This is a genomic window from Burkholderia lata (assembly GCF_000012945.1).
In the GTDB taxonomy this organism is placed as follows: domain Bacteria; phylum Pseudomonadota; class Gammaproteobacteria; order Burkholderiales; family Burkholderiaceae; genus Burkholderia; species Burkholderia lata.
Map to the genome: position 1 here is coordinate 3057316 of NC_007510.1, position 113651 is coordinate 3170966.

The following is a 113651-nucleotide window of genomic DNA, read 5'->3' on the forward strand; positions in this document are numbered from 1 at the left end:
TGCTGGTCGGGCCGGCTGCCGCCGCGCAGAACGTGACGACGCGGCTGTCGACCGGCGTGCTGCTCGCCGCGCTGTTCGCGTTGTTCGAAGCGTGGCTCGGTATCGTGCTCGCGTATCACACCGACTGGCCGACGAGCTTCTGGATCACCGCGTTGTCGGCACTCGTGTACGGCGCGAGCCTGATGCGGCGCCACTGATTGCCGCCTGGCGGATCACCGCCCGAAGGTAATGAAAAACGCCGGCGTGCCCGAGGGCAGCGCCGGCGTTTTCGCATGCGCCCGCGATCGTGCGGCGCGCCGTGTGCGTTACCTGCTTCCCTGCCCGCTCACCGTGCGAGCACGCGCGCGTGATGCGCGATGTGATCGGCGATGAACGTCGAGATGAAGTAGTAGCCGTGGTCGTAGCCTGCATGACGACGCAGCGTCAGCGGCTGGCCGGCCTTCGCGCACGCGGCTTCGAACACGTCGGGGTTCAACTGGTTCGCGAGGAACTGGTCGGCGAGGCCCTGATCGACCAGGATGCCGTCCGCGAACTTCGGCGCATCGGCGCGCGCGACGAGTTCGCTCGCGTCGTGTGCCTTCCACGCTTCGCGATCGGCGCCCAGATAACCCGAGAACGCCTTCTCGCCCCACGGGCAGCGCGTCGGCGCGGCGATCGGCGCGAACGCCGACACCGACCGGTACAGGCCCGGATGGCGCAACGCGAGCGTCAGCGCGCCGTGCCCGCCCATCGAATGGCCGAAGATCCCGAGCCGCGCGCCGTCGATCGGCAGCTCGGCCGCGACCAGCTCGCGCAGCTCACCCGTCACGTACGACTCCATCCGGTAATGCGCGGACCACGGCGCCTCGGTCGCATCGACGTAGAAGCCCGCGCCAACGCCGAAGTCCCATGCGTCGGTCTCGCCCGGCACGCCCGCGCCGCGCGGGCTCGTGTCGGGCATCACGAGCGCGATGCCGTGCTGCGCCGCGTATTGCTGCGCGCCGGCCTTGATCGCGAACGTCTCGTCGGTGCACGTGAGCCCCGCGAGATAGAACAGCGCCGGCACGCGGCCGTGCGCGGCCTGCGGCGGCAGGTACACCGAGAACTTCATCGGCAGGCCGATGGCCGCCGAATCGTGACGGTAGAAACGCTGCTCGCCGCCGTGGCACGCATGCGAGGAAACGAGTTCGAGCATCGCGGTACGCTCCCGGTCAGTACAGCACGACCGAACGGATCGACTCGCCGGCCTTCATCAGGTCGAAGCCTTCGTTGATCCGCTCGAGCGGCAGCGTGTGCGTGATCAGGTCGTCGATGTTGATCTTGCCTTCCATGTACCAGTCGACGATCTTCGGCACGTCGGTGCGGCCGCGCGCGCCGCCGAACGCCGAGCCCTTCCATTCGCGGCCCGTCACGAGCTGGAACGGACGCGTGCTGATTTCCTCGCCCGCTGCCGCCACGCCGATGATGAACGACTGGCCCCAGCCCTTGTGCGTGCACTCGAGCGCCTGGCGCATCAGCTTCACGTTGCCCACGCATTCGAACGAGTAGTCCGCGCCGCCGTCGGTCAGCTGCACGATGTGGTCGACCACGTTCTCGACTTCGTTCGGGTTGATGAAATGCGTCATCCCGAACTTCTTCGCGAGTTCGACGCGCTTCGGGTTGATGTCGACGCCGATGATCTTGTCCGCGCCGACCATCTTCGCGCCCTGGATCACGTTCAGGCCAATGCCGCCGAGGCCGAACACGACGACGTTCGCGCCGGCTTCGACCTTCGCCGAGTACACGACCGCGCCGACGCCCGTCGTCACGCCGCAGCCGATGTAGCAGATCTTGTCGAACGGCGCGTCCTCGCGCACCTTCGCGACCGCGATCTCCGGCACGACGATGTAGTTCGAGAACGTCGACGTGCCCATGTAGTGGAACAGCGGCTTGCCGTCGAGCGAGAAGCGCGACGTCGCGTCGGGCATCAACCCCTTGCCCTGCGTCGCGCGGATCTTCTGGCACAGGTTGGTCTTGCGCGACAGGCAGAACTTGCACTCGCGGCATTCCGGCGTGTAGAGCGGAATCACGTGGTCGCCCTTGCGCAGGGTGCCGACGCCGGGGCCGACGTCGACCACGACGCCCGCGCCTTCATGGCCGAGGATCGCCGGGAAGATCCCTTCCGGATCGGCGCCCGACAGCGTGTAGTAGTCGGTGTGACAGATGCCCGTCGCCTTCACCTCGATCAGCACTTCGCCGGCGCGCGGCCCTTCCAGATCGACTTCCTCGATCGTCAGCGGCGCGCCCGCCTTCCATGCAATCGCTGCTTTCGTCTTCATCGTGTGACTCCTGTCTGTGTGTGAGGTCGGCCCGGGTTGGCGCGTCAGCGCTCATGCCGACCGGCGGGGATGCACCAGCACCGACGCCGGTCCCATGCTTCGCACCGGGTTCCATGCAAAGCGGTCGGAACCGTGCCGCGCGGCATCGCGCGCGGCACGGTGAAAGAATCTCGTGCTCGCCATGATGGCCGGTCCGGCCGCGCATCGCGTGCGGGAAACGGTCGCCGGCTTGCCACGATGCGTCATCGCTGGCGCAAAAGAACAAGTGTTCGAGTTTAAACGCCCGTCGTGAACCATGCATCCGTTCGCGCATACAGATCGAGGAAGCGTGCGTGGCGCACGGCTAGCGAGCGATCGTCGCGCGGCGCGGCGACCGGCGACGCGGCCGGCGCCAGCGTATGCAACGCGTCTTCCCGCCAGTGCCCGATCGCGACGCCCGCGAGCAGCGCGGCGCCGCGCGTCGCGGCGTTCGGGCAGTCGATCGCGTGGAGCGACGCACCCAGCGCGTCGGCCAGCAGCTGGCGCCAGCGCGGATCGACCGAGCCGCCGCCCGCGAGACGCAGCATCGTGACCAGATCGCCGCGATCGGCATCGCGGATCGCATCGAGCCCGGCGCGCAACGCGAACGCGACGCCTTCGAACGCGGCGCGCATCATCGCGCCGCGCGTGTCGCCGAGCCCGAGGCCGAGCCAGCCGCCGCGCGCATCGGGGTTCATCCACGGCGAACGCTCGCCCGTCAGGTACGGCAGGAAGCACAGGCGTTCCGACGCCGCGTGGGCGAACGCTTCGTCATACGCATCGGCCCACTGCGCGTAGCCGAGCCAGCCGCGCACGGCTTCGAGCGCCAAGCCCACGTTCTGCATCGCGGCCATCGTGTAATAGCCACCGCCGGCCGCCGCGCGATAGCGATGCAGCCCGCGTCGCGCGGGCGGCAGCGCATCCGCGAGCACGACGATCTGGCCGCCGCTGCCCGTCGTCAGCAGCGCGTCACCGGCCGCGGCGAGCCCGCTGCCGAGCGCCGCGCAGGCGGTGTCGGCCGCGCCCGTCGCCAGCGGCACGCCGGCCGGCAGGCCGAGTGTCGCGGCAGCCTGCGCGCCGAGCGTGCCGCAGCGCGCAGTCGACGGAAGGACCGGCGCGAACCGGTCGGCCGGCAGGCCGAGCGCGTCGATCAATGCAAGATCCCATTCACCATCGGGTGTCGCGAGCGCAGTCGCGCACGCATCGCTCGGATCGGCCGCGACGTCGCCGCCCAGCGCGATGCGCAGCCAGTCCTTCGGCTGCACGGCCCAGCGCGCGGCGTGCAGCGCATCGGGTTCGTGCGTGGCCAGCCAGCGCAACAGCGGGCCGGCCATGCCCGGTGCGACGGGATTCGGTGCGACGGGCAAACCGGCGACGGGCAAACCGGCAGCGGACCCATCGGCCGCATCCGCTTCGCGCACCGCGCGCGTGTCAGGCCACAGCAGCGCGGGCCGCACCGGCTGCCCCACCGCGTCGATCAGCACGACGCCGTGCATCTGCCCCGAGAACCCGATCGCCGCCACCTGCGCACGCTCGTCGGCCGGCAGCCGCGCGGCTGCGCGCACGAGCGCCTGCCACCATGTGTCGGGCGCAATCTCCGCCCAGCCGGGCTGCGGCGACGACAGCGCATAAGGTTCGCTCGCGACCGCGCGCTCGACGCCATCGGCATCGAGCGTGACGAGTTTGACGGAGCCGGTGCCAAGGTCGATTCCGAGCAGGCGCATGACGTGAAGGCCAATTCGTATGAACGGATGTCGATGATAACGGGATCGCGATGCGCGCCCCGTTTTTTGCCGCCACCGCGGCAGGCAGAAATCGCGGCCGCCGACCGGGTTCCACCCGGCTGCACCTTGCGGGCAAAAGCAGCCGTTCGCGGGTTAACCCGGCACGATTTTCCCCAGGCACTTTTTGCCACTATGCACCGCGCCCGATACACACCATAAAGCGGCCTATATTTGACACGGGGGCCAGCGCTATTTTGAAGGGCTATAAAACCGGGAAACCTCACTCCTGCGGCTGTTTCCCGATGATCGACACCCTGTTGCATGCCGAAATGGCATATCGAACCAGCAAAGAACGGAATAGTACCCAGCACTCTTGTTGCGTGGATTCATTCCGAATAATTTCGTATCACCCCGAAAACAAGATCATGGAGTGAGACAGATGCAATCGAACACGGTCCATCCGTGCGATGAAGTGCTGCCGACCGGCAAGCTGGTAACGCTTGGCCTGCAACACGTCCTCGTCATGTACGCCGGCGCTGTCGCCGTGCCGCTTATCGTCGGCGCCGCGCTCAAGCTGCCGAAAGACCAGATCGCGTTTCTGATCAGCGCCGATCTGTTTTCGTGCGGCATCGCCACGCTGATCCAGACGCTCGGCCTGTGGGTCTTCGGGATCCGCCTGCCCGTCATCATGGGCTGCACGTTCGCGGCAGTCGGCCCGATGATCGCGATCGGCACCAACCCCGGCCTCGGCATCCTCGACATCTTCGGCTCGACCATCGCGGCCGGCATCATCGGCATCGTGCTGGCGCCGATGATCGGCAAGCTGTTGCGGTTCTTCCCGCCAGTGGTCGTCGGCACCGTGATCGCGGTGATCGGGCTGTCGCTGATGGAAGTCGGCATCAACTGGGCGGCCGGCGGCGTCGGCAATCCCGAGTACGGCAGCCCCGTCTATCTCGGCCTGTCGCTGCTCGTGCTGACACTGATCCTGCTGATCAACAAGTACGGCCGCGGCTTCATCGCGAACATCTCGGTGCTGCTCGGCATCGTCGCCGGCTTCGCGATCGCCTTCGCGATCGGCCGCGTGAATACCGACGGCGTCGCGCACGCACCGTGGGTCGGCTTCGTGATGCCGTTCCACTTCGGCCTGCCGCACTTCGACCCGCTGTCGATCGTGACGATGGTCACGGTGATGTTCGTCACGTTCATCGAATCGACCGGCATGTTCCTCGCGGTTGGCGACATGGTCGATCGCCCGGTCAACCAGGAGCGCCTCGTGCGCGGCCTGCGCGTCGACGGCCTCGGCACGCTGATCGGCGGCATCTTCAACTCGTTCCCGCATACGTCGTTCTCGCAGAACGTCGGCCTGATCGGCGTGACGGGCGTGAAGAGCCGGTTCGTGTGCGCCACCGGCGGCGTGATCCTCGTGCTGCTCGGCCTGTTCCCGAAGATGGCGCAGGTCGTCGCATCGGTGCCGCCGTTCGTGCTCGGCGGTGCGGGCATCGTGATGTTCGGGATGGTGGCGGCGAACGGCATCAAGGTGCTGTCGAAGGTCGACTTCGTGAACAACACGCACAACCTGTTCATCGTCGCCGTGAGCGTCGGCATGGGCCTCGTGCCGGTCGTGTCGCCGCACTTCTTCTCGAAGCTGCCGCCCGCGCTCGCCCCGATCCTGCACAGCGGCATCCTGCTGGCATCGGCGACGGCCGTGATCCTGAACATCGTGTTCAACGGCGTGAAAGGCGAGAAGGATGCGCGCTGCGACATCCGCCGCGCCGGACATGACTTCGACGGGCGTCCCGCCGACGTGCATCACTGATCGCCACGCGCCGGACGACGGCGCGAAGAAGCGGTAACGAAAACGCCACGGCATGCCGTGGCGTTTTGCTTTGGGGAGGCTGGATGGTGCGCGATGATCGGTCGGACAGGTGGACGGGCGGATATTCGGACCGGCGGGCAGTTGGGCAGTTGGGCAGTTGGGCAGTTGGGCAGTTGGGCAGTTGGACGGTGGAACAGTCGGTCATGGCGCGTGAAGGCCGGTCGCCCGCGGGCGCGGCCGGGGATGCCGGTTGGCCACGCAGGATGAATGCGTCCGGCGCAACAAGCGGCACCGGAGTCCGATGCGCGCATCGTCACCCCAACCGTCTTCACACCGCGCGATTCGAGCGCACAAAAGAAAACGCCACGGACTTTCGTCCGTGGCGTTTTCGTTTCCGCATACAGCCGGCTCGAAGGGCAAGCGCGGTAGACCGCTCCTGCCCTTCCTTGCGCTTGCTTACCCGTTCGTCGCTGCTGCCGACGCAGGCGCCGGAGCGGCCGCCTTGTCGTAGTCGACCGGTGCATCCGGCGCACGCGGCGTTTCGCCGGCGCGCTGAACCCACCCGCCGCCCAGCGCACGGTACAGGGTGACCAGGTTCGTCCAGCGTGCCAGACGTGCGCTGATCAGCGACTGCTGTGCGTTGTACAGATCCGTCTGCGCGGTCAGCACCGACAGGTAGCTGTCGACACCGTTCTTGTAACGCAGGTCCGACAGGTCGTAACGTCGCTGCTGCGCGTGCTCGTTGCGCTCGAGCGCCGCGATCTGCTGGTCGTACGTGCCGCGTGCCGCCAATCCGTCAGCCACTTCGCGGAACGCCGACTGGATCGCCTTCTCGTAGTTGGCGATCTCGATGCGCTTCTGCACGTGCGCAAGGTTCAGGTTCGCGATGTTCTGGCCACCTTCGAAGATCGGCATCGTGATCTGCGGCGCGAACGACCACGCCGCCGTGCCGGCCTTGAACAGACCGCCCAGCGTCGGGCTCCCGGTGCCGAACGCGCCTGTCAGCGAGATCTTCGGGAAGAACGCCGCGCGGGCCGCGCCGATGTTCGCATTCGCGGCCAGCAGCGTCTGCTCCGCCTGCATCACGTCGGGACGACGCGTCAGCAGGTCGGACGGCAGGCCTGCCGGCACGTCCGTCAGCAGGTTCTGCGCGTCGAGCGGCATGCCCGCGGGCAGGTCGTCCGGCAGCGGCTCGCCGATCAGCAGTACCAGATAGTTCAGCGCCTGCGCACGGTCGCGCGCCTGCGACTGCTGGCTTGCGAGCGCCGTCTCGACCACCGTCTGCGCCTGACGCAGGTCGAGCTCGGAGCCCGTGCCGTTGTCGAACTTCAGCTTCGTCAGGTTGTACGAGTCCTGCGCGGACTTCAGCGTGTCCTCCGTGACCTTCAGCAGGTCGTCGGTCGACAGCAGCGTCAGGTATTGATCAGCCACCTGCGATACCAGCGAGATCTCCTGCGCTTGCCGCGCATAAGACGTCGACAGGTATTGCGCGAGCGCCTGGTCCTTCAGGCTCTGCACGCGCCCGAACAGGTCGAGCTCCCACGACGCCGACAGCCCGACGTTGTAGCTGCGCGAGATCATCGGCGCACCCGTCGTCGACAGGCCCTGCGGGATACGCTGGACGTTGCCCGTACCGGTGCCATCGAGCGTCGGGAACAGCCCCGCGCGCGTGATCTGGTACTGCGCGCGCGCCGCCTCGATGTTCAGCACCGACACGCGCAGGTCGCGGTTGTTTTTCAGCGCGATCTCGATCAGCCGCTGCAGGCGCGGATCGACGAAGAACTCGCGCCAGCCGATGGCGGTCGCCGCCTGGCCGTTCGCGCTACGCGCGCCGGCCGCCCCCGGCTGCGTCGCGTAGACGCCGCCGGCCGGGTACGCCTGCGCGACGGGTGCGTCGGGCCGCTTGTAATGCGGCGCCATCGTGCAGCCCGTGGCGAAGAGCGCGACCGCGATTGCAGTCAAAGCGTGTTTTTGCATCATCACTGTCCCTTGTTGCCTTCGTCGCCGTTGCCCGGCTTCTCTTCATGGCGCGCGTGCTCCTGAGCCAGACGCAGTGCTTCGTCGGCATCTTCCTTCTCGCCGGCGAAGATCGCGCGGATCTTCACGAAGAACATCGGGATCATGAAGATCGCGAGGAACGTCGCCGTCAGCATCCCGCCGATCACGCCCGTACCGATCGCGTGCTGGCTGGCCGAACCCGCGCCGTTACTGATCGCGAGCGGCATCACACCGAGAATGAACGCGAGCGACGTCATCAGGATCGGACGCAGCCGCTGACGCGCCGCCTCCAGCGCGGCCTCGACCGGCCCCATCTTTTCGGTTACCTGCAACTCGCGGGCGAACTCGACGATCAGAATTGCGTTCTTCGCAGACAAGCCCACTGTAGTCAGCAGGCCGACCTGGAAGTACACGTCGTTCTCGAGGCCGCGCATCGTTGCCGCGAGCAGTGCGCCGATCACGCCGAGCGGCACCACCATGATCACCGAGAACGGGATCGACCAGCTTTCATACAGCGCCGCGAGACACAGGAACACGACGAGGATCGAGATCGCGTACAGGATCGGCGCCTGCGAACCCGACTGGATTTCCTGGAACGACAGGCCGGTCCACGAATAGCCGATACCGACCGGCAGTTTCTTCGCGAGCTGCTCCATCGCTGCCATCGCCTGACCGGTCGACTTGCCCGGAGAAGCCTGGCCCTGGATTTCCATCGCCGACACACCGTTGTAGCGCTCGAGCTTCGGCGAACCGTAGGTCCAGTGACCGGTCGCGAACGCGCTGAACGGCACCATCCCGCCCGACCCGTTGCGCACGTACCAGATGTTCAGGTCGTCCGGCGTCATCCGGAACGGTGCGTCTGCCTGCACGTAAACCTTCTTGATCCGGCCGTCGGTATCGAGGAAGTTGTTCACGTACTTCGACGCCCATGCGATCGAGAACGTCTGGTCGATCGCATCCGCCGTCACACCGAGCGCATTCGCCTTCTCGCGGTCGATGTTGACCTTGTACTGCGGCGTATCGTTCAGGCCGTTCGGGCGCACGCCCTGCAGCGTCGGATCCTTCGAGGCCATCCCGAGCAGCTGGTTACGCGCGGCCATCAGTGCATCGTGGCCGAGACCCGCGTTGTCCGTCAGCTCGAAGTCGAAGCCGGCAGCCGTACCGAGTTCAGGAATCGACGGCGGGTTGAACGGGATCACGATCGCGTCCTTGTAGCCCGCGTAGCGCCCGAACATCCGGCCGATCAGCGCCTGCACCTTCTGGTTCGCATGCTGACGCTGCGAATAGTCCTTCAGGCGAACGAACACGAGACCGGAGTTCTGGCCGCGGCCGGCGAAGCTGAAGCCGTTGACCGTGAACGCCGATTCGACGATTTCCTTCTCATCCTTCAGCAGGTAGTCGGAAATGTTCGCGAGCGTCTTCGCGGTCGTTTCCTGCGTCGAGCCCGACGGCGTCTGCACGATCACGAACATCAGGCCCTGGTCTTCATCCGGCAGGAACGACTTCGGCAGGCGCACGAACAGCAGGCCGACCGCGATGATCACGACCAGGTAGATGACGAGCCAGCGGCCCGAGCGCTTGATCACGTGGTGCACGCCGACGTGGTACTTGTCGCGGCTGTTGTTGAACGTGCGGTTGAACCAGCCGAAGAAGCCCTTCTTCTCTTCGTGATGCCCTTGCGGGATCGGCTTGAGGATCGTCGCGCACAGTGCCGGCGTCAGAATCAACGCGACGAGCACCGACAGCACCATCGCCGTCACGATCGTCAGCGAGAACTGACGATAGATCGCGCCGACCGACCCGCCGGAGAACGCCACCGGCACGAACACGGCCGACAGCACGAGCGCGATACCGACCAGCGCGCCGGTGATCTGGCCCATCGCCTTGCGGGTCGCCTCCTTCGGTGACAGGCCCTCCTCGGCCATCACCCGCTCGACGTTCTCCACCACCACGATTGCATCGTCCACCAGCAGGCCGATCGCGAGCACGAGGCCGAACATCGACAGCGTGTTGATCGAGAACCCCACCACCGACATGACCGCGAACGTGCCGAGCAACACGACCGGCACCGCGATCGTCGGGATGATCGTCGCCCGCAGGTTCTGCAGGAACAGATACATCACGAGGAACACCAGCACGATACCTTCGAGCAGCGTCTTGACCACTTCCTCGATCGACAGCTTCACGAACGGCGTCGTGTCGTACGGGTACTTCACGACGAGGCCATGCGGGAAGAACGGTGCCAGTTCGTCGATCTTCGCGCGCACGGCCTTCGCGGTCGCCAGTGCGTTCGCGTTGGTCGCGAGCTGGATCCCGAGTGCCGCGGTCGGCTGACCGTTGTACTTCGTGTCGAAGTTGTAGTTTTCGCCGCCGAGCTCGATCTTCGAGACATCCTTCAGGCGAACCTGCGAGCCGTCCTGGTTGACCTTCAGCAGAATGTCGCCGAACTGCGCGGGCGTCTGCAGCAGCGTCGATTCGGTGATCGTCGCTTGCAGCATCGTGCCCGGCGTGGACGGCGTGCCGCCGATCTGGCCGCCTGCGATCTGCACGTTCTGTGCGGCGATCGCAGTCGACACGTCAACCGGCGTGAGGCCGTAGTTCGTCAGACGGTTGGCATCGAGCCAGATCCGCATCGCATACTGCGAGCCGAACAGCGTGACGGTACCGACACCGTTGATCCGGCTGATCGGGTCCTTCACGTGCGACGCCACGAAGTTCGCGAGGTCGTACTTGTTCATGCTGCCGTCTTCGGAGTTGAAGGCGAGCACCAGCAAGAAGCTGCTGCTCGACTTCGTCACCGAAAGGCCGAGCTGCTGCACGACCTGCGGCAGAACCGGCGTCGCGAGCGACAGCTTGTTCTGCACCTGAACCTGTGCGATGTCGGCGTTGGTACCCGGCGCGAAGGTCAGCGTGATCGTCGCGTTACCCGAGTCGTCGCTGGTCGACGACATGTACAGGAAGTTGTCGAGACCGCTCATCTGCTGCTCGATCACCTGCGTCACCGTGTCTTCCACCGTTTTCGCGGAAGCACCCGGGTAGTTCGCGGTGATCTGGATCGATGGCGGCGCGATCGTCGGATACTGCGAGATCGGAAGCGTGAAGATCGACGCGACCCCGGCCAGCATCAGAATGATGGCGATCACCCACGCGAAGATCGGGCGATCGATAAAAAACTTTGCCATGAAACAGGCTCCCTGTTATTGCGCGCTCGAAGCAGCGGCAGCACTCGCCGGCGCAGCGCCCGATGCGGCAGCACCGGAAGCGGCAGCGGCGCCGGAACCGGCGGCAGCCGGCGCGGCGGACGCGGCAGCAGCACCCGATGCGGCATCGGCCGCCGGGGCGAGCTGCGCGGCGACCGTCTTCACGGTCGCACCCGGGCGCACCTTGTCGACGCCCTGCACGATCACGTGATCGCCCGCTTCCAGACCGCCTTCGACGATCCAGTTCGCACCTTGCATGCCCGTCGTCTTCAGCGGACGCGGCTCGACCTTGTTGCTGGCGTTCACCACCATCGCGATCGCCTGGCCCTTCTGGTCATGCGTGACGCCGATCTGCGGCACCAGGAACGCGTTCTCGTTCACGCCTTCCTCGATCCGTGCGCGCACGAACATGCCCGGCAGCAGCACGCGGCCCGGGTTCGGGAACACCGCGCGGATCGTCACCGAGCCAGTGGTCTGGTCGACCGTCACGTCCGAGAACTGCAGCTTGCCCGGTTCCGAATAGGTCTTGCCGTCTTCCAGGATCAGCGACACCTTCGCCGCGCCCGGGCCAGTCGTCTTCAGGCGGCCGCTCTGCACGTCCTGACGCAGCTTCAGCCCGTCGAGGCTCGATTGGGTGAGGTCCACGTACACCGGATCGAGCTGCTGAACCGTCGACATCAGCGTCGCCTGGCTCGCCTGCACGTAGGCGCCCGGCGTCACTTGCGAGATGCCGACGCGGCCGGTGATCGGCGACACGACATCGGTGTAGCCGAGGTTGATCTGCGCGGTGTCGACCGCTGCCTTGCCGGACGCGACATCCGCCGCGGCCTGGCCTTGCGTGGCCACCGCGTTGTCGTAGTCCTGCTTGCTGACCGCGTTCGCGGCCACCAGCACCTTGTAGCGCGCGACCAGCGCGTTCTGCGTGACGAGGTTCGCCTGCGCCTTCGCGAGCGTCGCCTTCGCGCTGTTCAGCGCGGCGACGTACGGCGCCGGGTCGATCTTGTAGAGGCGCTGACCGGCCTTGACGTCGGTGCCTTCGGTGAATTCACGGCGCAGCACGATGCCGTCGACCCGCGCGCGGACCTGCGCGACGAGGAATGCACTGGTGCGGCCCGGCAGGTCGGTGAAGACCGGTACGGATTGCGGTTGGACGGTGACGACGCCGACTTCCGGCGTTTGCGGCGGCGGTGCCGATTCTTTTTTCCCGCACGCGGCCAGGAAAACGGCGGCCGTCGCGACAGTGATTAAGCGGTATGGAACCCGTTCGACGCGCATGGAGCGACCTCTGTGTATAACCAATGGAATAAGTGCCGCACCCGACCGGAGGGAGTGCAACACGGATGCGCCTCACGGCGCAGATCGAACACCTGAAATACTGGACTGCTAGATACAGCAAGCGGCACGAAACCTCCGTGCCGACAGGTTGCCCCGCACTGCGGACTGGAACTTTGGCGGGAATCAGCAGGTGGGATATTAACTGATTGCCACTTGGGTCATTCGATCGTAGGGTGGTATTGTATATACATTCATGAATGTATGTAAAAAGCCCGTTTATGCCCCGCCTGCTGTCCATTCTTACGGATTGTTACCAACCGCAAGCATAGCCAGTCTATATGACTGCGACGAGGGTTGCAGACCCTATATTCACCTACGATCATTCCAATCAGGCCTGCACATGGTCAGACGTACCAAGGAGGAGGCGCTCGAGACGCGCAATCGCATTCTCGACGCCGCCGAGCACGTGTTCTTCGAGAAGGGCGTGTCGCACACGTCGCTCGCGGACATCGCCCAGCATGCCGGCGTGACGCGCGGCGCGATCTACTGGCATTTCGCGAACAAGAGCGAACTGTTCGACGCGATGTTCGACCGCGTGTTTCTGCCGATCGACGAGCTCAAGCGGATGCCGCTCGACGCACCGGGCGGCAATCCGCTCGAGAAGATCCGGCAGATCCTGATCTGGTGCCTGCTCGGCGTGCAGCGCGACGCGCAGTTGCGCCGCGTGTTCAGCATCCTGTTCATGAAGTGCGAGTACGTCGCAGACCTCGAGCCGCTGCTCCAGCGCAACCGCGCGGGGATGAGCGAGGCGCTGCACGCGATCGATGCCGATCTCGCGGGGGCCGTGCGGCTCAAGCTGCTGCCCGAGCGGCTCGATACGTGGCGCGCGACGCTGATGCTGCACACGCTCGTCAGTGGTTTCGTGCGCGACATGCTGATGCTGCCCGACGAGATCGACGCCGAGCAGCATGCGGAAAAGCTCGTCGACGGCTGCTTCGACATGCTGCGCTACAGTCCGGCGATGCTGAAGGACGGCGACTGACCGCGCGACGCGCGCCCGCCTGCGGTTGCCGTTTCATCGAGCGGCGCGCCAACCTCGCAAACGCACTGCCCGCCCCCTCTCCCGTCTCCCCGCTGTTTCAGGCCGCCTTCGCGCGCTGCGCGCGGGCCCGCTGGTTCGACGCGGCGACCGAATCGCGCTTCGGCATCGGCGCCCCGGCCAGCCCCGCGATCCACGCGTCGGTCGACATCACGGCCGCGAAATTCGACTGGAACACCACCGTGTACGCACGGTGAATCTCCTCGGCGCTCGCCGAGCCTGCTTCGTTCTCGTACGGCAGCGCACCCGTCGCGTCGTCCAGGTACTCGACATTCAGCCCCGCGTGCGCCGCGTGATAGACCGTCGACGCATTGCAGTTGTGCGTCATGTAGCCGGCCACCGCGAGCGTGCCGATCCCGTGCGCGTCGAGCCATGCGGCGAGGTCGGTCCCGGCAAACGAGCTCGCCTGCTTCTTCTCGATCAGGTGCGCGTATGGCCGGCCGGCAACGACCGCGTGCAGCGCGACGCCGTCGGAGCCGGGCGCGAAAATCGGTGCGCCGGCCGGCGCGACGTGCTGGACGACGATCACCGGCACGCCGGCCGCATGCGCGGCATCGATCGCGCGGCCGATGTTCGCGAGCGACACGTCGAGCGGCGGATACTCGATCGGCAGGTTGCCCGTCACGTATTCGTTCTGGACGTCGATCACGATCAGCGCGCGGCGGGCCGCCGGGCGGGAAACGGTTTGGGAAGCGGATTGCGGGACGGCGTTCGACATGGCGGGCTCCTGGTCCGGGGGCGCGGCCCCGCCCCGGAACGGGACGGCCAGCGGCGCGATGCGATGCATTGTCGGTGCGCATCGTTCACCGGGACAGTGGCCCGATAGCCATTCTTCGATAGAATCGGGCCATCGCCATTCCGGAGCCCGCCATGACCGCCGCCGCCTCGTCCACCCGGCCCGCCCCGCCCGTTCCGACCGTCGTTGCCGTGATCGCGTACGACGGCATCAGCCCGTTCCACCTGTCGGTGCCGTCGGTCGTGTTCGGCAAGGAGCGCGACGCGGCCGCATCGCCCGCGTTCGAGTTTCGCGTCTGCTCGGCCGAACGTGGCCCGCTGTCGACGACGGGCGGCTTCACGATCACCGCGCCATACGGGCTCGACGGGCTCGACGATGCGGACATCGTCATCGTGCCGGCATGGCGCGATCCGGACGAAGCGCCGCCCGACGTGCTGCTCGACGCCGTCCGCGCGGTCGCCGCGCGTGGCGCGCAGCTCGTCGGGCTGTGCCTCGGCGCCTATGTGCTCGCCGCGGCCGGCCTGCTCGACGGCCGCCCGGCCACCACGCACTGGGCATGGGCCGACGACTTCGCGCGACGCTTTCCGCGCGTGAAGCTCGACCCGGACGTGCTGTACGTGGACGACGGCAACCTGATGACGTCGGCCGGCACGGCAGCCGGGCTCGACTGCTGCCTGCACGTCGTCCGGCTGCGCTTCGGCTCGGACGCCGCGAACCAGATCGCGCGCCGCCTCGTGATCCCGCCGCATCGCCAGGGCGGGCAGGCGCAATACGTGCCGCAGCCGGTCGCCGCGCATCCGCGCGATGCACGGCTCGCGGGCCTGCTCGACTGGGTGCGCGCCCACCTCGACGCCGCACACAGCGTCGACTCGCTCGCCGAACGCGTGCTGATGAGCCGGCGCACGTTCACGCGCCACTTCCGCCAGGCGACCGGCACGACCGTCACCGCGTGGCTGCAGGCCGAGCGGCTCGCGCGCGCGCAGCATCTGCTGGAAACCACCGGGCAATCGATCGATGCGATCGCGCAGGCAGCCGGCTACGGGTCGAGCGTGTCGCTGCGCCAGCATTTCGCGGGCGCGCTCGGCACGTCGCCGTCGGCATACCGAAGGGAATTTCGCGGCGCCGGAGCCGGCGCCGAGGTCGTGCGGTAACGCGCGCGGCGAGCACGTCTCGCCGCGGAACCGGCCGGTCGCTCAGCCGCCGTTGATCCAGCGTGCCGCGTACAGCAGCAGCGCGATGAAGACGATCATCGCGGCCCACGCCCACACCGGCACCGTGCCGGAGCCGCGATGCGGAAGCGCGCCGGCGGCACGCCCGGTCAGCGCGCCACCGAGGTGCGGTGGCAACGCGCGCTTCGTCGCGGCCACCAGCGACGCCGGCCGCAGGAACACATGCTGGCGCCGTGGCGCGGCCGAGCGCGCGCGATTCGGCGCAAGACCGTGCTTCGCCTGCACGACCGCGCAGAATTCGCGGAAGAAGTCGTCGGTCCATTCGCGCAGCGTATTTTCGATCTGCCGCCCCGGCAGCTCGGTGAGCGGGCCGCTCGCCGTCGCCCAGACCACGTACTCGATGCGCGTGGCGTTCTCGTCGTCATCCGGCACGAGCACGAGTTCGACCTGGCCGCGCAGCGCGCCGAGCCCGTCGGCCCGCGCCTTGAAGTTGAGCACGCGGCGCGGCTGCCCTTCCGCGTCACCCTGCTCGGCGGCTGCATGCGCACGCACGTCGTAGCGGGCGCGCAGCGGGCCGAGCGGCACCGTGATCGTCAACGCAAACTCGCCATGCGCAAGCTTCTCGAAGGATTCGCAATGCTCGAAGCTCGCGCGCAGCAACGCGAGATCCTCGAACGCCTCCCGCACGACAGGCGGGGCGAGCGGTATGCGTAATGTGTCGTTCAGTTCCATGACGCCTCCCCGATGAACACGCGCCGCATCAGGACGTCTCGACGAGACTGTCGATCCGTGCAGCGTCAAAGGCAACGTAGTGCGCGAGCGCCAACGCGGCCTCCTTCGGTTCCTCGTAACTCCATGCGGCGTTCTCGATCACGCCGTCTTCCGTCTGCAAGTCGAAGTGCACGGCCTCGCCCCTGAACGGGCAGGCCGACGTGACACCTGATTTCACGAGCCGGCGCATGTTGACGTCGCCGCGCGGCAGGTAGTGGGTGTCCGGCAGGCCCGTTTCGCGCACGGTCAGCGCGCCGTGCGAATCGGCGTACGTGATGCCGCGATGGATCACGCGCACGCGATGGCGGTTCGGCACGATTTCGAGACGAGGGTCGGCTGCGTCGGACATCGTTTCTCCTTGGGGCGGCCAGGCCATGCCAGGCTCAGGAAACGAAAAAAGCCACGGCACGGGTGCCGTGGCTTTCATTATGGGCGAAACCGCAGCCGAATGCGCGACCCCGGCCGGGGCCACGTGCGGCGGACTACTGCGCGCTCCACTGGAAGGCGGTTTTCGCGCCGCCCTTCGCGCCGACCGTGACGGCGCGGGACTCCTCGTTGCCCTGGTACGACGCATGCACCGTATAGCGGCCCGGCGGCACCTTCACGAGCATGTACGGCCCGCGCGCGTCGGTCTTCAGCACTTCGGCACCCTTGCCGTCGACGATCCGCACATGGACGTCGGCCAGGAACTCGCCGCCCTTGCCGGTGAACCGCAGCGCCAGCGGCCAACTCGGCTCGTTGCGCTGGAACGCCGTCGATTCGTCCTGCCCGACGCCGCCGGACACGAAGGTGACGTCGCCCTGCTGGCGCGCGGCGGGCAAGCCGTCCGACTGCGCGTACGCGCCGGTCGCTCCGGCTGCGAGGCCGGCGGCCAGCGCCGCGGCGACGGCAAATCGGGACACGTTGCGTAGATATTGCATGGCTCTCTCCTTGGGGTCGGAACACATACAGGGCGCTGCGTCACCCATTCAGCACGGCGGCGGCGCCCGCTGCGGCCGGCCTGGCCGGCCGTCGGCCGTGGCCGGTCAGCTCAGGTCGACCGGCACGAAGATCTGTGCATTATCGCGCTGGATCAGCAGAGCAAGACTGTTGCCCGCGCCCTTGACCGCGTCGCGCAACTGCTCGGGGCTCGTGACCGGGCGGCCGTTGACCGCGAGGATCACGTCGCCGGGCTGGATGCCCGCGTTCGCGGCCGGCCCGCCGGCCTGCTGCACGATCAGGCCGTGCGACAGGTTGTCGGCACTGCGCTCCTGCGGCGACAGCGGACGCACCGCGACGCCCAGGCGCCCTTGTTCAACAGGGCCGCCGTCGTTCGACGCGAGCTTCGCGTCGGCCATCGCGCCGAGCGTCACGCTGATCGACTTCTTCGACTTGTCGCGCCAGATCTGCAGGTCGGCCTTCGAACCCGGCTTCAGGTTCGCGATCTGCGCGGGCAGCGACGTCGAATCGGCAACCGGCGAGCCGTTGACCGACAGGATCACGTCACCCGGCTGCAGGCCGGCCTTCGCGGCCGGGCCGTTCGGATCGACCGAGCTGACGAGCGCGCCGTCCGGCTTCTGCAGTCCGAACGAGCTCGCGAGCGTCTGGTTCAGCCCCTGCACGGCGACGCCGAGGCGGCCGCGGCTCACGTGGCCCGTCTTCACGAGTTCGTCCTTCACCTTGATCGCCTCGTTGATCGGGATCGCGAACGACAGGCCCTGGAAGCCGCCCGTCTGCGAGTAGATCATCGAGTTGATGCCGATCACCTCACCCTGCAGGTTGAACAGCGGGCCGCCCGAGTTGCCGGGGTTCACCGGCACGTCGGTCTGGATGAACGGCGTGTAGTTCTCGTCCGGCAGCGCACGCGACTTCGCGCTGATGATGCCCGACGTGACCGTGTTGTCGAAGCCGTACGGCGAACCGATCGCGACGACCCACTGGCCGACCTTGCTCTGCGCCGGGTCGCCGATCTTCACGGTCGGCAGGCCGCTTGCGTCGATCTTCAGCACCGCGACGTCGGACTGCTTGTCGGAGCCGACGACCTTCGCCTTGTATTCGCGCTTGTCGGTCAGCTTGACCGTGACGACGTTCGCGCCGTCGATCACGTGCGCATTGGTGAGGATGTACCCGTCGGAGCTGATGACGAACCCGGAACCGAGGCTCGCGCTCGGCTGGTCGTCCGGCTGCGCGTCACCGCCCATGCCCGGCACCTGGCCGTAGAAGTGCTTGAAGAACTGGTAGAACGGATCGCTCGGATCGATCGGCAGTTGCGGCTGCGGCACGCGCCGCGACACCTGCTTCACGACGTGCTTCGCGCTGATGTTCACGACCGCCGGGCCGTAGGTCTCGACGAGCCCGGAGAAATCGGGGATGCCGGTCTTCGCGGCCGCTTCGGCCGGCATCAGCGCCGCCGCCTGTGCGGGCGTGATGATCTGCGGATCGGCGCGGCGGGTGCCGGCGACATAGCCGGCGGACAGGGCGGCCGCCACGGCGACCGCGACGGCGCCGCGCGCAAGGAATCGGGTGTTCATCGTAGGACCTCCTCTTTGTTAGGACGCAGCGTAACGACCCTGACTTAAAGGAGGCTTAATCAGCCTTAAGCGGGGCTTAAGCGGCCGCCCGGCGGCGTTCTTCACACGGATTCGGACGGCTGCGGCGCCTCGGCCGGCATCTCGGCATCGCGGAACACGACGCTGACGAGCAGCCCGCCTGCAGCCGCGTCGCCGAGCGACACCGTTGCACCCTGCTGCGCGGCCACGCGCTTGACGATCGCGAGCCCGAGCCCGCTGCCCGACACGTCGGTGCGCGCCCGCGCGGAGCTGTCGCGGTAGAAGCGGTCGAACACGCGCTCGCGCTCGTCGGCCGGAATGCCGGGCCCGCTGTCGCCGATCTGCACGCATGCGCGACCGGCCGCGTCGCGGGTCAGCGACACGTCGATGCGGCCGCCGTCCGGCGTGTACTTCACCGCGTTGTCGAGCAGGTTGCCGAACATCACGCGCAACGCGCCGACGTCCGCGACGACGCTCGCCGCACGCGTCTCCTCGAAGCCGAGATCGATGTCGTGCCGTTGCGCGAGCGGCGCAAGCGCGGCCACGCATTCGGCAAGCAATGCCTGCAGGTCGACCGGCTCGCGCATCGTCGCGCCATCCGGTTCGGCGCGTGCGAGCGCGAGCAGCTGCTCCGTGAGACGCGTCGCTCGCGACACGCCATCCTGGAGATCCGCGACCGCCTCGCGGCGCGATGCGTCGTCCTTCGCGCGGGCGACGAGCTGCGCCTGGATCTGCACGGCCGCGAGCGGCGTACGCAGTTCGTGCGCGGCGTCGGCCACGAAGGCCTTTTGCGTGTCGAGCGCGGCCGCCAGCCGCGCGAGCAGCCCGTTCAGCGCCCGTACGAGCGGCTGCACCTCGAGCGGCAGGCGCGCATCGGGCAGCGGATCGAGCGCTTCCGGCCGGCGCGCCTCGACCGCGCGCGTCACGCGGCCGAGCGGCGCGAGCCCGCGCCCGACGATCACCCACACGGCCGCGCCGAGGAACGGCAGCAGCACGATCAGCGGCCACAGCGTGCGCAGCGCGACGTTCGCCGCGAGCCGGTTGCGCACCGACAGCGGCTGCGCGAGCTGCACGACGTTGTCGCCGACGATCGCGCCGTACACGCGCCATTCGCCGCGATCGGTGCGCTCGGTCGAGAAGCCGAGCTCCGCGCGCGGCGCGATCGGCGCACGCGGATGCGAGAAGTACATCAGCACGCCGTTGCGGTTCCAGATCTGGATCACGATGCCTTCGTCGCCGTTGGTGCGCGAGCCGAACACCTGCGAGAACGGCTCCGACGGCAAGGCCGCGGCGATTTCCTGCAACTGGTAGTCGAACAGTTCGTTCGCTTCGGCGAGCGCCTGCCGGTAGATGAGCCAGCCCGCGATGCCCACGCCCGCGACGACGATCGCGAGCAGCCAGATCAGCAATTGATGACGAATCGACCTCACGCGTCAGCTTTCCTTGACGACCATGTAGCCGAGCCCGCGCACGTTGCGGATCAGGTCCGAGCCGAGCTTCTTGCGCAGCGCGTGGATGTAGACCTCGACCGTGTTGCTGCCGATCTCCTCGCCCCAGCCGTACATCTTCTCCTCGAGCTGGCTCTTCGACAGCACCGCGCCGGGCCGCGCGAGCAGCGCCTCGAGCAGCGCGAACTCGCGCGCGGACAACGCGACGGGCACGCCGTCGAGCGTCACCTGGTGCGAAGCGGGATCGAGTGTCAGCGCGCCGTGACGGATCAGCGATTCGCTGCGTCCGGCCTGGCGGCGGATCAGTGCGCGCATCCGTGCACCGAGTTCATCGAGGTCGAACGGTTTGACGAGGTAGTCGTCGGCGCCCGCGTCGAGCCCCTTCACGCGATCGGCCACCGCGTCGCGTGCAGTGACGATCAGCACCGGCAGCGCCAGCCCGCGTGCGCGCAGCGTGCGCAGCACGTCGATGCCGTCGCGCTTCGGCAGGCCGAGATCGAGCAGCAGCAGGTCGTACGTCTCGCCGCCGAGCGCCGTCAGCGCGGCGTCGCCGTCCTGCACCCAGTCGACCGCAAAGCCGTCCGAGCGCAGCGCCTTGCGCACGCCTTCGGCAATCATTCGATCATCTTCGACAAGCAGAATCCGCATCGGGACAGGCATCCATGGGGCGAGTCAAACACGCCGACCATTGTAGCGCCGCGAACCGGGCCCGCGGCACCATGCAATGCAACAGAAAGGCGGATTGCAAGGGGGCTGTCCGGACTTGTCTCTACAATATGCGCTTTGGCGCCGCGCGCGCCCTGCCCGAACGTCGTGCTTCTCCCGTATTCGCTCATGCCGATTTCCGATCTTTCCACCCGGTTCGCCCCCCGTGCCCGCGTCTGCCTGCGGGCGGCCGCCATCGTCGCCACCTGCACCGCCCTCGCCTTCGCACCGTCCGCGCAGGCCCGCAAGAAATCCCACAAGGAAGCGCGCAAGACCACGGTCGTGTCGCCCGCCGCGCGTGCGGCCGGCCTGCCGGCGTCCGTGCTCGTCGCGCTGCAGCGCGCGAAGGTGCCGGCGTCGGCGATGAGCGTCGTCGTCGAGCGCGTCGGCGATCCGGAACCGCTGATCGCGTGGAATGCGAACCGGCCGATGATGCCCGCCTCGACGATGAAGCTCGTGACGACCTTCTCGGGCCTGTCGATCCTCGGCCCCGACTACCGCTGGCGCACGACCGCCTACACGGACGGCACGATCGACCCCGACGGCACGCTGCAGGGCAACCTGTACATCAAGGGCACCGGCGATCCGAAGCTCGTGCCCGAAGAGCTGATCGACCTCGTCGACAAGCTCCGCAAGGCCGGCGTCAAGCGCGTGGCCGGCGGCCTGGTGCTCGACAAGAGCTACTTCGCGACCTCGACGCGCGATCTCCCTTCGTTCGACGACGACGCGAGCGCACCGTACAACGTCGGCCCCGATCCGCTGCTGTACGCATTCAAGGCCGTGTCGTTCACGGTCACGCCGGGCGACGACGGCAAGGTGGCCGTCGACGTGCTGCCGCCGCTCGCGGACCTGTCGATCGACAACCAGCTGGTCGAAGGCTCGGGCTCGTGCAGCGCGGCCGCCGCGGCCGCGCGTCCGACGCTGACCGCCGGCAGCGGGATCATGACCGCCTCGTTCGCCGGCGACTACCCACTGCGCTGCGGCGCGCACACGACCAACCTCGCGATCCTCGATCACACGACGTTCTTCGCGCGCGGCTTCCTTGCGCTATGGCAGCAGGACGGCGGCACGATCACGGGGCCGGTGAGCGAAGGCAAGGTGCCGACCACCGCGCGGCCCCTCGCCGTGCATCACAGCCCGGTGCTCGGCAGCATCGTCTACGACATCAACAAGTTCAGCAACAACGTGATGGCGCGCAACCTGTTCCTGACGATCGGCGCGGTCAGCGGCAAGCCGCCCGCGACGCCCGAGCAGTCGAGCCGCGTGATCCAGGCGTTCCTGCAGAAGAACGGCATCGCGATGCCCGACCTCGTGCTCGAAAACGGCTCGGGCCTGTCGCGCGAAGAGCACGTGAGCGCGCTGTCGCTCGCCGCGCTGCTGCAGGCCGCAAACGCGAGCCCGGTCGCGCAGGCCTTCGTCGATTCGCTGCCGATCGCCGGCATCGACGGCACGATGAAGAACCGCCTCACCAACGCCGGCGTGCTCGGCAACGCGCACATCAAGACCGGCACGCTGCGCGACGTGCGCGCGATCGCCGGCTACGTCGCCGGTGCGGACGGCCAGAGCTACATCGTCGTGAGCTTCATCAACAACGATCACGCGGAAGCCGCGCGCGCCGCGCACGACTCGCTGCTCGAGTGGATCTACTCGGGCGCGCACTGACGTTTCCGCGCCGCGACACACGGCGCGCCGGTGGCCTGCTGCCGGTGCGCTCGTCGCGCCTGTGCATCGGGGCGGCACGCGTACAACGGGTCGCCCCGGCGGACCGCCGGGGCGGCCTGACGGCACCCCCGCACACCGAATCCCGCCCGCCCCGGTTTGAAACGGTCGCCGCCACCGGCGCGCGACGCACTACGCGCCACCCGCGCCCGTAAAACAGGGCCATACCGCCCGGCCCCGTGCCGCGCGGCTTCCGTAAAAACCCTGTCCTCAGAGGGAACCCTCTACGCTCCCCCCTCGCCTAGCGCGTGGCGATTGCGTAGGCTGTTGGCCTGACTGATATCTACAACGGGCCATACGCCCGGCCTCAAGGCTTGCAGGGGAAAGAAGGAGACACGCCCATGCGATTCGACGTCGAATTGCTTCTGCTCGCGCTGGCGCCCGTCTTCCTGCTCTGCATCGCGTGGGAGGCCTGGCACCTCGCCCGCACTCGTGCGCAGGACCACGTCTATGCGTGGCGCGACACGCTGTGCAACGCGGCGCTCGCCCTGATGCACCAGGGCGCCGACAAGATCGCGTGGCTGTTCGTGATCCCCGTCTATGCGTACTGCTACCAGCACTATCGCCTGTTCACTTGGCACGACAGTTGGCTGTCGTTCGCGGTGCTGTTCGTCGCGCAGGATTTCCTCTACTACGTATTCCATCGCGCCAGCCATCGCGTGCGCTGGCTGTGGGCCGCGCACGTCGTGCACCACTCGTCCGAGCGGATGAATTTCTCGACCGCGTTCCGCCAGAGCCTGATGTACCCGGTCGCGGGGATGTGGGTGTTCTGGCTGCCGCTCGCGTTCGTCGGCTTTCCGCCGCAACAGGTCGTCGGCATCGTGCTGATCAACCTCGCGTTCCAGTTCTTCGTGCATACGCAGGCAATCGGCAAGCTCGGCTGGCTCGAATACGTGCTGAACACGCCGTCGATCCACCGCGCGCACCATGCGCGCAACCCGCGCTACATCGACCGCAATTACGCAGGCGTCCTTGTGATCTGGGATCGCCTGTTCGGCAGCTATGTCGAGGAAACGCCCGATGATCCGCCGCAGTACGGGATCGTCGAGCGGCTCGGCTCGAACAACCCGCTCGTCGCGACGTTCCACGAGTGGGTGTCGATGGCCGGCGACGCGTTGCGCGTCGACGGCTGGCGCAACAAGCTGCGCGCGATTTTCGGCCCGCCCGAATGGGCGAGCGCTTATCATGCGCAGATTGCCGAGGCCGCGAACCCCGATCCGCGCATCGTGCCGCTTGCGGCTGCGCGAGACCAATAAACCGTTTCAGCCAACGGCCGCCGCGCAGCCCGGAACCGAGCAGGCACGCGGCAGATGAGAAACACATCAGGCCATATCTACGAGGAGATCGAACGATGCAGACACAACAACACGCACCCGCCCGCACCCGTCAGCGCATGCTGCGCACCGCGCAAGTCGCGATCGCCGGCGCCGCGCTCGCGCTGCTCGCCGCATGCGGCGGCGGTGACGACAACAACAACAGCGCATCGAACACGCCGCCGTCGGGCGTGAAAATGCAGGTCGTGTCGTTCGGCGACAGCCTGTCCGACGCAGGCACCTACTCGCAGATCAAGCTCGGCTTCGGCGGCGGCCGCTTCACGACCAACCCGGGCCAGGTGTGGACGCAGAACGTCGCGCAATACTACGGCGACACGCTGCAGCCCGCGAACCAGGGCGGGTTCGGGATTCCGCTGCAGGCCACCGGCGGCCTCGGCTACGCACAGGGCGGCTCGCGCGTGACGCAACAGCCGGGCATCGGCCACGCTGACGCCAGCGTGCCGAACGCCGACTACGCGCAAGCGACCACGACGCCGATCGCCGACCAGGTCAAGCAATACGTGGCACAGCACGGCAGCTTCAACGCCGGCCAGGTCGTGCTGCTGAACGGCGGCGCGAACGACATCTTCTACCAGGTCGCGGCGCTGCAGGCCGGCGCGATCACGCCGACGCAACTGCAGCAGAACATCGGCGCCGCCGCGCAACAGCTCGCGGGCATCGTGCAGCAGATCGTCGCCGCCGGCGCAACGCACGTGTTCGTGTCGAACGTGCCGGATATCGGCGGCACGCCGCTCGCGCTGCAAGGCGGCACGCAGACGACCCTCACGCAACTGTCGATGCTGTTCAACGGCACGCTCGCCGCGACGCTGCAGGCACTCAAGGTCGACACGACCAAGTACGTGCTGCTCGACACGTTCACGTGGCAGGACGGCATCCTCGCGAACTACAAGGCGAACGGCTTCGCGGTGTCGAACACCGACACGGCCTGTAACCTGAAGGCGATGGTCCAGGCCGCCACGCAGTACGGCGTCGCGAACGCAACCGCATTCGGCTCGTCGCTGTTCTGCTCGCAGCAGACCTACACGGTCGCAAACGCGGACCAGACCTACATGTTCGCCGACACGGTCCACCCGACGACGCGCCTGCATGCACTGTTCGCGCAGTACGTCGAACAGCAGATCGCGAAGTCCGGCGTCGGCAAGTAAGCCGCCGACCACGCGCCCAAACGAAAACGCCCGACCGGTTTGCCGGTCGGGCGTTTTTTCATTCCAGTGCCGGGATTGGCGTCAGTCGCGCGCTTCGAACGCGGCCGCCGCGCGGCCGAGACGATCGTTGACGGCAATCCACTCGACGGTCTCGGGCAGCTTCTCGACGAGAATCCGCGCGACCTGCGCGCGGTCGAGCGCACGCAGCATCCCGTACAGGTCGCGCGCATACGCCTGCGGATCTTCCGGCGCCGCGACGAAATGCACGCCGTCGGCCTGCGCCCAGCGTCCCGCGCGCGACGCGCGTGCGACGAGCGCAACCCGCTCGCCGTCGGTCTGCGCGGCCGCGAGCAGCGGCTCGAGCGCGTCGAACGGCAGCAGCGCAAGCGGCGTGCGCGGCGCGTAATGTGCTTTCAGCGTGCCGGACGCGCGCGGCGCGGTCGCGTCGCTGCCGTCCGGCAGCCGCGGTGCGCGGCCGAGCACATCGGCAATCTGCTGCGGCGTCACGTGGCCCGGGCGCAGCAGCGCCGGGAAGCCGCGCGACAGGTCGAGAATCGTCGATTCGATACCGACCTCCGATGCACCGCCGTCCAGCACGTGCACGGTGTCGCCGAATTCGTCGCGCACATGCTGCGCGGTGGTCGGGCTCACATGGCCGAACCGGTTAGCGGACGGCGCAGCCACGCCGCCGTGCCCGCCGCGCCGCGCGCTGAACGCGGCCAGCAGCGCCTGCGCGACCGGATGCGACGGGCAGCGCAGCCCGACCGAATCCTGGCCGCCGCTCACGGCGTCCGGAATGCGCGCATGGCGCTTCAGGATCAGCGTCAGCGGGCCCGGCCAGAACGCATCGATCAACGCCTGCGCGTCGGCCGGCAGATCGTCGGCCCAGTAGCCAGGATCGCCGCCCGGCGGCAGGTGCACGATCACCGGATGATTCGCGGGCCGCCCCTTCGCCGCGTAGATGCGCGCGACGGCCTCGGGGTTCGCCGCGTCACCGCCGAGCCCGTAGACGGTTTCGGTCGGAAAGGCGACGAGCTGGCCCGCATCGAGCAGCGCGGCGGCCGCGTCGATCTGCGCGGCCGTCACGGAGTTCGGAAGATCGATGGACATCGGCTGGCTCAGTCGAGCGGCACGCGCAGCAGCTGCGCGCACGCGGTGGCCGCGGCAACGGCTTCGTCGCGCGTTTCGGCCGTGAAGTTCACGTGGCCCATCTTGCGGCCGACGCGCGCATCTTCCTTGCCGTACAGGTGCAGGTGCGCAGTGGGCATCGCCGCGACCGTGTCCCACGGCGGCGTGACAGCATCAGCCGCCGCACCGTTCGGGAACCACACGTCGCCGAGGATGTTCAGCATCGCGGCCGGCGAATGCTGGCGCGGATTGCCGAGCGGCATGCGCGTCATCGCGCGCACCTGCTGCTCGAACTGGCTCGTTGCGCACGCATCGACCGTGTAGTGGCCGGAGTTGTGCGGGCGCGGCGCCATCTCGTTCGCGACGAACGAACCGTCTTCCAGCACGAAGAATTCGACGCACAGCACGCCGACGTAGCCGAGCGTATCGGCGATCCGCACGGCGGCCTGCTGCGCCTCTTCGACGCGCGCCGCATCGGCGGCCGGCGCGGGCACGACCGTCAGCGCGAGGATGCCGTTGTGGTGCGCGTTCTGCGCGAGCGGGAACGCGGCCGAGCGGCCGTCCGCGCCGCGCGCGATCAGCGCCGACACTTCGTATTTCAGCGGCAGGCGCTTCTCGAGCACGCACGGCACGCCGTTCAGCGCCGCATGCGCGTCGCGCGCTTCCTGCGCGGTGCTCACCCGCACCTGGCCCTTGCCGTCGTAGCCAAGGCGCGCCGTCTTCAGGATGCCCGGCAGCACCGCGTCGAGCGTGGCATCGTCGAGCGCGGCGAGTGCCGCCGACGATTCGATCACGACGTGCGGCGCCACGGGCACGCCCGACGCTTCGATGAAGCGCTTCTCCGCGATCCGGTCCTGCGCGACCGCGACGCAGCGGCCGGCCGGCGCGACGAACGTCGTGCGCGCGAGGAAATCGAGGCTCGCGGCCGGCACGTTCTCGAACTCCGTCGACACCGCCTCGCACAGTTCGGCCAGTTCGGCCAGTGCGGCTTCGTCGTCGTAGGCCGCGCGCAGGTGGCGGTCGGCGACCGTGCCGGCGGGGCTCGTCGGATCGGGATCGAGCACGGCGACGCGATAGCCCATCGACTGGGCAGCAAAGCAGAACATGCGGCCGAGCTGGCCACCGCCGACCATGCCAAGCCACGCGCCGGGCAGGATCGGGGAAACGGAATCAGGAGTTGCGGTCATGTCAGTGATCGGTCGCGGCGGGCGCTGCCCGCCGCAGTGGGGAGGTCAGGCAGCCGCGACGCGCGGCCGCCGGTGCGCCGTCATTCCAGCGGCGGCAGCACCATCGCGTGCGCGGCTTCGTTCTGGCGCACGCGGAACGCGGCGAGGCGGTTCGCATAGTCGACCGAGTTGCCGGACAGGATCGACACCGCGAACAGCGCGGCGTTCGCAGCGCCGGCCTCGCCGATCGCGAACGTCGCGACGGGCACGCCCTTCGGCATCTGCACGATCGAGTGCAGCGAATCGACGCCCTTCAGGTACTTGCTCGCGACCGGCACGCCGAGCACCGGCACCGTGGTCTTCGCGGCCAGCATGCCCGGCAGGTGCGCGGCGCCGCCGGCCCCCGCGATGATCGCGCGCAGCCCGCGCTCGCGCGCCTTCTCCGCATAGTCGAACATCTCGTCGGGCATCCGGTGCGCGGACACGACCTTCGCTTCGTACGGCACGCCGAATTCCTGCAGGATGGCAACCGCGTGCTTCATCACGTCCCAATCGGAACTCGATCCCATCAGCACGCCGACGAGCGGCGCGCTGTGCGTGTGGGCAGTCTGGATTTCACTCATTTGTTCAGTTCCTGTCGACCAGAGTTAGTGCTTCAGCACTTACTCTGGTCCCATGCAAAGTCCGATCAGGCGAGCGCCTGGCCCGTGATGCGCTCGAGCGCTTCCTGGTACTTCGCGGCCGTCTTCTCGACGACGTCGGCCGGCAGCGCCGGCGCCGGCGCCGTCTTGCCCCACGGCTGCGCCTCGAGCCAGTCGCGCACGAACTGCTTGTCGAACGACGGCGGGTTCGTGCCGACTTCGTACTGGTCGGCCGGCCAGAAGCGCGACGAATCGGCCGTCAGCACTTCGTCCATCAGGTACAGCTGGCCGTGGTTGTCGAGGCCGAATTCGAACTTCGTGTCGGCGATGATGATGCCGCGCGTCGCCGCGTAGTCAGCCGCTTCCTTGTACAGCTTGATCGAGATGTCGCGGATCGTCGCGGCCAGCTCGGTGCCGATGCGGCGCTCGGTTTCCTCGAACGTGATGTTCTCGTCGTGCTCGCCCATCTCGGCCTTCGCGGCCGGCGTGAAGATCGGCTCGGGCAGCTTCTGCGCGTTCTGCAGGCCTTCCGGCAGCTGCACGCCGCACACGGCGCCCGACGCCTGGTATTCCTTCCAGCCGCTGCCGGCCAGGTAGCCGCGCACGACCGCTTCGATCATGATCGGCTCGAGGCGCTTGACGACCACGCCGCGGCCCTTCACCTGCTCGACCTCGTCGGCCGCGACGACGGCTTCCGGCGCGTCGCCCGTCAGGTGGTTCGGCACGATGTGCGCGAGCTTGTCGAACCAGAAGTTCGCCATCTGGTTCAGCACGCGCCCCTTGTTCGGAATCGGCTCGCCCATCACCACGTCGAATGCCGACAGGCGATCGGTCGTGACGATCAGGAGCTTGTCGTTGCCGACCGCGTAGTTATCGCGGACCTTGCCGCGACCGAGGAGCGGCAGCGAGCGGAGCGTGGATTCGTAGAGGGTAGACATCGTCTTTTCGCAGATAAGGAGCCAAACAAAAAGGGAAACGCCGTTCCCCGCGGCAGGCGGGAACGGCGGTCTTGCAATACGTCGGCGAACCGGCCGGGCGTCAGCGCCCGGGCGGTTGCCGGCCGGCCCTCGTTCGGCCGGACGGAGCGGCTGTGGGGCCGGATCAAACCCGGCCGAACAGCCTTGCCGTTGCCTTTCGGCGCGGCAATCGTACTACAGTCTTAGCGCACGACCTGTGCGAGCGCACCGGACTTGTACTGCTCGGCGATCTTGTCGAGCGACACCGGCTTGATCTTGCCGGCCTGGCCTTCGCAACCGAACGCGAGGTAGCGGTCGACGCAAACCTGCTTCGCCGCTTCGCGCGCGGGCTTCAGGTAGTCGCGCGGATCGAACTTGCCCGGGTTCTCGAACAGGTAGCGGCGGATCGCACCGGTGATCGCGAGACGCAGGTCGGTGTCGATGTTGATCTTGCGCACGCCGTGCTTGATGCCTTCCTGGATTTCCTCGACCGGCACGCCGTAGGTTTCCTTCATGTCGCCGCCGAATTCGCGGATCTCGGCCAGCAGTTCCTGCGGCACCGACGACGAACCGTGCATCACGAGGTGGGTGTTCGGGATGCGCGCGTGGATTTCCTTGATGCGCTGGATCGACAGGATGTCGCCCGTCGGCTTCTTCGAGAACTTGTACGCGCCGTGCGACGTACCGATCGCGATCGCGAGTGCATCGCACTGCGTGAGCTTCACGAAGTCGGCGGCCTGCTCCGGATCGGTCAGCAGCTGCTCGCGGGTCATCGTGCCTTCCGCGCCGTGGCCGTCTTCCTTGTCGCCCTTCATCGTCTCGAGCGAGCCGAGCACGCCGAGTTCGGCTTCGACCGTCACGCCGATCGAGTGCGCCATCTCGACGACCTTGCGCGACACGTCGACGTTGTACTCGTACGACGCGACCGTCTTGCCGTCGGCTTCCAGCGAACCGTCCATCATCACGCTGGTGAAGCCGCTGCGGATCGCGGCCATGCAGACTGCCGGCGACTGGCCGTGATCCTGGTGCATCACGACCGGGATGTGCGGGTACGACTCGACGGCTGCTTCGATCAGGTGGCGCAGGAACGGCTCGCCCGCGTACTTACGCGCGCCGGCCGATGCCTGCATGATCACGGGCGCGCCAACCTGGTCCGCCGCCGCCATGATCGCCTGGACCTGCTCCAGGTTGTTCACGTTGAAGGCCGGCAGGCCATAACCGTGCTCTGCCGCGTGGTCCAGCAATTGACGCATTGATACGAGAGGCATTGTGGAACTCCTTGGAATGAAAACCGGTGCGCCCTGACGCCGGCGCGGCGCTCGCTCCCGTTCGACTCCGGGGTGGCGCGGCGCGGCTGAGCGTCGAATAGCGGCATTTTATCGCGAAGCGCCTCCGATTCCGACCGCCCGGTGGCGCCGACTCGCAATTTGTTACGTTCGCACGGCACAATGCGGGCAAAAAAGAGAAAAAAAGCCGCGTGGGGCTTCGGACCCCACGCGGCTTTCGCATGAAAAACGGTGCCGGATCGCTTTTTTCAGCCGATCCGGGCGGCCGGCCCGCAGGCCGGCCCGATGCTCAGTCGGCGCTCAATAGTGCTCGCCGACCCGCACGATCTTCAGCGTGTTGGTGCCACCCGCCTGCCCCATCGGCTCGCCGACGGTCAGCACGACCATGTCGCCGTGCTGCACGTAGCCCTGCTTGACGACGATCTCGAGCGCCGCCTGCAGCGCCGAGTCGCGGTCGCTGTTGAAGTCGACGTGCAGCGGCGTCACGTTGCGGTACAGCGCCATCGTGCGCTCGCTGCCGACGCGCGGCGTCAGCGCAAAGATCGGCACGTGCGTGTAGTGGCGCGACATCCACAGCGCGGTCGCGCCCGATTCGGTCAGCGCGATGATCGCCTTCGCACCCAGGTGGTACGCGGTGAACAGCGCGCCCATCGCGATCGACTGGTCGATCCGCGTGAACGTGCGGTCGAGGAAATCCTTGTCCAGCTCGACGTGCTCCGACTTTTCCGCCTCGACGCACACGGCCGCCATCGTCTCGATCGTCACGACCGGATACTTGCCGGCGGCCGTCTCGGCCGACAGCATCACCGCGTCGGTGCCGTCGAGCACCGCGTTCGCGACGTCCGACACTTCCGCGCGGGTCGGCACGGGTGCGTGGATCATCGATTCCATCATCTGCGTCGCGGTGATCACGAGCTTGTTCGACTCGCGCGCCATCCGGATCATCCGCTTCTGCAGTGCCGGCACGGCCGCGTTGCCCACTTCCACCGCGAGGTCGCCACGCGCGACCATGATGCCGTCGGACGCGTCGAGAATGCTTTGCAGCGCCGGGATCGCTTCCGCGCGCTCGATCTTCGCGATCATTTTCGGCTTGATGCCGTACGGCGCGCCCGCGATGTTCGCGAGCTGGCGCGCCATTTCCATGTCGGTCGCGTTCTTCGGGAACGACACCGCCACCAGGTCCGCGCCGAGCGACATCGCGGTGCGGATGTCTTCCATGTCCTTCGCGGTCAGCGCGGGCGCCGACAGGCCGCCGCCCTGGCGGTTGATGCCCTTGTTGTTCGACAGCTCGCCGCCCACCTTGACGATCGTGTGGATCTCGTCGCCGAGCACGCGCTCGACGGTCAGCACGATCAGGCCGTCGTTCAGCAGCAGCAGGTCGCCCGTGCGCAGGTCGCGCGGCAGTTCCTTGTAGTCGAGGCCGACGCGTTCGTCGTTACCCAGCTCGCAGCCCGCGTCGAGGATGAAGGCCTGGCCCGGCTCGAGCGTCGTCTTGCCGTTCTCGAACTTGCCGACGCGGATCTTCGGGCCCTGGAGGTCGGCCATGATCGCGATCTCGCGGCCGACCTTGCGGGCGGCCTCGCGCACCATCTCGGCGCGCTGGCGGTGATCGTCGGCCGTGCCGTGCGAAAAATTGAGCCGCACGACGTCGAGGCCCGCCTGCATCATCTGCAGCAGAATCTCCGGCGAACTGGAAGCCGGGCCGATCGTGGCGACTATCTTGGTGGCGCGCTGCATGAAACTCCTCATCTGGATCAAGGTGGATGCGCTGGGTGAAACGCTGCGAGAGCCGGAAACGGCGGGCCCAGCGGCGGCCGTTCCGGGGGGCGTGCCGGTGCTTGCGCCCGGCATCGCTTTGTTCTGAATCTCGTGGTGCTGCTCGGCCGCGTCGCCAGCGGCCGCCGGTGCGCGCGGGGCGGTGTTCGCCCGCGCGGGCGCGCGTTTGCGCTTGCCCGCGCCGGCCGGCTGCTCCGCTTTCACGGAGCGCGCGGCCTTCATCACCCCTGCGCGCGCCGCCACGCTCAGGCCGCCCGCGTTTCCAGCACTTCCACCGCCGGCAGCTTCTTCCCCTCGAGGAACTCGAGGAAGGCGCCGCCGCCCGTCGAGATGTAGCTGACCTGGTCATGGATGCCGTACTTGGCGATGGCCGCGAGCGTGTCGCCGCCGCCCGCGATCGAGAACGCGGACGATTTGGCGATCGCTTCCGCGAGCGTCTTGGTGCCGTTGCCGAACTGGTCGAACTCGAACACGCCGACCGGGCCGTTCCACACGATCGTGCCGGCCTTCTCGAGCTGGCTCGCGAGCGCCTTGGCCGTATCGGGGCCGATGTCGAGGATCATGTCGTCCGCTTCGATGTCGGCGACCTGCTTCACCGTGGCGACAGCCGTCGGCGAGAATTCCTTGGCCGTCACGACGTCGGTCGGGATCGGCACCGATGCGCCGCGCTCGCGTGCTTCGTCGATGATCGCCTTCGCCTCGTTGACGAGGTCGGCTTCCGCGAGCGACTTGCCGATCGACAGGCCGGCCGCGAGCATGAACGTGTTCGCGATGCCGCCGCCGACGATCAGCTGGTCGACCTTGCCGGCCAGCGACTTCAGGATCGTGAGCTTGGTCGATACCTTCGAGCCGGCGACGATCGCCACCAGCGGGCGGGCCGGGTTGCCGAGCGCCTTGCCGAGCGCGTCGAGTTCGGCGGCCAGCAGCGGGCCCGCGCACGCGACCGGCGCGTACTTCGCGATCCCGTGCGTGGTCGCTTCCGCGCGGTGCGCGGTGCCGAACGCGTCGTTCACGTACACGTCGCAGAGCTTCGCCATCTTCTGCGCGAGCTCGTCCGAATTCTTCTTCTCGCCCTTGTTCACGCGGCAGTTCTCGAGCAGTACGACCTGGCCCGGCGCGACGTTCACGCCGTTCTCGACCCAGTTCGACACGAGCGGCACGTCACGGCCGAGCAGCTCGGCGAGGCGCTTCGCGACCGGCGCGAGCGAATCTTCCGGCTTGAATTCGCCTTCGGTCGGGCGACCGAGGTGCGACGTGACCATCACGGCCGCGCCGGCGTCGAGCGCAGCCTGGATGGCCGGCACGGACGCGCGCACGCGCGTGTCTTCGGTGATGTTGCCCTGGTCGTCCTGCGGGACGTTCAGGTCGGCGCGGATGAATACCCGCTTGCCGGCGAGCTGGCCGGCGGCGATCAGGTCGGTAAGACGCTTGACTTGGCTCATGTTGGACAAATTGAAGTAGTGGATGGGGAAAGGGGGTTCACGCTGGACGTGCGCGGGCTGCCGCGAAAGGGCGCCGGATGCGGCCGTGGCTGGCGGTTCGCATGACGCGCACGGGTAAAAAATCTTGAACGGGCATTCTAGCCGATCCACCCGGCAGACTGACCCGCGGGCGGCGAATTCCGCCTATTTGGGATCGCGGGCGGGAACGGACATATTGCCGCAACGCAGCAATGCACCCGCGCGAGCGGCCGGCACCCGGCGGGCCTGAACGGCGGCCCATCAGAAGATCAGGCGCAACGCGGTGAACACGAGCATCCCGACGACGATCGTGCCGAGCATGCTGCGCCGCCACAAGAACCAGCCGAGGCCAGCGAGCGCCGCGTAGAACGGATGGTTGGACAGCGCGAACGACAGCCCGGCCGGCGTTTCGAGCACGTCGGGCAGCACGACGGCGACCAGCGCCGCCGCCGGCGCATAGCGCATGGCGCGCTGCGCGCGTTCGGGCAGCACCGTGCGTTCGCCGCCGATCAGGAACAGCGCGCGCGTGACGGCCGTGACGATCGTCATCCCGATGATGACGATCCAGATATCCGTCGCGCTCATTCGATTTCCTTTTCGTGCACGGTTTCGGTGCGGATGCGCCGCCAGTCGGCCCGCTCGACGAAGAAATCGGCCGTGCAGCCCGCCGCGAGCGCGGCGAGCACCGCAAGCGGCAGCGCGAGCCGGTACGGCAGGTCGAACGCGATCAGCGACACGACACCGGCGACCGCGACGGCCGCGAGCGTCGAACGGTTCGCGACCGCCGACACCATGATCGGGATCAGCGCGAGCGTGCCGGCCAGTTCCAGCCCCCAGCTCGCGGGGAAGAAGCTCGCGAGCAGGATGCCGGCGAGCGACGACACCTGCCACGACAGCCAGCTCGCGAGCGCCATCCCCCAGAAATACGCCTCCTTGCCGGGCACGTGGCCATACGCGAAGCCCTGTTTCTGGAACAGCAGGTAGATTACGTCGCCGTTGAAATAGCCGATCGCGAGGCGCCGCCACAGCGGCAGGTAGGAGAAATGGGGAGCAAGCCCGGCGCTGAAGATCACGAAGCGCGTGTTGACCATCGCGGCCGTGAGCAGGATGGTCCAGATCGGCAGCTTCGCCGCGAGGAGCGGCAGCACCGCGAGCTGCGACGAGCCCGCGTAGACCAGCAGCGACATCGCGCTCGCCTGCCCGAGTGTCATCACCGACTTGCTCATCGCGATGCCGGTGACGAGCCCCCACGAGAAAATCGCCATCAGCGTCGGGGAATAATCGCGCGCGCCCTGGATCAGCGCGAAGCGGTCGGTGGCGGACAATCGAGCGAGCATGGGAAGCGGGCCGCAGCGGGCGGTTCGTCGGGGCGCCGGCGCCTCCTGCCGGTACGACCCGTCGTTATTGGAATCGGTACCGGGCGATTATAGCGCCGGCCCCGCGCCGACCGACCGGATCGCCTTCAAATGACGCTAAAATAAGCGTCTTTCCGGCTCAACGCTGCATACAACCGCATCCCAGGAGAAATCTATGTCAATGGCCGACCGCGACGGCAAGATCTGGATGGACGGCAAGCTGATCGACTGGCGCGACGCCAAGATCCACGTCCTGACCCACACGCTGCACTACGGCATGGGCGTCTTCGAGGGCGTGCGCGCGTACAAGTCGGCCGACGGCAGCACCGCGATCTTCCGCCTGTACGAGCACACGAAACGTCTGCTGAATTCGGCGAAGATCTTCCAGATGGACGTGCCGTTCGACCGGGAAACGCTCGAAGCCGCGCAGCTCGAAGTCGTGCGCGAGAACAAGCTCGAGTCGTGCTACCTGCGCCCGATCATCTGGGTCGGCTCGGAAAAGCTCGGCGTGGCCGCGAAGGGCAACACGATCCACGTCGCGATCGCCGCTTGGCCGTGGGGCGCGTACCTCGGCGAGGAAGGCCTCGCGAAGGGCATCCGCGTGAAGACGTCGTCGTTCACGCGCCACCACGTGAACGTGTCGATGGTGCGCGCGAAGGCGTCGGGCTGGTACGTGAACTCGATCCTGGCGAACCAGGAAGCGACGGCCGACGGCTACGACGAAGCGCTGCTGCTCGACGTCGACGGCTACGTGTCGGAAGGCTCTGGCGAGAACTTCTTCCTGGTGAACAACGGCAAGCTGTACACGCCCGACCTGTCGTCGTGCCTCGACGGCATCACGCGCGATACCGTCATCACGCTCGCGAAGGACGCCGGCATCGAGGTGATCGAGAAGCGCATCACGCGCGACGAGGTCTACACGGCCGACGAGGCGTTCTTCACCGGCACGGCCGCTGAAGTCACGCCGATCCGCGAGCTCGACAACCGCACGATCGGCAGCGGCGCGCGCGGCCCCGTCACGGAAAAGCTCCAGTCGGCGTTTTTCGATATCGTGTCGGGCAAGAACGCGAAGTACGCGCACTGGCTGACGAAGGTCTGAGCGCGCCGCGCCACCGACCGCCCCACAAAAGAGTGATAAGAGAAAGTCTCATGAGTGAAATCAAGGAAATGCCGCTGGTCGAGCTGACGGCCAAGGATCTTCCCGCGTACTGCCCGAACCCGGCCATGGCGCGCTGGAGCGCCCACCCGCGCGTCTTCATCGACGTCTCGCACGGCGAAGCGCGCTGCCCGTACTGCGGCACGCGCTACAAGCTGCGTGACGGCGAGGTCGTCAAGGGCCACTGAGCCCCGGCGGCCGGGCCTGCAGGTTTGCAGGCCCGCCGACCCGCCAAGGCGGTGCAGCCGGATTGCCGGCGCGCCGCCGTTCTCCATTCTGGCAACCCGAACGCGGCGCCTGGGCGCCGTGCTTCATTACGACATCGGAAGTCGACCTGATGCGTCGAGCGCTGGTTATCGCACCGAACTGGATCGGTGACGCATTGATGGCGCAGCCACTTTTTGCGCTGCTGAAGAAAAACCATCCCCGCATCGCGATCGATGCCGTCGCACCCTCGTGGGTCGCGCCCGTGCTCGAACGGATGCCCGAGATCCACGATGTCTACGCGACCGATCTCGCGCACGGCAAGCTGCAGTTGCTGCGCCGCTGGCAACTCGCGAGCGATCTGCGCGACGTCGGCTACGACGCGGCGTACGTGCTGCCGAATTCGCTGAAATCCGCGGTGATCCCGTGGCTCGCGAACATCCCGCTGCGGGTCGGCTACACGGGCGAGCACCGCTACGGGCTGCTGAACGTGCGGCACGCGAACCCCGACAAGTCGGGCGAGCGCCCGCCGATGACGACGCACTACGCGGCGCTCGCGTACGCGCCGGGCGCGAAGCTGCCCGAGTCGATGAAGACGCTGCCCGCGCCGCGCCTCGACGCCGATCTCAACGAGACGGCGCGCGTGTCCGCGCGTTTCAATCTCGATACACGCAAGCCGCTCGTCGTGTTCTGCCCCGGCGCGGAATACGGCCCGGCCAAGCGCTGGCCGCCCGAACACTTCGCGTCGCTCGCCACCATCGTCCATCAGTCGTTCCCGTACACGCAGATCGTCGCGCTCGGTTCGCAGAAGGATGCCGCGGCTGCGCAGGCGATCGCCGACCACGCACCGAACGTGCGCAACCTGTGCGGGCAGACGTCGCTGTCGGAGGCCTGCGCACTGATCGCGCGCGCGAACGCGGTGGTCACCAACGATTCGGGGCTGATGCACGTTGCCGCCGCGCTACGCCGGCCGCTCGTCGCGCTGTACGGATCGACCGATCCGCGCCACACCCCTCCGCTGTCGGACCTGGCGAAGGTACAATGGCTTCATCTCGAATGCAGTCCCTGCTTCGAACGCGAGTGCCCGCTCGGCCACCTGAAGTGCCTGCGCGAACTCGGTCCCGAGCAGGTATTCGGCGATTTGCGCGGCATGCTCGTCGGGCAACGCTGACCCTGGCCGGCAGCGTCGCACGGCGCGCCGGGCAATCCGATTCACCGGTGTACGGCGGCTCCATGCGGGCCGCCGTGCTGAATACGGCGCGCGACGCGCGCGAGAGATAACCCCGATGCCACGTTTTGCCCGCCTCTTCGAAGCCGCCGCCGATACGCTGAACGCCTACTACCAGGCCGTCGCCGATGCCAATCTCGACGCGCTGCTGGAATTGTGGATCGACGAGGATTTCGCCAGCTGCGTATGGGCGGACGGCGAGCATCTGCACGGCCTCGACCAGATCCGCAGCGGGCTCGCCAACCGGCTGGCCACGCGCCCCGTGACGATCGAGCCGCTCGACATCCGCGTGTACGACAGCCTCGGCACGGTCGTCTATACGATCGCCGAAGCACATCAGCAGGCCGACCTGACGGCCGAACCCGACATGGTTTTCGCGACGTACGTGATGATTCACGAACGTGGCGAGTGGCGCATCGCGCATATTCACGCGAGCCCGATTCCTGAACAAGCGGCCGGACAATTCGCCGCGAAGATCCGTCACGGGCAGGGTCCGCTGCACTGACGAAAAGACGAAGCAACGCATACGCGGGGCGATCATGAGTACGGCTTCTCCGCCCACCTCGCCGCTGACCGGGGCTCCGGCCCCCGACGACGACATTCTGCGCTATCGCGCACCACGCTGGCTGCCTAACAGCCATGCGCAAACCATCGTGCCCGCGCTGTTCGCGCGGCGTCCCGTCGTCGCTTACCGACGAGAGCGATGGGAAACCCCCGACCACGACTTCATCGATCTCGACTGGGTCGCGCATCTCGACAGCGCGGCGCCGCGGCCCGATGCGCCGCTATTCGTGCTGTTCCACGGCCTCGAAGGCAGCTCCGGCTCGCACTACGCGCTCGCGATGATGGCCGCCGCGCGCGCGAAGGGCTGGCACGCCGTCGTGCCGCACTTCCGCAGTTGCAGCGGCGAGATCAACCGCCAGCCGCGCTTCTACCATCTCGCCGACAGCGCCGAAGTCGACTGGATCCTGCGCCGGCTTGCCGCGCAGCATCGCGGGCCGCTCGTCGCGGCCGGCGTGTCGCTCGGCGGCAATGTGCTGCTGCGTTGGCTCGGCGAGCATCGCAGCGACACGTCAATCCTGCGGGCCGCCGCCGCGATCTCGACGCCGATCGACGTGCATGCCGGCGGGCGCGCGCTATCGCAAGGCTTTGCGATGGTCTACACGCGCAGCTTCCTGAAAACGCTCAAGCGCAAGGCGCTCGCGAAACTCGACCAGTACCCGGGGCTGTTCGACCGTGAAGCCATGCTGCAGGCCGTGACGATGCGCGACTTCGACGAGATCGTGACCGCGCCGCTGCACGGTTTCGCGGATGCGGACGACTACTGGACCCAGGCGACGACACGGCCGCTGCTACCCGCGATCGACGTGCCGACGCTGATTCTCAACGCCCGCAACGACCCGTTCCTGCCCGAATCGGCGCTGCCCGGCCCGGCCGACGTATCGCCGGCCGTCGAGCTCGACCAGCCCGCGGCAGGCGGCCATGCGGGATTCATGACCGGGCCGTTCCCCGGCCGCCTCGACTGGCTGTCGGCGCGGGTGTTCGGCTATTGCTCCAAATTCGTCGACCATGGATGACATCGTCAGGCAGGCCCTCGCCAAATGGCCGAACGTGCCGCACTGTACCGGCTGGCTGCTGCTCGATCGGCGCGGCGAATGGCGGCTGCGCGACGACGCGGCGCAGGCGGCCGGCGAACTCGGCTCGCCGATCCGGCATGCGGCGCTGAACGCGTTCATCGGCCGCAACTATGAATGCGACGCGCAAGGCCAGTGGTTCTTCCAGAACGGGCCGCAGCGCGTGTACGTCGAGCTCGCCTACACGCCGTGGGTCGTCCGGCTCGCCGAGCGCGACGGACAGCTCACGCTCACCGACCAGACCGGCACGCCGTTCGAACCGGACGAAGCCTGGCTCGACGACGCGGGTGGCGTGCTGTTTCGCGCGGCGGGCGCAGCGCCGCGCATCGCGGCGCTGCATGACCATGACCTCGGGCTGTTCGCCGATCACGCGGATTTCGACGCCGCGCCACCGGTGCTGCGCTGGCGCGACAGCCGCACGCTCCCGCTCGGCAGCATCGTCTGCGCGGACGTGCCTGCGCGATTCGGCTATGTCGCAAGCCCGGCGCAACAGGCCCGCGACACGGCTGACGGCGGCAACTGACCCGCAGCGGTCTCGCCCGCGCTTGCCGCGCGCCGGCCGCTACCCGCGGCCGTTCTTCTCGTCTTCGCGCTCTTCCTTGTAGCGCGCTTCGAATTCCAGCAGCCGAGCACCGATCATCGACTGCTCGTAGAACGACACGTCTTTCGCATCGCGCGCTTCCTTCAGTTGGCGAATCGCCGACGGCCACGCGCCGTCGAGCGCAAGCTTCTCCGCGAGCGCGCGGCGCCGCGCCAGCAGGTCGCCCTTGCCGTCGCTCGCCTTCGCGAGATAGTCCCACCAGTCCGGCTGTTCGGGGTCGGCCTTCGCCTGCGCGCGGGCCTGCGCCTGCGCTTCACCGAAACGGCGCGCCGCGATCAGCGCCTGAAGATGCGTGACGATCGCGGCGTGCGATGCCGGCCAGCGGCGCTGCGCGAGCGCCGCAAGTCGCACCGCGTCGTCGGCCCGACCCGCGCGGCGCGCGATGTCGGCGGCCAGCACGTCGAGGCTCGGCGAACTCGTCGCCGGATCGTCCTCGCGCCGCTCGCGCGCGTCGAACGCGCTGCGCGCCGACGCAAGTGCCTTGCCGGCGGCGTCATACTCGCCGAGCAGCGCATCCGCGAGCGCAATGCCGTACCAGTTCGCCGCGACGTTCGGCGCGGTGCGATCGTCGATCTCGAACTGCATTCGCCGCGCCTCGGCCGCGATGTCGGTCGGCGCGCGGTTCTGCAGGACGCGCAGCCGCGCGCGCACGAAACCGTACTCGGGCGACTGGCGCGGCTGCCGGTACGGCGCGCGGCGCGCGCGATCCTCCATGTCGGCGATCCGCTCGCCGGTCAGCGGGTGCGTGCGCGCGTACGCCGGCACGCCCGCATCGCCCATCGACGCGCGGTCGAGCCGCTCGAAGAAGCCCGGCATCCCGTACGGGTCATAGCCCGCGCCCGCGAGCAACTGGAAACCGACACGATCGGCCTCGCGCTCGGCCGATCGCGAAAAGCGCAGCTGGTTGTCCACCGCATATGCCTGCCCGCCCACCGCGATCGCACTCCCGAGGTCGCCGCTTCTCGCGAGCACGCCGGCCAGCACGCCGAGCAGCATCGTCGCGAGCGCCGTATAGCCGGTTTTCTCGTTCGCACCGATCATCCGCGCGATGTGCCGCTGCAGCACGTGCCCCATCTCGTGGCCGACCACCGATGCGAGTTCCGACTCCGTCTGTGTCGTGACGACGAGGCCACTGTTGATCCCGATGAAGCCGCCCGGCATCGAGAATGCGTTGATCTGCGGATCGCGAACCGGGAACAGGTCGAAGTCCGGCGTGTAGCCGCCGATGAAGCGCGCGGCCGCCGCGGCCGCGAGCCGCGCCGCCATCGCATTCAGGTAGTCGCGCACGAGCCAGTCGTCGAGATAGTCGGGATCGCGCCGCACTTCGCGCATTACGCGCTCGCCGAGCCGGCGCTCGGCCTGAGGCGTCAGCGAACCGCCGGAACCGTCGCCCAGGTCGGGCAGCTCGAGCGAGCGAAGCGGCGCCCGCAGGCTCGCGGCCGGCGCCGACGCGCCGCCGGTGTCCGAAAACCGGCTCTCCGCCCCGCCGTACGTGCCGAACACGCCGGCCGCGATGCCGGACGGCACCGTGGAAATCGACCGGGCGCCGCCGGCCGCCGATTCGAGCGGCGGCGCGGACGCACTCTGCGCATGGCCGCTCGGCGGCAATGCGAGCGCCACCGACAGCGACACGGCAAGCAACTGTTTGACACGCATGGCAGGATGAAAACGACGCCGTCCCGCGCGCCGGGCGCGCATCGCGGCGTTTGGTCTGAATATTCGGGTCATTGTACCGGCGACATCGCGACTGTCCCGTGCGGGATGCGCGCCATCTGCATACCCGGCGCCGCGAATGCCACTGCTATGATAGGCGCCCGTTGAAACGTTGGATCGGATCGGGGCGCGGGGACTGGATACGGCGCCCTGCCCGATCGCGAAGCAGGATCGCGGGACGTGCTCGCGCGAGCACACCGTTCCACTGGAGCATGACATGTCAGGACTCACCCATTTCGATGCCTCCGGCCATGCGCACATGGTCGACGTCGGCGGCAAGCAGGAAACCCAACGCATCGCGATCGCGCGCGGCACGATCCGGATGCTGCCGGCTACGTTCGCGCTGATCCGCGACGGCAAGGCCAAGAAAGGCGACGTGCTCGGCGTCGCGCGCATCGCAGCCATCCAGGGCGCCAAGCGCACGGCCGACCTGATTCCGCTGTGCCACCCGCTCGCACTGACGCGCGTGGCCGTCGACTTCGAACTCGACGACGCGCTGCCGGGCGTCCACTGCGTCGTGCAGGTCGAGACGTTCGGCCGCACCGGCGTCGAGATGGAAGCGCTGACTGCCGTGCAGGTCGGGCTGCTGACCGTCTACGACATGTGCAAGGCCGTCGATCGCGGGATGGTGATCACCGATGTGAGCGTGCGCGAGAAGCGCGGCGGGAAGTCGGGGGACTGGAAGGCGGAAGACACGGCGGGTTAAGCGCCAACAGCAACAGCAGCCATTCACGGGGCATCGTCGGCCGTAGCGAGGCCCCGTTCGAACGATAAAAACCAGAAAAACCCATCACGAATGAAGAACCTCACGCTGAAAATCGGCGCGCCGCTGCTGTGCGCGCTTTCCCTGCTGCCGTCCATCGCATCGGCCGCCGGCGCCTGCCCCGCCGCCGACACCGCCGCGCGCGCGGCCATCGACGCGCAGCACCGCGTCCAGCAGATCCGTATTCCGCCGAGCGACGGCGGCGGCGTCGACATTCCGCCGCCGCTGCGCGACGCGCTGCGTGCGTACAAGCAGGCGCTCGTCGGCACGATCGACGCGCGGCTCGCGTGCAGCGACGAGCAAGTCGACCCGGCCGCACTGAAGCGCACGCTCGCGGCCGCACTCGGCGTGCCGGCCCGGCCCGTCCAGCCGAAAGACGGCGAATCGGCGTTCGGCCGCAATCCGGACGTCGACGTCGAACGCGGCGGCACGTCCCGCCCGTTGCTGTTCGTGCGCGCCGGCTTCGACATCGCATGCGGCGACGACAACCTGCTGACCGCGTATGCATGGGAAAACGGCGCCTGGCGGCGCGTGCTGCGCTGGCAGGCCGACAACTACAAGGACATCGGCGGCGCGTACGGCAGCGGGTTCTGGTTCTCGGCGCTGCCCGGCGGGCAGGTCGCGGTCGTCCACGGCACGCCGTGGTGCGCGTCGCGCTGGAGCCAGTTCGCCGCGGACGTGGTCGCACCGGCCAACGGCTCGGCTGCGCAACGCACGGTGTTCCATTCGGAGAACAGCTACGTACTCGACGAAAACCCGATCCGGTTCAAGGTACGCCCCGACGGCTTCGAAGTGCGCGCGACAGTCGGCTCGAGGGACAGTGACGTGATGACACGGCCGGGCGTCTTCCGCTATCGCGTCGACGGCGGCACCGTGCAGCGCGTACAGCCCGTTGCGCTCAACGGCCGCGATTTCGTCGACGAATGGCTGAAGGCGGACGATGCGCTGGCGCGCGAATGGAGCGAGCCCGCCGCCGCAGCGGCCGCGCTGAAAGGCCGGCAGGCATTCGAAAAGGCCAGCAAGGCGGCCGACCGGGGGTTCGCGTACGGCCCGGTGCGCGGCTGCTCGGACAGCAAGGACCGCTTTCAGGTCGAACTCGATCTGACGGGCTCCACCGGGGAAACGGTCGCGCGGCACTATGCGCTGATTCGCCAGGAGCGCAACGGGTTCACGCTGCTCGGGCTGAGCACGGCGGCCGAGCCGGCTTGCCGCGGCGCGAACCTGATGCCGCAGCACTGAACGTGGGGCGCGCGTGCTGCAACGGCCGCGCGTATTGACTGTCGACGGCCATGCGCGGCGGTAGAAAAATTGGACTGCTCGATCCACCAGGAGGCCAACGGCTTCACGACACCCGATTCAGATTACAGGACGCGCCAAAGCCAACGTGCCGCGGCACGACCCTGACGCCGCAGCACCGCACCGTACGCAGGCCCCCGGTTCGTCAGTTGCCGCGCTGCGGCTCGAACACGAACGGTTGGGTCAGCAGGAACGGGTTCGCGGTCGCGCCCGTCTGCACGCAGGTCGCGTGCGTCATCGCTTCGATGGCCGCGCGATCGGCCGCCGCATTGCGGCTGCTCGTCGTCACGGTGACGTTCTGCGCTTCGCCGGATGTCGTCATCAGCGCGCGCACGAGCACGGTCGCCGGGCGCGTAAGCGGCTTTGCGGTATCCGGATAGACGGCGCGCGGAATGTGGCACGTCAGCTTGCTTTCCTGCGACGACGACAGCATCGCGCAGCCGGAAAACAGCATCGCAACGGCGGGCAGGATCAGGTAGGTCGAGCGAATAGCCATGGTCGAATATCGTTCTTCAATACTGTTCCGGACGCACGTGCCGCGGGCCGGGAAACATTGCCCGGCCGCATCGCATGCGTCCCACTGCGCCGCGGCCATCGGACCGGCGCCCCGTTACGGCCGCACGGCCGATCGATGCTCGGCCGCGATCCTGCGTAGCGGACTTCCCCGTTGGCCGGGGTATTGCCTGTGTTCGCTGCGTGCCCCGCCCCACACGGGCCGGCTCGCAAGCACTTTCGCGCATTGTGCACGCGTGGCCCGTCGAGCGGCGGCGATTTGACAATGGTTGACGCGAATCGCCGCGCCTTCAGCCGGAATCCCCGCAATCCACGAGGTAATCGATACGCGGCCGGATTCGCCGGGTTCGCGCCGGGCGCTAACGCCCGACGCGCACCACGGCTTCCTCACGGTGCAGCACATGCCGGCATTCCCCGTTCCGGCAGGCGCTGCACGCATCAATCCGAATCGTCGTCGTCCTCGTCGTCGGCCGCATCGGCCGGCACTTCGCCGTACTTCGCGACGACTGCCGCCTTGAACGGCTTCAGCGCCGGCTGCTGGTCGCACAGCTTGTACAGCGCCGCCAATTGCTGCGGCCAGTCCTTCAACTCCTTCGCAAACACATGCAGGTGCGCGACGGTGTCGAGCGCGTCGGCCTCGCGGCCGGCCAGCGCCTGCAGCACCGCATACCGGCGCAGCACCGTCTCGCCGGGCAGCAGCGCGATCGCACGCTCATGCGCAGCGAGCTTGGCCGGCAGGTCATCCGCCGAAATCGGGAGCAGCGTGGCCGCGCCGTATTCACCCCACGCGCCGAACAGCAGCGACGGCGCATCGCGGTATTGCGCGGCCGGATCGCTGCCGTAGTACAGCACTTCCGCGCGCTGGTAGTCGCGCAACACCGGCACCGCCGCCAGCACGCCGCCGACCGACAGCACCGCGAACAGCCCGAATGCCGCACGCCCCGGCAGGATGCGCAGCGGCTTCACCTCGAGCAGCCCGATCACGAACATCGCCGGCAACAGGAAGAACATGTACTGCTGCGGATACTCGACCAGCGCGTGCATCAGCAGGATGCCGATCAGCGCGAAGCCGAACACGCGCATGCTCGACTGCGGCGCGCGCACTGCACGCACGAACCACGTCACGAGCGCGACGACGAGCACGCCGAGGCCGACAAGGCCGGACTTCGCGAGCAGGTCGATGAAGATGTCATGCGAGTTGTTCGCGATCTCGACGCCGCCGAGCGAGCGCACGAGCGCGAACTGGTGCGACGGGAACTCGCCCCAGCCGACACCGAGCAGCGGATGCTCGCGGAACATCGCGAGCCCGTACTTCCACAGCGCGAGGCGCGGCGCGATCTGCCCCGCGTCACGCATCCGGTCAGCCGCGGATTCCGCGAGACCCAGGTGGTAGTGGACGTTCGCCCAGCGCACCGCGACGTTCACCGCGATGAACGCCACCGCAAGCACGACCGGGATCGCCCACGCGCGCGCATTGCCCGGCGCGCGGCGCGATTCGAGCCACGCCATCCAGAAACCCGCGACGACCATCACCGCGACCTGCAGCCACGGCCCGCGCGACACCGTCAGCGCAAGGCCGACCGACAGCACGATCGACAGCACGAGCCACGCCCACACCGCGAGCCGGCGCGTCTGCACGAGATACAGCGCGCCCGCGAGCGCGAATGCAATGTAGCTGGCCAGATGGTTCGCCTGCGCCATGTTGCCGTACGGCCGGCGATCGACCGCGACGTTGTACATCACGACGAACGGCGACAGCGCCGACTCGAGGTGGAACAACTGCACGATTTGCGTTCCGACCGCGAACACGCCGCCGATAAGCAGCGCGCCGGCCATCATCCGCGACACGGCCTCGGCCAGCCCGTCGCGCGCGAGCGTATAGCCGGCCTGCATCGCGACCAGCGCGGCGGCGAGATAGCCGACCGCCAGCCAGTTCATCGACGGCACCTTGAGCGGGATCAGCGCGACCTGCGCGATGAGCACCACGGCGAACCCGAGCGGCGCGACGAACGCGGCCGGCGCGGCAAACGGCTCGGCCGGGCGGCCCGTACGCGCGAGCAGCACGACGGACACCCCCACCAGCAGATACAGCACCAGCGCGGAAAACTCGGAATAGAAAGTCGGGATCGGATACGTGTGATTCGTGATCGCGTACGGCACGATCAGGGCGACAGCCAGCGCAACGAGCGGCAACGAACGGGAAAAAGTAGAAGGCATGAGCGAACCGGATGTCAGCAACCGGCGCACTATACAAAACTTTCCCTCCTCTGTGCGGGGCCTTCGCGCCGCGACCCGACGCGGAGCGGCCGTCACGACCGGATGAAGCGGCGGGCGGCATGCCGCCCGCGCAGCCCTGCTCCGCCACCGGCACTACGCGCGGCACTCCGCCGGTGCATATTTCGCTGGCAACGTCGCGGCGTCACCCGGCAATGGCCCGGCTCCCGGTGCCGGCAGCGACGATGCATCCTTGCCGGCCGCAAAGCACTCCCACGCGATCGCACCGGCTTGCATCGCGCCCTTTTTGAGCGGCACGCGGGCGGTGGGCGCATCGGCCTTGTCGGGCGCGGACGGCACGAGCACCAGCGTATTGGCGCCGGCCGCGGTGACGCGCGTGGTGAATGCGACCGTAATCTGGCCGGTCTCGCCGTCGATCGCTACCGATTCGACGTTGCGGGTCGCGGCAGGCGGGCTGTAGCCGCCGTCGAGGCTCGCGCCGCTCGAGGCGTTGTCGGCGACGGCGAGCCGCGCGGACGACGCGAGCGCAAGGCCCTCGCCGACGCGCGAGCGCGCAAGGTAATCCTGGTAAGCGGGTATCGCATACGCCGCGATCACACCGACGATCGCCAGCACGATCATCAGTTCGATCAGCGTAAAGCCGGCCGGCCGCCAGCGCGGCGACGGCCGGTTCGCGCGCCGCAGATCGGCGGCCACGCGACGGAACAGGGAAACGGAAAAAGCTTCGAACATGGCAGGCTCCGGAAACGAAAAACGCCTGCCGGTAAAGGCAGGCGTCTCGATCGTAGCCAGCGGGCCGTGAATCCGGCAGTCGGCCGGACGGCCAGTGTCAGTGCGCGTGCGGTACGTCGCGGCGCTTCCTGAGCGTGTAACCGATCGCCACGACGAACAGCGCGCCCGCGATGCTCGCGCCGTAGAGGACCTCCGGCGTATCGAGCACCGGCCAGCGGTCGCCGACCGGGTCATTCACGATCAGCCCGCCCGCGATCCAGCCGAGCAGCCCGGCGCCGAACGCCACGACGACCGGGAAACGGTCGAGCAGCTTCAGCACCAGCGTGCTGCCCCACACGATGATCGGCACGCTGACGACGAGCCCGAAGATCACGAGCGCGATCCGGTGCGACGGGTCGGCCTGTTCGGCCGCGCCCGCGATCGCGATCACATTGTCGAGGCTCATCACCGCATCGGCGATCACGATCGTCTTCACGGCGTCCCACAGCTGGCTGGCCGGCTTGATGTCGTCGTGCGCATCGCCGGCCGGCGCCATCAGCTTGATGCCGATCCACAGCAGCAGCAGACCGCCGCCGAGTTTCAGGAACGGCACGTCGAGCAGTGCGACCGCGAACGTGATCAGCGCGATGCGCAGCAGGATCGCCCCCGCAGTACCCCAGATGACGCCGCGCAGCCGCTGGTTCGCAGGCAGGTTGCGGCATGCGAGCGCGATGACGACCGCGTTGTCGCCGCCGAGCAGGATATCGATGATGATGATCTGGAGAACGGCGCCCCAGTGGAGCGACGTCAGGAATTCGAGCATGGCGTGACGGGCAGGACAGCGGCCGCCCGCGGGCGACCCGGTTCATCGCCGGCACATGCGCGATGCATGCCCGGTGCTTACGAATTCATTGCGCGAGCATAACAAAAAACGCCGGCAAAGCCGGCGTTTTCTGCAGGACGAACCCAGGGGAAATATTACAGCGCCTTCTTCAGCAGACGGCCCATTTCCGACGGGTTGCGCGTGACGGTGATGCCGCACGCTTCCATGATTTCCAGCTTCGCTTCGGCCGTATCCGCACCGCCCGAGATCAGCGCGCCGGCGTGGCCCATGCGCTTGCCCGGAGGCGCCGTGACGCCAGCGATGAAGCCGACGACCGGCTTCTTCATGTTGTCCTTGATCCACTCTGCCGCATTGGCTTCGTCCGGACCGCCGATTTCGCCGATCATCACGACTGCGTCCGTATCCGGATCGTCGTTGAACATCTTCATCACGTCGATGTGCTTCAGACCGTTGATCGGGTCGCCGCCGATACCGACTGCCGACGACTGGCCGAGGCCGAGTGCCGTCAGCTGGGCAACCGCTTCATACGTCAGCGTGCCCGAACGCGACACGACGCCGATGCGGCCCTTGCGGTGGATGTGGCCCGGCATGATGCCGATCTTCAGTTCGTCCGGCGTGATCGTGCCCGGGCAGTTCGGCCCGAGCAGCAGCGTCTTGCGGCCTTCGCGACGCATGCGGTCCTTCACTTCGATCATGTCGCGGACGGGGATGCCTTCCGTGATACAGATCGCGAGATCCAGATCGGCTTCGACCGCTTCCCAGATCGCAGCTGCTGCGCCTGCCGGCGGAACGTAGATGACCGACACGGTCGCGCCGGTTTCTGCCTTCGCTTCCTTGACGCTTGCGTAGATCGGAATGCCTTCGAAATCTTCGCCGGCCTTCTTCGGGTTCACGCCCGCGACGAATGCTTCGCGGCCGTTTGCGTATTCACGGCAGGCGCGCGTATGGAACTGACCGGTTTTGCCGGTAATGCCCTGCGTGATGACCTTCGTGTCCTTGTTGATCAGAATCGACATGTATTTTGACCTCTGTTCGATTGGCGTCGCGTGCAAACCGCGCCGCCAGCGTGTTCAATAGCGCGCTTACTTGCCTGCGGCAGCCGCGACGACCTTCTGGGCAGCTTCTTCCATGCTGTCCGCCGAGATGATCGGCAGGCCCGAATCGGCCAGCATCTTTTTGCCGAGGTCCTCGTTCGTGCCCTTCATGCGCACGACGAGCGGCACGTTCAGGTTCACGGCCTTCGAACCGGCGATCACGCCTTCCGCGATCACGTCGCAGCGCATGATGCCGCCGAAGATGTTCACGAGGATCGCCTTCAGATCCGGGTTCTTCAGCATCAGCTTGAACGCTTCCGTGACCTTCTCGGTCGTCGCGCCACCGCCGACGTCCAGGAAGTTCGCCGGCTCGCCGCCGAACAGCTTGATGGTGTCCATCGTCGCCATCGCCAGGCCTGCGCCGTTCACGAGACAGCCGATGTTGCCGTCGAGCGAGATGTACGCGAGGTCGAACTTCGACGCTTCGATTTCAGCCGGATCTTCTTCGTCCAGATCGCGGTACGCGACGATTTCCGGATGGCGGAACAGCGCGTTCGAGTCGAAGTTGAACTTCGCGTCGAGTGCGATGACCTTGCCGTCGCTGGAGACGTTCAGCGGGTTGATTTCAGCCAGCGATGCGTCGGTTTCCCAGAATGCCTTGTACAGGCCTTGCAGGATTGCGCGTGCTTGCGGAATCGAAGCGGCCGGCACGCCGATCTTCGCGGCGAGGTCGTCGGCTTGCGCGTCCAGCAGGCCCGTCGACGGCTCGACGATGACCTTGTGGATCAGTTCCGGGTGCTTTTCGGCAACTTCTTCGATGTCCATGCCGCCTTCGCTCGAACCCATCAGAACGATCTTTTGCGTCACGCGATCGACGACGAGGCTGACATACAGTTCCTGCTTGATGTCGGCGCCTTCTTCGACCATCAGACGGTTGACCTTCTGGCCTTCCGGACCGGTCTGGTGCGTGACGAGCTGCATGCCGAGGATCTGGTTCGCGTATTCGCGAACCTGCTCGATCGACTTCGCCACCTTCACGCCGCCGCCCTTGCCACGGCCACCTGCGTGAATCTGAGCCTTCACGACCCATACCGGGCCGCCGAGCTCTTCTGCCACCTTGACGGCCTCGTCAACCGAGAACGCCGGCTTGCCGCGCGGTACCGCGACTCCGAATTTCCGCAGGATTTCCTTACCCTGGTACTCGTGAATCTTCATGCGTGATTCCCTTCAGTCTGAGAGTTGAATGAAAAGTCGCTTTAGACGCTTCTTCGAATGATTTCCGTTCATTCCTTCGTGCTGCCTTCACCGGGCACGTCCGGCCGGCTCGCGCCATACCAGCGCGGGTAGTACTGCCGCACGACCTCGCCGTCGAACCGCAACGCCCGGCAGCGGCCGAGCTGGAAAGGCGCTTCGTCGTGCACGCCGCCATGATCCGGCCCTTCGCCCCCCTCCTCGCGCACGTTCCACACATCACCGGCGAACGCCTGGATCGCTGCCGTCGGCAGCACGGCGCACAGTTCGGTGAGATGGGAGCAGCCTGCGACGCCGGCGAGCAGCCGGTTCGCGTTGCGGCGGAAATTGCGGAAGAGATTGAGCCCGATAAGGGCCCGATAGGCGGGAGAGGCGGATTGACAGTGACCGGGATAGGGAACCCATTCCGAAGACGCTTCGGCGTCGACGACATTGAGGTCACGATCGATAGTCACGCGCAGCCAGAGTTCGTGGATCGGCAGGCCCTGGGGCCGGATGCCCGACGCAAGCGCGACATCGCGCGGCTTGTGGTCGGTCAGGCAGGCTTCGATGTCCCACAAGCCGTCGCCGCGCTCGTACGCTTCCGCTCGGATTGCGCGTTGATGTCGCAACTGACGGGGCACGGGCTCGGATAGCGGCATGCTGGAGGTTGAGGCCGAAGAGGAAAACCCATGGATTTTAGCATATTGGGTATTTGAGACAGTTTGACGCGACGGCGGGTATTCCCGCCTGTCCGGAAGTGGTTGCATTGCAGCAAAATCGCGCGCCACGCGCGCGATCGGTGCGGTCAGTCGTCGATCAGGAAATCGTCGCCGACCTTCAGCAACTTCACGATGGTCGCACTCGAGAAGCCGCGTGCGGCGAGAAAGCGTGCCTGCTTCGCACGCTCGGCCGGCGTTTGCGGCAGTGCACCGAATTTCTTGCGCCAGACCGCTTGCGCACGCGCCCATTCGGTCTCGCGGAGCTGGGTATTCACTTCCTCGACGAGCGTGTCGCCCACCGCATGACGCTTCAGCTCGCTGACGATGCGCGCGACGCCCACACGCGACGCGCGACGATGCACGAGACTCTCCGCAAAGCGCGCATCGGATAGCCAGCCTTCCTGTTCCAGCGCATCGAGCACGGGGTCGACGGATTCGTCTTCGCCGACGTAAGGCGCGAGCTTGCGCGCGAGTTCGGTGCGGCTGTATTCGCGCCTGGACAGATAGCCGAGCGCGCGGCCTTTCAACGATCGCTGAGGCTTCGACGACTTGCGCTCGGTACCGCCCGGAGCGTCACCTGACGAAGCACTGGAAGAAGCACCCGACGCGCGACGTGTGCGGCGTGGATGCTGGCTGCTGCGCGTATAGACATCTTCCCTCGCCGGCGCCGATGCATCGGCTGCGCGATCGCCCGGGAAGCTGACACCGGAAACACGACGGCGGGAGCGGTCGTGCGCGTCGAACGATTCATCGTCGTCGAACGGATTGTCCGGTGCGGCAATCTCAAACGAAACGAGGGCATCGTCGGATGCCCTCGTCGCGGTGCGGTTCGCGGCATTGCTGCCCGCGCCCCGCCGATCGGCGCTCGAGGATCCGGTTCGCCGGCCGGAGCGGCCCGCCGTTTCGGGCGTGTCGCTCTCCTCCGGCTCGCCAGCCTGACCTCGGCGCCCGACCATCACTCTTCTTCGTCCATCGCCTCGGCTTCGTCCTGGCCTGCACCATCAGGCATGGCGACCACGCCAAGCGATTCGCGAATGCGGTTCTCGATCTCGCGTGCGATTTCCGGATTCTCGCGCAAGAATTCACGCGCGTTGTCCTTGCCCTGGCCGATCTTCTCGCCGTTGTAGCTGTACCAAGCGCCCGCCTTGTCGACGATCTTCGCCTGCACGCCGAGATCGATGATCTCGCCCTGACGCGAAATGCCTTCGCCATACAGGATGTCGAAGATCGCTTCGCGGAACGGCGGCGACACCTTGTTCTTGACGACCTTCACGCGGGTTTCGTTGCCGATCACCTCGTCGTTCTTCTTGATCGAGCCGATCCGGCGAATGTCGAGACGCACCGACGAGTAGAACTTCAGCGCGTTACCGCCCGTCGTGGTTTCCGGGTTGCCGAACATCACGCCGATCTTCATCCGGATCTGGTTGATGAAGATCACCAGGCAGTTCGTGCGCTTGATCGTGCCGGTCAGCTTGCGCAGCGCCTGCGACATCAGGCGGGCCTGCAGGCCCGGCAACGAATCGCCCATCTCGCCTTCGATTTCGGCCTTCGGCACGAGCGCCGCGACCGAGTCGATGACGATCATGTCGATCGAGCCCGAGCGCACCAGCGCGTCGGTGATTTCAAGCGCCTGCTCGCCGGTGTCCGGCTGCGAGATCAGCAGCTCCGGCACGTTCACGCCGAGCTTCGCTGCATATTGAACGTCGAGCGCGTGCTCGGCGTCGATGAACGCTGCGGTGCCGCCGATCTTCTGCAGTTCGGCAATGACCTGCAGCGTGAGCGTGGTTTTACCGGACGATTCCGGACCGTAGATTTCGACCACCCGGCCGCGCGGCAGGCCGCCGACGCCGAGCGCGATATCGAGACCGAGCGAGCCCGTGGACACGACCTGGATGTTCTCGGTCGCCTCGCCGTCGCCCATGCGCATGATCGAGCCCTTGCCGAACTGCTTTTCGATCTGGGCAAGCGCGGCGGCCAGCGCCTTGCTCTTCTCGGCGGTCATCCCGGAGCCCTTCTTGCTATCTTCCATGAATCGTCCTTTGCTATGATGAGCAGCGTCTGTTAGAGGCGCGCCCGCTTTCAAGCGCCGCCCACGAATGCAGACACTGTATAAAAAAACAGTGTTTTGTGCAAGCCCGCAATGCAGGCTACGTTGTACACGAATAACTTCGGAGACAGCCGGCCGGCGCAAACGCCCTGCCGGCCATCGGTCAGCACCATGCGAATTCTCATCGCGGAAGACGACAGCATACTCGCGGACGGCCTCACCCGGTCACTCCGCCAATCGGGCTATGCAGTCGACCACGTGAAGACCGGTGTCGACGCCGATACCGCGTTGTCGATGCAGACATTCGACCTGCTGATCCTCGATCTCGGGCTCCCGAAAATGCCAGGGCTCGACGTGCTCAAGCGCCTGCGCGCCCGCAATTCCAACCTCCCCGTGCTGATCCTGACGGCCGCCGACAGCGTCGACGAGCGCGTGAAGGGGCTCGACCTCGGCGCCGACGACTACATGGCCAAGCCGTTCGCGCTCAACGAGCTCGAAGCGCGCGTGCGCGCGCTGACCCGGCGCGGCGCGGGCGGCGGCCCGACCGTCGTGCGCCACGGCTCGCTCGCGTTCGACCAGGTCGGCCGGATCGCGTATGCGAACGATCACGTGCTCGACCTCTCCGCGCGCGAGCTCGGCCTGCTCGAGGTGCTACTGCAGCGGATCGGCCGGCTCGTGTCGAAGGAGCAGCTCGTCGACCATCTCTGCGAATGGGGCGAGGAAGTCAGCAACAACGCGATCGAAGTCTACGTGCACCGGCTGCGCAAGAAGATCGAACCCAGCGGTGTACGGATCTCGACCGTGCGCGGCCTCGGCTATTGCCTCGAGAAGGTCGCGCCCGCCGCGCCGGCCGACACGGCCGCGCCCCAGCCCGCGGTGGCCGGCACGCCGCTGCGCTGAACCCGGGCGTCGCCGCGATGGCCACGCCGGCCCATCCCCGCCACCCGACCGGCGCGCCGTCGTCGGCCGCCGACGAGGCGCGCGACGCGCGCTACGAGAACCCGTTCGCGCCGCCCGACGAAACCGATGCGCCCGAGGCACCGCGCCCGCGCTCGCTGTTCGGCGAGATCCTCGACTGGATGCTCGCCCCGCTGCTGCTGCTGTGGCCGATGAGCATCGCCGTCACCTATCTGGTCGCAAAGACGATCGCGAACGGCCCGTTCGATCGCGCGCTCGAAACCAACGCCTATGTGCTCGCCCGCCAGATTCACCCGGTGAACGGTGTCGCCGAGCTGACGCTGCCGGAGCAGACCCGTGACTTCCTGCGCGCGGACAACGTCGACAGTGTTTACTTCCAGGTACTCGGCACGCGCGGCGAGCTGGTCGCGGGCGAAGCCGACATGCCGCTGCCGCGCGACGAGGACCGCCCGCCGCCAGGCGTCGTGATGTTTCGCGACGACCTGCTGCGCGGCAACGACGTGCGCGTCGCGTATACGACGGTCGCGCTGCCGCAATCGGGCAGCCCGCAGCCCGTGCTCGTGCAGGTCGGCGAAACGCTGGACAAGCGCAACGCGCTCGCGAACGACATCATCAAGGGCGTGATCCTGCCGCAGTTCGTGATCCTGCCGCTCGCGATCCTGCTGGTCTGGTTCGGGCTGTCGCGCGGGCTCGCGCCGCTCAACGCGCTGCAGGCGCACATCCGCGCGCGGCGGCCCGACGACCTGTCGCCGGTCGAGGCGCAGCGCGCGCCGCCCGAGATCGAGCCGCTCGTCACGTCGTTCAACGACCTGCTCGCCCGTCTCGAACAGAACATGGCGCTGCAGAAGCGCTTCATCGCCGACGCCGCCCATCAGATGAAGACGCCGCTCGCGGGCCTGCGCACGCAGGCCGAGTTCGCGCTGCGCCACCCCGTCCCGCCCGACGTGCAGCGCTCGCTCGAGCAGATCGCGACGAGCTCCGAGCAGGCCGCGCGGCTTGTCACGCAACTGCTCGCACTCGCGCGCGCCGAGAACCGTGCGAGCGGGCTGACGTTCGAGCCGGTCGAGATCGCCGCGCTCGCGCGACGCGCGGTGCGCGACTGGGTGCAGGCCGCGCTCGCGAAACGGATGGATCTCGGCTACGAAGGCCCGCCGGACGATACGCCGCTCGACGTCGACGGCAATCCGGTGATGCTGCGCGAGATGCTCGGCAACCTGATCGACAACGCGATCCGCTATACGCCGGACGGCGGCCGCATCACGGTGCGCGTGCGCGCCGAGCCCGCGGCACGGCGCGTGCATCTCGAGGTCGAGGACACGGGGCCGGGCATCCCGGCCGCCGAACGCGAGCGCGTCGTCGAGCGCTTCTACCGGATCCTCGGCCGCGAAGGCGACGGCAGCGGCCTCGGGCTCGCGATCGTGCGCGAGATCGCCACGCAGCACGGCGGCACGCTGATGCTCGACGATCACGTCTACCAGCACGCACCGCGCCTCGCCGGCACGCTCGTGCGTGTCAGCCTGCCGCTGACCGAAGCGGCCCCGGATTAACCCTGACGCGCACCACCGCGGCACGACGAGATTGCGCCGAAATCGGCAATTTGCCGGACGTTAAAAGCACTTCGCAGCACGATAGGCACACAAAACAACCGATTCAGCGCGGGTTAACCTGCAGTCGTTTTGCACGCGCGAGTCAGTCGGCCGTAAGTTTCCGTACCAATAATCCTCGACAGGCCCGCTCACCCAAGGCGGCCGCACATCTATATCAAGGGACTTGGAGACGACTCATGGCAACGTTAGGCGGGCAAATTTCGCACGCGCCGATGACGGGCGAAGAGAAGAAGGTGATCTTCGCGTCGTCGCTCGGCACCGTGTTCGAGTGGTACGACTTTTACCTGGCCGGCTCGCTCGCGGCCTACATCAGCAAGAGTTTCTTCTCCGGTGTCAATCCAACTGCCGCCTTCATCTTCACGCTGCTCGGCTTCGCGGCCGGCTTCGCGGTGCGGCCGTTCGGCGCGATCGTGTTCGGCCGGCTCGGCGACCTCGTCGGACGCAAGCACACGTTCCTCGTAACGATCGTGATCATGGGCCTCTCGACGTTCGTGGTCGGCTTCCTGCCCGGCTACGCATCGATCGGCATCGCCGCGCCCGTGATCTTCATCGCGATGCGGCTGTTGCAGGGCCTCGCGCTCGGCGGCGAGTACGGCGGCGCGGCGACCTACGTCGCCGAGCATGCGCCGGCCAACCGTCGCGGCTTCTACACCGCGTGGATCCAGACGACCGCCACGCTCGGCCTGTTCCTGTCGCTGCTCGTGATCCTCGGCATCCGCACGCTCATCGGCGAGGAAGCGTTCGGCAACTGGGGCTGGCGCGTGCCGTTCGTCGCGTCGATCCTGCTGCTCGCGGTGTCGGTATGGATCCGGATGCAACTGAACGAATCGCCGGTGTTCCTGCGCATCAAGGCGGAAGGCAAGACGTCGAAGGCGCCGCTGACCGAAGCGTTCGGCCAGTGGAAGAACCTGAAGATCGTGATCCTCGCGCTCGTCGGCCTAACCGCCGGCCAGGCTGTCGTGTGGTACACGGGCCAGTTCTACGCGCTGTTCTTCCTCACGCAGACGCTGAAGGTGGACGGGGCAAGCGCGAACATCCTGATCGCGATCGCGCTCCTGATCGGCACGCCGTTCTTCCTGTTCTTCGGGTCGCTGTCGGACAAGATCGGCCGCAAGCCGATCATCCTCGCGGGCTGCCTGATCGCGGCGCTGACCTACTTCCCGCTGTTCAAGGCGCTCACGCACTACGCGAACCCGCAGCTCGAACTCGCGACGCAGAAGGCGCCGATCACGGTCATCGCCGATCCGGCCGCCTGCTCGTTCCAGTTCAACCCGGTGGGCACGTCGAAGTTCACGAACTCGTGCGACGTCGCGAAGAGCGCGCTCGCGAAGGCCGGCCTGAACTACGAGAACGTCGCGGCACCGGCTGGCGCGACAGCCCAGATCAAGGTCGGCGACACGGTGGTCCCCGCCTATGAAGGCAAGGCGGCCGACGCGAAGGCGCAGGGTGCGGCGTTCGACAAGACGCTCGCGTCGACGCTGAAGGCGGCCGGCTACCCGGCGAAGGCGGACCCGGCGCAGCTCAACTGGCCGATGACGATCGTGATCCTGACGATCCTCGTGATCTACGTGACGATGGTCTACGGCCCGATCGCGGCGATGCTGGTCGAGATGTTCCCGACGCGGATCCGCTACACGTCGATGTCGCTGCCCTATCACATCGGCAACGGCTGGTTCGGCGGCTTCCTGCCGGCCACCGCGTTCGCGATCGTCGCGGCGAAGGGCGACATCTACTCGGGCCTCTGGTATCCGATCGTGATCGCGCTGGCCACGTTCGTGATCGGGCTGCTGTTCGTCAAGGAGACGAAGGACTCGAACATCTACGCTCAGGATTGAGGGGGATGTGCGGACGGTTGCCGGCGGTGCACGGTGATCGTCCGCAACAAGGTCGGCACGGGCCGCCGGCGCCTTTTTCACGGATGATGAAAAAAGGTGTTGACAGCAAAGCCGGCATTCTCCATAATTCATTTCTTCGGCGAATTAGCTCAGTCGGTTAGAGCGACGGAATCATAATCCGCAGGTCCGGGGTTCGAATCCCTGATTCGCCACCAAATGCGAGAGCCGCTGTTTCGAAAGGAACGGCGGCTTTTTCATTTGCTCCGCCAAAAAAACACACGCCGTCACATCGCGTTGACCGTGTGAGCCTCCCTCGGTCGAACGCGACGATCACTCGGCCATCGCCAATCGCAAACTTCCGGTCGAAATCGATCCGCGACTTGAATGCGCCGACGCGAGGGGCCGCGCTGAATGGCCGCGGCTCTTTCACTGGCACTCATCATGCGTCCCGGCGCCGGTGTCTGCGCACGACCGACGCAAACAGGAACGGTTGAACTCAGCAGCAATCCCGTGACACGCGCGTTCCGTGCCGAGCGCCAGTACCGGCTCGTGCTTTCGCGGCAGCGATGATCGAGCCATTGCTTTCGAGACCAGGGGTGATACGCAACCGATGCCGAGCCCCCCCTCCGCCAAAAGACGATCCACTCGCCGACGCCCGTATGCGGTGATACCGAACGGCGCAAAAATCGATACCCCGCGCAATGGCACCCGATACACCGCGGCACGAGCGCTACGCCGCACTTAGAATCGGACAGTCCAAAATTCTGCTGCATCCGGGCATGACGTCAATGAAAAAACGCCTCGCATGCTTCCTGTCGGTTCTGATCGGCATCGCGATCCCGCTCGCCTGCCACGCCGATCCTCTGCCAGACACCACCGTCGACGGCCTGCATTGGAGATTCGAACAACTGCACGACACCAGGCACGACGACGATTACGAAGTAGCCGCCCGTCGAGGCGAACAGGTCCTGGTCTGGGACAACGGCAAGAACCGGCAAGCCTATGCAGAAGCCGTGTTCGTGCTGGTCTCCGCGCCCTACGATCAGGTGCAGCCGCTGGTACAGCGCGAGCTGGAACGGACGAGCCCGGTAACAGCCAATGCCAATAGCTGGCAGCTGCAGAATTTGCCGGATCCCTGGAGCTACGTGCTGTTGTCGCGCCGGCCGGAGCTGCGCGCGGCCATCGCCGACCACGCGACCCTGCCGAAACTGCAGCAGGCGCTGCAACAAGGCGCGATCACCCGACAGGAACTGGACTGGCGCATGGATCAGGCACGGACACGCGTCGACCGGCTGTTCCGGGGCGCCGGCCTGCCGGCGCTGCAGACCACCTATGCATTCTGGGAGGCCCGCCAGGACCACAGCGACGGCATCACCGGTCAGTACCGGAGTGCGCTGTTCGTCAGGGTGCAGGACGTAAGCGCCATATTCGGGCATCCGGCGACGGTCGTTCAGTTCGGCCGCATCGACTCCCGACCCAACCCCGACTACAGCCTGTGGAAAGCCCTGACGCTTCAGGACCTGGACGTGTTCAGCGGCAACCGGACCCAATCCAGCAGGACAGGTATCTCCGTCGTCCCGGGCGAGGTGTTCACGGCACTGACCGGCGCGTTGTCCGCACTGCCGGCCAAGCTGGAAATCGCCACGTCGCCCGCCGCATGGCAGTTGCCCTCGACACCGTCGATGCCGCCCCCCGCAATCAAGCTGGTTGTGCCGGACCCGAGCGCCCCGGTAATCAAGCCCGCGATCATCCGCTGGGACAAGTTCGTGACCGACCCGTCGCAACGCACGTTGCTGTACCCGCACGACCTCCTCGGCCTGCCGGATGGCAGCCTGCTGTTCAGCGCCCAGGTGGCCGACAACCGCGGCTGGAACGAGTACGTGTGGCGGCTGCACGCAGCCAACGGCGCGTTGCAGGCGGACGAAGTCTGGCACGGCAAGGAGGGCCCGCGACGGATGATGATCAACGGCGACGGCAGCGCCGTCTGGTTCGATGGCCAGCCGGACGCCAAGAGCAAGCCATGCCTGTACCGATATGACCTCGCGAGCCGCAAGGTCGATGGCCATGAAGTCGTCTGGCCGAGCGAGACCGGCTGGCGAGACTTCCAGATGAGCGATATGGCCTGGATCCTCGACGACGATCTGCCGGCCAATTTCTGGCATGACATCCGGCGTGACGAGAAGAACGAGAACCCGTTCGGCTCCGAGTTCCTGACCGTGCAACGCCCGACGTCACCGCCGTCGGGCACCGACGATCCATGGCCGTTCGTCACCACGCTGTCATCGGTACGCCAGTCGCTGATGGACGAGATCAGCAACGGCACCAATACCCTGATCTGGCCAGTACGCTGGCGGCCTTCCGGGACCTACTGGACGGAGGATTCGCAAGGGCTCGCCGAGCTGGATGCCCGCACCGGCCGCGCGCTGCGTACGATCGCCCTGCCCCAGCGCTTCGGCACGCCGAATTCCGTCAGCGCTGCCGGTATTGCGCAATGGGTGCCCAAGCCGCTCGGTTCGCCGCAAGGTCAATGGATCGCGACAGGCTTCGTGCTCCTGCTCGACGACGACGGCAGCATGCCTCCTCCCGTGAAGTATCCCGGCCCGAAACGGGAGCGCTTTGTCGGCATGCACGTGGTGGATCTCAAGAGCGGGCACGTGCTGTCGGCACTGCTGGGCACTGCCGACAACTTCAAGGCCGCCGCCCGTTCGGCGAACGGACGCCTCCTTGCGATGGGCACGACCTACACCTCGGGCGGCTGGAAACATCGCGTGGCACTCTGGGACGTCGCACAGGGCCGCACACCCGTGCAGCTCGACACATCGTCGATACCCAAAGACAGCGAGATCCAGGCGCTGGCCTTTTCGTGGAGCGGGTCGGCGCTGTGGGCACTCGGCACGCGCGAATTGATACTGTGGCAATTGCCCGCAGCACTGCGCGATCGCGCGACGCGCGGCGCGACGCCGGATCAATCCCGCAATTGAAGCCGCGGCATCGACGCTCGACTTTCCGGGGCGCCAAAACTGCGGTGGCCGGCGACACGGCCACCCCGGCCGCGCCCCGGTGCCTTACGCCGCCACCGCCCCCCTCTGCACCTTCTCCGCCCGCGCCCCCACCCGCCCGCGCCAGTTCTCCCCGCCTTCCAGCGACGGCGTCGACTCGAACACCTCCGCGATCCAGTCGGCGAACACGCGCACCTTCTGCGACAGATGCCGGTTGTGCGGATACACGATCGAAATCGGCTTCGGCTTCGGATTGCAGTCCGGCAGCACCTCGACCAGCGAGCCGTCGAGCAGGTTCTCCAGGACCATGAACAGCGTCGGCTGGATCATCCCGAACCCTTCCAGCCCGCACGTCACATAGGCATCCGAATCGTTGACCGTGACGCCCCCGTTCATCCGCACCTCGAAGGGCTTGCCGTCGATCATGAACACCCACGGAATCGCGCGCGCGCCGTGGCTCGACCGATAATTCACCGCATGATGCTCGGCGAGATCGGCGATCTCGTGCGGCTCGCCGTGACGCGCGAGGTAATCGGGCGACGCGCAGGTCACGCGCTTCAGCATCCCGATCCGCCGCGCGACCATCGACGAATCCTCGAGCGGCCCGACCCGGATCATGCAGTCGATGCCCTCCTCGACCGGATCCACATAACGATCGGAGAGCCCCAGTTCAAGCGTGATGTCCGGGTAGCGCTGCCGGAAAATCGACAGCGACGGCAGCACGATGCGCCGCCCGAGCGAACTCGGCATGTGGACGCGCAACACGCCGCTCGGCTTGCGGTTGCCGGTCTGGAAACTCGCGTCGGCCTCCGCGATCTCCGAGATGATCTTCATGCAATGCTCGTAGTACGCCGCACCTTCCTGCGTCAGCGACAGCCTGCGCGTCGTGCGGTGCATCAGGCGCACGCCGAGCAGCGCCTCGAGGTTCTGGATGATGGTCGTCACCGACGCGCGCGGCATCGCGAGTGTGTCGGCCGCGCGCGTGAAGCTGTTCGCGTCGACCACGCGGGTAAAAACTTCCATTGCCTGGATTCGGTCCATGCTGCCCCCCCCTTCGAATCGCCAACGGAACAGAATAGAGCGCGCGACGGGCGCGACACAAGCCCCCACCCATTGTTCTCCGATCCTGAATAATTTCGGCGCTTCGGACTGGAAAGCGATCGATTTCCGTTCAGTCCCGTGCGGCGATCGTTCCGGCCCCACTCGGTCGCTGCCGCACGCGGTGCGTTACCGCACGAATCGCTCGCGATACCCCTGCGGCGACACGCCCAGCACGCGCACGAAGCAGCGCCGTAGCGTTTCCTCCGACCCGAAGCCGCAACGCGCAGCGATCCGCTTGACCGGCCATGCCGTTTCGCCGAGCAGGCGCTGCGCGGCCTCGACGCGGATCTGTTCGACCGCGCGCGCCGGCGTGCGGCCGGTTCCGGCGCGGTAGTGACGCACGAAGCTGCGCTCGCTCATGCGCACGCGTTCGGCCAGCGCGGGCACCGACAGGTCGGCCGTCAGGTGCTCGGCCATCCACGCATGCAGTTCACCGAACCGGTCGTCGGTGCGCTGCATCGACAGCATCGTGCTGAACTGGGCCTGCCCGCCCGGACGCTTCAGGAACACGACGAGTTCGCGCGCGACGTCGAGGGCGGTCGCCCGCCCGAGATCCTCCTCGACCAGCGCGAGCGCGAGATCGATGCCGGCCGTCACGCCGGCCGAGGTCCACAACGCGCCTTCGCGGATGAAGATCGGATCGGATTCGACGCGCACGTTCGGATAGCGCGCCGCGAATTCGTCGCAGCGCGCCCAGTGCGTGACCGCACGCCGCCCGTCGAGCAGGCCGGCCTCGGCGAGCAGGAACGCGCCGGTGCACACCGATGCCACGCGCCGCGTGCGCGCCGCCTGCTGCCGCACCCAGCGCACGAGCCGCTCATCCTTCGAAGCCACATGTACGCCCTTGCCGCCGGCGACGATCAGCGTATCGGGATGGCGCGCAGCCGAGCGCAGCGATTCGGCCATCACGACGAGGCCCGACGACGTCTCGACGGGCCCGGCCTCGGCCGCGATGACGCGCGGCGCATACGGCGCCGGCTGGCCGCGCTCCAGCGCCAGCTCGTTGACGGACGCAAACACCTGCAGCGGCCCCGACACGTCGAGCAGCTGGGCACGAGGAAATGCGAGGACCAGGATCGAACGCGGGGCGGCAGTCATGGCGATTGGCTGAAAACGTGGGTGATATGGCAATTTCGCCAAACCCTACGCGCCTAGAATCGATCTGTCCATCCCGTGCCGGCAACGGCGCGTTCCCCTTCCAAGCGGAGTCTTCGCATGTCCCTGCATATCGGCTTTCTCGTGTTTCCGGGCGTCCAGCAACTCGATCTCACCGGCCCGCACGACGTGCTCGCGTCGCTGCCCGACGCAAGCGTTCATCTGGTCTGGAAGTCGCGCGACGCCGTCGCGTCGAGCAGCGAGCTGGCGCTCGCGCCGACCTGCACGTTCGACGACTGTCCGCCGCTCGACGTGATCTGCATTCCGGGCGGGATCGGGATCAACGCGCTGCTGCTCGATGCCGAAACGATCGCGTTCGTGCAGCAGCGCGCGGCCACTGCGCGCTACGTGACGTCGGTGTGCACGGGTGCGCTGCTGCTGGGTGTCGCCGGCCTGCTGCGCGGGCGGCGTGCGACGACGCACTGGGCCTTCCACTCGCTGCTCGAACCGCTCGGCGCGGTGCCGGTGTGCGAGCGCGTGGTGCGCGACGGCAACCTGATCACGGGCGGCGGCGTCACGGCCGGCATCGACTTCGCACTGACGATCGCCGCGGAGCTGGCCGGCGAAGAAGAAGCGCAGGCGATCCAGCTGCAGCTCGAATACGCGCCCGCGCCGCCGTTCGACGCCGGTTCGCCCGACACCGCGCCGGCGGCGGTCGTGAAGCGCGTCACCGAACGGTCGGCGGCCGGCTTCGCGAAGCGCAAGGCGACGATCGAACAGGCGTTGCGTGCGATGTCGCGCTGAATGCGGACGCCGGGAAATTGACTTGAATACTCGAAGACTGGAAGGCGACGCGCATTCGCGCCGGAGAACCCATCGATGAACATCATCCGCAGCGCAGCGTTCACCGCGGACCGCGCGTGGGACGCGCTCGACATCGCAAACCTGAACGGCATCACGGTCCGCCTGCACTGGACCGACCAGCCGTATCGGTGGCATGTGAACGACGGCGAGGAAGTGTTCGCGGTGCTCGACGGTCGCGTCGAGATGCGTTATCGCGAAGCAGGCGCCGAGCACGCGACGGTGCTCGAAACGGGTGACGTGTTCCATGCATCGGCCGGCACCGAGCATGTCGCGCATCCGCTCGGCGAAGCACGCATCCTCGTGATCGAAACCGAAGGCAGCGTCTGACGGCCGGCGGCCGGGTGTCGATGCCGCGCGGATGGCAACCGCCGCCGCGCGGCGGGCTTTATCCGGTGATCGTCCCGGTCGCCTGCGACGCGATCAGCTTCGGCTGCGGCGTGCACAGGCACTGGCACAGGTCGTGTTCGAGCGCGACGATCTTGCCCATCACGGTCATCGTCCGCTCGCCGCCGTCGGACACGATCACGCCCGGCGACTTGCAGGCGGCGCAGAACACCGGCGCGCCGAGATAGGCGAGTTCGCGTCCGTCGAACGACGAATTGGCGATCCCTTCGAGCACGACGCCGCCGTGGTCGGTCGTGTCGCCCTTCAGAATGAATTTGCGGCTCATGTTGTCGGTTCTTCCCTCGGAAATGCCGTGCAACGCGGCAGCGCGCAGGCAGTCGGAATCTGCCCGTCGATCGCGGGCGTCCCGCGAGCATATCACCGCTCGCCGCAGCCGCTCCCCGGTTCAGGACTTGTACCGTATGCCGCGCATGCCGCCGTTCAGACGAACAGCGCGATACACAGCGCGGCGCCGCACAGATACGTGCCGAGCGCGCCGACGAAACGCACGGGATTCGGGTTGGCCATCGTCGGCCACGCGAGCAATCCAACGACGAGCAGGCAGCGGCACACGGTTGCCGCGACGATCAGCGCCAGGATCGCGCGCGATGGATCGTGGGCGCCGAAGTAGAGAAACAGCACCGCGAGAAACGGCGCGTATTCGGCCGTGTTGCCGTGCGCACGAACGATCTTGTGCAACCCGTTCGCCGGATCGGGCGCGCACCCGGAACCGGTGGTGCAGCGGAACCGCGTGACCGACACGACGAGCCCGAGCCCGAACAGCAGCAACCCGAGGATGGCCGTGCATGCGAGCGCAACGGGATGGATCGGCATGGGACTCCCGGCAAAAGCGGAAAGGCGCCGCATATCCGACGATCGTACCCGCAGCCGACACGCGCGGCTATCACGGAAACCCGCAGCATCGCCGTGCGCCGGACACAATTTTACGGTCGGGTTCCGATCCTAATTGTCGCTGCGCCGCACCGCACGAAACCGGTGCATTGCCGGCGTGCCCGGCCGTCCGGGCCTGCCGGCCGACACCCCCGCCACACGGATGCCCCGGCACGAAACGCGCAAACGTTACGCTGCGACGGCATGCACCGCCGCAACGCAACGCAGGTTACAGCGCGTCGCAGGCACGCGCGTTGCGTCGACGCATCTCGGTAGTGAACGCCCTTGGCAGCCCGCTGCGGAGGACTACACTAATCCTTAATGGGGTGCGGCCGGAGCCCGCACCTTCAGGGAGACGCCGCCATGAATCGGCCGCTGAATCGTATCCTGCCGCGCGTGACCGGTCCCGCATCGGTCTGGACGTGGGTCAAGTGGTCTTTGCTGGCCGCGCTGCTGATCGCCGTGGCGATCGTTGCGCGACTCGTGCAGAGCGAGATCGAAACGTCCCGGCTGCAGGCGCATTACCTGTCCGAGCTCACCCGCGACGTCGGCTATACGGTCGAGACGGGCCCGAGCGATCACATCCGCTTCCCCGCGAACGGCCCGTACGACCAGCGCCTCGGCTACTCGATGATCCCGGGGTTCCAGGAGCGGCTGCTCGCGCGCGGCTTCGTCGTCAGCAAGCAGGCGCGCGATTCGCAGCGGATGCTGTCGCTCGGCGAGCGCGGGCTGTTCCTCCCGTTCGAAGAGAAGGACCAGGCGGGCCTGATGCTGTTCGACTCGACCGGCGCGCCGCTGTTCGCGACCGTGTTCCCGCAGCGCGTCTACCCCGACTTCGACATGGTGCCGCGCGTGGTCGCCGATTCGCTGCTGTTCATCGAGGATCGCTACCTGCTCGACGCGAACGAGCCGAACCGCAACCCGGCGATCGACTGGGGGCGCTTCAGCCGCGCGGTCGCCGATCAGGCACTGCACGTCGTCAACCGCCATCAGGCACGCCCGGGCGGCAGCACGCTCGCGACCCAGATCGAGAAATTCCGCCATTCGCCCGAGGGCCGCACCGCGACGCCGCCCGAGAAGCTGCGGCAGATCGCGTCCGCGTCGGTGCGCGCGTACCTGAACGGCCCGCAGACGATGCTCGCGCGCCGCACCATCGTCGTGCGCTACCTGAACTCGGTACCGCTCGCCGCACGGCCGCATATCGGCGAGATAACCGGCATCGGCGACGGTCTCGCCGCATGGTACGGCCGCGACTTCAACGACGTGAACCGCATCCTGTCCGCGCCGACGACCGGCGACAACGTCGACGAACAGGGCAAGACGTTCCGCGAGGTGCTGTCGCTGATCATCGCGCAGCGCGCACCGTCGTACTTCCTCAACCGCGGCTATCCGGCGCTGCAGAAGCTGACCGACAGCTACCTGCGGCTGTTGTCGAACGGCGGCGTGATCTCGCCCGCGCTGCGCGACGCCGCGCTGGCCGCGGAGATCGAACGCAGCGCGCCGCCGGCCGCCGCGCACGTGCAGTCGTTCGTGTCGCGCAAGGCCGTGACGTCCGCGCGCGCGTCGCTGCTGTCGGCGCTCGGCATCAGCGACCTGTACCAGCTCGACCAGTTCGACCTGCAGGCGACCAGCACGCTCGACAACGGCGTGCAGCAGGCGGTCGCCGAACGTCTCGCCCAGGCCTCGACGCGCGACGGGGCGCAGAAAGCCGGCCTGTACGGCTTCGAGATGCTCGCGCCGAAGGACGACCCGTCGCACCTCACGTACAGCTTCACGCTGTACGAACACCGCAACGGCGCGAACCTGCTGCGCGTGCAGACCGACAGCGTGAACGAGCCGTTCGACGTCAATCGCGGCGGCCGCATCAACCTCGGCTCGACCGCGAAACTGCGTACGCTGATCACCTACCTGCAGATCGTGTCCGACCTGCATGCGCGCTACGCGAACCTGTCGAACGCGGAGCTGGCGCGCGTGAAGCCCGACCCGATCGACGGGCTGTCGCACTGGGCGCTCGACTACCTGTCGCATACGCGCGACCGCTCGCTGCAGGCGATGCTCGACGCGGCCGTCGAACGCAAGTATTCGGCGAGCCCCGACGTGTTCTACACGGGCGGCGGCGCGCAGGTGTTCTCGAACTTCGAGAAGTCGGACAACGGCCGCATCCTGACGCTGCACACGGCGTTCGAGCATTCGGTCAACCTCGTGTTCGTGCGGCTGATGCGCGACATCGTCCACTACGAGACGCTGCAGGCGGCCGGCCCGTCGTCATCGTGGCTCGGAGACCCCGAGCAGCGCCAGCATTACCTGCAGCAGTTCGTCGACGGCGAAAGCCAGGTCTACGTGAAGCGCTACTACACGCGCTATGCGGGCAAGGCGCCCGACGACGCGCTCGCGTTGATGCTGAAGGACGTGCGCAAATCGCCGCCGAAGATCGCGACGGTGCTGCGCAGCGTCGCACCGAACGAATCGCTCGCATGGTTCGACGCGCAGATGCGCGTGCAGCTGAAGGGCACGCCGGCCGCGACGCTGTCCGACGACGATCTCGCCAAGCTCTACGCGAAGTACGCGATCGACCGCTTCAACCTCAACGATCGCGGCTATATCGCGAGCGTCCATCCGCTCGCGCTGTGGACGCTCAACTACCTGCGCGCGCACCCGGCGGCGTCGCTCGCCGACGTCCAGCGCGACAGCCACGATGCACGTTTCTACACGTACTCGTGGCTGTACAAGACGCGCTACCACGCGACCCAGGACCGCCGCATCCGCCGCATGGTCGAGCTGCGTGCGTATGCTGAAATCACGAAGTCGTGGCGTGCGCTCGGCTACCCGTTCGCGGAAGTCACGCCGTCGTACGCGGCCGCGATCGGCGCATCGGGCGACCAGCCCGACGCACTCGCGAAACTGATCGGCCTGATCGCGAACGGCGGCCAGAAGGCGCCGACCGAGACGATCACGCGACTCGACTTCGCGAAGGGCACACCGTACGAAACGCGCTTCGTGCGCGCGGTCGCCCAGCCGCAGCCGATGCTGTCGCCGGAGATCGTCAACGTGGCGCACACGCTGCTGCGCGACGTCGTGCTCAACGGCACCGCGCGCCGTCTCGCGGGCGGCTTCACGCTGCCCGACGGCAAGACGCTCGACGTGTACGGCAAGACGGGGACGGGCGACCAGCGCTTCAACGTCTATGCGCGCGGCGCGCGGCTGATCGAGTCGCGCAAGGTGAACCGCAGCGGCACCTTCGTGTTCGTGCTCGGCGACCGGTTCTTCGGGGTCCTGACCGCAACGGCGCACGAGCCGTATGCGGCGCGCTACGACTTCACGAGCGCGATGGCCGTGCAGTTGCTGAAGTCGATGGCGCCGGCGCTCGCGCCGCTGATCGAACGCCCGGCCAGCACCGGCACGCGCACCGCGGGCCCCGCCCCGCAGGCGGAAACACCCGCGCCGGGGGCCGCTACCGCGCAACCGTCCTGACGGCCGCGCGTCCGTTCATGCGCCGACGCGCCGCTCAGTGCGAGCGGCCGTCGTAGTGCGTGACCGGCAGCGCGTCGATATCGACATCCTCGAGACAGCGCACGTTGATCGCGGCCATCGCGGTGCCGTTCGGGTGAACGCCCTCGCCGAACGTGTGAATCCCGCAGCGCTTGCAGAAGCGGTGCTTGATCACGTGCTTGTTGAACATGTAGGTGGCGAGATGGTCGTCCGGCGTGAGGAGTGTCATGTGGTCGCGCGGCACGAACCACATCAGCGCGCCCTTGCGCTGGCAGATCGAGCAATTGCACGCCATCACGCCCTGCAGGTCGCCTTCCGCCTCGAACTTCACGTCGCCGCAGTGACAGCTTCCGCGACAAAGCATGGTCGTCTCCCGGTGCGGCCCGTGCGCATCGACGGCACCCCGGCGGAACACCGTTGGCCAGGCCGATCCAAGCGGGTACAGTAGCCCGCACATGCGCCACACGCAATGTCCGTGCGGTGCCCGTCCCGACCCTGCCCAAACCAAGGAACACCGTCATGCTCGAACTGCGCCCCGGCTGCGAATGTTGCGACAAGGACCTGCCGCCCGATTCGGCCGATGCACGCATCTGTACGTTCGAATGCACGTTCTGCGCGACCTGCGCCGACGACGTGCTGAAGGGCCGCTGCCCGAACTGCGGCGGCGACCTGGTCGTGCGCCCGCAGCGGCCGGCGAGCCTGCTCGCGAAATACCCTGCGTCGACCGAACGCATCGTCAAGCCGGGCGGCTGCGCGAACGCCTGACGGCGCCGCACTGCCCCCCTCTCCCCGTCACGACATCTCGATCCGGGCGCGCGTCACCGCGAGCAGCGCCGCCATCGCGCGACGCGCACCGTCCTCGTCGCGTACGCGGATCGCGTCGCTGACTGCCGTGTGCTCGGCAAGCGACGCGTTGTACACGTCCGCGCGGCGCGCATTCAGATGCAACTGCGCCTCGAGCGTGCGATCGATCAACGTGCCGAGCGGCACCAGCAGTTCGTTGCCGCCGGCTTCGAGCACGCTCAGGTGAAAGCGCAGGTCGGCGCGCACCCATTCGTCGACGTTGCGCGCGGCGGCCATCGCACGCGCCGCGCCGTCGATCGCGTCGAACGTTTCCGGCGTATGCATGCGCGCGGCGAGCGCGGCCGCGTAAGGCTCGACCATCTCGCGCATCTCCTGCAGCTTCAGCGCGAACGCAAGCGGCGGCGCGACACGCGCGTACCAGTCGAGCAAGTCGGCATCGAGCAGGTTCCACACGCCGCGCGGCCGCACGCGCGTGCCGATCTTCGGCCGCGACTCGACGAGCCCCTTCGACGTGAGCGTACGCAGCGCCTCGCGCATCACCGTGCGGCTCACGCCGTACATCTCCATCAGGTCGGGTTCCCTCGGCAACAGCGACTCGGGCGGGTAGTCGCCGCGCAGGATCGCCGTGGCGAGCCGGAAGGCCGTCTGTCCATGCAGGTCGCGTCGAATGATCGTTCTCCGTTATGCCGGTGCCCGGGCGTGCCAACTGCCCACTATCTGCACAATAGTGCTATTAATACTATTTTTTATCAGGCTGCGCTAGGATAACCGCGAAAGCCCGCGACCGTGCGCCGCGCCGGACTGCCTGCGCCGGTCAACCCTGGAGACTCGCATCGTGAAAATCACCCGCCTCGAAACCTTCGTCGTCCCGCCGCGCTGGCTGTTCCTCAAGATCGAAACCGACGAGGGCATCGTCGGCTGGGGCGAGCCGATCGTCGAAGGCCGCGCGCACACGGTCGAGGCGGCCGTGCAGGAGCTGGCCGACTACCTCGTCGGCCGCGATCCGCTGCTGATCGAGGATCACTGGCAGGTGATGTACCGCGCGGGCTTCTACCGCGGCGGCCCGATCATGATGAGCGCGATCGCGGGCGTCGACCAGGCGCTGTGGGACATCAAAGGCAAGCATCACGGCGTGCCCGTGCACGCGCTGCTTGGCGGCCAGGTGCGCGATCGCATCAAGGTGTATTCGTGGATCGGCGGCGACCGGCCGAGCGACGTCGCGAACAATGCGCGCGCGGTGGTCGAGCGCGGCTTCAAGGCCGTGAAGATGAACGGCTCCGAGGAGCTGCAGATCGTCGACACCTACGACAAGGTCGAGCAGGTGATCGCGAACGTCGCGGCGGTGCGCGACGCGGTCGGCCCGCACGTGGGGATCGGCGTCGACTTCCACGGCCGCGTGCACAAGCCGATGGCGAAGGTGCTCGCGAAGGAGCTCGACCCGTACAAGCTGATGTTCATCGAAGAGCCGGTGCTGTCGGAGAACGCCGAGGCGCTGCGCGACATCGTCAACCAGACCAACACGCCGATCGCGCTCGGCGAGCGGCTCTACTCGCGCTGGGATTTCAAGCACATCCTCGCGGGCGGCTACGTCGACATCATCCAGCCCGACGCGTCGCACGCGGGCGGCATCACCGAGTGCCGCAAGATCGCGACGCTCGCGGAGAGCTACGACGTCGCGCTCGCGCTGCACTGCCCGCTCGGCCCGATCGCGCTCGCCGCGTGCCTGCAGCTCGACGCGGTGAGCTACAACGCGTTCATCCAGGAGCAGAGCCTCGGCATCCACTACAACCAGGGCAACGACCTGCTCGACTACCTGCGCAACCCCGAGGTGTTCCGCTACGAGGACGGCTTCGTCGCGATTCCGCAGGGCCCGGGGCTCGGCATCGACGTGAACGAGGAGAAGGTGCGCGAAATGGCGAAGACGGGGCACCGCTGGCGCAACCCGGTGTGGCGCCACGAGGACGGCAGCGTCGCCGAGTGGTGAGCGCGATGCGCCGCGCGCGGCTGCGGACCGTGCGATATGCCGCGGTAAGTATCGATTCGAAAACGGCTGCCCGACGGGCAGCCGTTTTTGCTAGCGCGGTGTGACGTCCGGCATGTGCCGGGTGCGCGACGGCGACCTTGCGTCGCGTCGCGCGAGCGCTGCCGTCAGCCGAGGGCCGCGAACCCCGGCACGCTGAACGACAGCACGGCGGCCGCGACGAACACGCCGATCATCGTCAGCGCTTCGAGATGCAGGATGTTGCGGAACGTGTGCGCATCCTCGGTCGACGCGGTGCGGCGCAGGCGCGGCAGCGCCGCGAAGCGGTTCAGGCCGCCGAGCACGAGCGCGAGCGCGACGAGCAGCAGCTTCAGCAGCAACACGCGCCCCCACGTGCTGCCGTCGAGCGGCGCGAGCGAACCGCCGAGCCCGCGGATCGCGTTGAGCGCGCCGGTGCCGAGCACGAAGACGACCGCGACGATCGACGTACGCGACAGGTGCTGGCCGATGCGGATCAGCGCACCGCGCGCGACCGACGAACCGAGCGCCGGCAGCACCGCGAGCCCGCCCGCGAGCACGAGGCCACCCCACACGGCTGTCGCGAGCAGGTGCAGCGTCTGCACGCCGACCGCCGCGGACAGCGCACCCGTATCAGCCGCATGGCCGAGCGATGCCTTGCCGGCTGCGACCACGATCACCGCGAGCCACAGCACCGCGTGCGCGACCGGGCCCTCCGGCTTCGCCAGCGCGACGATCGCGAGCACCACGGCGCCGGCGAACGCGACGCTCCATGCAAAGCCCGTGTGCGTCTGCGACAGCATGACGGGAATCGCGGCGAACGCGCCGCCGAGCCCCGCCCCGCTCATCGTCGCGGCCTCGTAGACGAGCCAGCCAAGATCCGCGAGCACCAGCGCCAGCGCCGCCGCGACCAGCGAATGTTGCGCGCGCAGCCACGCGGGATGCGACGGCGCGACGACCGGACGGGCACCGTCCTTGCCGAGCCATGCCTTGAGCAGCGCCGAGCCGACCGCCATCGCGAACGCCGCGTCCATCAGCGCCGCGAGCGCGACCTGACCGATCCACAAGCTGTCGAACTTCATCGCGCACACCCTCCCGAAAGCGGCAGGCCGACGAGGCGGCGGCAACGGGACAGACAGCGTGAGGAGGGCAACGGCACGGTAGAAAACGTCATCGATGAATCCGGAAACGGGAGAAATGACTGGACCTGCGGCGGAGGCGGCGCCGCGCGACCCGCGAGTGTACGGTCTTCGATGGGGAAAACGCACGCCGGTTCACACCGACACGCCGCAATGCGCGTCAAATTGTCGCAAGTCGCAAACAGACAGGAACCGACGTCCTTTTGCCAAATAGCCGTCATTACCCATCGATGATAGAATGCCGCGTCGCAGCAGCCCGGCTGCCTTGCCGTCATGCGCCGAGCCGATCGTAGCCCGGACAACAGGTCCCCGTCGAATAAACATGGAGTCTCGTGTGTCTTCAAGACGCCTCTTCCGTCCGCTGCTCGCCGTTCTGATGTTCGGCAGCGCGGGCCTTATGAGCGCTGCCCAAGCGCAGACCAAGCCCACGGAGCAAGCGCACGCCCAGCAGGCGCCGCTCAAGGCACCCGATACCATGGCCGAGCGCGTGCGCGGCTGTACGGCCTGCCATGGCGTCCATGGCCAGGGCACGGACAACGACTACTTCCCGCGTCTTGCCGGCAAGCCGGCCGAGTACCTGTACAACCAGCTCGTCAACTTCCGTGACGGCCGGCGCAAGTACCCGCCGATGAACTACCTGCTGACGTACCTGAACGACGATTACCTGCGCGAGATGGCCGAGCATTTCTCGGCCGAACGCCCGCCGTACCCGGCGCCGGCGAAGCCGACGCTGCCGGCCGCGACGCTCGCGCGCGGCAAGCAGCTCGTCACGCAAGGCGACCCGTCCCGCAAGCTGCCGGCCTGCGTGGCCTGCCACGGCGCGACGCTGACCGGCATGCAGCCGGCGATCCCGGGCCTGGTCGGCCTGCACGCCGACTACCTGAGCGCGCAGATCGGTGCATGGCGCTCGGGCAACCGCCACGCGAAGGCGCCCGATTGCATGCATGACGTCGCTTCGAAGCTTTCCGACGAAGATGTGACGGCCGTGACCGCATGGCTTGCCGCGCAACCGGCGCCCGCCAACCCCGTGCCGGCTCCGGCGCGTTCGATGAAGACTCCGCTCGCCTGCGGCAGCGAACCGCAATAAGGCAAGGGAGACAGACACAATGAAACGCAAGTCCCTGTTTGCACTCTCGGCCGTCGCGATCGTCGCGGCTGCCGCCCTCGTGCCGGTCCTGTGGCCGGGCAACGACACGCTGCACGGCGCCTCCGCTGTTGCGGCCACGCCGGCCGACCAGGCCGCGCTGATCAAGAAGGGCGAATACCTCGCGCGCGTCGGCGACTGTATCGCGTGCCACACCGTGCGCGGCGGCAAGTCGTTCGCGGGCGGCCTGCCGATGGCAACGCCGTTCGGCACGATGTACACGCCGAACATCACGCCGGACGACAAGGACGGCATCGGCAAGTGGACGTCGGACGACTTCTACCGCGCGATGCACACCGGCCGTTCGAAGGACGGCAGCCTGCTGTACCCGGGCTTCCCGTTCGCGAGCTACACGAAGGTCACGCGTTCGGATTCGGACGCGATCTACGCGTACCTGCGCTCGGTCGCGCCGGTATCGGTGCCGAGCCGTCCGCATGAACTGAAGTTCCCGTTCAACAACCGCAACCTGCTGATCGGCTGGCGCACGCTGTTCTTCAAGGAAGGCGAGTACAAGCCGGATCCGACCAAGTCGGTCGAATGGAACCGCGGCGCGTACCTCGTCGAAGGCCTCGGCCACTGCTCGATGTGCCACACGTCGATCAACATGATGGGCGGCCCGGTGACGGGCTCGGCGTTCGCCGGCGGCCTGATCCCGCTGCAGAACTGGTATGCGCCGTCGCTGACGAACGACAAGGAACTCGGCCTCGGCGACTGGCACGTGCAGGAGCTGTCCGACCTGCTGCAAGCCGGCGTATCGAACAAGGGCGCGGTGTTCGGCCCGATGGCCGACGTCGTGCACAACAGCCTGCAGTACATGACCGACGAAGATACGCGTGCGATGTCGACGTACCTGAAGTCGATCCCGCAGAAGGCTGAAGCGCCGAAGAACATGCAGTACGAGCCGTCGAAGCAGTTCGGCAACGCGCTGTTCGACCAGGGCAAGAAGATCTACGCGGACAACTGCGCGACCTGCCACGCCGAAAACGGCGCAGGCAAGCCGCCGTCGTATCCGCCGCTCGCGGGCAACCACTCGATCATGATGGAATCGGCAGTCAACCCGATCCGCATGGTGCTGAACGGTGGCTATCCGCCGAGCACGTTCAAGAATCCGCGTCCTTACGGGATGCCGCCGTTCGCACAGTCGCTGTCGAACCAGGAAGTGGCGGCGGTCGTCACGTATATCCGGATGTCGTGGGGCAACAACGGTACGCCGATCTCGCCGCAACAGGTGAGCGACCTGCGTTCCGCGCCGCTCGACTAAGAAGCGGCTGACACAAACGGGGCGCGGCTGCGGGAAACCGCGGCCGCGCCCTTTTGCATTTTGCATTTTGCATTTTGCGATGTCACCTCCCGCGCGGGCCGCGCGAGACGTCGCCGATCATAAAACTGAAGAGTGGTATCTATGTCTTTCGAATCTCTCGGCTTGGCCGAACCGCTGGTCAAGGCGGTCAACGAGCTCGGCTACACGTCGCCGACTCCGATCCAGCAGCAGGCGATCCCGGCCGTCCTCGGCGGCGGCGACCTGCTCGCCGGCGCGCAGACGGGCACCGGCAAGACCGCCGGCTTCACGCTGCCGATCCTGCAACGCCTGCATACGTTCTACGCGGACAATCGCGGCGCGAAGCGCGCGGTGCGTGCGCTGATCCTCACGCCGACGCGCGAACTCGCCGCCCAGGTCGAGGAAAGCGTCCGTGCGTACAGCAAGTACCTGAAGCTGCGCTCGACCGTGATGTTCGGCGGCGTCAGCATCAATCCGCAGATCGATGCGCTCAAGCGCGGCGTCGACATCGTCGTCGCGACGCCGGGCCGCCTGCTCGATCACATGCAGCAGAAGACGATCGACCTGTCGAATCTCGACATCCTCGTGCTCGACGAAGCCGACCGGATGCTCGACATGGGCTTCATCCACGACATCAAGCGCGTGCTCGCGAAGCTGCCGCCGCAGCGCCAGAACCTGCTGTTCTCGGCCACCTTCTCCGACGAGATCAAGGCGCTCGCCGACAGCCTGCTCGACTCGCCCGCGCTGATCGAGGTCGCACGCCGCAACACGACCGCCGAAAGCGTCGCGCAGAAGATTCACCCGGTCGACCGCGACCGCAAGCGCGAACTGCTCACGCACCTGATCCGCGAACACAACTGGTTCCAGGTGCTCGTGTTCACCCGCACGAAGCACGGCGCGAACCGGCTTGCCGAGCAGCTGACGAAGGACGGCATCAGCGCGATGGCGATCCACGGCAACAAGAGCCAGTCGGCCCGTACGCGCGCGCTGGCCGAGTTCAAGAACAGCACGCTGCAGGTGCTCGTCGCAACCGATATCGCCGCGCGCGGGATCGACATCGACCAGCTGCCGCACGTCGTCAACTTCGACCTGCCGAACGTGCCGGAAGACTACGTGCACCGGATCGGCCGCACGGGCCGCGCGGGTGCGACCGGCGAAGCCGTGTCGCTCGTGTGCGTCGACGAAAAGCAGCTGCTGCGCGACATCGAGCGGCTGATCAAGCGCGAGATTCCGCAGGAAGTGATCGCGGGCTTCGAACCCGATCCGCACGCGAAGCCGGAGCCGATCCAGCAGCGCCGCGGGCAGCAGCAGCCGCGCAGCGGTGGCGGTGGCGGCGGCAATCGCCAGCCGCGCGCAGGCGGCTCAGGCCAGCCGGCCGCGAAACGCGACGGCAATGCGCAACCGAAGGCTTCGCCGCAGAAGGCCGCGAAGCCGCGCGCGCAAGGGCAAGGCCAAGGCGGCGCCGGCGGCAGCGGCGGGCGTCCGGCCGGTGGCGGCAACAGCGCCCGCCCGGCGAACGGCAATGCCGCGCACCCGAACCGCAACCGTTCGTCGCGCAGCGGCCAGCGCGGTCACTGAAGCCGTGCGGCTGCGCGCCGCAGGTGCTCGACCTGGCGTTGCCAGCGTGCGAGCACCGCGGCGCGCTCCCCTTCCAGCGTGAACGTGACGCCTGTCGCGAGACGCGCATAGCCGACCCGCTGCGCATCGCCGTGCGCGATCGTCGCAGCGAATCCGGCCAGTCCGCCGAAGTCTCCTTCGAGCGGCGCCATCCTCAATTGCGCCTGAAAGAACGCGCCGTCCGCGACGAGCGTCAACGCGGCCGACCGCCGTTGCGCGATCGCGCGCGCCGCACGCGATTGCGGCCAGAGCGCCAGCAGCAGCGTGCGCGCATCGTGTGCGTAGATCTCGCCGACGCCGAGCAGCGTCGTGCGCAACTGGCCGTCGTCGGTTGCGACGATCAGCGATGCGGCGAAGTCGGCATGACGTTCGAGCGCCGTGCCGTCGAACAACGAAACGACGGCCGGCGGCCACGCATCGAACGTCCATTGTTCGAGCGCGTGGCGATGGGTATCGGTCATGATGGCGTGGCCCCGGTGGAAAGCGGATGAAGATGCCGCAGCATACGCGCGCCGGGCCGCGCCGCGGCGATCAGCGCAGGAACACGTGCCGCGTGATCTTGGTGAGCGGATAGTGGACGCCCGGCTGGATCTTCGCGGGCAGGTCGAGCGGCTTGAGCAGCATCTTCACGCACATGTCGGCCGACAGGTTGCGCCGCACGAGCGTGCTGATGCGCGCGGCGCGCTCGCGGTTGTACTGGCTGTCGCCGACACGATCCGGATAGCGGACCGCGAACACGTGGCGCAGCGCGATCTCGGAATCCTCGTTCTTGATTTCCATCACGCGGCGCGCCAGCGCGCCGAGCACCGCGAGCCGGCCATTGCCTTCGAGCTGGTTGTACTTCTTGAAGAACTTGAAGAAGTGCTTGTAGTGGCGCACTTCGTCCGTGCGGATGTTGTCGGTGATTTCCTTCAGCACGGGCTCGTCCGAGCACTCGTTGATCGCGCGATAGAGCGTGGCCGTGCCCGTCTCGACGACGCAGCGCGCGACCATCTCGAGCGCGCGGGTCTTCTCGAACGCCTCGACCTTGCAGGTCTTCGAATACTCGGCGAAGAAATTCGCGAACGCGGTATCCCAGTCGAACTCCGGCCACACGTGCGCGATGTACGCCTTCAACGCACGCCCGTGCTGCAATTCTTCGTGCTCCCATGCATTGTTGAGCCATGCGGAGACTTCCGGATCGTCGTTGAAGAACTGGCTCAGATTGCTCGTGTAGAGATCCGAGCCGCTTTCGATGAACGACGACGCGCACAGCAGCAACAACAGATCCTCGTTCGCGGCGGCACGTTGACGATCGATCCGGTTCAGGTCGATGTCCTCGATTCGCCACGGCATCACATGCGTCGTTTTGGTGTCCATGGTGGTGCGCTCCCAGTCGTCGCGCGGGGGCCGGCCCATGCCTTCGGCACAGGCGCCAACCGTCCCGCAGGCGGCGTTTTACTTGCGTTTATAGTGGATTGGTCCGGCCGAACCATGCTGGCATCTTAGCCGGACTTTGATGTTCGTGCTCCAGAGCACTGACCATACCGGACGAGCGCAGTTCCACGGCGTCTGTTGCCGTTCGTTAGACGAGTCCTTCAAACCGCTTGCGCCCGCTCGGCGATACGGGCTGCCGCAAACGAAACGGGCGGCCATCCGGCCGCCCGCGAAGCGCACGACATGCCGGCGAAAGCCGGCAGCAATCCATCAGAAACCGGCCGCCAGACCGTCGCGCCGGCTGTCGCTCGCGGCCACGTAGCCACGCTCGCGATCGTCGCGGTCGAGACGCCAGATGAACTGCCCCGAACCGAAATCCATGTAAGGATCGTCGATCGACTTGATCGTATGGCCACGTGCGGTCAGCGCATCGACAGTCGCGCGATTCATCGTTGCCTCGACGTCGAGCGTGAAGTCGCGGTTGACCTTCCAGCGCGGCGCATCGCAGGCAGCCTGCGGTTGTTGCCCGTAGCCAAGCATCCGCACGACAGTCTGCAGGTGGCCTTGCGGCTGCATGTCGCCACCCATCACGCCGAAGCTCATCACGGCCTCGGTGCGACCGTCGACCTCCTCGGTGACGAACGCCGGGATGATCGTGTGGAACGGCCGCTTGCCGCCCGCGACGACGTTCGGCGAAGCCGGATCCATCGAGAAGCCGTGCCCGCGATTCTGCAGCGCGATGCCGGTGCCGGGCACCACGAGCCCCGAGCCGAAGCCCATGTAGTTCGACTGGATGAAGCTCACCATCATCCCGCGCTCGTCGGCCGCCGACAGGTAGACCGTGCCGCCCGAATGCGGCCGGCCGGCGCCGAAATGCGTCGCGCGCGCGGGATCGATCAGCTTCGCGCGTTCGGCGAGATACGCATCGTCGAGCATCTGTTCAGGGGTGACCTCCATCGCGCGCGGATCGGCGACGTAGCGATAGACATCGGCGAACGCGAGCTTCATCGCCTCGATCTGCAGATGCTGCGAGTCGACCGAATCGACTGGCCATTCGGTCAGGCCCGCGTGCTCGGCGATGCCGAGCGCGATCAGCGCCGCGATGCCCTGCCCGTTCGGCGGAATCTCGTGGATCGTGTGACGGCCGAAGCGCTTGCCGATCGGCTCGACCCATTCCGGCCGGTAAGCATGCAGGTCGGCCGCGGTCAGCGCGCCGCCGCCTTCGCGGGAGAACGCGGCGATGCGCTCGGCGAGCACGCCCTCGTAGAACGCGCGGGCGCCTTCCTTCTGCAGCGTGCGCAGCGTCTGCGCATGGCCCGGCAGGCACACGCGCTCGCCCACCTGCGGTGCGCGGCCGTGCGGCATGAAGGTATCCGCGAAACCCGGCAGCCCCTTGAGTTCCGGCACCGCGGCCGCCCACTTGTGCGCGACGATCGGCGGCACCGCATAGCCGCGCTCCGCGATCTCGATCGCCGGCTCGAGCAGGTCCGCGAACGGCAGCGAACCGAACTTCGCATGCAGCGCTTCCCAGCCCGCGATCACGCCCGGCACGGTGACGGTATCCCAGCCGCGCGTCGGCTTGTTCGCGATGCCGTTGCCCGCCTCGCCGTGGCGCTTGCGGAAATAGTCGACGTTCCACGCGGCCGGCCCGACGCCCGACGCGTTCAGCCCGGACAATCGCTCACCGTCCCACACGAGCGCGAACGCGTCGCCGCCGAGCCCGCACGATACGGGCTCGACGACCGTGAGCGCGGCGGCAGCGGCCAGCGCCGCGTCGACCGCGTTGCCGCCCTTCCACAGCATCCGCAGCCCGGCCTGCGCAGCGAGCGGGTGCGACGTCGACACGACGTTGCGTGCAAACACCGGAATGCGGGTCGTCGGATACGGGTTGTGCCAGTTGAAGCCAGTCATCGATTCCACCTCGTCGAAAGCTGAATGAACGCGCCGGACGCGCGCCCGCGTGCGCGGGCAATCCGCCATTGCAGCGCGATCGGCACAATCGCACAAATTCATTTATCACATGAATCAATGCTATTTCTGCATGAATGCCGGGCGACCGTGCGGGCCGGGCCGGCCTAACGTCGTTGCCGCCCTTACAATACTCGCTCCGTCTCACGACACGACCATCGAGCCATGACCCGAGATCCCCGCCTCACCCTCAACGCGCGCCAGCAGGAACTGCTCGAATGGGTGCAGCGCGACGGCTTCGTGACCGTCGACGATCTCGCCGCGCATTTCGCGGTGACGCCGCAGACGATCCGGCGCGACGTGAACTGGCTCGCCGACCTGAACCTGCTGCGCCGCTACCACGGCGGCGCGAGCCTGCCGACCAGCTCGGAGAACGTGTCGTACACGGCCCGACAGCGGATGTTCCACGACGAGAAGCGGCGCATCGCGGCGCTCGCGGCATCGCACATTCCCGACCAGGCGTCGCTGTTCATCAACCTCGGCACGACCACCGAGGAAGTCGCCCGCGCGCTGAACCGCCACCACGGGCTGCACGTGATCACGAACAACCTGAACGTCGCGTCGATGATGAGCGGCTACCCCGACTGCGAGGTGCTGATCACCGGCGGCATCGTGCGGCCGTGGGACAAGGGGATCGTCGGCGAACTCGCGATCGACTTCATCCGCCAGTTCAAGGTCGACTACGCGATCATCGGCACGTCGGCGATCGAGGCCGACGGCACGCTGCGCGACTTCGACACGCGCGAAGTGCGCGTGGCCGAGGCGATCATGCAGCATGCGCGCACCGTCTATCTCGTGACCGACCATTCGAAGGTCGGCCGCCCCGCGCTGGTGCGCCAGGGCCACCTGAGCCAGGTACACGCGCTCTTCACCGACAAGCCGCTGCCGCCCGAGATGGCCGACACCGTCGCGGCCGCCGGCACCCAGGTGTACGTCGCGGAGTGATCGCGCCGATGCTGCACCGCACCTGAAACTTCAAGTGAAATCAAGAAGTTGGCGCTGCAAGCGAACCGCTTGCGCGTGGCCCGGCTGTCAAAGGGAAAATTAACGGGGCACGATTTGTCGTTGCCTGCGCGCTCGACTAGACTCCAGTTCCCCGGCCCGTTCCGCCGTTCCGCCTGTGCCAGGGCGCGGACGAATGACATGGCCGGCGAATGCAGCTTTTCCCCCCAAGCCATACCCCGACGGGTATCGCGCGTCGGCTTTTGCGCCGGGCGCGCGGGCTGACTGGTCGCCATGGAGAGAACGATGCTGAGTCCGCATGAATTCGCCACGCTATTGCTTGTGAAGGACGCTCCCGATCAAACCCACATGGATCGGGACGAGATCGACGCACTGCTCGAACAGCAGCTCGTTCGCCTGGAAGGACTCGGATCGGGGCGCAAATACTGCGTGACCGAGACCGGCGACGCCGCGCTGCGATCCATCAAATACCGCTATTCGTAAAACCACACCGCTCGTGACCTGACCGCGCCGCCCGCATGCCGGGCCGCGCGGCCATTCCCGTTTCCCGCTCGCCGCAGCCTTCCTCAGCCTGCCTCAGCCGCCGCGCAGCGTCGGATCGACCGCCGCCCGCCAGCTGATGGCCTGTGCGCGCGCACCGTTGAAATACGCGATCCAGCCGGCACGCGTCGCCGCGTCAGGCGCCGCATAGTGCGTCGAAAGTTCGTTTACGAACGCACAATAGTTCGCTTCGGTCAGCCCGCGATACCGTTTCGCGACGTACGCGTCATACAGCGTCGAGTAGACCGGCTGCGCGTCCGCGCCCCAATCCCGTGCCGTGCCGCCGCACGACGTCTGCAGGTCGACGAACGACGGCGTGCGCCAGTTGCCGACGAGCGGCGGCATGCCGGCCGTGCATCCCGCCAGAAGGACGGCACACACGCCGGCCCACATCCCAATACGCATGATTCACCTCGTGAAACGGTCGATTCCGCCAGTATCGTCCGGGATCGCGCCGCGCGCTACTGGCCCCGCTTTATCGAACTTTACTTTTTCGATTTCGTTCGTTAAATTTCGAATTCGAACATTTTCTGTTCAACCATTTCCATCAGACGATAAGGACAGCAGGTGACCCAACCGAATCGCTACGATCTGCTCGTCGTCGGCGGCGGCATCAACGGCGCGGGCATCGCGCGCGATGCGGCCGGCCGCGGCCTGTCGGTCATGCTCTGCGAGCAGGACGATCTCGCGTCGCACACGTCGTCGTCCAGCACGAAGCTGATTCACGGCGGCCTGCGTTACCTCGAGTACAACGAGTTCGGGCTCGTGCGCAAGGCGCTGCAGGAGCGCGAAACGCTGCTGCGCGCGGCGCCGCACATCATGTGGCCGCTGCGCTTTGTCATGCCGCACATGCCGAACCTGCGTCCGGCCTGGCTGATCCGCATCGGCCTGTTCCTTTACGATCACCTCGCAAAACGCGAGCTGCTGCCCGGCTCGCGCGGCATCGACATGCGCCGCCATGCGGCCGGCGCGCCGCTGATCGATTCGATCAAGCGCGGCTTCGTGTATTCGGACGGCTGGGTCGACGACGCGCGCCTCGTCGTGCTGAACGCGATGGATGCGAAGGAGCGCGGCGCGGAGATCCTGACGCGCACGAAGCTGGTGTCCGCCGAACGCCGCGGCGACGAATGGGAAGCGCGGCTGCAGCACGCCGACGGTTCGATCCGCGTCGTGCATGCGCGCGCGATCGCGAACGCGGCCGGCCCGTGGGTCGGCGAAGTGCTGAAAGGCGCGCTCGGCCGCGGTGCGCACCACAGCGTGCGGCTCGTGAAGGGCAGCCACATCATCACGCGCCGCCTGTTCGATCACGACCACGCGTACATCTTCCAGAACCCGGACAAGCGGATCATCTTCGCGATTCCGTACGAACACGATTTCACGCTGATCGGCACGACCGACGTCGAATACACGAACGATCCCGCGAAGGTCGCGATCGATCGCGACGAGACACAGTACCTGTGCGATTCGATTAACCGCTACTTCAAGCGCAAGATCTCGCCGGCCGACGTGCACTGGACCTACTCGGGCGTGCGCCCGCTGCTGGAAGACGAAAACGCCGCGAACGCATCGGCCGTCACGCGCGACTACCGCCTCGAGCTGGACGACGGCGCGGGCGCCCCGCTGCTGTCGGTGTTCGGCGGCAAGATCACGACGTTCCGCAAGCTCGCGGAAGAAGCCGGCGACATGCTGTGCAGCGTGCTCGGCCGCGACGCGAAAACCTGGACGGCCGGCGTCGCGCTGCCGGGCGGCGACATCGCGAACGCGAAGTTCGACGCATTCGCCGATACGTTCGCCAAACGCCATGCGTGGCTGCCCGCTGCGCTCGCCCGCCGCTATGCACGTGCCTACGGCACGCGCGCGGAGCGCGTGATCGACGGCGCGAAGTCGCTCGCCGAGCTCGGCACCGAAGTCGCACCGGGCATCTACGACGCCGAACTGCGCTACCTGCGCGACGCCGAATGGGCGACCCGCGCGCAGGACGTGCTGTGGCGCCGCTCGAAGCTCGGCCTGCACGTGGCACCCGGCACACTCGACGCGGTGACCGCCGCGGTCGATGCGTGGTTCGCCGCCGCGCACGCGCCGCAGGCCTGATCCGAATGCAGTTGCAGTTGCCGTACCGACGTTGACTCACCGACGCGCCGCCCAACATGCGGCGCGCATCACAACTAAGCCAAATCCACGGATGGAGATGAGAGACATGCAGGATCAGTACATCCTCGCGCTTGACCAGGGCACCACGAGTTCCCGCGCGATGCTGTTCGATCGCCAGGGCAATATCGTTTCGATCGCCCAGAAGGAATTCGAGCAGATCTACCCGCAACCCGGCTGGGTCGAGCACGATCCGCAGGAAATCTGGTCGACGCAAGCCGGCGTCGCCGCCGAAGCCGTCACGCGCACGGGCCTGAACGGCACGTCGATCGCCGCGATCGGCATCACCAACCAGCGTGAAACCACGATCGTCTGGGATCGCGAGACGGGCCAGCCCGTCTACAACGCGATCGTCTGGCAGGATCGCCGCACGGCCGACTTCTGCGATTCGCTGAAAGCACAGGGCTTCGAGGCGAAGGTGCGTGCGAAGACCGGCCTGCCGATCGATTCGTACTTCTCAGGGACCAAGATCCGCTGGATTCTCGACAACGTGCCGGGCGCACGCGAGAAGGCGAAGCAGGGCAAGCTCGCGTTCGGCACCGTCGACAGCTGGCTCGTGTGGAACTTCACGAAGCACGAACTGCACGTGACCGACGTGACGAACGCGTCGCGTACGATGCTGTTCAACATCCACACGCGCGAGTGGGACAACGAACTGCTCGACATGCTCGACATCCCGCGCAGCATGCTGCCGGAAGTGAAGGCGTCGTCGGAAATCTACGGCCATACGAAGACCACCGTGTTCGCGTCGAAGATCCCGCTCGCGGGTATCGCGGGCGACCAGCAGGCGGCGCTGTTCGGCCAGATGTGCACGCAGTCCGGCATGGTGAAGAACACCTACGGTACCGGCTGCTTCCTGATGATGAACACCGGCGACAAGCCGATCGAATCGAAGAACAACCTCGTCACGACGATCGCGTGGCAGATCGGCGACAACGTGCAGTACGCGCTGGAAGGCAGCATCTTCATCGCGGGCGCGGTGGTGCAGTGGCTGCGCGACGGCGTCGGCATCATCAAGTCGGCCGCCGAGATCGAAGCGCTCGCCGCAAGCGTGCCGCACACCGACGGCGTCTACCTGGTGCCCGCCTTCGCCGGCCTCGGCGCACCGCACTGGAACGCGCGGGCGCGCGGCTCGGTGTTCGGCGTCACGCGCGGCACAACCTCCGCGCACCTCGCACGCGCGGCGCTCGATTCGATCGCGTACCAGTCGCTCGACGTGCTGGCCGCGATGGAAGCCGATTCGGGCATCAGCATCGGCGAGCTGCGCGTCGACGGCGGCGCGAGCGCGAACGACCTGCTGATGCAGTTCCAGGCGGACCTGCTCGGCGTTGACGCGGTGCGTCCGCAGATCACCGAGACGACCGCGCTCGGCGCGGCCTACCTCGCGGGCCTCGCGATCGGCTACTGGAAGAGCCTCGACGACGTGCGCGACCAGTGGCAGCTCGATCGCCGCTTCTCGCCGTCGATGCCGAAGGAGCACGTCGAACGCTGCATGTCGGGCTGGCAGCGTGCGGTGCGTGCCGCGAAGGCATGGGCCGACGACGCCCAGTAATCCTCACACACTTAAACGAAATACAACAACACCGGCGGACCGCGCCACGCGCGAGTCCGCGATGACATACGAGAGACAACCATGTCACCTTATATTGCAGAGTTCATCGGCACAGCGATCCTCGTGCTGCTCGGCAACGGCGCGGTCGCAAACGTGCTGCTTGCAAAGACCAAGGGCAAAGGCGCGGACCTGATCGTGATCGTGATGGGCTGGGCGATGGCCGTATTCGTCGCCGTCTACGTGACCGCATCGTTCAGCGGCGCGCACCTGAACCCGATCGTCACCATCAGTCTCGCGCTCGCGGGCAAGTTCGCGTGGTCGAAAGTCGGCGGCTACATCCTCGCGCAGATGCTCGGCGGGATGGCGGGCGCGTTGCTCGTGTGGCTCGCCTATCGCCAGCACTTTGCGAAGGAAGCCGATGCGGACCTGAAGCTCGCGGTGTTCTGCACGGCGCCCGCGATCCGCAGCGTCACGCACAACGTGCTGACCGAAGCGATCTGCACGTTCGTGCTGATCCTCGGCGTGCTGTACCTCGCATCGCCGCAGGTCGGCCTCGGCGCACTCGACGCACTGCCCGTCGGCCTGCTCGTGCTCGGCATCGGCATCTCGCTGGGCGGCCCCACCGGCTATGCGATGAGCCCCGCACGCGACCTGTCGCCGCGCATCATGCACGCGCTGCTGCCGATCCCCGGCAAGCGCGACAGCGACTGGCGCTATGCCTGGGTGCCCGTCGTCGGCCCGCTGCTGGGCGGCGCCGCAGCGGCCGGCCTGTACCTGCGTCTGCACGCAATGGCCTGAACGCGGGCCTGTGACGAAGCGCGTGGCAATCGACCCACGCGCGCTTCGGGAACAGGCTCTTTCGCCTGACCGCCGGCATAGCGGCATAGCGGCATAGCGGCGCGGGTATCGCATCCGTGCCGCTTCTCCCCTCCTTCGTACTCGTTCCCACGGCCCGTGGCTCGCGCCAGATGCGCATTGCGCGCCTCGCTTCGCTACCTGCCGCCCGCCTCTCCGATCAGCGATTTCAGCTTCACGTTCACGTCCGCCACTGCGGTCGGCGTCACGCCCGCCCCACGCTCGACCAGCATCCGCGCAACCCGCATTTCCTTGATGAATCCCGACGCACGGCCGAACCCACTCGCGGCAACGAGCCGCGCACCGGCGTCGAAATGGAAATGGATTTCCGCGTCGTCGCCGAGCACGCGCGCGACCGACCGCTCGCCGAGCGCCGGCTCCCCGGCCACGTGCAGCTGCGCGTCGTATTGATCCGACCAGAACCACGGCGTGTCGCGATACGGCTCGTCGGCGCCGAGCATGTTGCGCGCGGCGACGCGCGCCTGGGTCTCGGCGCCGTGCCACGTCTCCTGCCGGACCGGCCGCCCCGACAACGCACTCGGAAACACCGCGACGTCGCCGGCCGCGTAAATGCCGTGCGCCGACGTCTCGAGCCGCTCGTTCACGACGATGCCACGCTCGACCGCGAGGCCCGCATCGCGCGCCAGCTCGTCGGCCGGCTCGATGCCGATGCCGGCGACGACCGTGTCGGCGATCAGCGTGTCGCCGTCGTCGAGCACGACGGCCAACGCGCCGCTCGCCGTCCGCTCGATCGCCACCGGCTTCCGGCTCACGCGAATGGCCACGCCCTGCTGTTCGTGAAGCGCGTGCACGCGCGCCGCGATCGTCTCCGGCACCGCGCGCCCGAGCAGGCGCGGCGCCGCATCGAGCACCGTCACGCGGCAGCCGCGCCGTCGCGCCGATGCCGCGACTTCGAGACCGATGAAGCCGCCGCCGATCAGCACGACCCGCGCATCGGGCACGAGCCGCGAGCCGAGCGCCGCCGCGTCGTCGAGCGTGCGCAACGCAAACACGCCGTCGAGCGTCGCGCCCGGAATCGCGAGTCGACGCGCGCGGCCGCCGGTCGCGAGCAGCAGCGCGTCGTAGCCGAACACGCGAGCGCCCGACACGTGCACTTCCCGCGCGCACGGATCGATACGCTCGACCGTCGCGACGACCGGCTCGATGCGATCGGCCACCCAGGCCTCCGGCTCGCGCAACCGGCACCGCGCCGCGCTGCGTTCGCCGGTCAGCACGCCCTTCGACAACGGCGGCCGTTCGTACGGCAGGTGCGCTTCCGCGCCGATCAGCACGATCCGCCCGCCCCAGCCGGACTCACGCAGCACCTGCGCCGCGCGGCCGCCCGCGTGGCCCGCGCCGACGATCGCCATCACCCGGTCGTTCGTCATCGCGTCACACCTCGATCAGGATGCGACCGTCTTCGATCTTCGCGCGGTACGTGCGCAGCTTCTCGCAGGCGGGCGCGGACAGCGGCCGGCCGTCACGCACGTCGAAGCGCCCGTTGTGCTTCGGGCATTCGATCACGTGGTCGATCACGAGCCCGTCCGCGAGATGCACGTGCTCGTGCGTGCACAGGCCGTCGCTCGCATAGACTTCGCCGTCGATGCGGTAGATCGCGTACGTGTGGCCGGCATGGTCGAAGCGCGCGACGTCTTCGTCGTCGATGTCGTCGAGCGCGCCGGTGTCGATCCATTGCGTCATGTTGCTTGTCTCCTCGGTTGGAAGGTTCGATGTCGGTCAGGCACGCGCGGCATCCGGCACGGGCCGCACGACGTAATGGGACGGGTCGCGCGTCTGCCGGACCAGCGCCGGCACGATCTCCGCATACGCGGCCAGCGTGCTGCGATACGGCGGCGGCATGTCGGCCTTCACGGCCTCGTGCAGCTTCGGCAGCGCGTGGAACGGCACCATCGGGAACATGTGGTGCTCGACGTGGTAGTTCATGTTCCAGTACAGGAAGCGGAACACCGGATTCATCATCACGGTCCGGCAGTTGCGCCGGTGATCGAGCACGTTCTCGGGCATGCCCGCGTGCTGCGTGAGGCCGAAGTACAGGTACAGCCACGCGCCGTAGAGGCTCGGCAGCCCGATGTAGAGCAGCGGCAGGATCGTGTGCCAGTAGAGCGAAGCACCGGTCACGAGCGCGTACACCGCGAGATGGATGCGACACTCGCGTACCACCTTCGGCCGTTCCGATTCGGGCACGTAGGTGCACTCCTCGTCGTCGAGCCGGCCGGTGAACGCGATCGCGATCATCTTGCGCAGCTCGCCGGCCACATGCTTCAGCGCGACGAGGTTCAGCACGAGCGAGAGCCAGTCGGTCGGCTTCGGCGCCGCGATTTCCGGATCGCGCCCGACGACCAGCGTATCGGTGTGATGGCGCGCATGGCTCCAGCGCCACGCCGTCGCGCGGCGGAACACCTGGAACGACGCGACCTGGTACAGCACGTCGTTCATCCAGCGCGTGCGGAACGCGGTGCCGTGCCCGCATTCGTGCCAGCGCGAGTCGGCCGGGCTGCAGTAGAGCGTGCCGTACACGAAGAACGCGGGGATCGCCCACGCCGAATGCGCGCGCCATGCCAGCCACGCGAGCACGCCGCTGATCGCGATCGCCGCGTACCAGATCAGCGTGTCGCGGATCGCGCGCGCGTCGCCGCGCTGCATCAGCTGCTTCATCAGCGGCCGCGGCACCGCGCACCGGTACCACGCGGCGTTGACGAGCCCGGCCGCCTGCGCGCGCTCGCCGGCGCCGCCGATCATCCGGTATTCGTGACGGCGCGCCGCCGTGCGGTCGTGCGCCTGGTCGTCGAGATGAACCACGTGCGTCTCCTTGATTCCTTGTCCGTAGGAAGCGCGGCAAGCGCTTCGGCATGGAATCAAAATTAGGCCCGCAGCCTCCCCCGCTCAATCGAAACGTTGACGAAATTTCGCCATCGCTTTAGCGTTCCTCGCATCGCCACGTCTCGATGGCGACACCACGATGGAGACAACCATGGCAGGCGAATCCGGGCCGCGCTGGCGCAAGCGCACCGCGCGCTTCGACGAGATCGCGGCGCTCGCCGGGGTCAGCACGACCACCGTCGACCGCGTGCTGAACGAGCGCGGCAGCGTCTCGGCGCAGGCGCGCGAACGCGTGGTGGCGGCCGCGCGGCAGCTCGGCGTGCCGCGCCAGCTGCCCGACACGCGGCACGGGCTGATCCACGTCGACGTGCTGCTGCCGGACACCGACGCGGCGTTCTTCCGGCGGCTGCAGCTGGCGCTGCAGCGCTCGCTGCAGATGCTCGACCGGCGCGTGGTCGTGCACCGGACGATCCTGCCCGCCGCCGACGACGAACGCGCCGCCACGCTGATCGAGCGGCCCGCGTACCGGCGCGCGGCGCTGATCGTCACGGCGCGCGACACGGCCCGCGTGCGCGACGCGCTGGCCGGCGCGATCGCGCGCGGCGAGACCGTCGTCACGATGGTCACCGACATCGGCGGCATCGACCGCGTGCACTTCGCGGGCATCGACAACTATCGCGCCGGGCGCACGGCCGGCTACTACATCGGCCGCCTGGCGGCACGCCCGGGCCGCGTGCTGCTGCTCGGCGGGCGCATGGGCTACCGCGCGCACGCGGACCGGATGGCCGGCTGCCGCGACCAGCTCGCCGAAGCGTTCGCCGCCGTCCGCTGCAACGACGAGCCGGTCGAGACGCTTGACCAGGACGACCGCTGCTACCGCGCCGTGACGAAGGCGCTGCAGGCGCACGACGACGTGGTCGCGATCTACAACAGCGGCGCGGGCTCGGCCGGCATCGAAGCGGCGCTGCGCAAGGCCGGCGCGGCTGGCCGCGTCGTGTGGATCGGCCACGAGATGATCGACCTGCACCGCACCTTCATCGAAGCCGGCGCGATGGATCTCGCGATCGACCAGGACCCGGACGGGCAGGTGATTTCCGCGCTGCAGCACGTGCTGCATGCGTGCGGGATCGTCGAACAGCCGCCGCCGGCCGATCCGGTCGAATTCCGCGTGTTCTGCCCGGCAAACGTGAGGACGAGCGCCTACCTGCCGGCGTGAATCCCAACGCCCGGCACACCGTCTGTCGCGCCGCATGCGCGTTGCGAAAAAATCGACCGCCGCATTGGCGATTTTTCGTCAACGTTTGTCATGCAGCCCGCGCCCCGCATCCGTACATTGGGCAGCCAATCCCATGACAATGGCGGACAGGAGACGATGGCTGAACCGATCCTCATCGGCGTGAACCTCGACGGCGTGCTCGAACACGACGGCCTGCCGTTGCCCGCGCCCGCCGAACGCTTCCGGATGGCCGCCGGCGCCGGCGTATTCGACTACGTCGAAAAGAATCCGGCGCGCGGCGAAGACCTGTCGCCGTATTTCGCGCTCGTCGAACGTCATGCGCTGCCGATTCGCGTGATCGGCGGCATCTGGTGCGCGGGGCGCGATGAAGCACACGTCGCCGAGATCGTCGACGCGGGCGCGCGTTTCGGCAGCACGGTGCTCAACTGTCAGCTGTATGCGCATCACGCGGACGGCCATCCGCTGTCCGACCGCGAAGTCGCCGATTTCTACCTGCGTACCTACGAGCGCGGCGAGCGAGCCGGCTGCCTGCCGAGCGTCGAAGTGCACGTCGACATGTGGAGCGAGGATTTCACGCGCGTCGCACGCGTCGCGCGGCTTGTCGAACAAGCCGGCGTGCCGTTCCGGATCACGCTCGATCATTCGCACCTGCTGTTCAAGATCGGCAATCGCGCCGAGCTCGACGCATCGGGCATGCGCGACGCGGCCGACGACGGCCGCCGGTTGCTCGACCCGGCATCGCCCGACGCGCTCTACACCGACTGGATCGCGCGCGGCTGGGTCCGGCATGCGCATGCGCGCAGCGTGATGCCGAACAATCCGGACAACCCGTGGATGCGCCGCGCCGACGGCCGGCCCGGGCGCGGCATCCAGTATCCGTTCGTCGCACCCGCACCGGGCGCTTATCACGGCGCATGGCACGCGGCGGCGCTCGATACGTGGAAGGCCGCGCTGCACCAGTTGCTGCAATCGCAGGCCCACGCACAACCGGCGCGCGTCGAGCAGATCAGCTGCGAGTTCATCCCGTTTCCCGACTACGGCGGCGGCGCACGCTATTCGATCTTCGACAACAACGTCGCGTGCGCGCACTGGCTGCGCGACACGTGGCACACCCTCGCCGCGCCACCGACAGCCGACCTCGCGCGCACCGGCACCTGATTCGAACCCCGCCCCCCACTCGAACCCCAAGGACAGAACGATGACGCAGGCCTTCCATTTTTCGCTGAACCGGATGAGCGCACCACGCTTGCCCTTCGACCGTTACGTCGCGCTATGCCGGCGCCTCGGCGTCGACACGATCGAGATCCGCAACGATCTCGACGGCGTCGAGATCGCCGACGGCACGCCGGCCGTCGCCGTACGCGCGACGGCCGAAGCCGGCGGCGTGACGATCCTGACGATCAACGCGCTGCAGCGCTTCGAGCAATGGAACGCCGAGCGCGCAGACGAGGCGACCGTGCTGGCCGACTACGCGACGCAATGCGGCGCGCGTGCGCTGGTGCTGTGCCCGACCAACAGCCTGAGCGACACGCGCGGCGCGGACGAGCGCCACGCGGATCTCGTGAAGGCACTGAAGGCGCTCAAGCCGATCCTCGACGCGCGTGGCCTGCTCGGCTTCATCGAACCGCTCGGTTTCGAGGAGTGCGCGCTGCGCCGCAAGTCGGATGCGGTGAAGGGCATCTACGACGCGGCGGGCGAGCAGGTGTTCCGGCTCGTGCACGACACGTTTCACCACCACCTGTCGGGCGAGGACATCTTCTTTCCGAACCTGACGGGCCTCGTGCACATCTCGGGCGTCGAGGAAGACGACCTGCCGGTCGACCGGATGCGCGACAGCCATCGCGTGCTGGTCGGCGGCGCCGACCGGCTCGGCAATATCCGGCAACTGCGCGAACTGCTCGCGCGCGGCTATCGCGGCGCGTTCTCGTTCGAGCCGTTCGCAAACGAAATCGCCGAAGCCGACGACATCGAGGACCGGCTGCGTTCGAGCATCGACTACGTGCGCGGTGAGCTGGCGGCTCAATGACTGCCGCCACGGCGTGCGGTCGACTTGAACCACGCGCCGGCGGAAAACCACAACATCAACAGGAGAACGGAATGATCGAATTCGCGTTGTTCGGCGCGGGACGCATCGGCAAGATCCACGCGGCGAATCTCGCGCGCCATCCGGGTGCGAAGCTGAAGTACGTCGTCGACCGGCATGCGCCGTCGGCCGAAGCGCTGGCCCATGCGCACGGCGCGCAGGTGGCCGACGTAGAACGCGCGCTCGGCGATCCGGCGATTACGGCGGTCGTGATCGCATCGAGCACCGACACGCATGCCGACCTGATCGTCGCGGCGGCGAATGCGGGCAAGGCCGTGTTCTGCGAGAAGCCCGTCGACCTGACCGTCGAGCGCTCGCGTGTGTGCGCGGACGTCGTCCGGCGCAGCGGCGTGACCTGCATGATCGGCTTCCAGCGCCGCTTCGACCCGACGTTCGCCGCGCTGAAGGCGCGCGTCGAGCGCGGCGAGATCGGTGCGCCTGAAATGCTGGTCGTCACGAGCCGCGACCCGGGCGCGCCGCCCGTCGACTACATCCGCAGCTCGGGCGGCATCTTCAAGGACATGCTGATCCACGATTTCGACGTGTTCCGCTGGATCCTCGGCGACGAAGCGCAGACGCTGCACGCGACCGGCAGCTGCCTGACCGATCCGGCCGTGCACGACGCGGGCGACATCGATTCGACTGCCGTGACGATCCGCACGCGGCGCGGGCTGCTGTGCCAGATCAACACGTCGCGGCGCGCCGCCTACGGCTACGACCAGCGTTTCGAGCTGCTCGGCAGCCACGGGATGCTGCAGGCCGGCAACGTGCGGCCGACCGAGGTGAGCGCGTGGCTCGCGGCCGGCATCGCGACGGATGTGCCGGAGCCGTTCTTCCTCGAACGCTACCGGCATGCGTACGCGGCCGAGATCGCGCACTTCGTCGACGCGCTGCGCGACGGCACGCCGGTCCGCACGACGATCGACGACGGGCTCGCCGCGCTCGAACTGGCCGAGGCCGCGATGACGTCATGGAAAACGGGGCGCGTAATCGAGCTGTAACGTCACCGGTAGCAAGCGGCGGCACACCGCTCAAGCGGGTCGCCGCCGGACGATCGGCTGCACACCGGAACGGCCTGTAGCGAGCACGCCGTCGCATCGGGAAAATTTGCCGAAGCGTCGCGCGGCGTCGGCGTGAAAACACGTATGATGGCGAATTGATCTGCGTCGCCGACATCCCGCTTTTTCACCACCATGCTCGATCACCTCATCTGCGACTGCGACGGCGTGCTCGTCGACAGCGAAGTCATCGCCGACCGCGTCCTGCTCGACACGCTGTCCGCCACGTTCCCGAATCTCGATTTCGAAGCCGCCGCCAAGTCGGCGTTCGGCCAGCAGACGTCGCGCTTCCTGGCGGGAATCGAATCCCGCTTCGGGATCGAGATGCCGGCCAACTTCATCGAGACCATCGAGCACAACATCGAGAGCGCGCTGGCGCAATCGCTCGCGCCGATCTCCGGCGTGCGCGACGCGCTGCTGAAGGTGAGCCTGCCGGTGGCCGTCGTGTCGAACAGCCGGCTCGCGCGCGTGCGCAGCTCGCTGAAGCGTGCGTCGCTCACCGAGATCTTCGGCGATCGCGTGTTCAGTTCCGAGCAGGTGGCGCGTCCGAAGCCCTACCCCGATGTGTACCTGCACGCGGCGCACACGCTCGGCGTCGCGCCGGAGCGCTGCATCGTCGTCGAGGACAGCGTGTCGGGGTTGAATGCCGCACGTGCGGCGGGCATGAAGACGATCGCGTTCGTCGGCGCGAGCCACATCCCCGACAACTACGCGGACGCGCTGCGCGCGATGGGCATCACGCGAATCATGCGCAAGATGGACGAACTGCCGGCGTTCGTCGAAGCCGGCATGCGCGGCGAATTCGGCGACGTGCAGTCCTGATGCTTTTGACGGCCCGACCAGGCTGATCGGGCCGATCCGGCGTGCGCCGGTTCACGCACGCCGTGCCACGGGCGCGAACGCGCCCGCCTTCCTTTCCCTCAGGCCGGCTCGCAGCAGCGCTCGCGCGCGGCGGCCAGCGCCTCGCGGAACTCGACGAGTTCCGCGATCGTCAGCATCGGCAGCCCGTGCTGTTGCGCGAAACGCTCGACATCGTCGCCACGCGTCATCGTGCCGTCCGGATTCATCAGCTCGCACAGCACGCCGGCCGGCTTCAGGCCCGCGAGGATCGACAGGTCGACCGTGCCTTCGGTGTGACCGCGGCGTGCCAGCACGCCGCCCGGTTGCGCACGCAACGGAAACACGTGGCCGGGACGCACGATGTCGTGCGGCTTCGCACCTTCTGCGATGGCCGCGCGGATCGTCGTCACGCGATCGGCCGCCGACACGCCCGTATGCACACCTTCGCGTGCCTCGATCGATACGGTGAACGCGGTGCCGTTGCGGCTCTCGTTGGTCTGCACCATCGGCGGCAGTTCGAGCGCACGCACCGTGTCGTCGGTCAGGCACAGGCACACGATGCCGCTGCATTCGCGGATCAGCAGCGCCATCGTCTCGGGCGTGATGCGCTCGGCGGCAACGATCAGGTCGGCTTCGTTCTCGCGGTCGTGGTCGTCCTGCAGCACGACCGCACGGCCTGCGCGCATCGCTTCGAGCGCGGCGGCGATGCGCGGCGGCACCGGTTCGGAATCCAGCAACGGGAGATCGGCAAAGGCGTCGGCGGGTGCCGACGAAATGGACATCAAGGACATGTGAAACGCTCCTCGCGAATACGATTTGGGCGAAAAACGTTTCAGGGCATTGCAAACAGACAGAACGACAACCCGCTTCGCACGCATGGCGAAGCGGCCCTGACGGACATGACTATCTGCACATCTTCTCTCATCCGGACTATGACCGTCGGCTCTGGCATTCGACCAGATCTGCTGACCCCGCGCGGATGCGCGGGCGCTCGCGGGCTCGCCGGCTTACGCCAGCCTACCGCCGGTGGGGAATTTCGCCCCGCCCTGAAGACGCACTGATTGCCGGATGGGGCAACCCCATCTGCGGCGGGCCAAGCATACAACAGCTGCGCGCGCGGCGCAGCGAACACCCTCTAAAACCTTACTGACGACTCCGTCTAACGGCATCGTCCAAACGGCCGACGAACGACCCGCGATCGCGCCCGAACGACGCGAACGCAGCCCGCTTCCGTGCGACCTGCGTGGCCCGATCAGCCGGCCGCGTGCGCGGCATGTGCCGCGTGCGCCGCATCGGGCACCAGCCAGCGCGGCGGCACCTCGGGGCTCACCGTCACGCGAAACGCACGCGCTTCGCTGTCGCCCGGGTTGCGCAGGCTGTACGGCTGGTCGGCATCGAACACGATCGCATCGCCGGTGGCAAGCAACTGGCGGCGCTCATGCACGCTGACTTCGAGCGTGCCCTCGCTGACGACGAGGTTGACCGTCGTGCCGGGTGCACGGCGGGCGCCGGGCTCCGTATGCAGCGGCGCGATCCGCAGCTCGTGGAATTCGGCCGCGGCCGGCTCGCCTTCCGGGTACAGCGCGCGCGCCGAGAAGCGGCCGTTCGAGCTGACGACCCGCGACGCGCGCTCGGCCGCCAGATGCTCGAAGCCATTCACCGCATGGCGGCGCAGGAATGCGGCGACCGAGACCTTCAGCGCCGCGGCGATCTTGCAGAGCACCTTGATCGACGGCACGCTGCGCGCCGACTCGATCTGCGCGAGCATCGCACGCGACACGCCGGACAGCCGTGCGAGCGCATCGAGCGACAGTTGCCGCTCGGCGCGCAACCGCGCGAGGTTCACGCCAACGACCTGTTCGAGAACGTCGAGCGACGCGGACGCCCGCGCATCGGCGGCGTTGCCGGACTCGAAGGAAGACACGTCGCGCACGAGCGCCAGGGATGAAGACATAGCATTGCCTCCGGGCCGCTTGTGCAGCCCTGCGTATGGGGTAAGCCGGGATCGGAATCGGGTTGCGCCAGCAACGGCGCGTATCGAGACGCTATCACCCGGCCTTGCACCGGCAAACGAAGTTATCTTCACACCGTTATCAGCATCGCGGAGGAATGCGTTTCTCGCGACCCTTTTCCTGCCGCTATCGCGTCGCACGAGCGCCGCTCATTGCATCGCTCGTTACATCGCTCATTGCGCCGCTGGCGCCGCGCCGCGTGCCGGCCCGCGCGCGCCGAGCCGCATCGCGAACCACGTGACGACGAGCGCCGCGAACGTCACCGCGACGGCCACCCACGGCAACGCGTCGAGCGCGAGGCCGTGACCGAGCGCAAGGCCGCCGAGCCACGCGCCGAGCGCATTGCCGACGTTGAACGCGCCGATGTTCAGCGTCGAGGCGAGATGCGGCGCGCTCGCGGCCTTCTCGACCACGTGCGCCTGCAGCGGCGGCACCGTCGCGAACGCAGCGATCCCCCACACGAACACGGTCACGGCCGCCGCGACCGGATGGTGGCTCGTCCTGGCGAATACGACCATCACGGCCATCAGCGCGACGAGGATCGCGATCAACGACGGCATCAGCGCGCGGTCCGCGAGCTTGCCGCCGAGCGTGTTGCCGATTGTCAGTCCCGCGCCGAACAGCACGAGGATCAGCGCGACCGCACGCGGCGAATAGCCCGACACGGACTGGAGAATCGGCGCGATGTACGTGAACACGACGAACACGCCGCCGAAGCCGAGCACGGTCATCAACAGCGCGAGCCACACCTGCGGCTCCTTCAGCACGCGCACTTCGTGACCGAGGCCGACCGGCCCGCTGTCGTGGCGATTCGGCACGAGCGCGGCTACGCCGCCGAGCGCCAGCACGCCGAGCGCGGCGACGATCCAGAACGATGCACGCCAGCCGAGCAACTGGCCGACGAAGGTGCCGAACGGCACGCCGAGCACGTTCGACAGCGTGAGCCCCGTGAACATCAGCGCGATCGCGCTCGCGCGCTTGTCGGTCGGCACGAGCGACGCGGCGACCACCGCGCCTATCCCGAAGAACGACCCGTGCGCGAACGACGTGACGACGCGCGCGACCATCAGCATCGCGTAGCCGGACGCGGTCGCGCACAGCACGTTGCCGACGATGAAGATCGCCATCAGCAACTGCAGCGCGGCCTTGCGCGGCATGCGGCTCGTCAGCACCGCGAGCAGCGGCGCGCCGGCCGCGACACCGAGCGCGTAGCCGGTGACCAGCAGGCCGGCCGACGGCAGCGACACGGCCAGGTCGTGCGCGACTTCGGGCAGCAGGCCCATGATGATGAACTCGGTGGTACCGATGGCGAAGGCGCTGATCGCAAGCGCCAGTAACGGGATGGGCATGACGTTCTCCGGAAGGCGGCGGGCGCGGCGCCCGGTCGGTGCCGCACCGCACAAAAGGCAGGTTGTGCGCATTGTCCCGAAGATGCCTATATTTGATAATTGGCGTGGCATTTGAACCATTTTCAAATATTTCTGAAAAATCCCATGGATCGACTGGGCGATATCCGGCTGTTCGTCGAGGCGGCCGAGCTGGGCAGCCTGTCCGCCGCCGGGCGCAAGCTGAACCTCACGCCGGCCGCCGCGAGCGCGCGCCTCGCCAAGCTCGAGGCGGCGGTCGCCACCCGGCTGTTCGACCGCTCGACCCGGCAGTTGCGGCTCACCGACGAGGGCCGCCTGTACCTGAACGGCTGCCGGCAGGCATTGCAGGCGCTCGACGACGCGAACGCGCTGCTGCAGGCCGGCCGCAATGTCGTCGGCGGCCGGGTGCGGCTGTCGGCGACGTCCGATTTCGGCCGCCGCCGGCTGCTCGACTGGCTCGACGAATTCACCGCGCGCTACCCGGACGTGACGTTCTCGCTGACGGCGTCCGACTCGACGGTGAACCTGTGGCAGGACGAGATCGACCTCGCGATCCGCTTCGCCGCGCCGCCCGACGGCGCACTGATCGCCCGCCGGCTCGCCGCGGACCGGCGCGTGCCGTGCGCGGCGCCGTCCTTCATCGAGCGCCACGGCGTGCCGAACGACCCCCACGATCTGGCCCGCTTTCCGTGCAACGTGATCACGGTGGCGTCCGGGCCGATGAACACGTGGCGCTTCACGCGCGGCGACGACACGCAAACCTGCACGGTGCCGCTCGGCACCGCATTCGAGACCAACGACGGCGGCCTCGCCCGCGAGTGGGCGCTGCGTGGCCGCGGCATCGTGCTGAACTCGATCTGGGATGTCGCCGACGACATCCGTGCCGGGCGGCTCAAGGTCCTGCTGCCCGACTGGCGGCACCAGAGCGCGCCGCTGCACGCGATCTATCCCGGCAAGCGCTACATGGCGCCACGCGTGCGCGTGCTGCTCGACTTTCTCGCCGAACGCTTCGCGCGCGAGGAAGCCGCGCATGAAGACCTGTTGAATGCGTGCCGCTGACGGCCGGCACGCCACCATTCAAGGGTCGGAACGTGACGGACGGCGTCGCGCGGCCGCAACCCGCCGCCCGTCCCGACCAGCATGAAAAGCTATAATGGAAGGCTTTCCCGACGGCTTTTCATGCTGGCTGCGCGCGATCCGCGTGCAGCGCACGGCCGTCCCGATTCACCCTATAGACGACGCCCCCAGGTCAACCACTGCGAACGGCGAACCCCCCATGACCAAGAAAGTTTACGTAAAGACCTTCGGCTGCCAGATGAACGAGTACGACTCGGACAAGATGGTGGACGTGCTGAATGCGGCCGAAGGCCTCGAAAAGACCGATACGCCGGAAGACGCGGACATCATCCTGTTCAACACCTGCTCGGTGCGTGAAAAGGCGCAGGAGAAGGTGTTCTCCGATCTCGGCCGCGTGCGCGAGCTGAAGGAAGCGAAGCCCGGCCTGCTGATCGGCGTCGGCGGCTGCGTCGCGAGCCAGGAAGGCGCATCGATCGTGTCGCGCGCGCCGTACGTCGACCTCGTGTTCGGCCCGCAAACCCTGCACCGCCTGCCGCAGATGATCGACGCGCGCCGCGAGAGCGGCCGTGCGCAGGTCGACATCTCGTTCCCCGAAATCGAGAAGTTCGACCACCTGCCGCCCGCGCGCGTCGAGGGGCCGAGCGCATTCGTGTCGATCATGGAAGGCTGCTCGAAGTACTGCAGCTACTGCGTGGTGCCGTACACGCGCGGCGATGAAGTGTCGCGCCCGCTCGACGACGTACTGACCGAAGTGGCCGGCCTCGCCGACCAGGGCGTGCGCGAAGTCACGCTGCTCGGCCAGAACGTGAACGCGTATCGCGGCGCGCTGGCGGCCGGCTCGTCGGAAATCGCCGATTTCGCAACGCTGATCGAATACGTCGCCGACATCCCCGGCATCGAGCGGATCCGCTACACGACGTCGCACCCGAAGGAATTCACGCAGCGCCTGATCGACACCTACGCGAAGGTGCCGAAGCTCGTGAACCACCTGCACCTGCCCGTCCAGCACGGCTCCGACCGCATCCTGATGGCGATGAAGCGCGGCTACACGGTGCTCGAATACAAGTCGGTGATCCGCAAGCTGCGCGCGATCCGCCCGGACCTGTCGCTGTCGACCGACATGATCGTCGGCTTCCCCGGCGAGACCGAGGACGATTTCGACAAGATGATGGCGCTCGTGCACGAGATGAGCTACGACACCAGCTTCTCGTTCATCTACAGCCCGCGCCCCGGCACACCGGCCGCGAACCTGCACGACGACACGCCGCGCGACGTGAAGCTCAAACGCCTGCAACATCTGCAGGCGACCATCGAGGAAAACGTCGCGCGCATCAGCCAGTCGATGGTCGGGAAGGTCGAGCGGATCCTCGTCGAGGGCCCGTCGCGCAAGGACCCGAACGAACTCGCGGGCCGCACGGAGAACAACCGGGTCGTGAATTTCCCGGCGCCGCTCGCGTCGCACCCGCGCCTGATCGGCCAGATGATCGACGTGAAGATCAACCATGCGTACCCGCATTCGCTGCGCGGCGAGCTCGTGCTCGTCAGCGACGACGCGAGCGCGGCCACCCACTGACTGACGCTCAACAGGAACCCGACGCCACTTTGAAGCCGACCCAAGCACTGGAATTCGTCGCGCCGCGCGACGACAACGCGCGCCTCGCCAACCTCTGCGGCCCGCTCGACGAGAACCTGCGGCAGATCGAACAGGCGCTCGACGTCACGCTATCGCGACGCGGCCACCGGATCGCGATTCGCGGCCGCGGCGCCAAGCTCGCGCTCGCCGCGCTCGAGAACTTCTACAACCGCGCGCGCGATGCGTTGTCGGTCGACGACATCCAGCTCGCGCTGGTCGAAGTACGCCACACGGCCGGCAACGGCCGCCAGGACACGCTCGACGTGCGCTTTCGCGGCGACCCCGACCATCCGTTCGACGACCCCATCGTACAACTCGACGCCAGCGAGCCGGACGAGGAGCCCGCACCGAAGCTCTACACGCGGCGCGCCGACCTGCGCGGCCGCACGCCGGCACAGCGCGAATACCTGAAGCAGATCCTTTCGCACGACGTGACGCTCGGCGTCGGGCCGGCCGGCACCGGCAAGACCTACCTCGCGGTCGCGTGCGCGGTCGACGCGCTCGAACGCGACCAGGTCAAGCGGATCGTGCTGACGCGCCCGGCCGTCGAGGCCGGCGAGCGGCTCGGCTTCCTGCCGGGCGATCTCGCGCAGAAGGTCGACCCGTACCTGCGCCCGCTGTACGACGCGCTGTACGACCTGCTCGGCTTCGACAAGACGGCGAAGATGTTCGAGCGCCAGATGATCGAGATCGCGCCGCTCGCGTACATGCGCGGCCGCACGCTGAACCACGCGTTCATCATCCTCGACGAGGCGCAGAACACGACGCCCGAACAGATGAAGATGTTCCTCACGCGGATCGGCTTCGGCTCAAAGGCGGTCGTGACCGGCGACACGAGCCAGGTCGACCTGCCGCGCGGCCACAAGAGCGGCCTCGTCGAGGCGCAGCAAGTGCTCGGCGGCGTGCGCGGCATCGCGCTCACGCGCTTCACGAGCGCGGACGTCGTGCGCCATCCGCTCGTCGCGCGCATCGTCGAGGCATACGACGAATTCCACGCGCAGCACCAGGACGGCTGACCGGCCGGCGGCACCTGCACGCCGCCCCGGCCCGACAGCCCGGCCCGGCCCGCCAGACGGCGCGCCGGGCTTTTTTTCGCCTGCTTGAATTCGGGTGCGATCGGCCGTTTGGTGTATCCTCAACGCGTCCTAATCGCCGCACGCGTCATGAAATCCTCCCGTTCTCGCAAGTCCGGGCGCGCCCAGTCCACCGCGCCCGCCTCCCCCCGCCTTTCGCTGTTCGACGCGAAGGGCAAGGCCCGGACCGTCAACGCGCAAGGGCTGCGAATCGACTTCCCGGATGGCCGCAGCCTGATGTTCGACCTGTCGGGCAGTTCGGGAGAAGCCGCCGTCGCGATCGTCGCGCAGCACAACGATCCGGCCATGCGCGCGAAGCTCGCGCTGCAGCCCGAGCACTACGACAGCGTGACGCTGCACGTGGGCGCCGAGCCCGCACCGCGCGAAGACGACACCGAAGACGCGCTACGCGAGCCCGAGCTCGACCTGTCCGTGCAATACGGTGACGAAATCACGAGCGACGTGCGCAAGACGCTGCCGAAGCGCAAGCTGATCGCCGAATGGATCGAGCCAGCGCTGTTCGCCAGCGCGCAGCTCACCGTGCGCTTCGTCGGCGAGGAAGAAGGCCGCACGCTGAACGCCGGCTATCGCCACAAGGACTACCCGACCAACGTGCTGACCTTCGCGTACGACGCGGCGCCCGACGGCACCGTGATCGGCGACCTCGTGCTGTGCTGCCCGGTGGTCGAGAAGGAAGCGCACGAGCAGGGCAAGCCGCTCACGGCCCACTACGCGCACCTGCTGGTACACGGCGCACTGCATGCGCAGGGCTACGACCACGAGACGAGCGACGAAGACGCGGCCGAGATGGAAGCGCTCGAAGTCGACATCCTCGCGAAGCTGGGCTTCCCGAACCCGTACCAGTAAGCCCTCTGCACGATGCGCAACGCCGCGACGCTCCCGCCTGCCTACCCGCCGTCGATCGGCGACGGGCGTCTGCTGACGGAAGACGAGCTCGCGGCCTCGCTCGCACACACGATGCGCGACTGGGACGGCCAGCAGGATCTCTGGCTGTTCGGCTATGGCTCGCTGATCTGGAACCCGGGGTTGCCGACCATCACCGCCGTGCGCGGCAAGGTGCACGGCTATCACCGCGGGCTCTACCTGTGGTCGCGCGTGAACCGCGGCACCCCCGAACGCCCGGGCCTCGTGCTCGCGCTCGATCGCGGCGGCTCATGCTCGGGCATTGCGTTCCGGCTCGCCGGCCCGACCGCGCAACCGCACCTCGAAACGTTGTGGAAACGCGAGATGCCGATGGGTTCGTACCGGCCCGCGTGGCTGCCGTGCTCGCTGGAAAACGGTGAACGCGTGAACGCGCTCGCGTTCGTGATGCGCCGCGACGCGCCCACCTACACGGGCAAGCTGACCGATCCCGTCGTGAAGGAAGTGTTCGGCTGCGCGGCCGGCCGTTACGGCACGACACTCGACTACGTGAGCCGCACGGTCGACGCGCTGCGCGCGAGCGGCATCCCCGATCGCGCGCTGGAAGGGCTGCTCGCGCGATGCCGGTGACGCGGCCCGGCGCCCGGCTTGCCGCCACGCGCAGCAGCGCCGCGTGCGCATTCGAACGAGGGCAATTCCGATGAACCCGTCACGCTGGTCGCGTTGCAAGCTTGCCGCGCTGATCGTCGCCGCGAGCGTCGCGCTGTCCGGCTGCGGAATACTGGGCTGCGGCGGCGCCGCGACCAACGGCGCAGCTGCCGGCGGCTGCTCGGCCGGCATGCGGTTCTGATCCCGGCGCGGCGAAGCCCGCGTGCGACAGAATGCCGCCGCAAGCCGCCCCGGCCGGACGTTTCCCGCGTCACGGCGCCCCGCCCCTTCCGCACCCGTTTTTTGCCGCCGCTGCCCCGCCGCTCTTTTCTGAGATAGGATGGAACCGAGGACGATGTCGCGCCCGGCGCGCCCGTCCGCGAGCAGGGCCCGCGCGAGCTGCCCACCCTGGCCGTGCGGCCGGTGTGACACGGTCGCGTCGTGGCCTTGGTGTATCCTTGCCTACTCCGTGACAGCGCGCTCCGGCATGACCCGGGCGCACCACCATGAACGATTCGTATCCCAGTCGTAAGCCAACCGACAAACCGCAAGAAAAGCGCTCGCTGCTCGAGCGCCTGACCGACTTCATCTCGCCCGAGCCCGAATCCCGCGGCGAGCTGCTGGAAATCCTCCAGGACGCCCACGAGCGCAACCTGATCGACGCCGATTCGCTGTCGATGATCGAAGGCGTGTTCCAGGTATCCGACCTGTGCGCCCGCGACATCATGGTGCCGCGCGCGCAGATGGACGCGATCAACATCGCCGACAAGCCTGAAGATTTCATCCCGTTCGTCCTCGAGAAGGCGCACTCGCGCTACCCCGTGTACGAGGAGAACCGCGACAACGTCATCGGCGTGCTGCTCGCGAAGGATCTGCTGCGTTTCTATGCCGAAGAGGAATTCGACGTGCGCGGGATGCTGCGCCCGGCCGTGTTCATTCCCGAATCGAAGCGCCTGAACGTGCTGCTGCACGACTTCCGCGTGAACCGCAACCACCTCGCGATCGTCGTCGACGAATACGGCGGCGTCGCGGGCCTGATCACGATCGAGGACGTGCTCGAACAGATCGTCGGCGACATCGAGGACGAATACGACTTCGACGAGGAAGCCGGCAACATCATCTCGGGGCCCGATGGCCGCTACCGCGTGCGTGCGCTCACCGAGATCGAACAGTTCAACGAGACGTTCGGCACCGATTTCCCCGACGACGAAGTCGACACGATCGGCGGGCTGATCACGCATCATTTCGGCCGCGTCCCGCATCGCGGCGAGAAGCTGCAGCTCGGCAACCTCGTGTTCGAGATCCAGCGCGGCGATGCACGCCAGGTCCACGTACTGCTGGTGCGCCGCAATCCGCTCGCCAGCCGTCGCGCCGAAGCCTCGCACGAGGACTGACCGTCGCGCGCCAGCCGCGCGTTCCACAACCGCTCGCCCACTTTCGCTTCACATGGACGATCCGATCCTGTCCCGCCCGGCTGGCGGCCTTCTCGCGCCGACACCCGGCCGCGCGCTGCCGCGCTGGCACTACCCGGCCGCGCTGCTCGCCGGCGCAGCCAATACGCTCAGCTTCGCACCGACGCCGCATGGCGGCTGGCTGCAACTCGTCGTATTCGTCTGGTTTTTCGCGCAGCTCACGCGCACCGCAAGCTGGCGCAGCGCCGCGCTCACCGGTGGCGCGTTCGGCTTCGGCAACTTCATCACCGGCATCTGGTGGCTCTACATCAGCATGCACGTGTACGGCGAGATGGCCGCGCCGCTCGCGGGCGGCGCGCTCGTGCTGTTCTCGCTGTACCTGTCGCTCTACCCGGCGTTCTCCGCCGGGCTGTGGTCGTTCTGCGCGGGCCATGCGTGGCATCGCCGCACGCCCGACCCGCGGCCGTTCTCGCCGACCTGGCACGGCGCATTCGCGTTCGCGAGCGCATGGGCGCTCGGCGAATGGCTGCGCGGCACCCTGTTCACCGGCTTCCCGTGGCTCGCCAGCGGCTATCCACAGGTCGACGGCCCGTTCGCGGGCTTCGCGGCGGTCGCCGGCGTGTACGGGATCGCGTGGGTGCTCGCGCTATTCGCCGCGCTGGTCGTGCAGGCGCTTGCCGCCGCCCGGCCGTCGCCGCTTGCCGAGCCCCGTGCCGGCAATGCGCGCGTGCGCATCGTCGCGCCGGCCGGCATCGCGGTCGCGCTGATCGCGGCCGGTCTCGGCCTGTCGCAAGTCACCTGGACCGTGCCCGCGAACAAGCCGCTCACCGTGCGGCTGCTGCAGGGCAACGTGAAGCAGGACATCAAGTTCGAGGAAGCGGGCATCGACGCGGCGATCAAGATGTACACGCAGATGATCATCGAGAAGCCGGCCGACCTGATCGTCACGCCGGAAACCGCGATCGCGGTGATGATCCAGGAGCTGCCCGAGCCGTTCGCCGTCGCCATCCGCAAGTTCAGCGACACGACGGGCTCGGCCGTGCTGTTCGGCGCGGTCGGCGCATCGGTGACCGAGGACGGCCACTACGTCGACTACACGAACAGCCTGTACGGCGTGACGCCGAATTCGCGCGACATCTATCACTACGACAAGCACCATCTCGTGCCCTTCGGCGAATTCATCCCGTGGGGCTTCCGGTGGTTCGTCGACCTGATGAAGATGCCGCTCGGCGACTTCGCGCGCGGCGCGCCCGTGCAGAAGCCGTTCCTCGTGCACAACCAGCCCGTGATGGCCGACATCTGCTACGAGGACTTGTTCGGCGAGGAAATCGCCGCGACGATCCGCGACAATCCGCAGCCGCCGGGCGTGCTCGTCAACGTGACGAACCTCGCGTGGTTCGGCGACACGATCGCGCTCGACCAGCACCTGCAGATCGCGCGGATGCGCTCGCTCGAGACGGGCCGGCCGATGCTGCGCTCGACCAACACGGGGATGACGGCCGCGATCGATGCGCACGGCCGCGTGCTTGGGCAACTGAAGCCGTTCACGATCGGCTCGCTCGACGTGCGGATCGAAGGCACCAGCGGCTTCACGCCCTACGTGACGAGCGGCAACAACATCGTGCTCGCGGTGTCGCTCGTGCTGCTCGCGTTCGGCTTCACGTTCGGCCCCGGGCTGCGCCGGCGCAACGGCAAGAAGAACGGCGACGACCAGCCGGAATGACGCAACGGCCGGCCGCTGCGCAGTGCGTGGCGGCCGCCGCCAAATCCAGCATGCGGCAGCGGCCCGTGGCCGTGAACCGGCCGGCGGCTCAGGCCTGCCGGGCCGACTCCGTCGATTGAGCCGGCTGCGCGGCCAGGCGCCGCAGGTCGCGGCTCACGTCCTCCATCACCGGCGCCCACGCGCCGAACACCGGTTGCCGGTACAGCGTCGCGGTCGGATACCACGGGCTGTCGTTGCGTTCGAGCAGCCACGGCCAGTGCGGATTCACGTCGAGCAGCACCCAGGTGCGCGCGCCCAGCGCGCCCGCCAGGTGCGCGACCGACGTGCAGACGGTGATCACCAGATCCAGCGCGCCGATGAACGCGGCCGTGTCGTCGAAGCTCGTCAGCTCCGCCGTGACATCCTCGATCGCGAAGCCCGCCGCGCGCGCCGCCGCGACATCCGCGTCCGCGCCCGGCTGCAGCGAATAAAACGCGACGCCGTCGATCCCGCGGAATGCGTCGGCATAGCGCTCGAGCCCGACACGCCGGAACGGATTGCGCTGGTGCCCCGCGCTGCCGGTCCACACGAGCCCGACCTTCAGCCGGCGGTCGCCCGCGAGCCGCGCGCGCCACGCGTCGCGCGCGGACGGATCGGCCCGCAGGTACGGCACTGACGACGCGAGCGTCGACGCCTCCATGCCGAGCATCAGCGGCAGGCCGATCAGCGGTACTTCGTAATCGAAGGCCGGCAGCTGGTCGACGCCGCCGCCCGCGCTGAACGCATCCGCATGCGCGCCGAGGCTGCGCTGCATCAGCGTGCCCACCAGCGGGAACGTATTCCAGATGAGCCGGCCGCCCTCGCGATGCACGCGCTCGGCGAGCGGTGCGACGAAGCGGCAGAACTGCAGCACGTCGCCGAGCCCCTGCTCGCCCCACACGAGCAGCGTCTTGCCGGCGAGCGGCTCGCCCTGCCAGCGCGGGCCTGGCAGCACCGGCCGGCGGCCGCGCAACTCGCCCGCGCCGTCCCAGCGCGCCTCGTGGCCGCGCCAGCCGGCGGCGGAGTTGCCGCGCACGAGCTGGATGATCGCCAGGTTGAAACGGAACGACGCGTCGCCAGGCGCCAGCTCGCATGCGCGCACCGCGTAGTGCTCGGCGTCGCCCCAGCGCTGCGCCTCCTTCATCGCCAGCGCGACGTTGTTCATCGCGAGCGCGTTGTCGGGCGCGAGCTCGATGAGCCGAGCGGCGCACGCGAGCGCGGCGTCCAGGTCGTGCGTCGCGATCCGCGCGACGACGAGGTTGATCCACGCCTGCACGTCGCGTGGATCGACGCGCACCGCCGCTTCGAGCAGCGCGATCTCCTCCGCGCGGTCGCTGCCCGACAGCCGCAGCGCAATCGCGAGGTTGTTGCGCAGCGACGGCCGGTCGGCATCGAGCGCCAGCGCCGCGCGATACGGCGCCACGGCGTCCGCGTGCCGGCCCGCCATCTGCAGCGCGTAACCGTGATTGAAGTACGCGGTCGCGCCCGGCTGCACGCGCGCCGTGCATTCGGCGAGCGCGATCGCATCGGCCGCACGCTGCCGCGAAACGAGCGTGCCGGTGAGTTGCGCGAGCGCATCGGCGTCGACCGCATGCAGGTGCGCGGCGGCGGCGAGCCACAGATCGTGCGCGGCGTGCTCGCCGCGCGCCTGCGCATCGGCGGCCTGCCCGAGCAGCGCGAGGAACGGCGGAAGCAGCGGAATGAGGATATCGGTCGGATCGTCCATGCAGTCGGAATCGGCTAGCGGTGGGCGCGGCACGCGTCGCGCGCACCGCAATACGCGCATCTTAACGCCCGCGCGAAGCCACGCGGCACGCGCGCCGCGACAGGCCGCACACGGTCGCCCGCCGCATGCCGGCCACGCCCGCGCAGGCCGCAAGAACGGGGCCGACGGTGCGCCCGCCCGCGTTCCGGCCGCATCCGCTCGCCGATCCGGTAAAATTACGCGTTTCAGCACACTAACAAGCCGCGCCGCCGCGCGAGCCGACCCTCCGGGCCCGCCCGGAGCGCCGCCCGCAACGGAGCGCCAGCGCCACGAAGGCTCTTCATGCTTACGTTTCAGCAAATCATCCTGACGCTGCAGTCCTACTGGGACAAGCAGGGTTGCGCCCTGCTCCAGCCCATCGACATGGAAGTCGGCGCAGGCACGTCGCACGTCCACACGTTCCTGCGCGCGGTCGGCCCCGAGCCGTGGCGCGCCGCGTACGTGCAGCCGTCGCGCCGCCCGAAGGACGGCCGTTACGGCGAGAACCCGAACCGCCTGCAGCACTACTACCAGTACCAGGTCGTGCTCAAGCCGGCGCCGGAAAACATCCTCGACCTGTACCTCGGCTCGCTCGAGGCGCTCGGCTTCGACCTGAAGCAGAACGACGTGCGTTTCGTCGAGGACGACTGGGAAAACCCGACGCTCGGCGCGTGGGGCCTCGGCTGGGAAGTGTGGCTGAACGGGATGGAAGTCACGCAGTTCACGTATTTCCAGGAAGTCGGCGGCCTCGAATGCAAGCCGGTGCTCGGCGAGATCACGTACGGCCTCGAGCGCCTCGCGATGTACCTGCAGAAGGTCGAGAACGTGTACGACCTCGTGTGGACCGAGTGGGAAGAGCAAGGCCCGAACGGCCCCGAGCTGCGCCGCCTGTCGTACGGCGACGTCTACCACCAGAACGAGGTCGAGCAGTCGACCTACAACTTCGAGCATGCGAACGTCGACCTGCTGTTCACGTTCTTCAACAGCTACGAAGCGGAAGCGAAGAAGATGATCGACGCGCAGCTCGCGCTGCCCGCGTACGAGCTCGTGCTGAAGGCCGGCCACACGTTCAACCTGCTCGACGCACGCGGCGCGATCTCGGTCACCGAGCGCGCGGCGTACATCGGCCGCATCCGCGCGCTGTCGCGTCTCGTCGCACAGGCTTACTACGACTCGCGCGAGAAGCTCGGCTTCCCGATGCTCGGCAACCCGCCGGGCGTGCCGGGCCTCACCACCGACGCCCAGGACGCCGCACAGCCGGCGTGGGCGCCGCCGCTCAAGGTCGAACGCAAGATCGATCAGGACTGACGAGACGAGATTCATTCCAATCATGACGCACAATCATCCCGCCCCCCTGCTCGTCGAACTGCTGACCGAAGAGCTGCCGCCGAAGGCCCTCGCGCGCCTCGGCGACGCATTCGCCGAAGGTCTTGCGCAACGCCTCGCGGCGCGCGACCTCGTCGAAGGCGAACTCGTGTTCGAACGCTACGCCACGCCGCGCCGCCTTGCCGTCGTCGTGCAGAACGTACGCGCCGTCGCCCCTGAAAAGCAGGTCCGCGAAAAGGTCCTGCCCGTGTCGGTCGCGCTCGACGCCGAAGGCAAGCCGACCGCCCCGCTCGCGAAGAAGCTCGCGGCGCTCGGCCACCCGAACCTGTCGATCGCCGATCTCGAGCGCGCGCAGGACGGCAAGGCCGAAGCGTTCTTCATCAACTATTCGGCAGCCGGCGCGACGCTCGCCGACGGCCTGCAGGCCGCGCTCGACGAAACGCTCGCGAAGCTGCCGATCCCGAAGTTCATGACCTACCAGCGCCCGGACGGCTCCGACGTGAAGTTCGTGCGCCCGGTGCATCGCCTGACGGTGCTGCATGACGATCGCATCGTGCCCGTCACCGCGTTCGGCATCGACGCCGGCGACACGACGCTCGGCCACCGCTTCCTGTCCGACGGCCTCGTCGCGATCCAGCATGCGCGCGCGTACGCCGACACGCTGCGCGACAAGGGCCACGTGATCGCGCACTTCGTCGATCGCCGCGAAACGATCCGCACGCAGCTGAACGAGCACGCGAACGGCGATACCGTCGTGATGCCCGAGTCGCTGCTCGACGAAGTGACGTCGCTGGTCGAATGGCCGGTCGTCTACCCGTGCCGCTTCGAGGACGAGTTCCTGCAGGTCCCGCAGGAATGCCTGATCCTCACGATGCAGACGAACCAGAAGTATTTCGCGCTGACCGACGTCGCCGGCAAGCTGCGTTCGCGCTTCCTGATCGTGTCGAACATCGAGACGAAGACGCCGGGCGAGATCATCGAAGGCAACGAGCGCGTCGTGCGCCCGCGCCTCGCCGATGCGAAGTTCTTCTTCGAGCAGGACAAGAAGAAGCCGCTCGCCGACCGCGTGCCGCAGCTCGCGAACGTCGTGTATCACAACAAGCTCGGTTCGGCGCTCGCACGCGTCGAGCGCCTCGAAGCACTGGCCGGCGAGATCGCGCCCGTGATCGGCGCCGACGCCACGCTCGCGAAGCGCGCCGCGCGTCTCGCGAAGGCCGACCTGCTGACCGACATGGTCGGCGAGTTCCCGGAACTGCAGGGCACGATGGGCACGTACTACGCGCGCCACGACGGCGAAGCCGACGACGTCGCGCTCGCGTGCGCCGAGCACTACCAGCCGCGCTTCTCCGGCGACGCACTGCCGACCACGCCCGTGTCGACCGCCGTCGCGCTCGCCGACAAGCTCGAGACGATCGTCGGCATCTGGGGCATCGGCCTCGCGCCGACCGGCGAGAAGGATCCGTTCGCGCTGCGCCGCCACGCGCTCGGCGTGCTGCGCCTGCTGCTCGAGAAGCAGCTGCCGCTCGATCTCAAGTCGCTGCTGCGTACGGCCCATGCACGCTTCGAAGGCGTGCCGGGCGTGGCCGAATCGACCGATGCGATCCTCGCGTTCTTCATGGATCGCCTGCGCGGCCTGCTGCGCGAGCGCGGCTATTCGGCCGGTGAAATCGACGCGGTGCTGAGCCTGAACCCGACGCGCGTCGACGATCTCGTCGCACGCCTCGACGCGGTGCGCGAATTCACGCGCCTTGCGGAAGCCGAAGCGCTCGCGGCCGCGAACAAGCGGATCTCGAACATCCTGAAGAAGTCGGAAGGCGGCGCGAGCGGCACGGTGCAGCCGACGCTGCTCGTCGAGGCAGCCGAGAAGGCGCTGCACGAACAGCTCGCGGCCGTCACGCCGCACGTGCAGTCGCAACTCGAGGCGCGCGCGTACACGGGCGCGCTGTCGGCGCTCGCCGCGCTGCGCGCACCGGTCGACACGTTCTTCAACGACGTGATGGTCAACGCGGAAGATCCGGCACTGCGCGCGAACCGTCTCGCGCTGCTGTCCGCGCTGCACCAGCAGATGAACTGCGTCGCCGACATCTCGAAGCTCGCCGCATAAGGGCCGCACGATGCCGACCAGCCCCAACCGAAAGCTCGTCGTCCTCGACCGGGACGGCGTGATCAACGTCGATTCGGATGCGTTCATCAAGACGCCCGACGAATGGATCGCGCTGCCCGGCGCCCTCGAGGCGATCGCCCGGCTCAACCACGCGGGGTATCGCGTGGTCGTCGCGACCAACCAGTCCGGCATCGGTCGCGGGCTGTTCGACATGGCCACGCTCAACGAGATGCATCTGAAGATGCATCGCGCGGCGGCCGCGGTCGGCGCACGTATCGACGCGGTGTTCTTCTGCCCGCACACGGCAGAGGATCACTGCGACTGCCGCAAGCCGAAACCCGGCATGATGCAGATGATCACCGAGCGCTTCGAGATCGATCCCGGTCACACGCCGGTCGTCGGCGATTCGCTGCGCGACCTGCAGGCCGGCGTCGCGGTCGGCTTCCAGCCGCACCTCGTGCTCACCGGCAAGGGCAAGAAGACGCTCGCCGCCGGCAACCTGCCGCCCGGCACGAAGGTTCACGACGACCTGCGCGCGTTCGCGCTCGATTTCCTTTCACACGAACACGAGTGATGCAGCCGCCGCGCGCATCCTCCCTAACGCCTGACTTACGCCGATGCGCTTCGTCCGTTCCCTGCTGCTGCTGATCTACTTCATCCTGTACACGGTGCCGTACGCCACCGCGTGCTTCATCGCCTTTCCGTTCATGCGCTCCGACGCGCGTTACTGGATGGCCGCCGGCTGGTGCAAGTCGACGCTGTGGGTCGTGCGCTGGCTGAACGGCATCCGCTACCGGATCGAAGGGTACGAGAACCTGCCCGACGGCCCGGCGGTGCTGCTGTCGAAGCACCAGTCCGCGTGGGAGACGCTCGCGTTTCCGGCGCTGATGCCGAGGCCGCTTTGCTACGTGTTCAAGCGCGAGTTGCTGTACGTGCCGTTCTTCGGCTGGGCGCTCGGGATGCTGCACATGGTTAACATCAACCGCAAGGAAGGCAAGAACGCGTTCACTTCCGTGATCCGCCAGGGCAAGAAGCGCCTGTCGGAAGGCGCATGGATGATCATGTTCCCGGAAGGCACGCGCACGCCGGTCGGCAAGCAGGGCAAGTACAAGACGGGCGGCGCGCGTTTCGCGATCGAAACCGGCGCACCCGTCGTGCCGATCGCGCACAATGCAGGTCGGGTGTGGCCGCGCAACTCGTTCACGAAATTCCCGGGCGTCGTCACCGTGTCGATCGGCAAGCCGATCCCCAGCGAAGGGTTGACGCCCGATGCATTGAACTCGCAGGTCGAAGCATGGATCGAAGCGGAAATGCGCCGGATCGATCCCGATTCGTATCGCCAGGCGGGTAATGCCGGCACGCGCGATGCCGCGCGTGTCTGACGCCCCCAGGTTGCAGCCGTTGCGTACGACAAAAAGAAGCGAACTGATGAAACAGCGTCCGCGGCCACGGCCTGCCGTCGTGGCCCTCGATCATCGCCAGATGGACCTGCCGCTCTTCGACGGGCCGGCCGCCGCACCGTCGGCGCCTGCCACGCCGCCGGCGCCGCCCGAAGCAGCGCCCGCCGCGCCCCTCGATCCGGGCCCGGCGCCCGACCGCTCGCGCGTGCGGACGTTCGCACTCGACAGCCGCGTACTCGAATACCGCCTGAAGCGCTCCGCGCGCCGTACGATCGGCTTCACGATCGACGGCAGCGGGCTGTCGATCACCGCGCCGCGCTGGGTCACGCTCGCCGACATCGAAGCCGCGATCTCCGAGAAACAGCGCTGGATCTTCGCGAAGCTCGCCGAATGGAAAACCCGCACCGAGCAGCGCGCGCTGCCGCAGATCGACTGGCGCGACGGGGCGCAGCTCCCGTATCTCGGCAAGACGGTGACGATCGCGCTCGGCGCGGGCGCCGTCGCGTTCGACGCCGATGCGCTGCGGCTCTCGCTGCCGCTGCCCGTGCAGGCCGACATGCAGCAGATCAAGGATCGCGTGCAGGGCTGGCTGCAGGGCGAAGCCAAGCGGATCTTCGGTGAACGCCTCGTGGTCTACGCGGAGAAACTCGGCGTCACGTATTCGATGTACGCGCTGTCGTCGGCCGCGACGCGCTGGGGCAGTTGCTCGAGCGACGGCAAGATCCGCCTGAACTGGCGGCTGATCCATTTCCCGATGTCGATCATCGACTACGTCGTCGCGCACGAGCTGTCGCACCTGCGCGAGATGAACCACAGCCCGGCCTTCTGGCAGACCGTCGAATCGATCTTCCCCGAGTTCCGCGAAGCGCGGCACACGCTCAAGCATCACCCGCCCGAGCTGCTGCCGTCGCTTTGACGCGCATGGCGTCGCCGCCACGAAAAAGGGCGATGCGGGTCACCTCGCATCGCCCTTTTTGCTGCTGCGGCGTACATCGCATGCCGCAGCCCGGTTCATCCGGCGCTCAGTGCGCCTTCTTCTGGATGAACTCGATCTTGTAGCCGTCCGGATCCTCGACGAACGCGATCACGGTCGTGCCGTGCTTCATCGGGCCCGCTTCGCGCGTGACCTTGCCGCCTTGCGCCTTGATCTTGTCGCAGGCCGCGTAAGCGTCGTCGACTTCCAGCGCGAGGTGGCCGAAGCCGTTGCCGAGATCGTAGGCCGGCGTATCCCAGTTGTGGGTCAGCTCGATCACGGTGTTGTCGCTTTCATCGCCGTAGCCGACGAATGCGAGCGTGAACTTGCCTTCCGGATAGTCGTCGCGGCGCAGCACCTTCATGCCGAGCAACTCGGTGTAGAACTTGATCGAGCGGTCGAGATCGCCGACTCGCAGCATCGTATGCAGCAATCGCATGGGTTGTACTCCTGTGGGGACTTTCCAGAACCGGGAACTCTACCAGAGTCGGGTGAACTTCGCCGGGGGCGCCTGGCTGGGGGCGCTTGGCCGCGACGGCCAGCCAGGGGCCTCTAAACCGGAGCGCGGCCGATACGGCCCATCGGCGCCAACCCGCGCGCGCTACGGCGGAAAACGGCACGATCCAGCTCGCCCGGCTATCCCGCCGATCGGGTAACATCCTTCCACCTCGCACCAAAAGCGGGCATGCGATCCACAGCCCGAACGCGACCACCCTTCCCCCAAGACAGCCACACTGCCGTGCGAAACCGCCGATTCGAGCGCGCCGGATGCGCCGCCCTCCCGATCCCGCAGCCGTCGTACCGAACCGGCGAGGTCCGGCAATGACCACGCTCGCCGCCGCCCCCGTGCGCCGCGCGCTCGACACGCGCGCCGTCGGCCTGATGCTGCTGCTGTGCGCGATCTGGGGCTTC

Annotated in this window: 103 protein-coding genes, 1 tRNA gene and 1 riboswitch (2 of these 105 only partly in view); of the genes, 53 read left to right on the forward strand and 51 right to left on the reverse strand. The window is 67.6% G+C overall.

Annotated features, from left to right (window positions below):
- Positions 1-197 carry the 3' portion of a metal ABC transporter permease gene (locus BCEP18194_RS19850; RefSeq protein WP_011353043.1) on the forward strand. It extends 586 nt beyond the left edge of the window, so the window shows 197 of its 783 coding nt (coding positions 587-783); its start codon lies off the left edge, out of view; the stop codon is at positions 195-197.
- Positions 198-325: 128 nt separating this feature from the next.
- Here the strand turns inward: BCEP18194_RS19850 and fghA are convergent, their stop codons facing one another.
- The 3 genes from fghA to BCEP18194_RS19865 all read right to left on the reverse strand — a co-directional run bounded on the left by fghA (position 326) and on the right by BCEP18194_RS19865 (position 4039).
- Positions 326-1174, reverse strand: a complete 849-nt coding sequence (gene fghA, locus BCEP18194_RS19855) for an S-formylglutathione hydrolase (protein ID WP_011353044.1) — start codon at positions 1172-1174, stop codon at positions 326-328.
- Positions 1175-1190: 16 nt separating this feature from the next.
- Positions 1191-2297, reverse strand: a complete 1107-nt coding sequence (locus BCEP18194_RS19860; RefSeq protein ID WP_011353045.1) for an S-(hydroxymethyl)glutathione dehydrogenase/class III alcohol dehydrogenase — start codon at positions 2295-2297, stop codon at positions 1191-1193.
- 275 nt (positions 2298-2572) lie between these two features.
- Positions 2573-4039 (reverse strand): xylulokinase, encoded by a 1467-nt coding sequence (locus BCEP18194_RS19865; protein WP_011353046.1) that lies wholly within the window; start codon positions 4037-4039, stop codon positions 2573-2575.
- Positions 4040-4478: 439 nt separating this feature from the next.
- Here BCEP18194_RS19865 and BCEP18194_RS19870 point away from each other — a divergent pair, with 439 nt between their 5' ends.
- Positions 4479-5855, forward strand: a complete 1377-nt coding sequence (locus tag BCEP18194_RS19870; protein WP_011353047.1) for a nucleobase:cation symporter-2 family protein — start codon at positions 4479-4481, stop codon at positions 5853-5855.
- A gap of 456 nt (positions 5856-6311) precedes the next feature.
- Here BCEP18194_RS19870 and BCEP18194_RS19875 read toward each other — a convergent pair whose 3' ends face one another.
- From BCEP18194_RS19875 to BCEP18194_RS19885, 3 genes are read right to left on the reverse strand one after another with little or no spacing between them, the layout of a single operon-like run.
- Positions 6312-7835: an efflux transporter outer membrane subunit gene (locus BCEP18194_RS19875; protein WP_011353048.1), complete on the reverse strand. Its 1524-nt coding sequence runs from the start codon at positions 7833-7835 to the stop codon at positions 6312-6314.
- Complete coding sequence (locus BCEP18194_RS19880; RefSeq protein ID WP_011353049.1) at positions 7835-11035, reverse strand: efflux RND transporter permease subunit; 3201 nt, start codon at positions 11033-11035, stop codon at positions 7835-7837. The genes BCEP18194_RS19875 and BCEP18194_RS19880 overlap by 1 nt, the downstream gene beginning before the upstream one ends.
- A 15-nt stretch (positions 11036-11050) precedes the next feature.
- Positions 11051-12328: an efflux RND transporter periplasmic adaptor subunit gene (locus BCEP18194_RS19885; protein WP_011353050.1), complete on the reverse strand. Its 1278-nt coding sequence runs from the start codon at positions 12326-12328 to the stop codon at positions 11051-11053.
- Positions 12329-12728: 400 nt separating this feature from the next.
- On the opposite strand from BCEP18194_RS19885, the gene BCEP18194_RS19890 reads away from it, so the two are divergent.
- Positions 12729-13370: a TetR family transcriptional regulator gene (locus BCEP18194_RS19890; protein ID WP_011353051.1), complete on the forward strand. Its 642-nt coding sequence runs from the start codon at positions 12729-12731 to the stop codon at positions 13368-13370.
- A gap of 97 nt (positions 13371-13467) precedes the next feature.
- On the opposite strand, the gene BCEP18194_RS19895 is transcribed toward BCEP18194_RS19890, so the two are convergent.
- On the reverse strand, positions 13468-14145 hold the full coding sequence (locus BCEP18194_RS19895; RefSeq protein WP_041493122.1) for a cysteine hydrolase family protein: 678 nt from the start codon (positions 14143-14145) through the stop codon (positions 13468-13470).
- 152 nt (positions 14146-14297) lie between these two features.
- On the opposite strand from BCEP18194_RS19895, the gene BCEP18194_RS19900 reads away from it, so the two are divergent.
- The gene (locus BCEP18194_RS19900) at positions 14298-15314 is read left to right on the forward strand and encodes a helix-turn-helix domain-containing protein (protein ID WP_011353053.1); all 1017 of its coding nucleotides are present in this window, start codon (positions 14298-14300) and stop codon (positions 15312-15314) included.
- Positions 15315-15356: 42 nt separating this feature from the next.
- On the opposite strand, the gene BCEP18194_RS19905 is transcribed toward BCEP18194_RS19900, so the two are convergent.
- The 6 genes from BCEP18194_RS19905 to BCEP18194_RS19930 all read right to left on the reverse strand — a co-directional run bounded on the left by BCEP18194_RS19905 (position 15357) and on the right by BCEP18194_RS19930 (position 20727).
- Complete coding sequence (locus BCEP18194_RS19905; protein WP_011353054.1) at positions 15357-16064, reverse strand: CoxG family protein; 708 nt, start codon at positions 16062-16064, stop codon at positions 15357-15359.
- A 28-nt stretch (positions 16065-16092) separates the two neighbouring features.
- Positions 16093-16452 (reverse strand): DUF427 domain-containing protein, encoded by a 360-nt coding sequence (locus BCEP18194_RS19910; RefSeq protein WP_011353055.1) that lies wholly within the window; start codon positions 16450-16452, stop codon positions 16093-16095.
- 133 nt (positions 16453-16585) lie between these two features.
- Entirely contained in the window at positions 16586-17023 is a 438-nt protein-coding gene (locus BCEP18194_RS19915; RefSeq protein ID WP_011353056.1) for a carboxypeptidase-like regulatory domain-containing protein, read from the reverse strand.
- 105 nt (positions 17024-17128) lie between these two features.
- A complete protein-coding gene (locus BCEP18194_RS19920) occupies positions 17129-18613 on the reverse strand; it encodes a DegQ family serine endoprotease (protein ID WP_011353057.1) in 1485 nt (494 codons plus the stop codon).
- Between the two features lie 101 nt (positions 18614-18714).
- Entirely contained in the window at positions 18715-20061 is a 1347-nt protein-coding gene (locus tag BCEP18194_RS19925) for an ATP-binding protein (RefSeq protein ID WP_011353058.1), read from the reverse strand.
- 3 nt (positions 20062-20064) lie between these two features.
- On the reverse strand, positions 20065-20727 hold the full coding sequence (locus BCEP18194_RS19930) for a response regulator (protein ID WP_039360640.1): 663 nt from the start codon (positions 20725-20727) through the stop codon (positions 20065-20067).
- 186 nt (positions 20728-20913) lie between these two features.
- On the opposite strand from BCEP18194_RS19930, the gene dacB reads away from it, so the two are divergent.
- The 3 genes from dacB to BCEP18194_RS19945 all read left to right on the forward strand — a co-directional run bounded on the left by dacB (position 20914) and on the right by BCEP18194_RS19945 (position 24982).
- The gene (dacB, locus tag BCEP18194_RS19935) at positions 20914-22446 is read left to right on the forward strand and encodes a D-alanyl-D-alanine carboxypeptidase/D-alanyl-D-alanine endopeptidase (protein WP_011353060.1); all 1533 of its coding nucleotides are present in this window, start codon (positions 20914-20916) and stop codon (positions 22444-22446) included.
- A 398-nt stretch (positions 22447-22844) separates the two neighbouring features.
- Positions 22845-23759: a sterol desaturase family protein gene (locus BCEP18194_RS19940; protein ID WP_011353061.1), complete on the forward strand. Its 915-nt coding sequence runs from the start codon at positions 22845-22847 to the stop codon at positions 23757-23759.
- Between the two features lie 95 nt (positions 23760-23854).
- Positions 23855-24982, forward strand: coding sequence for an SGNH/GDSL hydrolase family protein (locus BCEP18194_RS19945; RefSeq protein ID WP_011353062.1), 1128 nt, complete (start codon positions 23855-23857; stop codon positions 24980-24982).
- 81 nt (positions 24983-25063) lie between these two features.
- On the opposite strand, the gene BCEP18194_RS19950 is transcribed toward BCEP18194_RS19945, so the two are convergent.
- From BCEP18194_RS19950 to pyk, 6 genes are all read right to left on the reverse strand, one after another.
- Entirely contained in the window at positions 25064-26092 is a 1029-nt protein-coding gene (locus BCEP18194_RS19950) for an L-threonylcarbamoyladenylate synthase (protein WP_011353063.1), read from the reverse strand.
- 8 nt (positions 26093-26100) lie between these two features.
- On the reverse strand, positions 26101-27297 hold the full coding sequence (locus tag BCEP18194_RS19955) for a 5-(carboxyamino)imidazole ribonucleotide synthase (RefSeq protein WP_011353064.1): 1197 nt from the start codon (positions 27295-27297) through the stop codon (positions 26101-26103).
- 80 nt (positions 27298-27377) lie between these two features.
- A complete protein-coding gene (gene purE, locus BCEP18194_RS19960) occupies positions 27378-27899 on the reverse strand; it encodes a 5-(carboxyamino)imidazole ribonucleotide mutase (RefSeq protein WP_006481724.1) in 522 nt (173 codons plus the stop codon).
- A gap of 65 nt (positions 27900-27964) precedes the next feature.
- A complete protein-coding gene (locus tag BCEP18194_RS19965) occupies positions 27965-28855 on the reverse strand; it encodes a phosphoribosylaminoimidazolesuccinocarboxamide synthase (protein WP_011353065.1) in 891 nt (296 codons plus the stop codon).
- A gap of 221 nt (positions 28856-29076) precedes the next feature.
- Positions 29077-30141, reverse strand: a complete 1065-nt coding sequence (fba, locus tag BCEP18194_RS19970; protein WP_011353066.1) for a class II fructose-bisphosphate aldolase — start codon at positions 30139-30141, stop codon at positions 29077-29079.
- A 318-nt stretch (positions 30142-30459) separates the two neighbouring features.
- A complete protein-coding gene (gene pyk / locus BCEP18194_RS19975) occupies positions 30460-31896 on the reverse strand; it encodes a pyruvate kinase (protein WP_011353067.1) in 1437 nt (478 codons plus the stop codon).
- Here pyk and BCEP18194_RS42275 point away from each other — a divergent pair.
- Positions 31895-32023, forward strand: a complete 129-nt coding sequence (locus BCEP18194_RS42275) for a hypothetical protein (protein ID WP_260865387.1) — start codon at positions 31895-31897, stop codon at positions 32021-32023. The genes pyk and BCEP18194_RS42275 overlap by 2 nt on opposite strands.
- A gap of 157 nt (positions 32024-32180) precedes the next feature.
- Here the strand turns inward: BCEP18194_RS42275 and BCEP18194_RS19980 are convergent, their stop codons facing one another.
- The 3 genes from BCEP18194_RS19980 to BCEP18194_RS19990 form a co-directional block, all read right to left on the reverse strand.
- A complete protein-coding gene (locus BCEP18194_RS19980; protein ID WP_011353068.1) occupies positions 32181-33377 on the reverse strand; it encodes a phosphoglycerate kinase in 1197 nt (398 codons plus the stop codon).
- Between the two features lie 279 nt (positions 33378-33656).
- Positions 33657-33980: an AzlD domain-containing protein gene (locus BCEP18194_RS19985; RefSeq protein ID WP_011353069.1), complete on the reverse strand. Its 324-nt coding sequence runs from the start codon at positions 33978-33980 to the stop codon at positions 33657-33659.
- Complete coding sequence (locus BCEP18194_RS19990) at positions 33977-34732, reverse strand: AzlC family ABC transporter permease (RefSeq protein WP_011353070.1); 756 nt, start codon at positions 34730-34732, stop codon at positions 33977-33979. Before BCEP18194_RS19990 ends, BCEP18194_RS19985 begins: the two co-directional genes overlap by 4 nt.
- 193 nt (positions 34733-34925) lie before the next feature.
- Between BCEP18194_RS19990 and BCEP18194_RS19995 the strand changes: the two genes are divergently transcribed.
- From BCEP18194_RS19995 to BCEP18194_RS20020, 6 genes are all read left to right on the forward strand, one after another.
- Positions 34926-35849 carry a branched-chain amino acid transaminase gene (locus tag BCEP18194_RS19995; protein WP_011353071.1) on the forward strand — a complete coding sequence of 308 codons (924 nt, stop codon included), beginning with the start codon at positions 34926-34928 and terminating at the stop codon, positions 35847-35849.
- Between the two features lie 50 nt (positions 35850-35899).
- Complete coding sequence (locus BCEP18194_RS20000; RefSeq protein ID WP_006749970.1) at positions 35900-36094, forward strand: zinc-finger domain-containing protein; 195 nt, start codon at positions 35900-35902, stop codon at positions 36092-36094.
- A gap of 149 nt (positions 36095-36243) precedes the next feature.
- Complete coding sequence (gene waaF / locus BCEP18194_RS20005) at positions 36244-37281, forward strand: lipopolysaccharide heptosyltransferase II (protein ID WP_041492938.1); 1038 nt, start codon at positions 36244-36246, stop codon at positions 37279-37281.
- A gap of 115 nt (positions 37282-37396) precedes the next feature.
- A complete protein-coding gene (locus tag BCEP18194_RS20010; RefSeq protein ID WP_011353073.1) occupies positions 37397-37843 on the forward strand; it encodes a nuclear transport factor 2 family protein in 447 nt (148 codons plus the stop codon).
- A gap of 34 nt (positions 37844-37877) precedes the next feature.
- A complete protein-coding gene (locus BCEP18194_RS20015; protein ID WP_011353074.1) occupies positions 37878-38915 on the forward strand; it encodes a hydrolase in 1038 nt (345 codons plus the stop codon).
- Positions 38908-39495: a DUF2946 family protein gene (locus BCEP18194_RS20020; RefSeq protein WP_011353075.1), complete on the forward strand. Its 588-nt coding sequence runs from the start codon at positions 38908-38910 to the stop codon at positions 39493-39495. The genes BCEP18194_RS20015 and BCEP18194_RS20020 overlap by 8 nt, the downstream gene beginning before the upstream one ends.
- Before the next feature lie 39 nt (positions 39496-39534).
- On the opposite strand, the gene BCEP18194_RS20025 is transcribed toward BCEP18194_RS20020, so the two are convergent.
- Positions 39535-41229, reverse strand: coding sequence for a M48 family metalloprotease (locus BCEP18194_RS20025; protein WP_041492939.1), 1695 nt, complete (start codon positions 41227-41229; stop codon positions 39535-39537).
- 274 nt (positions 41230-41503) lie between these two features.
- On the opposite strand from BCEP18194_RS20025, the gene moaC reads away from it, so the two are divergent.
- Both moaC and BCEP18194_RS20035 read left to right on the forward strand, forming a co-directional pair.
- Complete coding sequence (moaC, locus tag BCEP18194_RS20030) at positions 41504-41992, forward strand: cyclic pyranopterin monophosphate synthase MoaC (RefSeq protein WP_011353077.1); 489 nt, start codon at positions 41504-41506, stop codon at positions 41990-41992.
- Positions 41993-42082: 90 nt separating this feature from the next.
- Positions 42083-43288 carry a hypothetical protein gene (locus tag BCEP18194_RS20035; RefSeq protein WP_011353078.1) on the forward strand — a complete coding sequence of 402 codons (1206 nt, stop codon included), beginning with the start codon at positions 42083-42085 and terminating at the stop codon, positions 43286-43288.
- Between the two features lie 202 nt (positions 43289-43490).
- Here BCEP18194_RS20035 and BCEP18194_RS20040 read toward each other — a convergent pair whose 3' ends face one another.
- From BCEP18194_RS20040 to recA, 9 genes are all read right to left on the reverse strand, one after another.
- Complete coding sequence (locus BCEP18194_RS20040; protein WP_041492940.1) at positions 43491-43841, reverse strand: TonB family protein; 351 nt, start codon at positions 43839-43841, stop codon at positions 43491-43493.
- Between the two features lie 455 nt (positions 43842-44296).
- Positions 44297-46075, reverse strand: coding sequence for a PglL family O-oligosaccharyltransferase (locus tag BCEP18194_RS20045; protein WP_011353080.1), 1779 nt, complete (start codon positions 46073-46075; stop codon positions 44297-44299).
- Between the two features lie 153 nt (positions 46076-46228).
- Complete coding sequence (locus tag BCEP18194_RS20050) at positions 46229-46825, reverse strand: pilin (RefSeq protein WP_011353081.1); 597 nt, start codon at positions 46823-46825, stop codon at positions 46229-46231.
- A 97-nt stretch (positions 46826-46922) separates the two neighbouring features.
- On the reverse strand, positions 46923-47627 hold the full coding sequence (locus BCEP18194_RS20055; RefSeq protein ID WP_011353082.1) for a TerC family protein: 705 nt from the start codon (positions 47625-47627) through the stop codon (positions 46923-46925).
- 155 nt (positions 47628-47782) lie between these two features.
- On the reverse strand, positions 47783-48664 hold the full coding sequence (sucD, locus tag BCEP18194_RS20060) for a succinate--CoA ligase subunit alpha (protein WP_006477916.1): 882 nt from the start codon (positions 48662-48664) through the stop codon (positions 47783-47785).
- A gap of 66 nt (positions 48665-48730) precedes the next feature.
- Positions 48731-49897, reverse strand: a complete 1167-nt coding sequence (sucC, locus tag BCEP18194_RS20065; RefSeq protein ID WP_011353083.1) for an ADP-forming succinate--CoA ligase subunit beta — start codon at positions 49895-49897, stop codon at positions 48731-48733.
- A gap of 68 nt (positions 49898-49965) precedes the next feature.
- Entirely contained in the window at positions 49966-50574 is a 609-nt protein-coding gene (locus BCEP18194_RS20070) for a DUF2889 domain-containing protein (RefSeq protein ID WP_041492941.1), read from the reverse strand.
- A gap of 146 nt (positions 50575-50720) precedes the next feature.
- Complete coding sequence (gene recX / locus BCEP18194_RS20075) at positions 50721-51590, reverse strand: recombination regulator RecX (RefSeq protein WP_011353085.1); 870 nt, start codon at positions 51588-51590, stop codon at positions 50721-50723.
- Complete coding sequence (gene recA / locus BCEP18194_RS20080; RefSeq protein WP_041492942.1) at positions 51590-52663, reverse strand: recombinase RecA; 1074 nt, start codon at positions 52661-52663, stop codon at positions 51590-51592. The genes recX and recA overlap by 1 nt, the downstream gene beginning before the upstream one ends.
- 189 nt (positions 52664-52852) lie before the next feature.
- Here recA and BCEP18194_RS20085 point away from each other — a divergent pair, with 189 nt between their 5' ends.
- The 5 genes from BCEP18194_RS20085 (at position 52853) to BCEP18194_RS20105 (ending at position 60022) form a co-directional block, all read left to right on the forward strand.
- A complete protein-coding gene (locus BCEP18194_RS20085) occupies positions 52853-53581 on the forward strand; it encodes a response regulator transcription factor (protein WP_041492943.1) in 729 nt (242 codons plus the stop codon).
- 17 nt (positions 53582-53598) lie between these two features.
- Positions 53599-55146 carry a sensor histidine kinase gene (locus BCEP18194_RS20090; protein WP_011353088.1) on the forward strand — a complete coding sequence of 516 codons (1548 nt, stop codon included), beginning with the start codon at positions 53599-53601 and terminating at the stop codon, positions 55144-55146.
- A gap of 236 nt (positions 55147-55382) precedes the next feature.
- Positions 55383-57041: an MFS transporter gene (locus BCEP18194_RS20095; RefSeq protein ID WP_011353089.1), complete on the forward strand. Its 1659-nt coding sequence runs from the start codon at positions 55383-55385 to the stop codon at positions 57039-57041.
- A 138-nt stretch (positions 57042-57179) separates the two neighbouring features.
- Positions 57180-57256, forward strand: a tRNA-Met gene (locus BCEP18194_RS20100).
- A gap of 486 nt (positions 57257-57742) precedes the next feature.
- Positions 57743-60022: a WD40 repeat domain-containing protein gene (locus BCEP18194_RS20105; protein WP_011353090.1), complete on the forward strand. Its 2280-nt coding sequence runs from the start codon at positions 57743-57745 to the stop codon at positions 60020-60022.
- Between the two features lie 84 nt (positions 60023-60106).
- Here the strand turns inward: BCEP18194_RS20105 and BCEP18194_RS20110 are convergent, their stop codons facing one another.
- Both BCEP18194_RS20110 and BCEP18194_RS20115 read right to left on the reverse strand, forming a co-directional pair.
- The gene (locus tag BCEP18194_RS20110) at positions 60107-61081 is read right to left on the reverse strand and encodes a LysR family transcriptional regulator (protein ID WP_011353091.1); all 975 of its coding nucleotides are present in this window, start codon (positions 61079-61081) and stop codon (positions 60107-60109) included.
- A 186-nt stretch (positions 61082-61267) separates the two neighbouring features.
- Entirely contained in the window at positions 61268-62239 is a 972-nt protein-coding gene (locus tag BCEP18194_RS20115; protein WP_041492945.1) for a GlxA family transcriptional regulator, read from the reverse strand.
- A 117-nt stretch (positions 62240-62356) separates the two neighbouring features.
- On the opposite strand from BCEP18194_RS20115, the gene BCEP18194_RS20120 reads away from it, so the two are divergent.
- Both BCEP18194_RS20120 and BCEP18194_RS20125 read left to right on the forward strand, forming a co-directional pair.
- A complete protein-coding gene (locus BCEP18194_RS20120; protein ID WP_011353093.1) occupies positions 62357-63040 on the forward strand; it encodes a DJ-1/PfpI family protein in 684 nt (227 codons plus the stop codon).
- Between the two features lie 75 nt (positions 63041-63115).
- Complete coding sequence (locus tag BCEP18194_RS20125) at positions 63116-63427, forward strand: cupin domain-containing protein (RefSeq protein WP_011353094.1); 312 nt, start codon at positions 63116-63118, stop codon at positions 63425-63427.
- A 58-nt stretch (positions 63428-63485) separates the two neighbouring features.
- On the opposite strand, the gene BCEP18194_RS20130 is transcribed toward BCEP18194_RS20125, so the two are convergent.
- Entirely contained in the window at positions 63486-63770 is a 285-nt protein-coding gene (locus BCEP18194_RS20130) for a PAAR domain-containing protein (RefSeq protein WP_011353095.1), read from the reverse strand.
- Between the two features lie 155 nt (positions 63771-63925).
- Positions 63926-64318: an MAPEG family protein gene (locus tag BCEP18194_RS20135; protein WP_011353096.1), complete on the reverse strand. Its 393-nt coding sequence runs from the start codon at positions 64316-64318 to the stop codon at positions 63926-63928.
- 420 nt (positions 64319-64738) lie between these two features.
- Between BCEP18194_RS20135 and BCEP18194_RS20140 the strand changes: the two genes are divergently transcribed.
- Complete coding sequence (locus BCEP18194_RS20140; RefSeq protein WP_011353097.1) at positions 64739-67846, forward strand: transglycosylase domain-containing protein; 3108 nt, start codon at positions 64739-64741, stop codon at positions 67844-67846.
- 34 nt (positions 67847-67880) lie between these two features.
- On the opposite strand, the gene BCEP18194_RS20145 is transcribed toward BCEP18194_RS20140, so the two are convergent.
- Positions 67881-68228, reverse strand: a complete 348-nt coding sequence (locus BCEP18194_RS20145; RefSeq protein WP_011353098.1) for a GFA family protein — start codon at positions 68226-68228, stop codon at positions 67881-67883.
- A 155-nt stretch (positions 68229-68383) separates the two neighbouring features.
- Between BCEP18194_RS20145 and BCEP18194_RS20150 the strand changes: the two genes are divergently transcribed.
- Positions 68384-68629 (forward strand): DUF1272 domain-containing protein, encoded by a 246-nt coding sequence (locus BCEP18194_RS20150; protein WP_011353099.1) that lies wholly within the window; start codon positions 68384-68386, stop codon positions 68627-68629.
- A 27-nt stretch (positions 68630-68656) separates the two neighbouring features.
- Here BCEP18194_RS20150 and BCEP18194_RS20155 read toward each other — a convergent pair whose 3' ends face one another.
- Entirely contained in the window at positions 68657-69289 is a 633-nt protein-coding gene (locus tag BCEP18194_RS20155) for a FadR/GntR family transcriptional regulator (protein WP_244132507.1), read from the reverse strand.
- Positions 69290-69503: 214 nt separating this feature from the next.
- Between BCEP18194_RS20155 and dgoD the strand changes: the two genes are divergently transcribed.
- Positions 69504-70652 carry a galactonate dehydratase gene (dgoD, locus tag BCEP18194_RS20160; protein WP_011353101.1) on the forward strand — a complete coding sequence of 383 codons (1149 nt, stop codon included), beginning with the start codon at positions 69504-69506 and terminating at the stop codon, positions 70650-70652.
- Positions 70653-70816: 164 nt separating this feature from the next.
- Here the strand turns inward: dgoD and BCEP18194_RS20165 are convergent, their stop codons facing one another.
- Positions 70817-71749: a CopD family protein gene (locus BCEP18194_RS20165; protein WP_011353102.1), complete on the reverse strand. Its 933-nt coding sequence runs from the start codon at positions 71747-71749 to the stop codon at positions 70817-70819.
- A gap of 379 nt (positions 71750-72128) precedes the next feature.
- Between BCEP18194_RS20165 and BCEP18194_RS20170 the strand changes: the two genes are divergently transcribed.
- From BCEP18194_RS20170 to BCEP18194_RS20180, 3 genes are all read left to right on the forward strand, one after another.
- Positions 72129-72893: a c-type cytochrome gene (locus BCEP18194_RS20170; RefSeq protein ID WP_041492946.1), complete on the forward strand. Its 765-nt coding sequence runs from the start codon at positions 72129-72131 to the stop codon at positions 72891-72893.
- Positions 72894-72912: 19 nt separating this feature from the next.
- On the forward strand, positions 72913-74211 hold the full coding sequence (locus BCEP18194_RS20175) for a c-type cytochrome (RefSeq protein WP_011353104.1): 1299 nt from the start codon (positions 72913-72915) through the stop codon (positions 74209-74211).
- A gap of 141 nt (positions 74212-74352) precedes the next feature.
- Positions 74353-75807 (forward strand): DEAD/DEAH box helicase, encoded by a 1455-nt coding sequence (locus BCEP18194_RS20180; RefSeq protein WP_011353105.1) that lies wholly within the window; start codon positions 74353-74355, stop codon positions 75805-75807.
- Here BCEP18194_RS20180 and BCEP18194_RS20185 read toward each other — a convergent pair.
- The 3 genes from BCEP18194_RS20185 to BCEP18194_RS20195 all read right to left on the reverse strand — a co-directional run bounded on the left by BCEP18194_RS20185 (position 75801) and on the right by BCEP18194_RS20195 (position 79173).
- A complete protein-coding gene (locus BCEP18194_RS20185) occupies positions 75801-76307 on the reverse strand; it encodes a hypothetical protein (RefSeq protein ID WP_011353106.1) in 507 nt (168 codons plus the stop codon). The genes BCEP18194_RS20180 and BCEP18194_RS20185 overlap by 7 nt on opposite strands.
- Positions 76308-76377: 70 nt before the next feature.
- On the reverse strand, positions 76378-77205 hold the full coding sequence (locus tag BCEP18194_RS20190; protein WP_011353107.1) for a ferritin-like domain-containing protein: 828 nt from the start codon (positions 77203-77205) through the stop codon (positions 76378-76380).
- A 327-nt stretch (positions 77206-77532) separates the two neighbouring features.
- Positions 77533-79173 carry a gamma-glutamyltransferase family protein gene (locus BCEP18194_RS20195; protein WP_011353108.1) on the reverse strand — a complete coding sequence of 547 codons (1641 nt, stop codon included), beginning with the start codon at positions 79171-79173 and terminating at the stop codon, positions 77533-77535.
- 222 nt (positions 79174-79395) lie between these two features.
- On the opposite strand from BCEP18194_RS20195, the gene BCEP18194_RS20200 reads away from it, so the two are divergent.
- Complete coding sequence (locus tag BCEP18194_RS20200) at positions 79396-80175, forward strand: DeoR/GlpR family DNA-binding transcription regulator (protein ID WP_006493999.1); 780 nt, start codon at positions 79396-79398, stop codon at positions 80173-80175.
- Positions 80176-80478: 303 nt separating this feature from the next.
- Positions 80479-80676, forward strand: a complete 198-nt coding sequence (locus BCEP18194_RS20205; RefSeq protein WP_011353109.1) for a hypothetical protein — start codon at positions 80479-80481, stop codon at positions 80674-80676.
- 93 nt (positions 80677-80769) lie between these two features.
- On the opposite strand, the gene BCEP18194_RS20210 is transcribed toward BCEP18194_RS20205, so the two are convergent.
- Complete coding sequence (locus BCEP18194_RS20210; RefSeq protein WP_041492947.1) at positions 80770-81138, reverse strand: hypothetical protein; 369 nt, start codon at positions 81136-81138, stop codon at positions 80770-80772.
- 162 nt (positions 81139-81300) lie between these two features.
- Between BCEP18194_RS20210 and glpD the strand changes: the two genes are divergently transcribed.
- The 3 genes from glpD (at position 81301) to BCEP18194_RS20225 (ending at position 85231) form a co-directional block, all read left to right on the forward strand.
- Positions 81301-82824: a glycerol-3-phosphate dehydrogenase gene (glpD, locus tag BCEP18194_RS20215; protein ID WP_011353111.1), complete on the forward strand. Its 1524-nt coding sequence runs from the start codon at positions 81301-81303 to the stop codon at positions 82822-82824.
- 106 nt (positions 82825-82930) lie between these two features.
- Complete coding sequence (glpK, locus tag BCEP18194_RS20220; protein ID WP_041492948.1) at positions 82931-84433, forward strand: glycerol kinase GlpK; 1503 nt, start codon at positions 82931-82933, stop codon at positions 84431-84433.
- A gap of 81 nt (positions 84434-84514) precedes the next feature.
- The gene (locus BCEP18194_RS20225; protein WP_011353113.1) at positions 84515-85231 is read left to right on the forward strand and encodes an MIP/aquaporin family protein; all 717 of its coding nucleotides are present in this window, start codon (positions 84515-84517) and stop codon (positions 85229-85231) included.
- 194 nt (positions 85232-85425) lie between these two features.
- Here BCEP18194_RS20225 and BCEP18194_RS20230 read toward each other — a convergent pair whose 3' ends face one another.
- Genes BCEP18194_RS20230 through BCEP18194_RS20240 form a run of 3 tightly spaced genes read right to left on the reverse strand, consistent with a single transcriptional unit; the run spans position 85426 to position 88048 of the window.
- Positions 85426-86676 (reverse strand): NAD(P)/FAD-dependent oxidoreductase, encoded by a 1251-nt coding sequence (locus BCEP18194_RS20230; RefSeq protein ID WP_011353114.1) that lies wholly within the window; start codon positions 86674-86676, stop codon positions 85426-85428.
- 4 nt (positions 86677-86680) lie between these two features.
- Positions 86681-86989 carry a non-heme iron oxygenase ferredoxin subunit gene (locus BCEP18194_RS20235; RefSeq protein WP_011353115.1) on the reverse strand — a complete coding sequence of 103 codons (309 nt, stop codon included), beginning with the start codon at positions 86987-86989 and terminating at the stop codon, positions 86681-86683.
- 36 nt (positions 86990-87025) lie between these two features.
- Entirely contained in the window at positions 87026-88048 is a 1023-nt protein-coding gene (locus BCEP18194_RS20240) for a fatty acid desaturase family protein (protein WP_425266337.1), read from the reverse strand.
- A gap of 232 nt (positions 88049-88280) precedes the next feature.
- Here BCEP18194_RS20240 and BCEP18194_RS20245 point away from each other — a divergent pair, with 232 nt between their 5' ends.
- The 5 genes from BCEP18194_RS20245 (at position 88281) to BCEP18194_RS20265 (ending at position 93329) form a co-directional block, all read left to right on the forward strand.
- Positions 88281-89345 (forward strand): LacI family DNA-binding transcriptional regulator, encoded by a 1065-nt coding sequence (locus BCEP18194_RS20245; protein WP_011353117.1) that lies wholly within the window; start codon positions 88281-88283, stop codon positions 89343-89345.
- 156 nt (positions 89346-89501) lie between these two features.
- The gene (locus BCEP18194_RS20250) at positions 89502-90524 is read left to right on the forward strand and encodes a hypothetical protein (RefSeq protein ID WP_041492949.1); all 1023 of its coding nucleotides are present in this window, start codon (positions 89502-89504) and stop codon (positions 90522-90524) included.
- Positions 90525-90564: 40 nt separating this feature from the next.
- The gene (locus BCEP18194_RS20255; protein ID WP_011353119.1) at positions 90565-91392 is read left to right on the forward strand and encodes a TIM barrel protein; all 828 of its coding nucleotides are present in this window, start codon (positions 90565-90567) and stop codon (positions 91390-91392) included.
- A gap of 71 nt (positions 91393-91463) precedes the next feature.
- A complete protein-coding gene (gene iolG / locus BCEP18194_RS20260; RefSeq protein WP_041492950.1) occupies positions 91464-92450 on the forward strand; it encodes an inositol 2-dehydrogenase in 987 nt (328 codons plus the stop codon).
- A 192-nt stretch (positions 92451-92642) separates the two neighbouring features.
- Positions 92643-93329, forward strand: a complete 687-nt coding sequence (locus BCEP18194_RS20265) for an HAD family hydrolase (protein WP_011353121.1) — start codon at positions 92643-92645, stop codon at positions 93327-93329.
- 98 nt (positions 93330-93427) lie between these two features.
- Here the strand turns inward: BCEP18194_RS20265 and ribB are convergent, their stop codons facing one another.
- The 3 genes from ribB to BCEP18194_RS20280 all read right to left on the reverse strand — a co-directional run bounded on the left by ribB (position 93428) and on the right by BCEP18194_RS20280 (position 96708).
- On the reverse strand, positions 93428-94138 hold the full coding sequence (gene ribB / locus BCEP18194_RS20270) for a 3,4-dihydroxy-2-butanone-4-phosphate synthase (protein ID WP_011353122.1): 711 nt from the start codon (positions 94136-94138) through the stop codon (positions 93428-93430).
- 118 nt (positions 94139-94256) lie between these two features.
- A riboswitch (FMN riboswitch) is annotated at positions 94257-94405 on the reverse strand.
- 194 nt (positions 94406-94599) lie between these two features.
- Positions 94600-95301: a helix-turn-helix domain-containing protein gene (locus BCEP18194_RS20275; RefSeq protein WP_011353124.1), complete on the reverse strand. Its 702-nt coding sequence runs from the start codon at positions 95299-95301 to the stop codon at positions 94600-94602.
- 231 nt (positions 95302-95532) lie between these two features.
- Positions 95533-96708, reverse strand: a complete 1176-nt coding sequence (locus BCEP18194_RS20280) for an MFS transporter (RefSeq protein WP_011353125.1) — start codon at positions 96706-96708, stop codon at positions 95533-95535.
- Positions 96709-96852: 144 nt separating this feature from the next.
- Between BCEP18194_RS20280 and BCEP18194_RS20285 the strand changes: the two genes are divergently transcribed.
- From BCEP18194_RS20285 to lnt, 8 genes are all read left to right on the forward strand, one after another.
- A complete protein-coding gene (locus BCEP18194_RS20285; protein WP_011353126.1) occupies positions 96853-97785 on the forward strand; it encodes a LysR family transcriptional regulator in 933 nt (310 codons plus the stop codon).
- A gap of 217 nt (positions 97786-98002) precedes the next feature.
- Positions 98003-99376, forward strand: a complete 1374-nt coding sequence (miaB, locus tag BCEP18194_RS20290) for a tRNA (N6-isopentenyl adenosine(37)-C2)-methylthiotransferase MiaB (protein ID WP_041492951.1) — start codon at positions 98003-98005, stop codon at positions 99374-99376.
- Between the two features lie 29 nt (positions 99377-99405).
- Positions 99406-100452 carry a PhoH family protein gene (locus tag BCEP18194_RS20295; protein ID WP_011353128.1) on the forward strand — a complete coding sequence of 349 codons (1047 nt, stop codon included), beginning with the start codon at positions 99406-99408 and terminating at the stop codon, positions 100450-100452.
- A 147-nt stretch (positions 100453-100599) separates the two neighbouring features.
- Complete coding sequence (ybeY, locus tag BCEP18194_RS20300; RefSeq protein ID WP_011353129.1) at positions 100600-101376, forward strand: rRNA maturation RNase YbeY; 777 nt, start codon at positions 100600-100602, stop codon at positions 101374-101376.
- Between the two features lie 12 nt (positions 101377-101388).
- Entirely contained in the window at positions 101389-102021 is a 633-nt protein-coding gene (locus BCEP18194_RS20305; RefSeq protein WP_011353130.1) for a gamma-glutamylcyclotransferase, read from the forward strand.
- Positions 102022-102091: 70 nt separating this feature from the next.
- Complete coding sequence (locus tag BCEP18194_RS41700) at positions 102092-102241, forward strand: hypothetical protein (RefSeq protein ID WP_167316021.1); 150 nt, start codon at positions 102092-102094, stop codon at positions 102239-102241.
- A 304-nt stretch (positions 102242-102545) separates the two neighbouring features.
- A complete protein-coding gene (locus BCEP18194_RS20310; protein ID WP_011353131.1) occupies positions 102546-103433 on the forward strand; it encodes an HlyC/CorC family transporter in 888 nt (295 codons plus the stop codon).
- A 52-nt stretch (positions 103434-103485) separates the two neighbouring features.
- Complete coding sequence (gene lnt, locus BCEP18194_RS20315; RefSeq protein ID WP_011353132.1) at positions 103486-105174, forward strand: apolipoprotein N-acyltransferase; 1689 nt, start codon at positions 103486-103488, stop codon at positions 105172-105174.
- 88 nt (positions 105175-105262) lie between these two features.
- Here lnt and BCEP18194_RS20320 read toward each other — a convergent pair whose 3' ends face one another.
- Positions 105263-106918, reverse strand: coding sequence for a hypothetical protein (locus tag BCEP18194_RS20320; protein WP_041492952.1), 1656 nt, complete (start codon positions 106916-106918; stop codon positions 105263-105265).
- Between the two features lie 321 nt (positions 106919-107239).
- On the opposite strand from BCEP18194_RS20320, the gene glyQ reads away from it, so the two are divergent.
- The 5 genes from glyQ to BCEP18194_RS20345 are packed head-to-tail and all read left to right on the forward strand — an operon-like array spanning position 107240 to position 112682.
- On the forward strand, positions 107240-108244 hold the full coding sequence (glyQ, locus tag BCEP18194_RS20325) for a glycine--tRNA ligase subunit alpha (RefSeq protein WP_006477868.1): 1005 nt from the start codon (positions 107240-107242) through the stop codon (positions 108242-108244).
- Between the two features lie 22 nt (positions 108245-108266).
- Positions 108267-110366 carry a glycine--tRNA ligase subunit beta gene (glyS, locus tag BCEP18194_RS20330; RefSeq protein WP_011353134.1) on the forward strand — a complete coding sequence of 700 codons (2100 nt, stop codon included), beginning with the start codon at positions 108267-108269 and terminating at the stop codon, positions 110364-110366.
- A 10-nt stretch (positions 110367-110376) separates the two neighbouring features.
- Positions 110377-110940: a D-glycero-beta-D-manno-heptose 1,7-bisphosphate 7-phosphatase gene (gmhB, locus tag BCEP18194_RS20335; protein WP_011353135.1), complete on the forward strand. Its 564-nt coding sequence runs from the start codon at positions 110377-110379 to the stop codon at positions 110938-110940.
- 43 nt (positions 110941-110983) lie between these two features.
- Complete coding sequence (locus tag BCEP18194_RS20340; protein ID WP_011353136.1) at positions 110984-111748, forward strand: lysophospholipid acyltransferase family protein; 765 nt, start codon at positions 110984-110986, stop codon at positions 111746-111748.
- A 46-nt stretch (positions 111749-111794) separates the two neighbouring features.
- Complete coding sequence (locus BCEP18194_RS20345) at positions 111795-112682, forward strand: M48 family metallopeptidase (RefSeq protein WP_041492953.1); 888 nt, start codon at positions 111795-111797, stop codon at positions 112680-112682.
- Between the two features lie 106 nt (positions 112683-112788).
- Here the strand turns inward: BCEP18194_RS20345 and gloA are convergent, their stop codons facing one another.
- Positions 112789-113178: a lactoylglutathione lyase gene (gloA, locus tag BCEP18194_RS20350; RefSeq protein WP_011353138.1), complete on the reverse strand. Its 390-nt coding sequence runs from the start codon at positions 113176-113178 to the stop codon at positions 112789-112791.
- Positions 113179-113561: 383 nt separating this feature from the next.
- On the opposite strand from gloA, the gene BCEP18194_RS20355 reads away from it, so the two are divergent.
- Positions 113562-113651 carry the beginning of a DMT family transporter gene (locus BCEP18194_RS20355; RefSeq protein ID WP_011353139.1) on the forward strand. Its footprint extends 846 nt past the window's final position, so the window shows 90 of its 936 coding nt (coding positions 1-90); its start codon is at positions 113562-113564; the stop codon falls past the right edge of the window.

Bases quoted from the DNA above. Each gene is read 5' to 3' on its own strand.
- BCEP18194_RS19860 (WP_011353045.1), bottom strand. From the start codon at position 2,297: ATGAAGACGAAAGCAGCGATTGCATGGAAGGCGGGCGCGCCGCTGACG.
- ribB (WP_011353122.1), bottom strand. From the start codon at position 94,138: ATGTCCTTGATGTCCATTTCGTCGGCACCCGCCGACGCCTTTGCCGAT.
- BCEP18194_RS20040 (WP_041492940.1), bottom strand. From the start codon at position 43,841: ATGGCTATTCGCTCGACCTACCTGATCCTGCCCGCCGTTGCGATGCTG.
- BCEP18194_RS19920 (WP_011353057.1), bottom strand. From the start codon at position 18,613: ATGAACACCCGATTCCTTGCGCGCGGCGCCGTCGCGGTCGCCGTGGCG.
- BCEP18194_RS20085 (WP_041492943.1), top strand. From the start codon at position 52,853: ATGCGAATTCTCATCGCGGAAGACGACAGCATACTCGCGGACGGCCTC.
- BCEP18194_RS19965 (WP_011353065.1), bottom strand. From the start codon at position 28,855: ATGTCTACCCTCTACGAATCCACGCTCCGCTCGCTGCCGCTCCTCGGT.
- moaC (WP_011353077.1), top strand. From the start codon at position 41,504: ATGTCAGGACTCACCCATTTCGATGCCTCCGGCCATGCGCACATGGTC.
- purE (WP_006481724.1), bottom strand. From the start codon at position 27,899: ATGAGTGAAATCCAGACTGCCCACACGCACAGCGCGCCGCTCGTCGGC.
- BCEP18194_RS20135 (WP_011353096.1), bottom strand. From the start codon at position 64,318: ATGCCGATCCATCCCGTTGCGCTCGCATGCACGGCCATCCTCGGGTTG.
- BCEP18194_RS20125 (WP_011353094.1), top strand. From the start codon at position 63,116: ATGAACATCATCCGCAGCGCAGCGTTCACCGCGGACCGCGCGTGGGAC.
- BCEP18194_RS20145 (WP_011353098.1), bottom strand. From the start codon at position 68,228: ATGCTTTGTCGCGGAAGCTGTCACTGCGGCGACGTGAAGTTCGAGGCG.
- BCEP18194_RS20305 (WP_011353130.1), top strand. From the start codon at position 101,389: ATGCGCAACGCCGCGACGCTCCCGCCTGCCTACCCGCCGTCGATCGGC.
- BCEP18194_RS20115 (WP_041492945.1), bottom strand. From the start codon at position 62,239: ATGACTGCCGCCCCGCGTTCGATCCTGGTCCTCGCATTTCCTCGTGCC.
- BCEP18194_RS20180 (WP_011353105.1), top strand. From the start codon at position 74,353: ATGTCTTTCGAATCTCTCGGCTTGGCCGAACCGCTGGTCAAGGCGGTC.
- dacB (WP_011353060.1), top strand. From the start codon at position 20,914: ATGCCGATTTCCGATCTTTCCACCCGGTTCGCCCCCCGTGCCCGCGTC.
- glyQ (WP_006477868.1), top strand. From the start codon at position 107,240: ATGCTTACGTTTCAGCAAATCATCCTGACGCTGCAGTCCTACTGGGAC.
- waaF (WP_041492938.1), top strand. From the start codon at position 36,244: ATGCGTCGAGCGCTGGTTATCGCACCGAACTGGATCGGTGACGCATTG.
- BCEP18194_RS19955 (WP_011353064.1), bottom strand. From the start codon at position 27,297: ATGACCGCAACTCCTGATTCCGTTTCCCCGATCCTGCCCGGCGCGTGG.
- BCEP18194_RS20190 (WP_011353107.1), bottom strand. From the start codon at position 77,205: ATGGACACCAAAACGACGCATGTGATGCCGTGGCGAATCGAGGACATC.
- BCEP18194_RS42275 (WP_260865387.1), top strand. From the start codon at position 31,895: ATGAAACTCCTCATCTGGATCAAGGTGGATGCGCTGGGTGAAACGCTG.
- BCEP18194_RS19940 (WP_011353061.1), top strand. From the start codon at position 22,845: ATGCGATTCGACGTCGAATTGCTTCTGCTCGCGCTGGCGCCCGTCTTC.
- BCEP18194_RS20345 (WP_041492953.1), top strand. From the start codon at position 111,795: ATGAAACAGCGTCCGCGGCCACGGCCTGCCGTCGTGGCCCTCGATCAT.
- BCEP18194_RS20280 (WP_011353125.1), bottom strand. From the start codon at position 96,708: ATGCCCATCCCGTTACTGGCGCTTGCGATCAGCGCCTTCGCCATCGGT.
- lnt (WP_011353132.1), top strand. From the start codon at position 103,486: ATGGACGATCCGATCCTGTCCCGCCCGGCTGGCGGCCTTCTCGCGCCG.
- pyk (WP_011353067.1), bottom strand. From the start codon at position 31,896: ATGCAGCGCGCCACCAAGATAGTCGCCACGATCGGCCCGGCTTCCAGT.
- BCEP18194_RS19950 (WP_011353063.1), bottom strand. From the start codon at position 26,092: ATGTCCATCGATCTTCCGAACTCCGTGACGGCCGCGCAGATCGACGCG.
- BCEP18194_RS20240 (WP_425266337.1), bottom strand. From the start codon at position 88,048: ATGATCGGCGGCGCCGGCGAGCGCGCGCAGGCGGCCGGGCTCGTCAAC.
- gloA (WP_011353138.1), bottom strand. From the start codon at position 113,178: ATGCGATTGCTGCATACGATGCTGCGAGTCGGCGATCTCGACCGCTCG.
- BCEP18194_RS19870 (WP_011353047.1), top strand. From the start codon at position 4,479: ATGCAATCGAACACGGTCCATCCGTGCGATGAAGTGCTGCCGACCGGC.
- BCEP18194_RS20120 (WP_011353093.1), top strand. From the start codon at position 62,357: ATGTCCCTGCATATCGGCTTTCTCGTGTTTCCGGGCGTCCAGCAACTC.
- BCEP18194_RS20230 (WP_011353114.1), bottom strand. From the start codon at position 86,676: ATGACGAACGACCGGGTGATGGCGATCGTCGGCGCGGGCCACGCGGGC.
- BCEP18194_RS19880 (WP_011353049.1), bottom strand. From the start codon at position 11,035: ATGGCAAAGTTTTTTATCGATCGCCCGATCTTCGCGTGGGTGATCGCC.
- BCEP18194_RS19980 (WP_011353068.1), bottom strand. From the start codon at position 33,377: ATGAGCCAAGTCAAGCGTCTTACCGACCTGATCGCCGCCGGCCAGCTC.
- BCEP18194_RS20110 (WP_011353091.1), bottom strand. From the start codon at position 61,081: ATGGACCGAATCCAGGCAATGGAAGTTTTTACCCGCGTGGTCGACGCG.
- BCEP18194_RS20055 (WP_011353082.1), bottom strand. From the start codon at position 47,627: ATGCTCGAATTCCTGACGTCGCTCCACTGGGGCGCCGTTCTCCAGATC.
- BCEP18194_RS20010 (WP_011353073.1), top strand. From the start codon at position 37,397: ATGCCACGTTTTGCCCGCCTCTTCGAAGCCGCCGCCGATACGCTGAAC.
- BCEP18194_RS20175 (WP_011353104.1), top strand. From the start codon at position 72,913: ATGAAACGCAAGTCCCTGTTTGCACTCTCGGCCGTCGCGATCGTCGCG.
- BCEP18194_RS20225 (WP_011353113.1), top strand. From the start codon at position 84,515: ATGTCACCTTATATTGCAGAGTTCATCGGCACAGCGATCCTCGTGCTG.
- BCEP18194_RS20340 (WP_011353136.1), top strand. From the start codon at position 110,984: ATGCGCTTCGTCCGTTCCCTGCTGCTGCTGATCTACTTCATCCTGTAC.
- BCEP18194_RS20275 (WP_011353124.1), bottom strand. From the start codon at position 95,301: ATGTCTTCATCCCTGGCGCTCGTGCGCGACGTGTCTTCCTTCGAGTCC.
- BCEP18194_RS20035 (WP_011353078.1), top strand. From the start codon at position 42,083: ATGAAGAACCTCACGCTGAAAATCGGCGCGCCGCTGCTGTGCGCGCTT.
- gmhB (WP_011353135.1), top strand. From the start codon at position 110,377: ATGCCGACCAGCCCCAACCGAAAGCTCGTCGTCCTCGACCGGGACGGC.
- BCEP18194_RS19875 (WP_011353048.1), bottom strand. From the start codon at position 7,835: ATGATGCAAAAACACGCTTTGACTGCAATCGCGGTCGCGCTCTTCGCC.
- BCEP18194_RS20025 (WP_041492939.1), bottom strand. From the start codon at position 41,229: ATGCGTGTCAAACAGTTGCTTGCCGTGTCGCTGTCGGTGGCGCTCGCA.
- BCEP18194_RS20165 (WP_011353102.1), bottom strand. From the start codon at position 71,749: ATGAAGTTCGACAGCTTGTGGATCGGTCAGGTCGCGCTCGCGGCGCTG.
- BCEP18194_RS20150 (WP_011353099.1), top strand. From the start codon at position 68,384: ATGCTCGAACTGCGCCCCGGCTGCGAATGTTGCGACAAGGACCTGCCG.
- BCEP18194_RS19890 (WP_011353051.1), top strand. From the start codon at position 12,729: ATGGTCAGACGTACCAAGGAGGAGGCGCTCGAGACGCGCAATCGCATT.
- BCEP18194_RS20015 (WP_011353074.1), top strand. From the start codon at position 37,878: ATGAGTACGGCTTCTCCGCCCACCTCGCCGCTGACCGGGGCTCCGGCC.
- BCEP18194_RS20245 (WP_011353117.1), top strand. From the start codon at position 88,281: ATGGCAGGCGAATCCGGGCCGCGCTGGCGCAAGCGCACCGCGCGCTTC.
- BCEP18194_RS20095 (WP_011353089.1), top strand. From the start codon at position 55,383: ATGGCAACGTTAGGCGGGCAAATTTCGCACGCGCCGATGACGGGCGAA.
- BCEP18194_RS20140 (WP_011353097.1), top strand. From the start codon at position 64,739: ATGAATCGGCCGCTGAATCGTATCCTGCCGCGCGTGACCGGTCCCGCA.
- sucD (WP_006477916.1), bottom strand. From the start codon at position 48,664: ATGTCGATTCTGATCAACAAGGACACGAAGGTCATCACGCAGGGCATT.
- BCEP18194_RS20070 (WP_041492941.1), bottom strand. From the start codon at position 50,574: ATGCCGCTATCCGAGCCCGTGCCCCGTCAGTTGCGACATCAACGCGCA.
- BCEP18194_RS20185 (WP_011353106.1), bottom strand. From the start codon at position 76,307: ATGACCGATACCCATCGCCACGCGCTCGAACAATGGACGTTCGATGCG.
- BCEP18194_RS20285 (WP_011353126.1), top strand. From the start codon at position 96,853: ATGGATCGACTGGGCGATATCCGGCTGTTCGTCGAGGCGGCCGAGCTG.
- BCEP18194_RS19885 (WP_011353050.1), bottom strand. From the start codon at position 12,328: ATGCGCGTCGAACGGGTTCCATACCGCTTAATCACTGTCGCGACGGCC.
- BCEP18194_RS19985 (WP_011353069.1), bottom strand. From the start codon at position 33,980: ATGAGCGCGACGGATATCTGGATCGTCATCATCGGGATGACGATCGTC.
- BCEP18194_RS19995 (WP_011353071.1), top strand. From the start codon at position 34,926: ATGTCAATGGCCGACCGCGACGGCAAGATCTGGATGGACGGCAAGCTG.
- sucC (WP_011353083.1), bottom strand. From the start codon at position 49,897: ATGAAGATTCACGAGTACCAGGGTAAGGAAATCCTGCGGAAATTCGGA.
- BCEP18194_RS20255 (WP_011353119.1), top strand. From the start codon at position 90,565: ATGACGCAGGCCTTCCATTTTTCGCTGAACCGGATGAGCGCACCACGC.
- miaB (WP_041492951.1), top strand. From the start codon at position 98,003: ATGACCAAGAAAGTTTACGTAAAGACCTTCGGCTGCCAGATGAACGAG.
- fghA (WP_011353044.1), bottom strand. From the start codon at position 1,174: ATGCTCGAACTCGTTTCCTCGCATGCGTGCCACGGCGGCGAGCAGCGT.
- BCEP18194_RS20130 (WP_011353095.1), bottom strand. From the start codon at position 63,770: ATGAGCCGCAAATTCATTCTGAAGGGCGACACGACCGACCACGGCGGC.
- glyS (WP_011353134.1), top strand. From the start codon at position 108,267: ATGACGCACAATCATCCCGCCCCCCTGCTCGTCGAACTGCTGACCGAA.
- BCEP18194_RS20105 (WP_011353090.1), top strand. From the start codon at position 57,743: ATGGCACCCGATACACCGCGGCACGAGCGCTACGCCGCACTTAGAATC.
- BCEP18194_RS19910 (WP_011353055.1), bottom strand. From the start codon at position 16,452: ATGTCCGACGCAGCCGACCCTCGTCTCGAAATCGTGCCGAACCGCCAT.
- BCEP18194_RS19900 (WP_011353053.1), top strand. From the start codon at position 14,298: ATGACCGCCGCCGCCTCGTCCACCCGGCCCGCCCCGCCCGTTCCGACC.
- BCEP18194_RS20265 (WP_011353121.1), top strand. From the start codon at position 92,643: ATGCTCGATCACCTCATCTGCGACTGCGACGGCGTGCTCGTCGACAGC.
- BCEP18194_RS20000 (WP_006749970.1), top strand. From the start codon at position 35,900: ATGAGTGAAATCAAGGAAATGCCGCTGGTCGAGCTGACGGCCAAGGAT.
- BCEP18194_RS19915 (WP_011353056.1), bottom strand. From the start codon at position 17,023: ATGCAATATCTACGCAACGTGTCCCGATTTGCCGTCGCCGCGGCGCTG.
- BCEP18194_RS19945 (WP_011353062.1), top strand. From the start codon at position 23,855: ATGCAGACACAACAACACGCACCCGCCCGCACCCGTCAGCGCATGCTG.
- recA (WP_041492942.1), bottom strand. From the start codon at position 52,663: ATGGAAGATAGCAAGAAGGGCTCCGGGATGACCGCCGAGAAGAGCAAG.
- BCEP18194_RS20195 (WP_011353108.1), bottom strand. From the start codon at position 79,173: ATGACTGGCTTCAACTGGCACAACCCGTATCCGACGACCCGCATTCCG.
- BCEP18194_RS20205 (WP_011353109.1), top strand. From the start codon at position 80,479: ATGCTGAGTCCGCATGAATTCGCCACGCTATTGCTTGTGAAGGACGCT.
- BCEP18194_RS20320 (WP_041492952.1), bottom strand. From the start codon at position 106,918: ATGGACGATCCGACCGATATCCTCATTCCGCTGCTTCCGCCGTTCCTC.
- ybeY (WP_011353129.1), top strand. From the start codon at position 100,600: ATGAAATCCTCCCGTTCTCGCAAGTCCGGGCGCGCCCAGTCCACCGCG.
- BCEP18194_RS20045 (WP_011353080.1), bottom strand. From the start codon at position 46,075: ATGCCTTCTACTTTTTCCCGTTCGTTGCCGCTCGTTGCGCTGGCTGTC.
- BCEP18194_RS20310 (WP_011353131.1), top strand. From the start codon at position 102,546: ATGAACGATTCGTATCCCAGTCGTAAGCCAACCGACAAACCGCAAGAA.
- BCEP18194_RS19930 (WP_039360640.1), bottom strand. From the start codon at position 20,727: ATGCGGATTCTGCTTGTCGAAGATGATCGAATGATTGCCGAAGGCGTG.
- BCEP18194_RS20210 (WP_041492947.1), bottom strand. From the start codon at position 81,138: ATGCGTATTGGGATGTGGGCCGGCGTGTGTGCCGTCCTTCTGGCGGGA.
- BCEP18194_RS19990 (WP_011353070.1), bottom strand. From the start codon at position 34,732: ATGCTCGCTCGATTGTCCGCCACCGACCGCTTCGCGCTGATCCAGGGC.
- recX (WP_011353085.1), bottom strand. From the start codon at position 51,590: ATGGTCGGGCGCCGAGGTCAGGCTGGCGAGCCGGAGGAGAGCGACACG.
- BCEP18194_RS20250 (WP_041492949.1), top strand. From the start codon at position 89,502: ATGGCTGAACCGATCCTCATCGGCGTGAACCTCGACGGCGTGCTCGAA.
- iolG (WP_041492950.1), top strand. From the start codon at position 91,464: ATGATCGAATTCGCGTTGTTCGGCGCGGGACGCATCGGCAAGATCCAC.
- BCEP18194_RS20170 (WP_041492946.1), top strand. From the start codon at position 72,129: ATGGAGTCTCGTGTGTCTTCAAGACGCCTCTTCCGTCCGCTGCTCGCC.
- BCEP18194_RS19905 (WP_011353054.1), bottom strand. From the start codon at position 16,064: ATGGAACTGAACGACACATTACGCATACCGCTCGCCCCGCCTGTCGTG.
- BCEP18194_RS41700 (WP_167316021.1), top strand. From the start codon at position 102,092: ATGAACCCGTCACGCTGGTCGCGTTGCAAGCTTGCCGCGCTGATCGTC.
- BCEP18194_RS19865 (WP_011353046.1), bottom strand. From the start codon at position 4,039: ATGCGCCTGCTCGGAATCGACCTTGGCACCGGCTCCGTCAAACTCGTC.
- BCEP18194_RS20200 (WP_006493999.1), top strand. From the start codon at position 79,396: ATGACCCGAGATCCCCGCCTCACCCTCAACGCGCGCCAGCAGGAACTG.
- BCEP18194_RS20050 (WP_011353081.1), bottom strand. From the start codon at position 46,825: ATGTTCGAAGCTTTTTCCGTTTCCCTGTTCCGTCGCGTGGCCGCCGAT.
- glpK (WP_041492948.1), top strand. From the start codon at position 82,931: ATGCAGGATCAGTACATCCTCGCGCTTGACCAGGGCACCACGAGTTCC.
- BCEP18194_RS19895 (WP_041493122.1), bottom strand. From the start codon at position 14,145: ATGTCGAACGCCGTCCCGCAATCCGCTTCCCAAACCGTTTCCCGCCCG.
- BCEP18194_RS20090 (WP_011353088.1), top strand. From the start codon at position 53,599: ATGGCCACGCCGGCCCATCCCCGCCACCCGACCGGCGCGCCGTCGTCG.
- BCEP18194_RS20020 (WP_011353075.1), top strand. From the start codon at position 38,908: ATGGATGACATCGTCAGGCAGGCCCTCGCCAAATGGCCGAACGTGCCG.
- BCEP18194_RS20235 (WP_011353115.1), bottom strand. From the start codon at position 86,989: ATGACGCAATGGATCGACACCGGCGCGCTCGACGACATCGACGACGAA.
- fba (WP_011353066.1), bottom strand. From the start codon at position 30,141: ATGCCTCTCGTATCAATGCGTCAATTGCTGGACCACGCGGCAGAGCAC.